Raw genomic sequence first — 96,953 nt, 5'->3', positions numbered from 1 at the left:
CGTTACTTCAACTACACCTACCAAAGAACTGGCACATTATGGGAAGGGCGATTTAAATCTTGTGTCATCAGTGCTAAGGAATACTTTTTTATCTGCCAGCGATATATCGAACTGAATCCCGTTAGAGCGAATATGGTCGCTCATCCAGCTGACTACAAATGGTCGAGCTATCGTTTTCATGCTCAGGAGTCACTGGATCTACAAAGTGAGCTTTGGCAACCACATGAACTTTATCTCAAGCTTAGTCGGCAGCAGGAAACGCGAGGGAAGCGTTACCAAGCCTTATACAAATACCACATCCCAGAAGAAGAACTCGGACGGATTCGATCCGCTACGCATTCAGATATGGCACTGGGAAACGAACGCTTTAAAGAAGAGATTGAGAAGCTAACGGGTAGGCGAGTGACGCCAAGAAAGCGCGGTAGAAAAGCGAGTCAGATGGATTAAATTTTCATCTGCCCCCAATTGCCCTGAAGGACTTAATTTTCATTTGGTCTCAATTACTAGTGGTCTATTAATGGTCAAAGTGCAATTTATTCGTCATCTTTGATTTCTACTCCATGTTCATTTCGCCTTTGTAGTTCGCTAGAGCGAAGGTTTAGTAAATCTAAAAGGAATATTCCGCCAGATAGAAACACTGGGACAGTGTTAATAGCTATTGCTAAGTAGCCAAAAATGATAGAAGTAAAGGATATCCATTTTACTACGGCAATAACCCCCGTATTCAACGTAAAAAATGGCAGTAAGTAATAACCAAGGTAAAAAATCAAGGACATTAATAAGGCTAATGCACTAGTTGTCATTGGAATGACTAAAAACCTAGCTCGTTCAATGGCTTTATCTGCGCTGGTTCCATCACCTCTACTCGATGCCTCTTTAACTTTCTGCTCAATTTCAACTTTGGACACAGAGAACCAAACGCCCATGATAGCGAAAATGATGGAAGAAACGCTGATTAACTTATCCACTAAAGTGAGCATGGTAGCGGCTTTGATTTCAAAAGAAATCAAACATGAGACTGTAGCGGACAAAATCACCAAGCTGATATATATCAATATTTTAGATAAGTGGCACATAGCTAACTCCGCTGAGCTAAATCATTTTGAATTTTAGCTTAAGAGATCCCAACAAACTATGTACATCGGGATAACCGTCATTCGCTCGCATGTTGACGATGACTGTGTCACTGTACTTTTCGAAACAGCCAGAAAGCCAAATGGGGCTTGGGTCTTTAGGCAATTTGAACCCCATATTATAGTCATCATGATGACCGTTTGTCTCATACTCATAGATGAAATTATTGATCTCAGCATTACTGAGTCCATCTACCGGGCCTTGTATGCGAAATTTCTTAGTTTTCAATAATTCTTTCGGAGGGATTTTGAAAATAGTTTTAAAAGCGTTCAGTAGTTCACCGTTTGTTTCTGCTTCTACATCCATAAGTTTAATGTTTCGCATAACTGACGTAATACTATCACAGCTAGCTCTCAAACGATTCAAATCGGCTTGGGATTTGGCATATTGAGTTGCCCAGAAAGGCTTTAATCTGGCGTTTGGTACGCGATTATCCTTACCTGATGTTGGACGAGGTTGATCTGAAAATCCGGTGCATTTATTACCGTTATTGTCAGTGTAATCTACTAAGTGGCAGCACTTGTTCTCTATAAAGGATTTAATGTAGTGATTAAGTTGTAGAGTGCCAATAGGTGTACTTGGCCGTTTATCTGACCATAGAATTACTGCCGCTATTTTATCCTTCTTTGGTAATAACCAGAAATACGTCATAAAGCCTGGGATACTTGTCCCCGCAATTTTATGAGTATGCACGGCAATATTTCCTGACTTGCTAGCCATTGCTCCGTCAAGGGATTGAATTCCAGCCTCCCCTGCAGGTACTTCGTTCCACAAAGCTAAGAGATAAGAGTCATTGCCCTGCTGAAAGTCTGCACAATAAGCTGGCATCAAGTCGGCAGATTTGGAGTAGGTAGAGGTTTGTGCTAATTTTAGTCCTTGATCGAATGCAAAGTGCTTAAGGTCTCTAATTAAATCTGGGAATGGCAGCACATGTTTGGCGCCACTCTTGGTTGAGCGGTGGCCTTTTTCCGTAGTTTCATACAAACCACAATGTAAAACATCATACAAACGTATTTCGCAATTCATCTTTTTTGACATGCTGAGTCCATTTCTAGTTGGTATTTTGTTCGCTTGGTTTCAAATTAATCAGATCTTTTTAACGCAAAGACTAAATAGTAGTACGTCTATTTTGCTGCTGTTTGCATGATTTCGACGATTTTTTCTTTTCGGCGTCTAGGTCTTTTTCAGCTACTTCAAAAATCAATTCATCGTGTACTTGCATGATCATTTCCACGTCTAGGTCGGTGTCGGCTAGCCAGTCGTGCATTATTGTCATCTTACATTTGATAATAATTTGACATTTATATCTAGAGTAATCGTTCCACCGTTGCACAAAATGAACTTGTGGTTCATAATTGATCTCAACACGGCCCCTTTCAGTGATGTTGCTTGCAACTGATCTGCTTAGGGGTTTTTTATTGCCAATTCCATTCTACGTAGCCTTCAATCATTCCTATTGCCTCCAAATTTATACCTTGTTCTGTTATGTCAGGAAACTCATTAAGTAGTGTTTTTAAGCGCTCCCACCATGTGGAATTAGGGTTGATCTTTGTTAGCAGGTGTTGAGCTATGCAAAGCTGTAGGAAGGGTCTTGCAAGAGTATGAGGGCTCAAGTTATCAGTGAAATGCTTAATATCCTTTAGCCCATCTTGTTTTGGTTGTTCGATCATATTTCGGTTCCAAAGCCTACTATGATGCGCACATACATTGCGTAGATAGTTCAAGCAGCGTAGCCATGACTCGAGTGTTTCGCCCTTAGTTATACCGTATTTATTGGCAATAATGGTTTGTTGCTCAGGTAGCATTCCTTTGAAGAGTCGAGATAATGTGCCGAAATCCCATACTTCACAAGCGATCCAAATAGGAACGGGTAAACCGTATTTTTCTTTTGTGTGCAGAATGAACTCTTCTTTAGAGCGAGATATCAGATTGGCGTGATTTTGTAGCCAAGCATGCTGTGGAATAACACCTGTTTTGGCATCGACTTGCTTGCTAAATACATCTTTGAAGTGGTCGGGTTCTAAATAGGCGAAAGCGCTATTTCTTCCAAGAGTATGAGATATATCCACCCGAAGAGCGACCTCAATACGCTCTAAAGCATCTAAGACAAAAATCCTTAATTTTTTGTCGAAAATATACAAATCGACAGCACTTTGGAAATTAGCCCCAGTAATAAACTGGTCAAATACTAATGTTGTTGCACGTTTTTGTTTTTTATTAGGCTTTTTTATTGCTGAGTTGTACAGGCAGCAAAGTTCAGACCTTTGTTTGAATGGATACCAATAGCCGCTGAGTCGGTAGTACCCAATTCTTTCCAAAAACGAGAGAGCTTTGTTCCTATCATCAATGATAAGCCCATTTTCAACGAGCTTATCAAGTTGTTGCTCGTAACTGAGCCATGGTTTGTTATACATTCAGTTCCCTCTGATGTGTTTATGTTTTGACGCTAGAGGCGCTTAATGCGCCTCGTCCCAGTTATCCCCAATCCCTGCTTCCACAAGCAAAGGCACGTCAATCTGACTACTATTCTGCATGATGTCGACGATTTTTTCTTTGGCAGCGTCTAGGTCTTTTTCAGCGACTTCGAAGATGAGTTCATCGTGTACTTGCAGGATCATTTTCACGTCTAGGTCGGTGTCGGCTAGCCAGTGGTGCATCTTGATCATGGCACGTTTGATGATGTCGGCGGCGGAGCCTTGCATCGGCGCGTTGATCGCGGTGCGTTCGGCGGCTTGGCGCATCATGGCGTTGCTGGCTTTGATGTCCGGTAGGTACAAACGACGACCGTAGATGGTCTCCACATAGCCTTTTTCTTTCGCGCCTTCGCGGGTGTTTTCCATGTATTGCTGTACGCCGGGGTAACGCTCGAAGTAGCGCTGTATGTATTTCGCGGCTTCTGGACGGCTGATGCCGAGTTGCTTGGCAAGACCAAACGCAGACATGCCGTAGATTAAACCGAAGTTGATGGCTTTTGCACGGCGGCGTTGTTCGGTTGTTACTTCTTCTAAGCTGACTTCAAAGACTTCTGCGGCGGTGGCTTTGTGTACGTCGGCGTCTTTGGTGAAGGCGTCGAGCAAGCCTTTGTCTTGCGACAAATGCGCCATGATGCGCAATTCGACTTGTGAGTAATCGGCTGCGATGAGCTTGTAGCCCGTTGGCGCGATAAAGGCTTGGCGAATGCGACGGCCTTCGGCGCTACGAATCGGGATGTTTTGCAAGTTCGGATCAGTCGATGATAAACGGCCCGTGGCAGTAATCGCTTGATGGTACGACGTATGAATGCGGCCGGTTTTCTGGATCATTTCGGGCAGTTTGTCGGTGTAAGTGGATTTTAACTTAGACAGTGTGCGATGTTCCATGATTAAGCGTGGCAGTTCGTGCTCCAATGCCAGCTCTTGCAAGATAGGTTCAGCGGTAGACGGCTGGCCTTTTGGCGTTTTCTTGATGATCGGCAAGCCTTGTTTCTCGAACAAGATGACTTGCAGTTGCTTTGGTGAGCTGAGATTGAAGCTTTCGCCTGCTTGTTCGTGGGCTTTGATTTCGAGTTCTTGCAGCTTGGCGCCAATTTCAGCGCTTTGAAGGTGCAGCAATTCTGGGTCGATCAAGGCGCCGGTTTGTTCCATTTTCGCCAAGACCGGAATCAGTGGGCATTCGATGTCTTTAAAAATGCTCACCAGTTCGGGTGTTTTTTCGACTTGTGGCCAAATCGCTTGATGAAGGCGCAAGGTGATGTCGGCGTCTTCAGCGGCGTAAAAGGCGGCTTGCTCTAGATCGATTTCATTGAAGGTTTTTTGCTTTTTGCCTTTGCCTGCAAGGTCTTCAAAACTCACACAAGTGTGCCCGAGGAATTTTTTCGCCAGTGTGTCCATGTCGTGACGAGAGCTGACGGAATTGTACACGTACGATTCCAGCATGGTGTCGTACGCGATGCCACGTAAGGTAATGTCGTAGTTGTTCAGTACGTTGGCGTCGTATTTTAGGTGTTGGCCAACTTTGGCTTTGCTGTCGTCTTCCAACCAAGGTTTGAGCTGTTCGAGCACCCAAGCGCGATCGAGCTGTTCTGGCGCGCCTTCGTAGTCATGGGCAAATGGCACGTAAGCCGCTATGCCCACTTCCACCGAGAAAGACACGCCAACCAATTCTGCTGCCATGTAGTTTAGGCTGGTGGTTTCCGTGTCGAATGCGGTCAGTTCGGCCGTTTGGATTTTCTCTAGCCAAGCATTGAATGCGTCTTTGTCTAACACTGTCTCGTAGTTGGCTACTAGGTCAGACGCCGCTGGTGTCTTGACTTGACCGTCTCTTTGTTCTTGGGAAACATTGCCAACCGTGTCGCTGGCCGTTTCCACGCTTGGCGCTTTGTCTAGATCTGTTAGCCACGTTTTGAATTCCAGCTTGGCGAACCATTCTTTTAAGACGTCTTTGTTGGCGTCGTTGTTTTTCAATTCGAGGGAATTAAACGGTAATTCCACGTCGCATTTGATGGTCGCCAAGTTGTAAGACAGCTCGGCCATTTCTTTGTTGTCTTCCATTTTTTGCTTCATGGTTTTCGAACCACGAAAGCCCAAGGAGGCGATGTCGTCAAGACGTGTGTAAATCTCTTTGATGCTGCCCAAACCTTGCAATAAGGCAAGCGCGGTTTTTTCGCCCACGCCTGGCACGCCAGGAATGTTGTCGACTTTGTCGCCCATGAGCGCAAGGTAATCAATGATGAGTTCGGGCGGAATGCCAAATTTGTCCTTCACGCCTTGAATGTCCATGACGGTGTTGTTCATGGTGTTCACTAGGGTGACTTTGTCGGTGACCAGCTGGGCCATGTCTTTATCGCCGGTGGAAACGACGACTTCGCGGCCCGCTTCGCCCACTTGTTTGGCAATAGTACCGATCACGTCGTCGGCTTCTACGCCATCAATAATGACCAATGGCAAGCCCATGGCTTCGACCATGCGATGGATTGGCTCAATTTGCGGACGAAGATCATCCGGCATTGGTGGACGGTGTGCTTTGTATTCGCTGTAGATCTCGTCGCGGAAGGTTTTGCCCTTGGCGTCGAAGATGATCACCATCGGAGAATCTGGGTAGGTTTTGATTAGGCTGCGGATCATGCTGATCACACCGCGCGTGGCGTTGGTCGGGTGGCCGTCGCTGGTGTGCATCGGTGGAATCGCGTGGAACGCTCGATAAAGGTAAGACGAACCGTCTACCAAGACCATTGGGGATGTTTGTTTTGTTGAATCCGTAGCCAAAATAAGACCTCTTTATTGATCGGCAAATATGAGGTCTATTCTATGTGTTTGTGATGCGTTTTGCAGTCTAAAGCCGAATTAATCGGCTGGTGTGTCGGATTCTTCTAACGTGTCACTGTATAAGGCCACTTGATCTCGGCCATTGGCCTTGGCGAAATAGACCGCAGAATCGGCTTGTTCAACCATCAAGGTGAAGTGTTTCATTTCGCTTATTTTCGACACACCAATACTGGCGGTGACTTTACCCACGTCTTTATACGGCAATTTGCTGATAGAGCAGCGGAAAAGCTCGCCAATGTCTTTGATCATGCTGGGTTTTGGGTTCAGCAAAACAATCACAAATTCTTCACCCCCCCAACGAGCCAGACCATGTTTTCCTTGGTAAACCGTACGCAAACGTGAAGCAAATTCAAGCAACACGCGATCGCCAATGGAATGACCAAAGCGGTCGTTAATGCTTTTGAAATGATCGATGTCGATCAATAATACGCAGGCTTTTGTACTTGGATTGGCGGTGTTAAACCAGCTCTTTAATCCGCGACGATTAAATACATCGGTTAGGAAATCCCGTTCCGCTTCCGATTTTGAATGCTGTAGATCAAAATGGATTTTTTCCATGTGGACTTTAAGGCTGCGTTGATAAGGAATAATCAGCAGAATGAGTAAGCTGGCGGGGCCAAAGAGGAAGAGTAAATCGTAACCGCGTGGTGTTTTTAGTTCTTCAGGGTGCGTCAGTAACAGCAGTAAAACCGGCGCCGCATTGAGCGTCCACGTGAACACAACCAGTTTGGTCAATCGTTCTGGCAGCATCAAAATAATGAGGGTGGTGGTCAAGATAATCATGCCAGAAATGGGCGGGAACATTTCCACGAACAACCATTCGCTTTGCCATGCACCGACGACAAAGTACAAGGTATTCGGCACCGACGTCAGCAGCAAAATGGCGCCATATATGTTGATGACACGGTGAATGTGTTTTTGCGGGTTTTTATGCAAATAGGCAATCAGCGCTAGGTTCAGAAACACGATAATGCCTGGCTGGAATGCGTGAATTAGAAAGGGGGTCGAATAGACGTTGAATAAGATCGTATAAAGCGCGCTGCCCAATATTGTGACAATCAATAAGCGGTATGTCGCAGGAATCAAAATCGTATTTTGCGTGTCTTTATTGCCCATCAAAGCCTCAGTCATAGTGTTTCTTTTCTTAATGCACAAAGTATACACATTTCACCGTCGAACTTTGTTGTCTCTTTGTGAAGATGTGTCTTTGTTTTTCAGGTTAAATGGTGAGAAATCAGGGCAATAAACGACGGATTTACACGGAACGAATTGACCTTTCCTTGCTTATTGTGGAGCATAGGCGTTTTCATATTCGCGTCATCTTTTGATAATAAATAGGTAGTACAATTTGGCTGTTTACACATCCCTTTCTGAATCCGACATGCGGGCCTTGGTGGCCGATTATTATTTGGGTGAACTGGTGTCGTTTCAAGGCATTTCCGGTGGCGTAGAAAATACCAATTACTTTTTGATTACCACCACGGGAAAGTACGTGGTGACCTTGTTTGAAGAATTCAATTTAGACGAAGTCCCTTACTTTTTGGACGTGGTCGCGCATTTGAAACACAAAGGCTTTAACGTGCCTGCGGCGTTGATCGACATTCATGGCGAGCGCTTACGTGAAGTAAACGATCGTCCTGCTATTATTGTCGATTGCTTTCCTGGTGGCGAATTGAAGCAAACCGACGTGAACGCGTGTCGTTTGATGGGCGAAGCTTTAGCGAAGTTGCACATTGCTGGTGAAGACTTCCCAGAGCATCGCGACAGCCATCGCGGCGTGGCGTGGTGGCATAAAACGAGCCAAGCGATTTTGGCCGAATTAGAGCCACAACAAGCTCAATTGTTAACGGAACAAATCGCAGAATTCGATGCGTTTATTGCAAAACACAAAGACCTTCCGAAAACGACGATTCACGGCGATTTGTTCTTCAACAACACCCTGTTTGAAGGCGATAAACTGTCTGCCATTATCGATTTTTACAACGCCTGTCACTCTTGGGTGATGTACGACTTGGCAATTGTGGTGAATGATTGGTGTTCCGATATCACCACGGGCGAATTGGACATGACAAAATACCGCGCCCTATTAAAAGCGTATTTGCACGAACGTGATGTCAGCGAAGAAGAAGCCTTGGCTTGGCCTTACATGCTTCGTATTGCGGCGCTGCGCTTTTGGTTGTCGCGTTTAGAAGCGTGGCACGGTGCAAAACACGATCCGGTTCGATTGGCTCAGCAACACGATCCAAAAGAGCTTCAACGTATTTTAGAAGCGCGCGTTCGTTACGTGCCAGCTTTGGTGTAATCCTATGATCCGTTCCTTGTTCAGCGTGTTTGTCGGTACTATTTTGACCAGTATCTTGTTTGTTAGTCATGCTATGGCGCACCCACATGTTTGGGTCGATTCACAATATCGCGTCAACGTGGAACGTGCCGAGATCGACAGCCTTGAAGCAACATGGAGCTTGGACCTTTTCACCTCAACCAGTTTGATAGCAGAATACGATGTGGATGCCGATGGCGCGTTAACGGGACAAGAAAAGCTCGACATGATCGACACCTTGAAGAGTTTTGATAAGTACGGTTACTTCATCAAAATGAAGCAAGACGGCGCAGACCTTGTGCCAAACAATGTGCGAATTTTGGACGTAAGAATTCGTGATCAAATGCTGTGGATTCGGTTGAGTATTATGCTGCCTGAGCCGGTAAATCTGGCGACATCGACGCTAAGTTTGGCGTTTGGCGACGATGAATTGTATTTTGCCATGGAACCGTTAGAAGAAGGTTTGGTGCGTTTGTCGGGGGCGTTATCGGAAGCCTGTACGCCGGTTGAGCGTGAAGCGACCGAAACGTCGGTGGCGTTTTGGGTAGATCTGAGTTGTCGCTCTTAATAAGAGACCGAGTTAGTGTCGTTTTTTGTGTATTTTAGCGTGTATTTCAAGGTAGAAGTTGTATGTTAGAACATTTTCAATGGTTGCCCTTTTTGGCTGCGATTACCATTCTGACCATGAGTCCTGGTGTGGATACGATTATCGTGATGCGCAATGCTGCGTCCGGTGGTTGGCGTTTGGGTTTTCTGACCAGTTTGGGTATTTGCATGGGATTGTTTGCCCATGCGACGGTCTCGGCGTTGGGTTTGTCGGTCATTTTACTTGGATCGGCGGGTTTGTTTACCGCATTCAAACTGGTTGGCGCGGCGTACCTTATGTATTTGGGTGTGCAGGCGATTCGAAGTGCGTTGAAACCCGTTGGCATGACGTTTAAAGACGTTAGCTCGACCAAAACCTTAACCGCGTGGGGCAGTTTTCGTCAGGGGCTTTTGTCGAATGTACTGAATCCGAAACCGATTATTTTTTACATGGCATTTTTGCCACAGTTTATCGACCCAAGTCATTCTGCCTTGGTTCAATCTCTCTTTATGGCATCACTGCATTTTATTATCGCGATGGTGTGGCAAACGTTTCTTGCGCTGATGGTTCACAAAGCGCGAGTGTGGTTGGCGCGACCAAAAGTGGCGCAGGTGATGGATAGCGTAACGGGCTTATTGCTGGTGGGCTTTGGTGTCAAACTCGCTTTGAGTCAGCGCTGATGGTTAAGGTGTCTTGTAGGACTGAGTGCAGACGCCTTCTAGCAACATGGTTTCTATGATATCGATGACTTTAATTCTCGGTACTCGGCCTCTTAATTCTGCATCAATCAGCGCAGAGAACAAGCCGTGACAGCACTCTGTCATGGCGACGGCGCTGATATCAATTCGAAAACAGCCTTCTTGTTGTCCTCGTAAAAAGAACTTATCCAAAATGCCTTGTGTTTCGACACAGGCACAATTCTCTGTTAACGCAGGCTGCCAAAATTGCATGATGAAAATAGTCAGCTCTTTATTGGCGTAATAATTTTCTAGCAGTTTCCGAATTCCTTCCCTTGGCTCGGCGGTATCGAGGTTGGCGTCTCGAATGGCTTCTTGATAAGACTCAATACTGCGCTGTATCAGTCTTTCAATCAGATTTTCTCGTGTTCGGCAAAAACGATACAAGGTGGCTTTACTGACGCCAACGGCGCAGGCAAGTTCTTGCAGTGATGCGCGTGGGTATTCCACTAAGGCAAGTGCGAGTGCGTTCAGCAATGTATGGTTCGTTTCTTCTTCAGCCATGATCTTTTCCAAATTATTTTTGACGGTCGATTTTTATTTTTATCTAAGTTCAGACCCTGTATTGCGGCATTTTACTTGGAATGGCGCCGAGATGAAATAAAAAACACACAAGATTCAAATGAATCTAAGTTGATTCATTTGGTGTTATTTAGTATCTTAAGATTCTCTTCTGCGTCAGGCAATCATTTTTAAGGTATGAATCAATGATACGAATTCTAAAAACAGGGCTGACCTTGTCGTCAGTTTTGGTGACATTACTTGTTGTGTCTGGCTGTACTTCCGATGAGCCAGAGGCTCAGGTTAGCCCAGCTGCACAACTAAGAGCAGCGACGGTGACCGCGGTACAACCAGTTGAATATGAAGAAAACGCGATTCTGCCAGGACGAATCGAACCTATTCGTGCGGCCGAAGTGCGTGCGCGCGTGCCGGGCATTGTTTTGCACAGAGCGTTTATGGAAGGATCTGACGTGAAAGCGGGCGATGTGCTGTTTGAGATCGATCCGGCGTCGTTAAAAATCGCACTGGCTCGATCAAAGGGCAATTTGGCGATGGCGGAAGCGACGTTGTTTGACGCAAAAGCATTGGTGGATCGTTATGCGCCTTTGGTGAAGTCTCAAGCGGTTAGCAAACAAATTTTTGATGCGGCGCAAGCGGCGTATTTGAGTGCCAGTGCCTCGGTGGCATCGGCAAAAGCGGACGTCGCGAGTGCTCAGCTTAATCTTGACTATGCCACGGTGCGAGCGCCGATCTCCGGTCGAATTGGCCGTGCGAATGTCAGCGAAGGCATGTTGGTCGGGCAAAGTGACACCACCTTAATGGCGACGATTCAGCAGCTTAACCCTGTGTATGTTGATTTCACTCAGTCCGTTACGGACACGCTGAAATACCGACAACCTGTTGAGGGAGACCAGCCTTCTAACAGCACCAAACTGATCGCGACATTGGATGGTTACAGCAAGAACTTCGAAGGAGAGTTGCTGTTCTCTGACAGTCAGGTCGATGAAAAAACCGGCAACGTTGTGTTGCGAGGTCTGTTCTCAAACCCAAATAAAATCTTACTGCCGGGCATGTATGTGCGTGTTGAAGCGGTTCAAGACCATTCTGCAAAAGCCATTTTAATTCCTCAGCGGGCGGTGATGCGCGGCAATGGCGGTCATGCTTTTGTCCATGTCGTGAATGACCAAAACACCGTGGAATCTCGTCCCGTGGTGACCGGCTCCATGAGGAAAAAATTGTGGCGGATTACGGAAGGGTTGCAGGCTGGGGACAAGGTCATCATTGATAACACAGCGGCGTATCAAGTGGGTGAGAAGGTAACGGCTTCTGTAAAAGTCGCCTCTAATGCTTAGTTTTAGGGTTCATTTCATCGTCACGGTTAAGACATTTTTAGAGGCTTAATACATGTCTAATTTCTTTATTGCTCGGCCCAATTTTGCTTGGGTAATGGCAATCTTTATTATGATGGCAGGGCTGCTCGCCTTGCCAACATTGCCGGTGTCACAGTTTCCTGTGGTGGCGCCGCCGCAAATCACGGTCACGGCGACGTACCCAGGCGCGTCGGCGCAAGTGCTTGTGGATTCGGTCACCAGTGTGATCGAGGAAGAATTGAATGGCGCGAAAGGGCTGCTTTATTTTGATTCCTCTAGTAACGCTAATGGTATCGCACAGATCACCGCATCGTTTGAACCGGGTACCGACGCCGACTTGGCTCAGGTCGATGTTCAAAACCGTCTGAAAAAAGCCGAAGCGCGTTTGCCAAGCAGCGTGATCACTCAAGGTGTGCAGGTGGATCAGGCCAGTTCCGGCTTTTTGATGGTGTATGCGCTGACCTTTAAGGGAGACGATGCCACTAAGGATATTGTGACCCTAGCGGACTATGCGGCACGCAATATTAACAACAATATTCGTCGCGTAAATGGGGTCGGGAAATTGCAGTATTTCGGCACAGAAGCCGCGATGCGTGTGTGGGTGTCACCAGAAAAGTTACTGAGTTATGGCTTATCGATTGAAGATATTAATAACGCCATCCGAAACCAAAACGTTCAGGTGCCTGCGGGCAGCTTTGGCAGTCGTCCTGCTGATAACGAGCAAGAACTCACCGCGAGCCTAGTGGTAAAAGGCTTCTTGGAAGACCCTGAAGAGTTTGGCGACATCGTATTGAACAGCAATGCGGATGGCTCCGCGGTGTACCTGAAAGACGTCGCTCGTATCGAGTTGGGCAAACAGGATTACAACTTTGAAACACGCTTAAATGGTCGAAAAGCCATTATGGGCGCGATTCAGTTATCGCCGGGTGCGAACGCCATTGATACGGTGAAAGCAGTGAAAGCGCGTGCCGCCGAATTAGAAATGAATTTTCCTGATGACATCGAAATTTCGTTCCCATACGACACGTCAAAATTCGTCAGCGCCGCCATTGAAAAAGTGATTCATACACTGATTGAAGCCATTGTATTGGTGTTTTTGGTGATGCTGCTGTTCTTACAGAACTTACGCTATACCTTGATTCCTACCATTGTGGTGCCGGTGTGTATTTTGGGCACGATGGCAGTGATGTCGCTCATTGGCTTTTCTGTCAATATGATGACCATGTTTGGTATGGTGCTCGCCATTGGTATTCTCGTGGATGACGCGATTGTCGTGGTCGAGAACGTTGAGCGGATCATGGTGGAAGAAGGCCTTTCGCCAAAAGACGCAACGATCAAAGCCATGGGGCAAGTGTCTAGCGCCATCGTGGGGATCACCTTAGTGCTGTCGGCGGTCTTTGTGCCGCTCGCGTTTATGAGCGGCTCTGTTGGGATTATTTATCAGCAGTTCTCTATGTCGCTTGCGGTTTCTATTCTGTTGTCTGGACTGTTGGCGCTGACGTTTACGCCAGCCTTATGTGCCACGTTGTTGAAGCCTGTCAATCGGGAAGAACATCATGAAAAAGGGGGCTTCTTTGGTTGGTTTAATCGTGGATTCGCTGGGCTGACCCGTCGTTATTCTGCATTGAATGGCAAGCTGGTGAGTCGTCCGGGTCGATTCATGTTGGTGTATCTTGTGCTGATTATCGGGCTGGGTTATGCCTATGTGCGGTTGCCAGAATCTTTTGTGCCAACAGAAGACCAAGGCTACATGATTGTTGATCTGCAACTGCCTGCTGGTGCCGCGTTTTCTCGAACAAACGAAACCATGAAGCAGGTTGAGCACGCGTTAGGAGAACGCGAAGCGGTTCAAGATGTCATCACCATTATGGGCTTTAGTTTCTCTGGTATGGGCGCGAATGCTGGACTGCTGTTCCCGACGTTTAAAGAATGGTCTGAGCGTGAGCAATCGTTGGGCGATGAAACGATGGCGTATAACCAGTTTGCTGGCAGCCTGACAGACGGTCGTTCAATGGCGGTTCCGCCACCGCCAATCGAAGGCATGGGCAACGCGGGCGGTTTCGCATTACGTTTACAGGACCGCAGCAATGTTGGTCGAGAAGCGTTAACCAATGCTCGTAATGCGCTGCTAGGTCAAGCGAATGCGTCGCCAATCATTGCGTATGCCATGATGGAAGGCCTAGAAGACGCGCCTCAGTTGAGAATTGATATAGACCGTAAAAAAGCGACGGCACTGGGTGTCGGCTTTGAGTCGATCAATAATGCGGTTTCTACCGCGTATGGTTCCGCCTCCGTGAATGATTTCACCAACGCGGGGCGTTTGCAGCGCGTTGTTGTTCAAGCGGATGTTGCCGATCGCATGACGCCAGAGCGCGTATTGGAACTGCAAGTCTTGAATGATGAAGGCAACCTAGTGCCCATGCGCTCTTTTGCTAAAACCGCATGGGAAATCGGGCCCGTTCAAGTGTCTCGTTACAATGGATACCCAGCGTACAAAATTTTCGGAAGCCCAATGCCGGGTCACAGCTCAGGCGAAGCCATGGCGGAACTTGAGCGTATTATCAGTACGTTGCCTAAAGGCATTGGTTTCGAATGGACCGGCTTGTCTTATCAAGAAAAAGCGGCAGGCTCGCAAGCGCCTATGTTGTTGACCATTTCGATTCTGGTTGTCTTCTTGCTGCTGGTGGCGCTGTACGAAAGCTGGTCGATTCCGCTGTCGGTGATTTTGATTATTCCGATTGGTGCGCTGGGCGCAGTGGCCGCGGTGTTTCTAATGGGCATGTCGAATGATGTGTATTTCAAAGTCGGTCTTATTACGATCATAGGATTGTCGGCGAAAAATGCGATCTTGATTGTGGAGTTCGCCAAAGACCTTTATCAGCAAGGCTATACACTCAAAGACGCCGCGATCCAAGCCGCCAAGTTGCGTTTCCGCCCTATCGTTATGACGTCCATGGCCTTTATTTTAGGCGTGGTGCCTTTGATTGTTGCCACGGGCGCTGGCGCCGCGAGTCAGCATTCTCTGGGTGTGAGTGTGATCGGTGGCATGATATCGGCGACACTCTTAGGGGTGTTGTTTGTTCCGGTGTTTTTCACTTGGGTGCTTGGGCGTTTCAATACGGCCAAAGAAACCGATTAAGTTCTCGTTCATCATGTGAATTAAGCCAGTACAAAGGGCGACCTTGTACTGGCTTTTCTTTTTCTGATTTTTTGTTATTTCGCTCTCATTTTTTTGATTCTTTGCTAGAATTCCCCCATCTGGGCGCTTTTACACAGAGGCGATTTTCAGATGCGTATTTACCGCGCCATAAGTGCCGTAAATTGAGTGAGTTTCGACGGTATGACGTCGGGTTTTAAATAATTAAGTGTTTGGCTTTGCTCGATGCTTCTCTGGTGATTTGTTTAAATGAGTTTATTGATCTCAACTTGGATTAAGTTTTTCTTTTTGTTCGCACCGTTTTTTGTGTTGTCGATGTTTCTGGCGTTAACGCGCGGTGAATCGTCGGCGTCGCGAAAGCAGGTTGCGAACAAAGCCATTATTGCCTCTGTGGCGATTTCGTTGGTGTTGCTGTTTTTCGGCGGTGCGTTGTTTTCTGTCTTGGGCATTACGTTGGATTCGTTCCGTATCGGTTCGGGGATTCTGTTGTTTATGTCGGCGCTGAGCCTAGTAAAAGATGGTACGCGCAATCACGCGGTCGGTATGCCGAGCGAAGAACGAGACGATGTGTCGGTTGTGCCACTGGCAGTGCCTACGATTATTGGACCGGCAACCATTGGTACGATTCTAGTTTATGGTGCGGAGCTGAAGGGTTGGGATTTGATCATCGGCCTGTGCGGTTTGTTGTTGGCGCTGGGCACCTTGGCGTTGATTTTGTACTCCGGCTCGTTCATCGAAAAAATGCTCGGGCGCACGGGATTGAATGTGTTGTCTAAAATCACCGGTTTGATTTTGGCCGCGATGGCGGCGCAGATCTTTATGAGTGGTGTGATGGGATTTTTAAACCCAGTATTAAGCTAAAAAACCGCGAGATCTCTTACGGATCTGGCTTTTAGTGCACTAAATGCGGCGTTTCTTCCTGGTGGCTTCTCCTTGGGTTTGACTTGTTATATCATAACAAAATCTAACCAAACACGTAGTGAGAGCCAATTATGGCGAAGAACGTCGCTTTTTTCTTTCTGTCTTTTCTATTCTTGAATTCGCCACTGTACGCTGCGATGGACTTTCCGGTGTATCAGGACTTTATTCAATGGATCATTTCTCAGCAAGCCGGTTTTCACCGCGAGTTGGTGTCGCTGGTGCGCTCTATCAGTAAAGAAGGCAGCCCGGTTTTGTTGTGGGGTTTGATCAGCACGAGTTTCTTTTATGGCGTATTTCATGCCGCTGGCCCGGGTCATGGTAAAGCGGTGATTTCGGCGTATATGTTGGCGAGTAAAGCACCGTTGCGTCGTGGCATCAGCTTGGCCTTTTTGTGTGCAGGCGTGCAGGCGGTCATGGCGGTTGCGGTGATTTTGGTGTTGAGCCAAGTGTTTTCTTTAGCAGGCAAAGCCATGCAAATTAGCCGTTTTTTTGAAATTGCGAGCTTTGCGGCAGTGGGCTTAATCGGTGTGTGGATCTTGGTGCGTCTGTTACGTGGCCAGTCGGGTTGTGGTCACGACCATTCCAATGATCACCTTGATGGACATCATCATGAACCAGACCATTCACATGCGCACGACAGCCATGCGTGTTGCTCGCATCATGAACAAGAAGCCAAAACGGCACGCCGCAGTATTTGGGCGATGGTCGCCGCAGTAGGGATTCGCCCTTGTACGGGAGCGGTGCTGGTGCTGTTATTTTCGCTGAGCGCGGGCATTTTTGTGTGGGGTTTGGTGGCGACGTTTGCAATGGCCTTGGGCACCGCGATTACCGTGGCGTCGTTGGCGGGCGTGAGTGTGTTTGTCAGGGACACGGGTTTTGCGCTCAGTCATGAACATCAGGTTTGGCGTCAACGAGTGTCGCGCGCGTTTGGTTTTATCGCGGCGTTGGCGCTCATTATTATCAGTAGCTCCATGATTTGGAGCTATATAAGCAATGCAGGAAGGGCGTTTTAATGAAAACAACAGAGCCTCATCAATCCGAGCACGAACACGAACACCAGTCATCGAGCCACAATCATAACGACTGTATTGACAGTGCATTGGCCACGGCAGAAACCTTGTGTGTTCAGCAAGGTCAGCGCTTAACGAAAGTGCGCCGCCGTGCGTTGGAGCTGATCTGGGAAAGTCATCGACCGCTGGGCGCGTATCAATTATTGGCAAAATTGGCGGAAGAAGGCTTTAACTCGGCGCCACCGACTGTGTATCGCGCGTTGGACTTTTTATTGGCGGCGGGCCTGATCCATAAAGTGGAATCGATGAATGCGTATCTTGGTTGTGCGCATGCGGATAAAGCGCATAAAGGGTACTTTCTGATTTGTGACGATTGCCACAATGTCATGGAGTTTGATTACCAAGACATTCACACGGCGTTAATCGCCAAAGCCGCTCAACAAGGCTTTGAGTTGCGAGCGGAAACCATTGAATTGACTGGGTTGTGCTCTAAGTGCAAAAGCAAAGCAGCAGGAGCCATCGCATGACAAAGCAGCTAGTGGCTTTCGAGAAAATAGGCATCGCGTTCGATGGCCGAGTGTTGCTCGAAAGCATTGATATGAGCATCAGTGAAGGTGAGATTGTGACCTTAATTGGTCCGAATGGCAGCGGTAAAAGTACGTTGATTCGAACCTTGTTAGGGTTGCAAGAAGCGACTTCCGGTCAGGTTGTGCGGCATAAAACCTTACGCATTGGCTATATGCCACAAAAATTACACATTGATCCAACGCTGCCGTTAACGGTGAAGCATTTTTTGGCCTTGGTTCGAGGTGTCGACAAGCATCAGATTCTGCCGACACTGGAAAAGCTCGGCATCGCGCATTTGGTCAATTCCCAAGTGCATGTGCTGTCCGGCGGTGAAACACAGCGTGTTTTGTTGGCGCGCGCCTTACTGAATAAACCGAATTTGTTGGTGTTGGATGAACCGGTACAAGGCGTCGATGTGAACGGTCAGGTTGAGCTTTATAACTTGATTGAAGGCATTCGTAATGAACTCGGCTGTGGCGTCTTGATGGTGTCGCACGATTTGCATTTGGTGATGGCAAAAACCGACACTGTGGTGTGTATTAACCAGCATGTTTGTTGCTCTGGCAGTCCGCAACACGTGACAGGACACCCAGCGTATCAGGCTTTGTTTGGTGTACCGGGCGCGGATGAGTCCATCGCGATTTATGCGCATCAGCATGACCATGTTCATGATGAACACGGCAGTATTTTATCGGGTAATGACGACGATCATACCCATTGCCAGCACCACTAACGGCATCTTGTTTTGCGCAGTTTGGAGTCAGTAATACCATGTTAGATCTTTTACTCAGAGCCTTGTTAGGTGGATTGGGTGTGGCGGCCGTCGCGGGGCCGTTGGGCGCGTTTGTTGTGTGGCGTCGTATGGCGTATTTCGGTGATACCTTAGCGCATTCGGCGTTGTTGGGCGTGGCGCTGGGTTTTTTATTCGACATTAATTTGAACCTCGCTATTGTGGTTTTGTGTGTGGGTTTGGCGTTGGTGTTGGTGACCTTGCAGAAAAAACACATCATCGCGACGGACACGTTATTGGGCATTTTGGCACATTCTGCCTTGTCGCTCGGTTTGGTGGCGGTGAGTTTTCTCGACAACATTCGTATCGACTTAATGGCGTATTTGTTTGGAGATTTATTGGCGATTAGCCAAACGGATGTGTACTGGATTTACGGCGGTGGCTTGACGGTCATTGCGTTGCTGGTGACATTTTGGAAACCGCTGTTAGCGATGACAGTAAACGAAGAGTTGGCGAAAGTGGAAGGTTATCCGGTGGAAGCCATTCGCTTGTTGTTGATGTTGCTGGTGGCGTTAGTGATCGCCGTGGCGATGAAGATTGTCGGTGTGTTGTTGATCACGTCTTTGATGATTATTCCGGCTGCGACGGCACGTAAATTGTCCAAAACGCCGGTTCAAATGGCGTCGTACGCCAGCGTGATTGGTTGTCTTTCTGTGTGCGGCGGTTTGTGGGCGTCCTATCAATGGGATACGCCAACTGGCCCGAGCGTTGTCGTGTGCGCCGCCATGCTATTTTTAATCGCTTATACCGTGCCATTCAAACGTAAACGCTAGCCTTATATATTCTGTTTTAACGCAAGCCCCTTTGTTTTCTATCTAAGAAAAATAAAGGGGCTTTTTTTTTGCCTATTATTCTCTTCATCTGTAATAAAGCGAGGCGGTTCAACGTCAAATACAAAAGGGCGTTCTTTTTGGCTCTGAGCAACTCATAGAAGAGGTTTATTTATGCTGGGTTTAACAAGTATTCGAGGTCGTTTGAGAACGAGTTATGTGGTGTTGCTGACGATGTTGGTGCTGGTGATGGTGTTGTCTGTTTCTCGTTTTCAGCTTTTATCTGGCAACATTCGTGGCATCGTGGATGAAAACGCCGCGTTGGTTGAATTAACGGGCGAGCTGAATGTGAATGCAGAGAGTTTGGCGAGTCGATTATTGCTGCTTTTTGTGTTGGAAGAGCGCAACGCGCGGGTCGCGATTTACAAAGAAATTGATGAGCGTAATAAACGTTTGGACGATAATTTGGCCGTCATGGCGAGCTTGGTTCAAACCCCAAAAGACAAGTCGATTATTGAAGACTTACAAGCGCAACGAAAAGTGTATCAAGCCGCGCTGCAATCGACGGTGGAAGCATTAGAGTTTGGCGAATTGGATGACGCGAAACAGCTCATGGCGGGAACGACGCGTGATGAACTGAGCACGTTTCTCTCACAAACACAGACGTTGGCCGAAGATCAACGCAATATGATGCAAGCGCGTCAACAAAAGGTGCTCTCTGAATCTGAGTTGGCCATTTGGCTGATTGTAGGTGTGGGGGTTCTGGCGATTGTGATAGGCATTGTGATGTCCATCTTGATCACTCGAAGTATCGTGAATCCATTAAATTACGTTATGACGCTGTTGGACAAATTCGCGCGAGGCGATTTATCTCAAGCCATTATGACTCATCAGAAAGGTGAAATCGGTCAGTTGCTGGACAGCGTGAAACGCATGCGGATTAGCTTGGTTAGCGTGATTGAAAAGATTGATAAAAGTGCCAAAACCGTGGTCGGTGTGGTGAGCGAAATACACACCAGCGTGTCGGATGTTCAGCAGGGCTCAAATACACAGTCGGCGATGGCAAATGACATTCAAGGGTCGGTGAGCGAGTTGTCGCGCGCCGCGAATGTGATGGCGGAACATGTCAGCGTGTCTCGTAACCAAGCGGAAGCTGCACACGATTTGGCGAAGCACGGCAAACAAGTGATCACGTCTGCGGCGACTGATATTACGGCGGTCGCGGCGTATATTGAAGAAACCTCTCACGCAGTAGCGGAATTGAACAAGAGTGCGAGTACGGTGTCGGAATTCGTTAACAGCATTCGAAATGTCGCAGAGCAAACCAATCTATTGGCCTTGAACGCGTCTATTGAAGCGGCGCGCGCAGGCGAAAGCGGACGCGGTTTTGCCGTGGTTGCCGATGAAGTGCGAAACCTAGCGACCAATACCGCGGACGTCACTGAATCGATAGATGGGGTTATCACCACGATTGCGACGCTATCGATGCAGATCTCTAATGAAATGGTGAAAGGCCAAGAAAAAATGCGCCATGGCGTGACGCAAATCGAAGCCGTGGTCGCGCCTTTGAGTCAGCTAGAAGCCGATTCGGCAACGTCGTTAAAAAGCTTAGCGGGCTTGTCTGAACTGGCGCAACAACAAGCCGAAGAAGCCAATGGCATTGCGGATCACGTCGCTCGTATTGTGGAAGTCACGGCGAGCAACGAAGCCACGTCGAAACGCTTGAGTAAACTGACCGACACCTTGTCTGGTGCCGCAGAACAAACCCACGAAGCCACATCGACGTTTACTTTAGCTTGATGGTGTTTTAGTGAATTAGTTGGCTTTGAGTTTGATGCACACTACGAGCCCTGGGTTAGCGTTGGTAAGGGTCAGTTCGCCATTGTGAAGAGAAACAATGGCGTTGACCAATGTCAGCCCTAAGCCATGACCAAAGACGTCTTTTTTGGCAGAAAGTCGCTTGAATCGCTGGGTGACGAATTGCTGACTTTCTTCCGGTATGCCTTTTCCTTGGTCCGCAACATTGATGACGGTTTCTCCTAGAATGGCGTCGATGCTTAAGCGGATTACCTTGCTTTCTGGCGCGTACTTTATGGCGTTGTCTAATAAGTTGGCAATGGCTTGAAAAATGAGAATTTTATCGGCAAAGAAAACGTATTTTTTGCTGGCTTTGAGTTGCAGTTCGATACCGTAGCTTTCAGTAAGAGGATGATAATACTCGTACACTTCATGCAGTATTTCATACGCGTTAATTTTGTCTTTTTGATAACTGACTTGACCTGTTTCTACTTCAGATAGACGCATAATAGAACGGAATAGAACTTGGATCTGTTCGGTTTCTTTTATGGCTTGCTCTAGTTCATTAAATTCTGAGCCATCGACCCTTTCGGAAATATCGATTAGCTTATGCTGCAGTCGTGTAAGCGGTGTTCTAAGCTCATGGGCAACATGGCTGGTGATGTCGCGAACTTCTCCCATGAGCTTTTGAGTGCGCCCTAAAACGAGGTTGATTTCTTGGCTAAGCTGGCCAAATTCATCGCCATTGTTTTTGTCGTTTACACGCACATCGTGTTTGCCCTGTGCATACTGCTCTAACGTCTCGATGATATGGTTCACTCGATTACGGTTATGCAGACTAAATGGCAAACTAAGCAACAAAATAATGAGCTGAATGGCGAATAATCCTGCTCCTGTCATAAGGGGGATTATGCGAGTTTGTTGGATCATAGGAAGGACGTTGTAAGCATTGAAATACATACCTCCGTCGGCCAAAGGAACCAGCAACCCCAATAGTTCTAAATGATCACTTTTTAGGGAAATAATGTTGGAAGAATTGTCTTTATTTGCCTTTAATGTGTCGATTTGAGCATCAGGCATGTTCTGCTTATCACCGTATAAGAGACTTCCGGAGGCATCAAATAGAAAGGTGAATTGATCCTTTCTATTGCCTGCTCGCCCTTCACAATGTAGTTGTTTCGCGAGCACGGTGCTGTTGGTAGGGCGGTCATTTAACGCGTGGTTCTCGAGGTTCTCGAGGATCATGCCTCTGACGTGACTTTTCATAATACGGTCTAAAATATAGTTACAGACTACGATGGAGGCCGCAGAAATGAGAAGGCAAATAAACGCCACTGCCACCGCTTGACGAAAGCTGCTGCTGCGAAATAATGGTTTAATGAACACAAAATTATCCTAGTGCGTAACCAACAGAGCGGATGGTTCTAATAATGGTATTTTTTGAACCGCCATCAAGCTTTTGTCTCAACTTTGAAAGGTGTACATCGAGCACATTTGTCTGAGGATCAAAGTGGTAGCCCCAGGCTTTTTCTAGCAGCATGCTACGCGTGACGGTTTGGCCCGGATGTTCAGCTAAGACATAAAGTAGCTTAAATTCTTTGTTCGTTAAGTCGATGAGCTGACCTGAGCGTGTGACTTCATGGCGCTCAAGATTAATGATCATGTCTTTGATTTTAATAAAGTTACTGGATGCGACGCTTTTAGTTCGGTGATAAAGGCGTTCTAGCCGTAACAGCAACTCAGTGAAGTCGAACGGCTTTCCTAGATAATCATCTGCCCCTGCTTGTAATCCCTCAATTCGGTCTGATATTTGATCATTCGCCGAAAGAATAAGAATAGGTGGATGAGGGTCCGTGCCAAGCAGTCCTAAGAGTTGTATACCATCAATAATAGGAATGACTCTATCCAATAAGACAACATCAAAGACTTCTTCTTTAATCAGTTTTAATGCATCTTTTCCGTTATCAACTAGCTTACAAGAATGGCCCGTTCTATGGAGTTTGCTGCTAATCCAGTGTCTGACGGAAGCATCATCTTCAACAATAAGAATACGCATATTTACTATCTCTCAGAACAAAAATGGCGAAGGGAATCCTTGAATACTATATGCTAATGATAACTATTATCAAATAGAAAAATCATGATGTCTCTTAATATCCTTGTTTGCTTGAATTAAGAGTTGCCTAAGTTTTTGATTTTTTAGCTGAAAATTTGATCAGCCCATACATTTTTAAAATTGATCTGTGTGCGATCAGGAAAAGTATTCTGTTCATCGTAACAAGCAGACGGCAAAGAGCCAGTATCAATTCATTAAGCATTCTTAATGCTTCCAATCTTGAGTTACGGATGGAAGTTGAGATTAATATAACGTAGAGGAAGAAGGTGGTTTTTTAACAATGATGTTGTGATATTAGTGATCTTTATAAAAGAATGATTTTTTTAATGTATCCATAATGGCTGACTGACAGTTTAAATCATTTTTTAATAGAGTGTCGAAAATATGTTTTTTATGATTTATTTAAAAATAAATATTAAATAAATGTAGAGCTTGAATGGGTGTCTAGTGGAAAAATAATGATGAAAACTAACGTGTTTATATATCAAATTATTGCCGTGCTTAGCCTTATTATGGTTTGCGTTGGGATTCTTGTACCAGGCATTCCGGCGACAGAGTTTATCTTGCTTTGCGCTTGGTCTTCGTCTAAAGGATCGCCAAGGATTCATCGCTTTTTACATCATAATAAATTTACTGGTCCGGCTATTGATAATTGGAATAACGGAAAGCTAATTTCTAAAAAGAATAAAGTTTTTTCGTCCGTAAGTATGTTCTTATGTGCATTTTTATTGATTTATACTGGTGTTAATCAATATGTTTTGTTCTTTGCATTGTTGGGTATGTCAGTGGGTTTTATTTGGATTTGGTCTCGTCCAAACACTTAATTTAAATGAAAATTATTACTTTTTCTTAATATAAATCAGATGGCTATTCTGAAAGTAAGTTTCTATTATTCTGTAAGATATATTTTATAGAGGTGAGAAATGAAGACGATAGAAAAAGATCAAGAAACGCTGACATTTGCTAAGCGTTTAAAGCAATCAACACGTGTGAATCACGATGGTGTAGATACATTAGTGATGCAATCGCAGCCTTTTGCAAACGAAAAAAACTACGCGAATTTCTTACGCTTACAGCATATTTTTCATAAGACGGTTGCGCCTTTGTATCAGAATAACGTGTTGCAAGAACTTTTCCCCGGTTTGGGTGAATTGCCTCGGTTGAGCGCCGTAGAGTCTGATCTGAACGATTTGGGTTTGAGCACTGCTGTCGACGCGGCGTCCGTGGAAAAAATCACCGATTTACACCAAGCGATTGGTTGGTTGTACTGCAGTGAAGGTTCCAATATTGGTGCGGCTTTTTTGTATAAAGAAACGCAAAAGCTGAATTTTGATGCAGAACATGGCGCGAATCACTTAGCGGCGCACCCTGAAGGACGTGCGCCGCATTGGCGTAAATTTGTGGCTCAGTTAGATGCACTGACGTTGACAGAACAGCAGGAAGCGTTGGCGATACAAGGGGCGATGAGCGCCTTTGCATTCTATAAAAAAACATTGGCGAGCCTAGCCGTGCAATCGCCCTTATAACGAGTTTAGAAAGACGGGTTATCGAAGCCACGCGGTGTTCTTAATAAGAACACCGAGTGGTTTTTTTTGTATTTTTTGATGTACTTAAGACGATTTTTGAAAAAATAGATGATCGAATGACAGTCTGCCACCGCCTCGATACATGAGTAATAGCGCAATAGCGAGCCACGTTGCATGCGTTGGATAAGCATCTGGGTAAACAAGCAGCTGGATCACCAATGTCATACCGGCGAGACCCAGCGCGGCAAGTCGAGTAAATAATCCCGCTAAAATGAGTATGGGAAGAATGTGCTCAGCCAAGGTTGCCAGCGTGGCGGCAATGGCTGTCGGTAGCAAGGGTAACGCGTATTCATGTTCAAAAAGAAAGTAGGTGCTGTCGGTTATCTGAGGCCAACCTAACTGCATTTTCATCGCGATGATATCCAGTGAAAAACCTTCTATTTTAGTTTGTCCTGATTTCCAAAAGACCGCCGCAATGGCAAATCGAGCGAGAAACAGAATCAAAGATTCGGGAATATTTTTAAACAGGTTTTCACTTTTTTGTATTAAGAAAGACACCATGATTGTCACCTTTATTTTTTATCGTTTTAACACTGAAATCTCAGTGATATGAGTCAGTAATTTCCATTCAATGAGCTTTGCTAACGTGGCGCCTAGGTCAAAAGTTTCTGAATTCGGCACTGCGTTTTCAAGGGGTTTATGCTGTAACAATGCGCTGAAAAATACGCTTTCGTCTTTGCTGATAATATGAAATGTTCCGTATAAATCGCTTTTTGAGAGAAGTAAGTGCTCGCTATTTTTTACTATTACATTCGTCATCGGTGTCTGATGATGCGCTTGATAAATTGAGCCAATGGCAAAAGGAGACGTCATTATTTGGCTGTTTGGTGGTAATGACAAACGCAATTGACTTGGATCGCTGGCATTGTCGAAAGCCGCTGCTATTTCTGCGTGCTCTAGTGTCGAGTGTTCTTGGTCATTCGTTAGCATTAGTAGGTTATGCTCCAGCGCAGCAACATCCGCCAAATAAGGCAGACTTTGCACTGGCTCAAAATGGTGTAGGAAGTCTGGAAGTTCGTCTCCGTATTCACTGATCACTGGCGTTTTTGGCGGATGATGGCGGATGAACTCTCTTGCCATCGCACGAAAGAAATCCTCGCCGACCAGTCTTTGTGTAACGGGAAATATGTCGGCCAAGGCATCCATCAAGGACATAAAAATGTTGTTCCGGTAGACATTCAAGCGAACGGCTTTCTCTTCGGTAGCGTTTGCTTTTACTTCATGGCTGAAATCGTCAGTCTCGTTTAATAGCGCGGCTTTAAACGATGAGTTCATTAATACGCTCCTGACGAACATGATCCCGGATTGAGTTTGCGACGTGCGCTTCGGCTAAAAGTTCATCCAGTGGGGGGAGATTGCCATCGCGCTCTATCAAGGTTAGGCAGTCGCCGGTGCGTGTCAGCGTGTGTTGATAAAGGTTCCAAACGAGGCCGGATACAGGTTCGTCGTGACTGTCTATTTTTAGGGGCGTAATCGGGTTTTGGTCAAGTGTGTGCCCAGCTAGGTGGATTTGTTGCACGGCTTTGACAGGAAATGCATCAAGGTATTCGTAAGGATTCGCTTGCTGATTAAAGCACGACACTTCGACGTTGTTTACATCGAGTAATAATCCGCAGCCTGTGCGTTCCGCCATTGCCGTAATAAAGTCAATTTCACTGCGATCGCTGCGTTCAAACTCAAAATAGGTAGAAGGGTTTTCAATCAGTACTTGTCGTTTTAATGCCGTTTGCAATTGATCGATGTGCTCACACACACGTTGTAGCGTGTCTTCGTCATAAGCGACAGGCAATAAATCGTTTAAAAAGGCATTGTCGTGGCTTGACCAGGCTAGGTGTTCGGAAAAAAACGTGGGTTGAATCTCATCTAAGAGCTGTGAAACTCGCGCTAGATGGTCTTGATTCAATGACACTTCACCGCCTATAGACAAACCAACACCATGAACCGTGATTGAATATTGTTCACGAATTCTGTGTAAGTAGTGACGTGCTGGGCCACCTTTACTCAGATAGTTCTCAGCGTGGATTTCGAAAAAACCAACTGCAGGCAAGGTGTTGAGAATGGTTTGGTAATAAGCTGGTTTCAGGCTAATGCCTGTCAATGTATCGAAGTCGGAGGGCGAGCGGCCCTCCGCTTTTGACATGTTATTACTTGAATAAGACATGCTAAAAAGCCGTTTTTAGAAGGCTTTTAGTTGGCCGTGGCCAGTTGGAGAGGTCTTAGAGTCCATGTCCATGCAAGTACCTGCTGGAACCAGTTTCCATGCATTTGCTTGAAAGTCTGTTTTCGACGTGCCTGCACAAGAGGTGCCTGGACCCGCTGCACAATCATTTTGGCCAGCTAATGCAACGCCGTAACACTTTTCTTTACTGGCGGCTTCTGCAGGAACGGCAACAGCAGAAAGGGCAATCGCAGTACCAAGAGCAAGAGACAAAGACGCTTTTGTGTTTTTCATGGGTAAATCCTCATTCAATATAAAGGGAAAGACAGCGAAGTCTTATGATTTCATTTCTTTGACGTATTGAGATTGTGATTTATTACACAGGAAAATGTTTATTTTTTATTTTCACTCTCACCTTGAGTATAGCGCTTTGAAATGAAACGCAATTCTTGCATTTGTTTACCAAATTGACGGCACGATGAGCACATTGAGGTATGCACGCCAAGGTTCAACTTCTCTTTTGTTGAAAGAGGTCGATCCAGTTTTTCTGAGAGCATTTGGGTCGCTTGTTTGCAGTTCAACATAAATTAGGACACCTTTGCTTGATACCAATTGTCTTCTAGGCATTCTCGTAACCGCAACCGAGCACGATAGAGAGTGACGTTTAGATTACTCACTGATATGTCTTCATTGTGGCAAATTTCCGGTGTTTCCATTTCAAGAAATTCGCGCATCATAAAAAATCGCCCATATTTTTCTGGTAACGCATTTAGGCAAGCATCAAATACACGCCAGAAATGGATGTTTTCAACATCGTGATCAGGCTGATCCCATTTTTGCGGGCGTTCGTGCTTTTGCCAATGACCATTGTCCTTAAAGAGTTGGTCCATGAGCTCTTCACCGCTTAGGTTTGGCCCATCTTCTAACTGACTGACGGCGGTATGACGCTTTTCTTTGCGCAGTAAATCAATCACCTTGTTTTTCAAAATTGAAAACACCCAAGTCTTAAAGGCTGCTTGCCGAGCAAACCGATCAATATTTTGATAGGCGGACAGCATGGCTTCCTGCACGGCATCTTCTGCTAACTGGCTATCTCGAACTTGCAAGGTCGCAAATTTAAGCATTTGAGTTCGTAATTCCGCGATAAACTCCGCATCTTGAAATGCATTTGTCGTCACGGAATGGTCCACCTCGGAAGATAGGTTCGCGTTAGTCATTTGAGCCTCGGTTCATGTGCAGTCATTAGACGATGTTGAAAGTCGTTTTATTACAAAATAGTCGAATTTTACCGACCTCTTTTTTTAGTCTTCTTTTTTCGATAAAAGTTCGGCTTCTGCGAGGTACTCGTCTTTGAGTTTGACGTAGTTTAAGCCGGCGTATTGGAAGTACTCGATTTCTTTGTCGTTTAGCGGTCGAATTTGTTTGACGGGCGACCCCATGTACATGAAGCCAGATGCTAAGCGTTTACCTGGAGGCACCAGAGAGCCTGCGCCAATGATGACTTCGTCTTCAACGACTGCGCCATCTAAAATGGTGGTGCCCATGCCAACTAACACTCGATTGCCAACCGTGCAGCCGTGCAGCATCGCCATATGACCAACGGTGACGTCGTCTCCAATCGACAGTGGGAAACCGTCTGGTTTATAGGTGCTGGCGTGCGTAATGTGAAGGCAGGAGTTGTCTTGAACGCTGGTTCGAGCGCCAATGGTAATACTATGCATGTCGCCACGAATTGCCACTAGCGGCCAGACTGAACTGTCATCACCTATGGTAACGTCACCAATAACCACCGCGTTTTCATCGACCCAAACACGATCACCCAGTTGTGGTGTTTTACCACGGAAAGATTTCATCACCATAAATCCTCTCTATACAAAATGTTTTGCGTTATAAAGTAAGAAACTATCAATACAATAGCGGTAGACCCATTGAAAAACGGCAAAGATCACATATCTTATTAAGCATAGAGATCATTACTACCTTGCGGCTCTGTCACATGAAAGTGTCGAAGCAGGAAGGCAAAAGCGCCGACGACAAAGGCCCTAAATTTCATAAAAGGATACCACGATATGTCACAGTCTGTATGGGACGCGACCAGCTTACCGGATTTTAACGGCGTCGATGTTGCGAGCATTGAAACCGACTTAGAAGCACTGCTTAAGCACAATAAAAAAGCCATTGATGATTGCGTGAATGAAAACACCAAGCCGACGTGGGAAAGCCTTGTTTTACCCTTGGATCAGTTACACGATGATTTGAATAACTTCTGGTCACCAATTGGGCATTTGAATTCCGTAAAAAATACGCCAGAACTTCGAGCGGCTTATAATGCGTGTTTGCCAAAATTGACGCAGTTTTACACCGACCTTGGTCAAAACAAAGCGCTTTATCAAGCCTATAAAGCCTTGGCGGAAAGTGATGCGGCGAAAGACTTATCGGTTGCACAAACCGAAGCGTTGACACAAACCATTCGCGACTTTGAATTGTCCGGCGTGGGATTAGAAGGCGACGCCAAAACACGTTATGGCGAAATCAGCCAGCGCTTGTCTGAACTGGGCAGCCAGTTTGGCGAAAACGTATTGGACGCCACACAAGCGTGGAGCAAACTCATTACCGACGAAAGTGAACTTGCCGGTTTGCCTGAATCTGCCTTAGCACAAGCCAAGCAAATGGCCGAAGCCAAAGAACAAGACGGCTGGTTATTTACACTGGATTTCCCGTCTTATATTCCGGTGATGAGCTACGCCGATAACGTGGCATTACGAGAAGAAATGTATCGCGCGTTTGCGACGCGTGCGTCAGATCAAGGAGGCGACATCAAGTTCAATAACGCGCCTTTGATCGATGAAATACTGTCATTGCGTCATGAAATGGCTCAAGTGCTTGGTTTTGACAACTACGCCGAATTGTCTGTTGCAACCAAAATGGCCGACAACGGACAACAAGTAATCGATTTCTTGGAAGACCTTGCTAAAAAGTCAAAAAGCTCGGCAGAACAAGATCTTGCACAACTAACCGCGTTTGCGAAAGACGAAAATGGCGTGGAAAAACTCAACGCGTGGGATATGACGTATTACGCTGAAAAGTTACGTCAGCATAAGTTCAGCATTTCTCAAGAAGAGCTTCGCCCTTACTTCCCAATGAACAAGGTTCTGTCTGGATTGTTTCACGTGGCACAAACTTTGTTCGGTGTGGAAATTCGCGAAGAAAAAGAATTCGACAACTATAACAAGGACTTGCAACTGTTTACCATCAGTAAAGACGGAGAAGACATTTCTCGTTTCTACCTCGATCCTTATTCGCGTGAAGCAAAACGTGGTGGCGCTTGGATGGATTCTTGCCGTTCACGTCGTCGCTTAAGCGACAATCGCTTACAGCTTCCGATTGCGTATTTGGTGTGTAATTTTACGCCACCGATTGGTAATAAACCCGCTTTGCTAACTCATGACGAAGTTACCACCTTGTTCCATGAATTTGGCCACGGTTTACATCACATGTTGACCCAAGTGGATGTGTCGTCTGTATCAGGCATTAACGGTGTGGCGTGGGATGCAGTTGAGCTTCCAAGTCAATTTATGGAAAACTGGTGTTACGAACCGGATGCACTTGCGCACATTGCTGGGCATTTCGAAACGGGCGAGCCATTGCCGCAGGACTTACTCGACAAGATGCTTGCCGCGAAAAACTTTCAATCTGGCATGCAAATGATGCGTCAGCTAGAGTTTTCTTTGTTTGATTTCCGTCTACACATGGAATACCAAAAAGGCATTTCTGTTCAATCGGTTATCGATGACGTTCGCAGTAAAGTCGCCGTCACGACACCGCCAGAATTCAACCGTTTCCAGACCAGCTTCTCACACATTTTCGCGGGTGGTTACGCAGCGGGTTACTACAGCTACAAATGGGCGGAAGTCTTGTCGGCGGATGCGTTCTCTAAATTTGAAGAAGACGGCATTTTCAATACGGATACGGGCGCGCACTTCCGTGATACCATATTGGCCAATGGTGGTTCTCGTCCAGCGGCTGAATTGTTCGCTGAATTCCGAGGTCGTGAGCCCAGTACCGATGCCTTGTTAAGACACAGTGGCATCGCCGCTTAGCGTTATAAAGGTAGTAAGGTTATGACAGTAAAACGTTTTATCGCCGGTGCGGTGTGCCCACGTTGCAGTGAGATGGATAAAATTCGTGCGTGGCGAGATGACGACGCAGAACAGCAGTTTCGTGAATGCATTTCGTGTGGCTATGAAGATGTGCAGTCGACCGTGGTTCAAGCTCAGCCGACTGAGATCGTGACGCGAGTGAATCAACCGCACAGCAGCGCGCCGGATGCCGAAGAAGTCGTAATCAACTTCATTCCAAACCCTGGGATGACCAAGCACTGATTCTTCTTCAAAATATGAAGGTGACTAAAAAACGGGCTTACTTTTACAGTAAGCCCGTTTTTTTATTGCCGTATTTTCTGAACAGAAACACGGAATTAAGGCTGGGTAAGCCAGAGCATATCCAATGGCTCGATTGCCACTAACCCAAGCAAGTCGATGTTCTGATCGGTTAATAAATCGAGAGCAGTGTGTTGTCCAAGAATATCGCTGAGTGGTTTCGCAAGCGAAACGCGGTGTTCACTCAAGTTGGCGATGACCAATAAGGTATGTGCACCTGATGTTCGTTTAAACGCGAAGAGGTGTTCGCTGTTCAGAGTAATCAATTCAAATTCTTGCGCAGCAAAAAGCGTGTTGGCTTTGCGGATTTGAATCATCTCTCGGACCATTTGAGCGATTTTCCCCTGCGGTGCTATTTTGTCCTGCGCTAAGGTAAAGTCCTTCTCAGTGAGCTTCTTACGGTGCACCCAGCGGCTATCGTCGACCTTTGTTGCATCGTTAAGGTAGTCATCGTTATTGAGTACACCAAGGTCGTCACCTTGGTACAGCAATGGAATCCCCGGCATGGCGAAGTTGATGCCGTTCAATACTCGAATGCGTTTGATCGCATGGTCGAGCAAAATGGGGTCGTCGGCCTTGATGGCGTTTTCTACTCCGGCAAGTGACGCTAAGGTGCCGCACACACGGCAATCGCCGTTGACCGGGTTTTCTTGGAAAGGTACGCCAGCCGCAAACGAACCGTCGAATTGGCCTGTGTAAAACTGATTTAAAAAACGACGATGACCCTGCCCGTTCATGCCGAGTCGATCGGATATGGCGTCATCCCATAACCAACCAATGTCATCATGGCAACGGATGTAGTTAATCCACGTGGTGTGTTTTGGGATGTTGAAACTGCGTTCAAGTGATTGATATAAAAGGGTTGTCTGTCGTGTCGCAAGGCTTTCCCATAACAGCGCCATCATCAATGGGTTGTATGACAGCGTGCATTCGTCTGCGCCTATGTATTTATTCACTTCATCGGGGTGAACGATGGCTTCGGATTTAAACACCACATGCGGTGCAGCAATGTCCAGACAGCGTTTAAACGCTTTGATCAGGTTGTGTGCTTTGGGCAAATTTTCGCATACGGTGCCTTTTTCTTTCCAGACGAACGCCAGTGCGTCGAGCCTAAGTACATCGCAGCCGTTGAGAACCAAGTGCAGCATTTCTTCAACCACCGCAACAAAAACCGCCGGATTGGAATAGTTCAAATCCCACTGGAACGAGTTAAAGGTTGTCCAAACATGACGGTCTAATACCGGTAGATGGGTGAAGCTGCCACGGCGAACCTGAGGGAAAATTTCTCGTACTGTGTTGTTGTATTCAGCGGCGTCGTGCTTATTGAGAAAATGGTAATATTTTTGGTATTCCTGATCGCCTGCTTTGGCAGCTTGTGCCCAACAGTGCTCGTCTGAGGTGTGGTTGAACACAAAATCCAAGACCATACGGATGCCTTTTTTGTGCAATGCGGCAGCAAGGTCTTTTAAGTCTTTGTTGGTGCCCAAATTGGGGGAAACCGTGCGGTAATCAGAAATTGCGTAGCCGCCGTCGCTGTTGCCTTTAGGGGCCAAATACAATGGCATGAGATGCAGATAATTAATCCCTAACGATTCAAAATAAGGGATCTTGTCGACCAGCGAGGTTAGATCATCCGCGAGTAAATCTACGTACACCGCGATGCCGACGTTTTGATTCGACTCGAACCAGTGCTCTGGTGCATTTTTGATTTGCGCTGGACGTTTCTTTTTTTGGAAATTGATGAAGGATTGTAGCAAAACTTTTAAATGATAATGCAGGTCAAAACAATGACCATAAAGCGGAAAAACTTGCTGGAAAAGCGGGATGAAATTCGTGTCGAGCCGCTGCATGAAAATGGATTTTTGTTGAGAAGTTAACGTACTAAAGTCCAGCTCGGCCAAAAGGCGCTGCTTGGTTTGTAGAGCTTCGAAATCCATGGCGGTTATATACCTTTTTAAGATAAAGCTCGTGTGAAGAATACGAGTGATATTGTTGTTATTTTCGTGGGTTCGTAGTGTCAGGTGACAAAGTTCGCGTTCCTTGCTTACCTTAAGAAAACGTAGCGCAAGGCTCAGGGCGGGTCAATACAGGGGCGTTCTAAAAACGGGCTTAATTTACGAGACGTGAAACGCCTCGTAAATTAACAAGCTACTTGTGCGAAGCGTAACCACTGCCGATGGCGTTAAATGGCATATTTAGGTTCAGTTCAGGAACTTGCTTTCCTATCCACGCTGGGAAGGTATTGCTGTTAGGGCCTGGAAATACGGTGTATTCGTCTGCCCAAGGGTAACGAGCTACCGCCTCGTTAATTTTTGGTATCAATGCTTCGGCTTTTGGCCCGGTAATGGACAGTACTTTTTCTGGTCTTGCGCCAAACCAGAAACGATCTGGCGAGCTGGTTTTGTATTCTGATAGCGCGGGTAGGCCTCGATTGACTCGCCAGCCAACGACTTCATGAACCGTATATTCTGCGGCGTTTTTTTCTTTTGTTGCGATCCAAGTATGCACTGCAAACCAACCGCGCCAGCTGTAGGCGTCGGCGGCGTAGAATTCGATAACGGCGTCTTTTTCTGCTTCTGGAGAAGGTGCGATACCCGCGGGTTCGCGGCTGGCGGTTCGCCAACTATCGTTGCTAGAACAACCACTTAGTAATAATGAAATGAGTAATAACCCTACGTATTTTGTCATTTTCTGATCCAAGCCAAATGGCGTTCTGTTGGAGAGAAATAAAAAACGCCAGAAAACTGGCGTTTTAGATCTATTGTTTCAATGAAATTGTTAATTAGTTCATTTCAGTAATAAAGTCTTCTGTTGAACGGCGCACTTTTTTAAGATCTTTCAACCAGTCACCTTCTTCTGCGCGGTAACCTAAAGGAAGTAGAATCACAGAACGCAGGCCGCGTTCTGTTAGACCTAGGATCTCGTCTACTTTTGTAGGGTCAAAACCTTCCATAGGTGTGCTGTCTACGCCTTCTTCCGCCGCTGCAATCAACGCGGTGCCAAGACCAATATAAGCCTGACGTGCCGCATGTTGGTAATTCACTTCAGCGTCACGTGGAGGGTAAGCGCCAAGGATCATTTGGCGGTAGTTTTCCCAACCTTCGTTTTTAAAACCACGTTCGTCATTGACAAGATCGAACATCTTGTTGATGCGCTCTTCTGTGTAGTTGTCCCATGCCGCAAACACTAAAAGGTGAGAGCCGTCGGTGATTTGTGCTTGGTTCCAGGCGTGAGGCACGATGGCTTCACGCAGTGCTTTGTTTTTTACCACGATGACTTCGTATGGCTGTAAGCCGCTTGATGTCGCTGTTAGGCGGATGGCTTCTAAAATGCGATCGACTTTCTCTTGTTCCACCGCTTTGCTTGAATCCATTTTTTTAGTGGCATAACGCCAGTTCAATTTATCCAATAAATTAGACATGCTTTTCCTTAAAGAATGATGATGTATGGAGACAATATGAGTCCAATAACGTTTAACTTCAAGCGTGCTTTGAGAAGCAAATGTGAAAGCAATAAAAGGGATTGATGTCGCGAAAAACCATCGTATTTGTTTGAATTATCTCGATATAAGCGGGTTTTGTGCGCCAAAATGGTTCATTTTTGCGGTTGTATACAGTAAGGTGCCATTTTGAAAATTTCAACGGACCCCTTTCTAATGACATTTCATTCCAAACCCACGTTATTACAGCGTTATTTAAGCGGTAGCTTAGTGCTACAAATTGCCATCGGTATCCTTTGCGGTGTCGTCTTGGCCTATGTTGCTCCGAGCATTGCCTTGTCGACAGACATATTGGGCGGATTCTTTGTAAAAGCCCTAAAAGCCATTGCACCGATTTTGGTGTTTTTGTTGGTGATGGCGTCCATTGCCAATCACAAACAGGCGCAGGAAAGCCATATTCGTCCAGTGCTTGTCCTATACATTGCTGGCACATTTATCGCGGCACTGACGGCAGTCGTGTTCAGCTTCTTGTTCCCAACACAACTCAGTCTGGTGGCACCAGATTTGAGTCAAAGTGCACCGCAGGGCATTGGTGAAGTGTTGCGAACGTTGGTGTTTAAGATGGTCGATAATCCGGTAAATGCCCTGGTGCAGGGTAACTATGTGGGTATTTTAACCTGGGCTATCGGCTTTGGTTTGGGGCTACGCCACGCGTCTGAATCGACCAAGGCTGTCCTTCAGCATCTCGCAAGCAGTGTGACCAGCATTGTGTCGGTGATTATTCGCCTCGCGCCCTTTGGCATTTTTGGATTGGTGGCCAGCACGATCGCGGCAACGGGCGTTGATGCGCTGTTGGGGTACTCTCATTTATTGGCGGTTCTGATTGGTGCCATGCTGTTTATTGCGTTGGTAACCAACCCTTTGTTGGTGTTTTGGAAAATCCGTCGAAACCCTTATCCTTTGGTGTTTAAGTGCTTGAAAGAGAGTGGATTGACGGCGTTTTTCACCCGCAGTTCAGCGGCGAACATTCCTGTGAATTTAGACCTATGTAAGCGCTTAGAGTTGGATGAAGACACCTATTCGGTTTCGATCCCGCTTGGTGCAACCATCAACATGGCGGGCGCGGCGATTACCATTACAGTACTGACGTTGGCCGCTGTTCACACATTGGGCATTTCATTGGATTTTGGCACAGCATTATTACTGAGCGTGATTGCGGCCGTGTCGGCGTGTGGCGCATCGGGTGTGGCGGGCGGTTCTTTGTTGTTGATTCCGTTGGCGTGCAGCTTGTTTAATATTCCCAACGACATCGCCATGCAAGTGGTCGCGGTAGGCTTCATTATTGGTGTGTTACAGGATTCGGCAGAAACCGCGTTGAATAGTTCGACGGATGTGTTGTTTACGGCGGCAGCGTGTCTTGAGAAAGGCAACACCTAGTTAGCGCAAACAATACAAAAGAAAAGGGGAGCATGCGCTCCCCTTTTTTGTGTCTATTTTCTTTCTGCTGGTGGTTTTACAGTTTGAACTGAGTAACCAATTTATCCAGTTGAGAAGACAGTTTTTGCAAGTTCGTACTGGATGCCGTAAGTTCGTCGGCGATCTCAGCGGTTTCTGTGGTCAACTGGTTGATTTCTTCAACGTTTTTACTCATGTCGTTCACAACCAGCGCTTGTTCTTCTGTCGCTGTGGCCACTTGAATGTTCATGTCGCTGATTTGACCAATGTGCGCGGTGATTTGCTCAAGCGACGTATTGGCTTCGTTCGCTTGCGTTACAACCGAGTTGCTTTGATCTTGACCTGTTTGAATGGTCGCCACTGTTTTCGCAGATTGCTCTTGCAGTTTGTCGATCATCTTCTGAATTTCATCTGTGGATTCCGCAGAACGGCTGGCAAGATTTCGTACTTCGTCGGCGACGACCGCAAATCCACGACCTTGTTCACCAGCACGTGCTGCTTCGATGGCGGCGTTTAGAGCCAACAAGTTAGTCTGTTCAGAAATGCTTCGAATGGTATCCAAAATGCTACCGATTGAATCCGTTTGTGTTGCCAAAGAACCGATGTCGGCGCTGATGTGTTGAATATCGCCAGACAATGCTGTTACGCCTTTGCGTGCACGGGCAACCAGTTCCGCCCCTTGATGTGCTTGTTTGTCTGCTTCTTGAGCCGCTTGCGCTGCTTGAGAGGCGTTTTCTGCGATGTTTTCTACCGTAGCGCCCATTTCATGAATGGCGGTCGCAATTTGAGTAGTACGATCACGTTCGTTGATGCTGTTGCTGTGCGTAGCTTTTGCTTTAGCCGCCACATCGTTTGCTGTGTGAGCAAGCTGACGTGAGTTATCGGCGACGGCTTCAATGGCCGTACGTACTTTCGTAATGAACAAATTGAAATGCTGTGCAATGTCACTTAATTCATCTTGGCCATCTAATGTCATCATCTTTCCAAGATCCAGTTGGTCACTGGCACTGGAAATATGTTGCTGTAGATAAGACACTCGGTGATTCAAACGGCGCACCATCAACAAGGCTAGGAAAATAGACGCCGCTAGCGCGATAATGATCAAGGCAAACATTTCATTACGGCTGGTTTCGTAGTTTTCTTGGCTCTTCGCGTAGTTCAATTCGCCTTGTGCTAGTAGCTCGTCAAGAATCGCGTTGACCGCTTTGCGCATCACGCCGTAGCTCGCTGCGTACTTAGATTTGTAGATTTCTTGTGCCGTGGCGAGGTCGTTTTTTTCCAGCGCTGCCAACATGGGCGTTAATTCATTGCTTTTGACTTTCGTGAAGATATCGATGATCTTTTGTACTTCGGCACGTGTTTTTGGATTTACTTGAGCATTAAGCGCTTGCTTTAATGCTTCATCCATTTCAGGAATGTCTTCTAAGCGAGTCTCTTTTACACGCGTTAGCACGCCTTTTTTGTCCTGCATTGCTGGGATTTCTTGCAACAACATGACGTCGATACCAACACGCATGCGAGGAATACGAGAAGCAACTTCTGCAAGCGAACGCATTGGCGCGCTGGTGTTTTCAGCAAGGTTTTTAGTCTGTTCTTGAGCATTTGAAAGGCCATACAAACCAGCCCAACCGACTAGAATTAAGACCAAACATGGCAAAGCAATAACGGTTATGAACTGTGCTTTCAGAGACATTTGTTTGAATATCACGATCGGTTACCTGCTAGTGATGATTTGATAGTGTAACTAAAGCGGATCTTGTAAATCCCAGTAGTTTTACAGAATAGGATGTGCATAGCTAATAGTACAAGAAAGGATCAATAGTTAACACTCACTTTTTTTGCACATTTCCTATACGAATTTGCATTTTAGTGTGACGACATGACATTTATTCGATGACAGGTTTTTTTAATTGAAAGGAGCGTTTGTTGAGCAATACATTTCGATCTTTATCCAATCCTAATTATCGACTTTGGTTTGGAGGCGCGATTATTTCCAATATTGGCGCGTGGCTCCAGCGCACCGCTCAAGATTGGATTGTGATCGCGGAACTGTCCGATAAAAACGCGTCTGCGGTCGGCTTAGTGGTTTTTTTGCAATTCGCCCCACAGATTCTGTTATTGCCTATTACTGGTTGGGCGGCAGACCGAATGGAGCGTCGCAAGCTACTGTTTATTACGCAGTCTTTGATGGCGTTCTTGGCGTTAGTGTTGGGCTTGTTGGTGCTGAGCGGGCACGTTCAACTTTGGCAAGTGTGTGTTTGTGCCTTTGCGTTAGGTTGTGTTGCGGCATTTGATGCGCCAGCTCGCCATGCGTTTGTGTCGGATATTGTCAGTGAAAAAGAGCTGTCGAATGCGGTTGGGCTTAATTCGGTGGCGTTTAATAGTGCGCGTTTGGTGGGGCCCGCCATCGCAGGGATATTGATTGCCTTGATTGGTACGGGTTGGGTCTTCATGATCAATGTCTTGTCGTTTATTCCACTGTTGTATACGCTGCATTTGTTTAAAACGCGGTTGCCCGTGGTGGCGTCTGACAGCTCTAGTGTAACGCCCGACATGGCGAAGTTTTTAGACGGATTTCGTTATATTTGGCAGCATAGAGAAATGGCGGTCATCCTCGTTATGTCGTTTCTTATTTGCAGTTTAGGAATGAATTTTTCGGTGTATTTGTCAGCAATGACGGTGCATGTGTTTCAAGGCCACGCGGATCAATACGGTTTCTTAGTATCAATGATGGCGATTGGTTCTATTTCCGGCGCCATGGTCACCGCCAGCCGTCGATCTTCACCTTCGTTTCGTTCAATGATTGTAGTGGCTGCGATGTTCTCCGTGAGCTGCTTGTTGGTGGCCATGAGTCCGACCTTTTGGTCGTTTGCGGTGTTGCTTATTTTTCTGGGTTTGAGCTTGCAATTGTTTACCACGTCAACGGCGTCCTATATGCAAGTCGCGACCGAGAAACGCTATCGTGGCCGAGTGATGGCGGTGGTGTTGGCCTTTGCGATGGGCAGTACCGCGTTAGGCGCGCCTTTGGTTGGCTGGGTGGCGGATACCTTGGGTGCGCGTTGGGCTATTGGCATGGGCAGTGTGTCAGGCATATTGGCAACGGCTTTGGGTGTTTGGTTTCTTCGCAAACAGACGAAAGCCAACTTGAAAGAACCAGACTGAAAGAGAGTGCCGCTTGACTTGGCTACCTGAATGAATTGCAGTAGTCTAGATCCAATCTGGCGTTGACCGCCGTGTCACGTTAAGTGATTCATTCTTTTATATAATTCTAAAAATAGTAATGGAGAATCCTATGTCACAGCACCTCGTACTGAGTTTTATCGGAGAAGATCGTCCCGGTATTGTTGAACGTTTATCCGATACTATTTCCCGTCATCATGGTAATTGGCAAGAAAGCCGAATGGCGCATTTGGCCGATAAATTCGCCGGTATTTTAACGCTGACCGTGTCGCTCGAACATCAAGAAGCCTTGATTAAGGCTCTGCAAAACTTCGAGCAATTAGGTTTGCATGTCACCGTTGAGACGGCCAACCAAAGCGTGGCAGACGGCTCAACACTGTCTTTGTCTGTGGTGGGCAATGATCGTCCTGGTATTGTGAAAGAAGTGTCTCAGGTGTTGTATTCTCTCATGGTAAACGTGAAAGAACTGACGACGTCGTGCGAACCCGCACCGATGAGTTCGGATATGTTGTTCAAAACCGAGATGATATTGGCGGTGCCAAAAGACCTGCCGCTGTCCGAATTGGAAGTGGCGTTAGAAAACATCAGCAGTGATTTGATTGTCGAGCTGTCCGTGAATCAGTTTGCGTAACGGGTTTGCATTGCAACAATAGAAGACTAATTATTGTCTTGAAAAGGTTGCATCATAAAATCAATGAACAGCCTTACTCGAAGAGGCATATTATTTCGGTCGCGGTAGAGCATTTGACAGCCTCGCGGCTGGTTGTGCCATTCGGGTAAGATGTGTTTACACTCACCAGATTCTATTAAGGGATTTGCGTGATAATCCGGTATAAATCCAATCCCAATGCCATCTTTTATTGCCTCCGTTAATACACCAATATCGTCTACTTTCAAACGCACGGTTTGGCTCGGCTTATGAGTTGTTATCTCACCGGTTTGGCGGTGTTGCAGTTGCCAACTAAACATCGGGGTACAAATCACTGTGGGGTAGTTCATTAAATCGGCGGGTGTTTTTATAGACGCGACATCCAAGTCTAGGGCGCCGCAGATCACGAAACGAATGTTGGTTAAATGACGCCCAACCCAATGACCTGGGTTGTGATCGCCAATACGAAACGCGACATCTATGGCCTCTTCTTCAAGATCAATGTTTTGATTTGAAAAGCGTAAATCCAGATGAATATCAGGGTGTTTTTTCAAAAAAGCATTAAAGTATTGCGTCAATACATCACGGCCAAAATTGATTGGCGCGGAGATGCGAATGCCGCCTTTTGCTTGAACGGTGTCTTGATGAAGGCAAAATGTGATGTCTTCTAGTTCATCAAAAAGGTGAGCGCTTCTTTCATAATATTTTTGCCCTGCGAGGGTTAATTGCACCCGATGAGCATCACGATTGAGAAGTCGTAAACTGAGGGCTTCCTCTAGTTTAGACACGCGTCGGCTTAACGTGGAAAGAGGCATGCCCAGCGTATTTGCGGCGTGTTTAAAGCTGCCATATTGGGCCACGGCGCAAAAACAACGCAAATCATCTAGTGAATAGTTAACTTTCATATTTGGGATTTATATTCTCAATATTGTTTGTTTATTCCGTATATAAAATCTATACACTCTCTTCCATTCTTTCTCAAGCCATATTTGGAGTTAACGATGAATCGGTCGGCCAATACCAATGCTGTGTTGTTATTGCTTTTGTGTACGTTTTTTTGGGGCGCTTGTTTTCCGGTCGGTAAGCAGGCGTTAAGTGAAGTTCACCCATTTACCTTGGTACTTTGGCGTTTTGCCATCGCGGCATGCTGTTTGTTTGTTTACGCCAAATGGAAAAATATCTCAATGCCAACACTCACGCCTAAACAATGGGTGTGGGTGATTGGCGTTTCGATTGTTGGTGTCGGCGGGTTAAACCTTGGATTGTTTACTGGCTTAGCGGAAACCGACGCCAGTAATGGCGCTTTGATCATGGCATTGAGCCCGTTGGCAACATCCTTGATTGGGTCATTGTTGCAGCGCACTTTGCCTACACGAGGGGCGGTTTTTAGCTTAGTCATCTGTTTGTTTGGCGTGCTGCTTGTATTGACCAATGGCGATTTGCAGCGAGTACTTCGTTTTGAATTTAACCACGGCGACCAGCTGATCTTTTTCGGCATGTTGTGTTGGAGTCTTTATACCTATTTGACGCAAGGCATTAGTCGTTGGATGCCGATGATTCCATACACGCTAGTGGGTATGCTGGCTGGCTTTGGTGTGATTTCTGTTGTGACGGCGTTGAGCGCGACGGTGCATCCAATACAAGAAAGCCTATTGATTGATCACATCATATTGGCCGACATCCTATTTATCGGCGTGTTTGGCACGGTTGGTGGTTATCTATTGTGGATTTCTGGAGTGAAACAGCTGGGCGCCGCGAACGCGTCGTTGTTTTTCAACTTTGTCCCTGTGTTTGCTGTCCTGACCGCCCTAATGTTTGGTCAAAATGTAACGGCGCTACAATTGCTGGGCATGGCGATTGTCATTGCAGGATTGTTACTGCCACGAATGGTCAAATGGCAGCAACAATGGATGGCTAAAAAAGCACTGATATAAGCGAAGAAATACGAGCAACCACAATAATTTTTTTGCTTGTATTGGGCACAGCGAGAGACGGCAATATTGGCGATAAAAAGGAAAAGGAAACTTTTTTTACCCACAATCAAAAACCATAGTAAAAATGGGGGTATAATGCGCGAAATTTTCCCATTTACGCCAAAGGTAATGATAACTATGAGTCTTCCTAATTGCCCAAAATGCGATTCCACTTACGTGTATGAAGATCAAACTATGCTGGTTTGTCCAGAATGCGCCCACGAATGGAATCCGAATGAAGAAGTTGTTGATGAAGACGCATTGATCATCAAAGACATGAGCGGCAAGTTGCTACAAGAAGGCGACAAAGTGACATTGGCAAAAGACCTGAAAGTAAAAGGTTCCTCTCAAGTCCTTAAAATCGGCACTAAGGCGACAATCAAACGCCTAGTCGATGGCGATCACGACATCGACTGTAAAGTCGACGGCGCAGGTGACATGATGCTGAAATCTCAGTTCGTCAAAAAAGCCTCTGCATAACAGGGTAAAAAAACTTATCGTTATCCATAAAACAGGGTGCTTGCGTGGTAATAATCATGGCGCAAACACCCTGTTTTTTTTGTCTCATTGACCAGTGAAGTAGTTTGGTAAGCTAGGAACGAAATGTGCAAAATATCGCTCATTGTGTTTTCTGATTGAAAAATGCGCAAAATATTACGCATTCTTTGATATTACAGACTATATTTGAGCGATAATTTGCTCAAAATGGACGATGAACATGACAGCCACCATGACCGCAGAACAGCGACAGCATTTACTCATTGATCTACTAAGACAACATTTACTTGGTGAAATCAGCCAAGGCGCCCTTCTAAAATACCTTCGAAAAGACATGCTCGGTATTTCACAAACACGCTACGCCGAATTGGTTGGTGTGAGTCGCCGTACGCTCACAGACATTGAACAAGACAAAGGAAGCCAAGCCCAAAGCATCATTGATAAAGTCTTTAAACCTTTTGGGATCAAATCTGGCCTCGCACCGATTCAGCCACATATGGCGTGTTATCTATTGGTTGGGAAGAGTGATCAATGAAGATGGCACTAATATCAAAAAAAACCGCCATCAAGCAAAGCCTGAGGACGGTTTGAAAAGTAAGTGTTGATTGAAAAAGGGGGCTTCTACCAACACCTTTAATTCTGAGCTTTTGGCCTGCTTTAGTGACGAATCAAGTAGTCAAACGCGCCAAGGGCCGCTGTTGCGCCACCACCCATGGAGATGATGATTTGCTTGTACGGTGTTGTCGTTACATCACCGGCGGCAAACACACCCGGGATCGAGGTTTGCCCGTGAGCATTGATGACGATCTCGCCTCTGTTTGTTAATTCCAACGTGTCTTTTAAGAACTCGCTGTTTGGCACCAAACCGATTTGTACGAAGATCCCTGCAACGTCCACAAGGTGGGATTCGTCAGTGGTGCGGTCTGTGTATTTCAGGCCGATCACGCGTTGACCATCGCCCAATACTTCGGTTGTCATGGCGTTTTTAATGATGGTGACGTTTGGCAAAGAGTTGGCTTTTTTCACCAAGACGGCATCCGCTCGTAATGTGTCACCAAATTCCAATACCGTCACATGTTCTACGATACCAGCAAGGTCAATGGCCGCTTCAATGCCTGAGTTACCACCACCGATAACGGCGGTTTTCTTGCCTTTGAACAACGGTCCGTCGCAATGCGGGCAGTATGCCACGCCTTTGCCACGGTATTCTTGTTCGCCGGGTACGTTCATTTCTCTCCAGCGTGCACCGGTGGCTAGAATGACGGTTTTACTTTTCAGGATCGCGCCATTTTCTAATTCCAGTTCAACGAATTCTTTTTTCTCAAGACGAACCGCTTTTTGCGTTTTCATCAAGTCTACGTCGTAATCCAAAACGTGTTGTTCAAGGCCAGCAACCAATTTCGGGCCGTCAGTGGCTTTGACCGAAATGAAGTTTTCAATCGCCATGGTGTCAGACACTTGGCCGCCAAAACGTTCGGCAACAACACCGGTACGAATGCCTTTACGCGCCGCGTAGATTGCCGCCGCGGCACCCGCTGGACCACCACCGACAACGAGTACATCGTATGGGGCTTTTTCAGACAAGGCTGCCGCTTGTTTGTTGGCGGCGCCGGTGTCTACTTTGTTAAGAATTTCATCTAGGGTCATACGACCTTGGCCGAACAGCTCGCCGTTCAAGTAAACCGATGGCACCGCCATGATTTCGCGCTTTTCGACTTCGTCTTGGAACAAGGCGCCATCGATCATGGTCGCGGTAATGTTCGGGTTAAGCACCGCCATTAAGTTAACGGCTTGCACAACGTCTGGACAGTTGTGACAAGAGAGGGAAATGTACACCTCAAAGTTTAATTCTGTGTCCAAGCCTTTGATCTGCTCAAGCGTTGCTGGTGCGGCTTTGGATGGATGGCCACCCGCTTGTAATAGTGCCAACACGAGCGACGTAAATTCGTGGCCCATTGGGATGCCAGCAAAACGAACGCGAGGCAGTTGACCTTGTGGACCAATCGCCATTTGTGGGGCGCGACCGGCGGCGTTTTCGTTAATCGATAAGGTGATTTTGTCGCTTTTGAGCTCGGTGATTTCACGTGCCAAGCCAAGTAATTCTTCTGCTTTAGCTGAACCATTTGTGGACACAGTAATTTCAATCGGATTAACGATATTTTGTAGGTATGTGCCCAACTGTTGTTTGATGTTTGCTTCTAACATGATGTAAAACCCGTTTTTCAGATTGAGTGATGTGCTGTGTTTAAACGTTATGCTGTTAAAGGTAGAGCTGTAAAAAAATGGTGTGTTGCTGTTTGAAAACTGAGTGAGTAAGTGAGCTCCCTCTAAAAGCGAGGGAGCTGCTTATCCGCTAATCAGCAGTTTGCTTAGATTTTGCCAACTAGGTCTAGAGACGGTGCCAATGTTGCTTCGCCTTCTTTCCATTTCGCTGGGCAAACTTCACCTGGGTGAGCGGCAACGTATTGCGCTGCTTTTACTTTGCGAAGTAGCTCTTCTGCATCACGGCCAATGCCTTCAGCGGTGATTTCCATTGCTTGGATGGTGCCTTCTGGATCGATCAAGAAAGTTGCACGATCTGCTAGGCCTTGACCTTCACGCATCACACCAAAGTTGTTGGTGATCTTGCCAGACTGGTCGCCGACCATGAAGTAGTTGATTTTACCGATGGTTTCAGAGCTGTCGTGCCATGCTTTGTGAGTGAAGTGAGTGTCTGTAGAAACAGAGAATACTTCGACGCCACGAGATTGAAGCTCTGCGTAATGGTCAGCAACGTCGCCTAGTTCTGTAGGACAAACAAACGTGAAGTCAGCTGGGTAGAAGAAGAAGATAGACCATTTTCCTAGTACGTCTTTCTCAGAAATGTCTACGAATTCTCCGCCTTTAAAAGCGGTTGCATTGAATGGTTTGATTTGAGTGTTGATCATTGTGTATCTCCTAATAAGTGTTTGTGTTTGCGTTACCAACAAAACACATATTAAGGGAGATCGATCGATTGATGAAATTGTTGTTTTCTAATGTTTCAATTGTTAAAAGCTATAGCTGATGTGTGTCTATAAATTATTCTATGCATCAGGGTATTGTTCACGAACAGCAAGAATTTTTGCAGTGATGCCCTTCATTAAGGGTGTGAGACTGGGGTCAAATTGAGATCCAGAGTTATTTTGAATATAGGCCAGAGCTTCTTCTAATGGCCAAGCGTCTTTATAAGGGCGTTTAGACATCAGCGCATCCAGAACATCAGCAATTGCCACAATACGGCCTTCAATGGGAATCTCTTCGCCTTTTAAGCCGTTAGGGTAACCGCTGCCATCCCATTTTTCATGATGGGTTAGTGCAATGGTTTTCGCCATTTGTAGCATGGGGTCATCGTCACCAGAGAAAATTTCACCACCAAAAATCGTATGGCGTTTCATCATCTCCCATTCATCCGGTGTGAGTTTGCCCGGTTTCAATAATATGGCATCTGGAATGCCTATTTTTCCAACATCATGCATGGGGGCCGCGAGGAAAATTTTCCTCACCCAACCGTCATTGCCGCCGTAGGCTTTTGCAATAAAACGAGTGTAGTGACTCATGCGGATAACATGCGCCCCCGTTTCATTGTCTCGGTATTCAACAGCTTGACCTAAATGATGGATGATTCTCAGTTGGCTGGCTTCAAGCGCTTGAGTGCGTTCCGCGACTTTTTTCTGTAGTTGTCTGTTTTGGTCGTATAGCGCGATGTGCGTTCGGACTCGAGCACGCACAATAGGGGGGCTGATGGGTTTAATAATGTAATCCACCGCACCCATTGCAAAGCCGCGTTCTTCGTCTTTGATGTCGTGTTTGGCGGTCACGAAAATGACAGGGATTTTGGCTGTCATTGGGTTTTCTTTTAAGCGATTGCAGACCTCGTAGCCATCCATTTCAGGCATCATGACATCCAACAGAATAATATCTGGACGTGGGGTTGTCGTGGCAATCGCCAAGGCTCTCATCCCATTCAATGCGACTTTAATACGATATTCGTCGGATAAGGACGCGATAAGCACGTCGATATTTTGTGGCGTATCATCCACGATTAATATCGTGGGTTTGTCCATTGGAGATTCAATACTGTCTTGTTCAATAATGCTGTCTGTCATGGTAGTGGCTACTGCTCAGGGCTTTCCAAATACGTTTTTAGTTTATCGTAATGCTTTATGGCTTGGTCAAAGTCATAAAGGTTAAGCGCGGCAATGAGTTTAATCATGACCTTGTGCGATTTACTTTCCGTGATATGAGGAAGCAACTCCTGTGCAACCGTCAGTGCTTCTGCCTCATTGTTATCCAGATACACGTGCAACCTGTCTAATTTCTGCTGGAAGATGACCGTGTCCATTTTAGAAACGGGTGTCGCGATACTTTCTACGTGCTGTTCACCGTTTTCAGTGGTGTCTATCCACTGCTGTAAGGCGGTTATAACGAGCGTTAAATCACTCTCAACCTTAAGTAGTATAGGTGAAATATCCGAACTTGCTGCTTCACACGCTTTTTCTAATGTTGCGCAGGACGCTTCCAACGCCGTCATTCCAAGCGTACCAGCCACGCCTTTAAGGGTGTGAGCATGTCGAGTGGCCCCTACGTAATCGCTTTCCTCAAGGTAGTTTTTGCATTCTTGAATGAAGGGCGTTTGAGAGTCCAAAAAGCGTTTTAATAATCGAATGTAAAGAGTGCTGGTTTGTGTTCTTTCGAGCCCCAATTCAGTGTCAATGACCGGACTGTCGGGCAATAGATCGTGCTTCGTTTGACGCGTCGTTGCGATTGTTTTTTGAGTCGCGGAAGACGGTGTCACCTTGACCCATTTGAGTAGTGTGGCAAACATAGTTTCCAGGTGAATGGGCTTCGCAATATGGTCGTCCATGCCTGCTTCTTCGGCTTGTTTAATGTCGTTTTGCATCACGTTCGCGGTCATGGCGATGATCGGCGTGTCATTGTATTCAGATAACGTGCGAATGTGACGCGTTGCAGTATAACCATCCATAATTGGCATCTGGCAATCCATTAATATGCAGTCAAAACGCCCTGGTTCTAGCATGTCGATGGCTTCTTGCCCATGGTTTGCCGTGGTGACTTTAACGCCATATTTGGACAAGATTTCGACAGCGAGCTCTTGGTTGATTTCATTGTCTTCTACCAACAATACGTTTGCGCCCGCAAGCTGATCGTACTGTGTTGTGTCTGCTTGGCTGTCGTTTTGGCTGATGACATTTTTGGATTTAGGACCGCATACCTTGATGATTTCATCAAACAAACTGGAGGTTGTAACGGGTTTGGTTAGGTAGCCAGAAATAGGGAGGTTAGCGCCCGCGGTACGTGCTTCTTCTTGCCCGTACGCCGTGACCATGATCAAGGTCAGCGTGGACTCGTCGGGTGTTTTTTCCAAAATGGCTTTGCAGGTTTCTATGCCATCGAGATCCGGCATTTTCCAGTCAATGAGCATGAGCGGGTAAGGTTGAGAGCTGCCTTTAAGCGACTCAATGTAACGGACGGCTTCTTGCCCACTGCTGCAACTGTGATAGTCAAAACCAAGTGCTTTCACATTGGCCTGCAACACTTCTCTTGCGGTGTCGTTATCATCCACAATGAGCACCTGTTTGAAGGTGGTTTTGTCATCCAGTGAATAATCAACAGGCGTGTTTTCGCAATGCTGGAAACACACGGTGAAATTAAATGTGCTGCCTTTGCCTTCTTCACTTTCGATCCAAATGCTGCCGCCCATTAACTCAATCAAGCGCTTAGAAATGGCGAGCCCTAATCCAGTGCCACCAAATCGTCGAGTTGTCGAGGTGTCAGCTTGAGAAAAAGACTGGAAAAGTTTGTCCTGTTGCTCCTTACTGATCCCGATGCCTGTGTCTTGTACCGAGAAGTGAATGATGTGTTCAGTAGGGCTTTGTTTAAAAGGCAAAATGCGCAGGACGATTTCACCTTTTTGGGTGAATTTAACCGCGTTGTTGCCAAGGTTGAGTAATATTTGGCGCAGTCTTGTGGAGTCACCAATGACTTTTTCAGGGATGTCTGGATGAATGTCGATGATAAGCTCCAGCCCTTTTTCTTCGACTTTGAGCTCCAAGACATTGGCCGCATCACCGATGACATTTTGTAACGTAAAGGGCACATTTTCAATGTCCATTTTGCGTGCTTCGATTTTAGAAAAGTCCAAAATGTCATTGATAATGTTCAGCAAGGACTCCGCCGAATAGCTGACTTTTTCAATGTAATTACGTTGTTTACTGTCCAGGTTCGTTTGCAATGCGAGCGATGACATACCAATGATCGAGTTCATTGGTGTGCGAATTTCATGGCTCATGTTGGCGAGGAATTCACTTTTTGCCTGATTCGCGTTCTCAGCGATTTCTTTGGCCGCTTGTAACTCTCGCGTTTGTTTTTCTATCTCTGTTTCCAATTGAACTTTGTAGTGAGTGAGCGATTGTTGAGACATATAGCGCTCGGTCACGTCTCGCCAAGTAATAATGGCGGCGGGTTTGTTGTCAAAAACAATGGATAAAATGGTCATGTCGGCATAGATGAGTTCGCCATCCGTCCGTTGGAAAACCCACTCGGTGAGCGTGTGACCTTTAAGCGCCGCTTCTTCCAAATGATCTTCTAAACTGAGTATGGAGTTCGCGCCGTCCGCTTGAGTGACTGGCGACAGGCGATTCAAGTCGGTATCGAGCAATTGCCCCACCGTTGGGTATTGAAGCGTAGTGATGGCGGCCTGATTGCACTCCACCATTTTTTTGTCGACTAATATCCAAGCTGGGTCAGGCGTGATTTCGAATATAGAACGAAAGCGCTCTTCGCTTTCTACGAAGCCTGATAATTGACGCGTCATTTTACGAGAAATCGCCCACGCTAATAACAGCAGAATAGCGATACCGATGGCACTGATCCAGATGATGCGCAATTTCACATCGGTAAGCTGATCGCCGATTTCTTGTTCTAACTCCTTGGAGTTAGATTGCACAAACTCACCAATTTGGTCTAACCGTCTTGGTAGTGGCTGAAAAATGGATTCTAATTGATTATTGAGCTCCATTTTTCCCTGATCGATTAAACGGAGCTCAAACCTTTCTTTGAATAACCCCCCCGCTCCCAGTCGAATGACTTGATCGTTTTGGTCAAATACATAGCTTTTACCAAACAAGATTTCAGCGAGTGCATGGCGCTCGTTCTGGAGTTTCTGGGCGGCTTCAGGATAGGATTTTCTGGCTTCTGCAATCACATAGTCCAATCGATCCATAGAGGATTTCATTTGGTTGTCTTTGAGATCCAGAATCACATTGAGTGAGTTTGAATGAACAATCACACTTACCGCTAGCTCCAATGTGGTTACATCTTCCATAGCGGTATTGAGTGCCGACTCTAATCGCGCTAAACGAAGCGTCAAATATTGCTTGGCCAGTGCGTCTCGTTCGGTGCTTTTGGACGTATTGTATTGGTAGATCAGCGCGTTCTCTCTTAACCTCGCTTTGCCAGTCATCGAGTAAATTATCTGCTTTAGATTGTCAATATGAAGCAGTGTTTTGCCTTGCGTATTTGTGACTTCTTTTTTCGCAAGGTAGCGTGATTTGTAGATATACCAACGGTTAATTCTTCCTGTTAGCGCTTGAATTTCTTGGCCGCTGATTTCTAATTGAGAGGTAATGACCGCAATATCAGGGTTGCCTACAGAAGCGCTGTGCAGGGCGAGAATGGCCGCTTGATAGCGCTTCACATTACTCTGGTCTTCTGACATTTCGTTTGAACCCTCAAATAACGCTTGGCGAAGACGACTTTTTTGAGCTGGTACGATTTCCCTAATTTCTGCGGTGGCATCGAGTAAGAGTGACTGTTTTGCTCTAAGGCTCTGTCGCTGTTGAGACAATTCTTGTAATGTCGCCGTCAGAATAACCGCACCAATAATAGATGAGCTTAAGGCAACCGCGGTGAGTAACCATATAAGTGGGGCGATAGATAAAGGACGTTTCTTTAACGTTTTCATAACATCAGTCCGTTAGGGCGCGATTAGATTGAGAGGGCGTAATGGTTTTTGTCGCACCATTGTATTGGTCGAAATTCTGACCAATAAGTTGAATCCAAATCCGCTGCTTATTTTGATTCAAGAACTGCAGTACCGGGTCGCTTTGGTTGTATTTGTTGTCTTCGGCGAGCTGTTTTAAACTGGTTTGAATGGCTTGGCTCGTGGGTATGTCTTTTAGTGTCAAAAGGGCTTGCCCAACCACTAAGGCATTGATGTAACTCTCAAATTGTATTGTAGTGGGTGGCAATGTATCACCTGATTTCGCCATGTCTTCGAGAAACTGTTTCACCAGCGGAGAATCCGACTGTGTTAATGGTGGCACCGTTTTCGAGATGATGATGTTGGAGGACGTATTTTTTGTGCGCAGTGATATCGCTTCTAAACCGGAAAGAGACAAGGTCGCATAGAGTGGGTGGATACCAAATTGCGCGAGGCGTTCAATGATATTGCTGGTGGTTTCATAAGTGCTGACCATAATAATGGCCTTTGGGATTGGGAACACGCCCAAGATATCGGCCACTACATGGTCGACCTCTGTGTTATTGCGTGTGTGTCGAATCTGCAGCACAGACGTTGGGTCTTTTAGCCCCGCTTGAGATAACGCCTGCATGGCGCTGCTTAACCCAGCATCACCATAACTGTCCTTTTGAGCAAAAATCGCAATTTCATCCGGACGGATGTTGTATATCTTCGTTAACGTATTGATTAGAAAATACACTTCATCGGTATAGCTGGCTCTCACGTTGAAAATGAACGGTGCGGCGCGTTCTGCACGAAGTGATTTCGCGCCCGAAAGCGGTGTAATCAATGGAATGTCGTGTTTTGCTAGTGTATCCAGCGTGGCCAAATTTGTGGGTGTACCAATACTGCCAATTAAGGCTTTTACGCCAACATTTTCAATTAATTTTTCGACTTGAGGTACCGTTTTGCTCGGCTCATATTGATCGTCTAAGGGGAAAAAAGACACTCGATAATTCAATTCTCCACGGTTATTAATGCGTTCAAAGCCTAATCGTATCCCCCTTACCGCTTCGTTGCCGAGAAACGCATTTTGACCTGTTAATGGCCCCGTAAAACCAAAGCGCAGTTCGTCAGCGTACGCTTGACCAATAACACAAGAGAAAGACAGCGTGACGTAAAGAGCCAAACATCGAATCATGAGTGCTCGTCATTCTTATCAAGGTCGACGGGTTGGCTGTTTTCCATGTGTTGATAAAAACCGATCATTCCGATGATTTTTTGTTCTGATGGCGCTTCTGAAGACTTTTCTAAAGAGAATAAAGGCAGTTTGCTTTTAATCACCCATTCACAGGTGTTGTTGTGCAACAAAATATTTTCTTTGAAGTCGTGTTGCCCTTTACCGGATTCCATTACGGATCGGTCATCAGCCATGGTTAACTGCGCTCGTTTTTGCCACGAAAAATGATTGTCTTTGTGGCCTATTAGCGCAGCCATGTCACAGCCCATATCTTGTAAATAAAGACGATTGGCACCAAGGTAAGCACCTTCTTTGTCTTTCCAAAAAATGCGCAATGGAAGGCTATCAAGTACCGCCTGTTGCTGATGCTGTGTTTCTTTTAGATGAAGAATATGGCCTTCTATTATCTCGGATTGGCGTTCAATTAATTGTTCATTGTTTTCTTGCTGCTTAGTCAGACTCCCAAATTGGCGTTTATTAAATCGAGAGCTTACTCGGCTCATTCGCCAAATTCGTATGACGCTGAGCATGACATCGTCGACTTCGTTTTTTGGTTGTTTCTCAAATGTTAAGCCAATGGGGGTTGTTGATTCGTCGAGGTCATTGTCTTGCAGGTTATCCAGCTGTGATGAAATGAGTGACAAACGAGAGGTTATTTTTTTATGCAAAAAGGTCGTAATAAGCGCCGCTAAGATAGTCCAAATGCAAACAAACAAAAGAATAAGGTTCTTTTTTAGCTGGCCTAAGTGGCTGTCTTGGAACTCAGTATTGACGGATAAATAGAATTGGCCGATGGTTTCTTTCGAGTTCAGGCTTTGGTAAATCGGCGCTTGAAGGGACCAATTATTCGCAGGCATGGTTAGTTTGCTTTCTTTTATGATGATGCCGTTATTAAATTGCGCTTTTACGGCATCAATGCCGTCATAGCGTAACAAAGAAAGAAAGTACGGCTGCAAACTCCGTTCATCCAAATACTGATAGCTGTAGGTGAATATTAATGAATATTCGGACATCAATTGCTGAAAGTACGTTTGTCTTTCTTGTTCGACCAAGCGGCTTTGCTCTTGAGTGATCCAATAGACAAAAAACGTCGAGGTTGTTACAGCGATAATCAACAACCAGATGAGCGCTTGGGGAAGCAGTTTTCTTGCGGATTTTAAAGGGAACCTAACCATCAACAACCATTCTCTTTTTATTCTTTTTATTAAAGTCACTAAAAACCACGCATTCGCGTGGTCAAATTGTTCAATAAGTTTAGGCTAAAACGAAGTAAGTACCTCTGTTAATGAGTAAGCAAGTGTTAAAGTTGGTGACTGCCAATTAACAATTCATTATTGGTCAACGCCACTGAGCAAAGCGTGCCATTTGTAAGTGACGTTCCTGTTCGGCTTGGTCAACGGTAATTGGCGTGAATTGAATCACGTCCCCTGGTTTTTGTTGCGCTAAAATTCCGCCGCCAACACGGGTTACACAGCCCATTTTTGGGTAACCGCCGATGCTTTGTCGGTCTCGTAATAACACGATTGGCTGGCCGTCTTTCGGGATTTGAATCGCGCCATAAGCAATGCCTTCCGAAATAATACCCTTTAAATCCGTATGAACGGCTTTGCCCTCTAATCGATACCCCATGCGATCTGAATTGGGTGATACTTTGTAGTCACTGGAAAAGAAGTTCGCCCGCTCCAAAGGCGAGAACGCCTTATATTGATAACCTAAGATCACTGGGATTTCAGTTTGCCCGTAATTTGGAATGGCCAAGCGAGGAACGGATCGTCGCTCGTGATGATGCCCAAGCGAATAACGCAGCACATCGCCTTTTTGCAGCTTGTCGCCTTTTCCGGTTAACCCGCCGATTTTTTCACGCATTACCGTCGCTACGCTGCCCAGCGTGGGTTCACAAAGAAAGCCCCCTTTTACACTCAGGTACGCTCGTAACCCCCAAACAGGCTGATGGAACGCCAAAATATCGCCTTTTTTGATTGCGTAGGTTTGCCAAGGTGGAATGTGCTTGTCGTTCAATGTGGTTCCAAGGTCTGCGCCGGTAAGCGCTATGCTGGTGTTTGCCTGCGCTTCCAATGTGAACATACCAAAGGTGACTTCGATCTGTGGGCTGTTCGGCTCGTTATCGAGCAATGCGTTGCCCCAGCGAAACGCCACTTCGTCCATTGGACCGCCGGTGGTTAAGCCAATCGACATATGACCGTGACGGCCTAAGTCTTGAACCAAGGCCAATAAGCCGGGTTTGATTACCTTAAAAGCCATCGAGTAAACCTCCTTGTACCAAGAACTCGTCTCGAGAAATGGGTTCAAATCGCACCGAATCCCCCATGGCGATCAATGCCAAGTTCTTGCTTCCCCAATCGATCAAGTTGACCGGCGTGCGGCCAATAATTTGCCAGCCGCCTGGCGTTACGCTTGGGTACACGGCGGTTTGGTTTTCGGCAATGGCAACGCTGCCAATCGGTACTTTTAGGCGCGGCGTGGTTTTTCTTGGCACATGCAGTTCATCTGGCGTATTGCCTAAGAAGGCAAATCCCGGTGTAAAACCAATCGCATACGCTCGGTATGTCGTGTCACTGTGGCGCTGAATGATCTCGTCAACGCTGAGCTGGCAATGCGCAGCGACGTCGTTTATGTCTGGGCCTAATTCCTCGCCGTAATACACGGGAATCACCACCTCGCGGCTGTCAATGAGCGAAAAATCATTAGGATCAATCGCATCAATGGTGTGGCGAATGGCTTTGATAATGGCAAAACGGTCGTAATGATCATCATCAAAAATCACCAACAAGGTGGTGTAAGATGGCACTAAATCGACAATACCCGCCAGACTTTTTAAGCCTTGAGTGACTTGGGCAATGTAGTTTGAAGTGGCGTCGCTAATCACTTGGCCAAAGGTCAGTAAACAAGCCTGATTACTGACCATATCAATGTTTGGAAAATCGGTCTGGCTCATGATTTATTTCGCGTTGCTTAGGTTCAGTCGGTCGACAAGCGTACGAATGCGAGTCACGGCATCTAATGCGTGAGAGCCATCACCGTGAACACAAATGGTGTCGGCATGAATTGCCAATTGCTTGCCTGACGCTGTGGTGAGTGTGCCTGTTTCACACAGCTGCTCAACTTGTTTTTCGATCAGGTTGAAGTGGGCGTGAACGGCGTTTGGCTCCTTGCGCGGCATAAGGCGACCTTCGTCCGTGTATAAACGATCCGAGAAAGCTTCAAACCAAACGGTTAAGCCGTATTTCTTGGCCATTTTCTTGATCTCGGGTGCTTCTGGCACCGCCATCACCATGAGCGTTAAGGTGGCATCGAGCTCACTCACGGCTTGCATAACGGTGTCTAGCACTGCGAAATCGGCCATCATGGTGTTGTACAACGCACCGTGCGGCTTCACGTAATCCACTTGGGTGTTTTGTGCTTCACAAATGCCTTTCAACGCGCCAATTTGATATTGAATAATGGCTTTTAATTCAGCGGGTGCGATGTCCATATTACGACGGCCGAAACCGACCAAATCTGGGTACGCAGGGTGCGCGCCGATCGTTACATCATGTTGCTTCGCCAACGCCACGGTTTTGCTCATGGTTAATGGATCTGATGCGTGAAAACCGCAGGCGATGTTTGCCTGATCCACAAACGGCATAATCTGATCGTCTAGGCCCATTGTCCACGCGCCGAAGGCTTCGCCCATATCGCAATTCAATTTCATCTTTGATTCCTCGTGCCTGCTTAATAATGCGGCGGTTTAGTTTTGCGACATGGTGGTCGGTAAATAGGTCACAATTTCAGGGAAGACGCTGATCAACAGAATCGCTACGCCAATCAGCAAGAAGAATGGCAATGCGGCTTTGGCCACATACAAAATGTTCTTTCCTGTCAGCGCTTGAATGACAAAGAGATTGAAGCCAACCGGCGGCGTTATTTGCGACATTTCCACCACCAAAACAATGAAAATGCCGAACCACAATAGGTCAATGTTCGCGGCTTGTACCATAGGTAAAATCACGGCGACGGTCAGCACCACGACAGAAATACCATCCAAGAAACAGCCTAATATCACGAATAAAACGGTGAGATAGAGAATCAGTTCCATCGGTGAAAGCGACATGCCCGCAATCCACACGGCCAACGCTTTAGGGATGCCTAAAAAGCCCATCGCCAGAGTCAGAAAGTGCGCACCGACCAGAATGAAACCAATCATGCAGGAGCTTTTTACCGCGCCTAATAAACTGTCCATAAAGCTGTGTCGGCTTAAGGATCCTGTGCAAGCGGCCAGAACCAACGCGCCTGTCACACCAATGGCTGCCGCCTCAGTTGGCGTGGTAATACCGCCATAGATAGACCCTAAAACAAAGCCGATTAAACCCACCACAGGCAAGAGCTTACGCAAGCCTTTGATACGCGCTGACCAGCTGGTTTCGTGACCTGTTGTTTTGGGCAATTCGTCTTTGTGTAAATGCCCCCAAATCATGGTGAAACCCATAAACAGTGACACGAGTAACAGGCCCGGTAACGCACCCGCAATAAACAAACGTGCGATGGACACTTCGGCGGCCACGCCATACACGATCAGAATAATCGACGGTGGAATTAACAGCCCCAATGTTCCTGATCCGGCCAGTGTGCCAATGGCCATGCGATCGCTATAACCTTGTTTTCGCAGTTCTGGCAAGGTCATGCGTCCAATGGTCGCGGCCGTTGCCGCAGAAGAACCAGACACCGCGGCGAAAATCCCGCAGCTTAGTATATTTACATGCAGCAATTTACCAGGAACGCCGCCCAACCAAGGCGACAATCCTTTGAATAAATCTTCCGACAAGCGAGTACGAAACAACACTTCGCCCATCCAAATAAACAGCGGCAACGCCGTGAGCGACCACGCCGTACTCGCGCCCCAACTGGAGGTCGCGAAAAGCAAATCGACTTGATAATTCTCAGAAAGGATCAAGCCCAATCCACCAATGGCAATCAGGGTAAAAGACACCCAAACGCCGAAAGATAAAAGCGCCAACATGGCAAACGCGAGCAGAATAGAAATCCACATCATGTCCATTAGATTTCCTCCAAAGACAGCGCGTCTTCTTGTTCGCTGTAGGTCGGTTTTTTGCCTTTTAGCACCGTAATCAAGGCGTCTAAAATGGCGAAATTTAGTGCGATAACCCCAATGGCCACGGGCAGTTGAGGGATCCATAAGGGTACAGGAATGTAGCCGTAGGACACTTCGTCATAAATATAAGATTCGTACACCATATAAGAGCAGGCGTAAGACAAATAACACAGCAAGGCGAACGACAAAATCAGGATCACGCCTTCTTGGATTTTACGAGGCACAGGGGAAAAACGCTGTATTAACAGCGTGACGCGTATGTGTCCGCCTTCTCGAAAGGTATAAGCCAAGCCAAGAAAGGTCGATGCCGCGAGTGCATAGCCTGCAAAATCTTCAGCAGATGGCACAATGAAACCGAATAAGCGGCCAACAATCTGCGCCAATAACAGTAGGGTAATAATCACAATACACAACCCAGACAGCAGGCCAGAGCATAGGTAAAGCTTTTCTTTTAATTGGCTCATAGTGTTCACTTTTTGAGGCGTATTTACTATTCCCTCCCCTTATCTTTAAGGGGAGGGTTAGGGTGGGGTTGTTCGTCTTTCTTTTATCCCCTCTCCGTCTCTCCCTTAGTTGGGAGATGAGCACGTTATTCCCTCCCCTTATTTCTTTGAAGGGGAGGGCTAGGGTGGGGTTATTTATTTCAGTAATTATTTCTGATAACGAGACAAAATCGCGCCAACGTCTTTAGGCGCTTCCGCTTTCCATTCTTCTGCCATGGTTTTGCCAATCGCTTGCAGTTCTTTTAACAACTGTGGCGAAGGCTCAGACACGGTCATGCCATTTGCAATGAGTGTTGCTTTGTCTTTTGCAGCGCGTGCAGCGACCTTCGTCCAACCTGCAGCTTCAGCGTGTTTCGCCGCATCCAACACGACTTGCTGTGTCGCTTTATCTAAACGACGGAACGCGCGTTTGTTCACCACAACGATGTTTTTCGGGATCCACGCTTGGACGTCCGTGTAGTTTTTCACGTAGTCCCACGCTTGGCTGTCGACACCCGTAGAAGGTGAAGTGATCATCGCTTGAATAATACCCGTGCTGAACGCTTGTGGAATATCAGGCACTTGGATTGTCGTTGGCGTGGTGCCCATAAGATCCGCAAGGCGTGATGTAGACGGGCTGTAAGCGCGCATTTTCGTACCCGCTAAATCCGCCAAACTGTTTACTGGTTCTTTGCTGTAAAGACTCTGAGCAGGCCACGCTACCGCGTAAAGCAACATCATGCCGTCTTTGTCTAACTGCTTGGATACTTCCGGTTTTGCGGCTTCCCAAAGTTTTTTCGCGTCATCAAAGGTGGTCGCTAAAAAAGGAATGTTGTCGTGTTTGTACACTGGGTTTTCGTTACCCAAAATGCCAAGAAAGACTTCACCGACTTGAACTTGACCGGTTTTCACAGAGCGTGGGATTTCAGTGTGCTTGACCAAAGAGCCACCAGAGTGAACGGTAATATCAAGGTCGCCCTTGGTATTGTCTTTGATTTCTTGTGCAAAGCTATACGCGATTTGAGTGGGCAGATTGCCGTCACCATATGGCGTAGGCATGTGCCATTTTTCTGCAAAGCTGGAAGTAGAGGCAAGTCCACCAAGGGCAACGCCACCAATTAGTACTGCGCGGGATAATTTCAACATGGTTCTCGTTCCTTTTTTACATATCGTTTTTATTATGTGCTGCGCAGTTTTTCGTCTGCGCGGAATGCCATTATTTAGCGCGTTTTGACGCATTAAAGAACGGCGAGATCGGTGTCCAAAACATCGGTGACCAGCATTTTTCCGGGTGCATGGGTAATGCAAATCGGTGGCTTCGCGTTGCGTATCGCCACTTGCGGAGTGACGCCGCAGGCCCAAAAAACAGGCACTTCACCGTCTTTAACGGTAACCGCTTCGCCGTAGTCTGGCTGGCTTAAATCTTTGATGCCAATGTCTTGCGGTGTGCCAAAGTGCAGCGGCGCGCCGTGCGCTTTAGGAAAACGGGTGGTGATTTGAATCGCGCGGATGGCGTCTTTGGGAATGTAAGGACGCATGGTCACTACGGTATTACCGAAAAAACGTCCAGCTGGAACGGTGGCAATGTTGGTTTCAAACATAGAGACATTCACGTCTTCTTCTATGTTTCTGGGCGTTAATCCCGCTTGCGACAAGGCGTGTTCAAAAGAGAAAGAGCAACCTAAAACAAAGGCTACCATATCGTCTTGCCACAAATCTTCAATGTCAGAGCGACTCTCGACTTTTTCACCGTTGCGATAAACATAATATTCAGGAATGTCGTGACGCATGTCGATGTCATTGCCCAGTTCAGGCATGGCAAACGCGCCGACTTCAGACACGCCAATCAAGGGGCAAGAAACCGGGTTTTTTTGACAATAAAGCAAAAAGTCATTGGCCCAATCCGCAGGTAAAATAACCACATTACCTTGCATCGCACCTTGTGCTAATCCGCTGGTCACGCCAGTGTGCGTTTTATTGCGGATGGCTTGGCGCAATTCAGAAGTTTGTTGCAGTAATGGTAACGGCGTTTGCTTCATGGACGTTTTCCTTATTCTTGACACATTTGCTTTTCTTAAGAGTAGTTCCAGCGACTGTACAAAGTCTAATCGTGTTTTTTTGGGTGATTTGATCAATTATTTTTATTAAGTGGCCATATTGAGATTATTCTCCCTTTGACGCAAGGGATCAAGAAAGGTAATTTTCAGAACAAAGCACGGCCAATAACGAGCGCATCAATGACACAACCAAAACAACCTAATTTTTCGTGGCAAGGCCGAGCCTTAGCCGCGACATGGCAAGCGGCGTTAAATACGCTGAATGCCAAAGGGCCGCGTGTGTTTACCGAACGCTTCACGTTTGTAGAACCACAACAAGGGTCGTTGAATGGGGCAATCATTTCGATAAAAGATCTGTTCCAAGTGGTAGGTTATAAAACGCAAGCGGGGTCGGTTTTTATCGATTCACAACCAGCGGAACAAGACGCGGCGGCGGTGGCGTTATTGAGAAAAGCGGGCGCCAGTTTCTTGGGGCACACCAACATGACGGAACTGGCGTATTCGGGATTGGGCTTGAATCCGCATTACGGCACGCCTGATAATCCGATTCAGCCTGGCAGAATTACCGGCGGTTCCACCAGTGGTGGCGCGGCGTCGGTGGCGTTGGGTGTGGCCGATGCGACACTGGGCACCGACACCGGAGGCTCGTTGCGTATTCCGGCGGCGTTTTGTGGGTTAACGGGGTTCAAACCGTCAGCGCAGACCGTATCGAGAGAAGGGTGTTTGCCACTATCGCACTCACTGGATTCGATTGGCCCGATGGCAAAAACGGTGGAAGAATGCGAATTACTTTGGCATCTACTGTCTGAAAGCGTAGCGCCACCAGTGAATGCGGATGCGTCTTCACTGCGGTTTGTTATACCAAGCAATTTTGGTATGAATGAGTTGGATGCGTTGGTTGAAGAAGGCTTTGAAAGCGCAATAGAACAGCTTGAAACGGCTGGCATGACGGTTGAAAGGCGTGTTGTTATGGCGCTAGAAGACTATAAAACCTTGCCCGTTTGGCAGTTCTCGGCGTTTGAAAGTCAGGCTTTTTACAGCAAGCATTATGATTTGGCGACGGCAAATATTGACCCCAGAGTCGCGTCTCGTATTGCGCGAGCGAAAACCATCACCGAAGACGATTTCCAGCAGACGCAAGGCGCGCGACAGGCGTTTATTGATCGCATGGCGGCTGAGGAACCTAATACGGTTTTCTTGTTGCCGACGGTGGCGATTGTGGCGCCTAAGTTGTCTGATCTCGAGTTGGATGCCGATTACGATCGCTTGAATTTATTGTGCTTGCGCAATACGTCTTTGGCGAATGTCGTCAACGGTTGCAGCGTGTCATTGCCTTTTCAACATCAAGGTGAAGCCATGGGATTCATGCTAACCGCGGGGAACGGGTTGGATCAGCAGATCCTCGATCTGGCGAAAACAATAGCGCCCATTATCAACGCGTAATGGGCGTCATTTCGAGGTTTTACGCAGACGGTTGCGCGTTTGTATTTTGTTTTTGACTGTATTCTTGAGCCACCTTAACCGCGATTTCTGTGGCGATTTCCGCAATCGGATTAAACGGTTCGTCAGAATACGACGCGGTGAAGGTGAGGTTGCTTGGCGTCCACACGGCACGAATTTTCTTCAAACTGCCTTCTTCTAATTCCTTGGCGATCATGATGTTCGGCAAGGTCGCAATGCCCACTTCGTTAATCGCCAAACTGCGACACGCCGCGAGTGACGTAGACGCAAAAAAGTGCGCGGGCGATCCTTCCAATTCACGAAATTTCTGGTTGATTTCAATGTAGGGTTTGGTGGCGCGCGCGTAAGTGATGATTGGCCATTGGGTTAATTCTTCCAGATACAGCAGTCGATCGGGTAAATCCAATTTTGGGCTTGCTACCCACGACAGCGAGAAAGTACAGAGATCTCGGTTGATGATGTTGGGTTCCGAAATGGGCCCCATTAATAAACCCAAATCCAAGGTGCGATCTTTGATGCTGGTGGTGAGGTTTACGGTCACATCGACCGTCATTTCTACGTCCAAATTTGGCATGTCTTGGTGCAATCGTGAGAGAAAATCGGGCAACCAAGTATTGACGATGGTTTCTGATACGCCCAAGCGAAGCACGCCAGAATACGCCGCGGAAATGCCCGCGCGTTTGCGCAGTTGTTCCGTTTGATAAAGAATTTTTTCCACGTAAGGCAGCAGCTCTTTGCCTTTCGAGGTGAGCATTATAGGGCTGGAACCGCCTTCTCGTTCGAATAATTTAACGCCCAGTTCAGCTTCTAATCCGGCAATGCGCGCCGAAATAGCCGGTTGCGTAGTGTGCAGTCGTTCTGCCGCTTTGCGAAAGTTGCCCAATGAAGCAACCCAGACAAAAGTTTCTAGGCGTTTATAATTCACATCGTTATCCCAAATGAAAGCCGTAAGTCGATAGTACGCAAAAGAGTATAAGGCCGATGCCGTTTCGGCAATCTTTTCGTTAAGTGTTGTAAGAGTCATAGGAGTGGCACAGAGCTTGCGTTATGCTGTGTGTAAATTTATAGGGTCCTTCAAAAAATGAACAAATTACTTCCGTTATTGTTGAAAGGTTTGGTTGCCGTTTTACCGATTGGTTTGACGGTGTATTTGATTTATTGGTTGTTGGCAACGGGTGAAGCCTTGGCTCAGCCGCTGTTGTTGTTTTTGATTCCTGATGTGTTGTATTTCCCTGGATTAGGCTTGATTGCCAGTTTAGGTATGTTGGTGCTGATTGGTTTCTTGGTCAATCTTTATGGTGTGCGTTATTTGGTGAAAATCAGCCATAACATTTTTGAACGCATTCCTTTGGTGAAGTCCATTTACGGTGCGATCACAGACATGATGATGGTGTTCAACCTCGCGGAAAAAAAAGAAATGAAAAGCGTGGTGTCACTGGAATGGAATGGCGCCAAGGTGATCGGCTTTGTGACCGGCGAGCAAACAGGAAAACAACTGTTTGGTGATCAAGACTTAGTGGGCGTGTATGTTCCGCTGAGCTATCAAATTGGCGGCATCACTTTGTATATTTCACGCGACCGTTTAACGACATTAGACATCGGTGTTGAAGAAGCCATGCGACTGACGCTCACCGCAGGCGTGCAAAGCAAACCGAAAAGCTAGGCGAAAGCCGTGACTATTTTGCTCCGAACCATTGGTGGCCGGAGCAGTTTTCTTTATCATGCACTTCTTTTAGTTAGATAGTGTTGATTCGTATGCAAGACGTGGTGCAAATGCAAAAAACAGTCATTGTTGTCGGTGCTGGCCCAGCGGGCTTGATGGCGGCAGAAGGTATTTGTGCCGCGGGTCATCGGGTTCATGTTTACGATGCCAAACCCAGTGCATGCCGTAAGTTTTTATTAGCGGGTGTGGGCGGTATGAACATCACCCATTCCGAAGCGTATCCTGAGTTTATTCAGCGTTATTACGACAAAGCCGATTGGCTGGATGCGTCGATTCGTCAGTTTGACGCCGATGCATTACAAGATTGGATTCATGGCTTGGGCGTAGAAACCTTCGTTGGGACGTCGGGTCGAGTGTTTCCGAAAGACATGAAAGCCGCGCCGTTGTTACGCCATTGGTTGAAGCGATTACGTGAATCGGGTGTGGAATTCCACATGCGCCACAAAATGACGTCAATGAAAAAGAATCATCTGACGTTTGATCATAATGGCGAGACCGTCGAGGTTCAGGCCGATGCGGTAGTATTGGCAATGGGCGGTGCGAGCTGGCCGAAACTGGGGTCTGACGGTGCGTGGCAATCAACGTTGCAGGACAACGGCGTCACCGTTGCGCCGCTGCAAAGCGCAAACTGCGGCTTTTACAGTGAATGGAGCGAACATTTACAAGCTAAATTTGCTGGTAGTCCACTGAAAAACGTGTCCTTCACATTCATCTTTGACGACGGCACAAACGTCACGAAAAAAGGCGAATGCATTGTCACCAAAGACGGCATGGAAGGCAGTTTGATTTATGCGTTTTCCAAATACTTGCGAGATGGCATTAATGCCTCGGGTGAGTCTTCTTTAGTCATCGACCTATTGCCTCTGCACAGTGAAGCGCAAGTGGCGAAAAAATTGAGCAACACCAAACCCAAAGAATCCTTTGCGAAATACCTAAAACGCACGCTGGGCATCAGTGGTGTCAAAGCGGCCTTGCTGCATGAGTCTTTTCCAAAAGAGGCGTTTCAAACCCCAGAAACCTTAGCGCGTTGTTTGAAAGCGGTGCCTGTTCGCTTTTATAAAACCAAAGCGATTGAAGAGGCGATTTCGAGCGCCGGTGGCGTGACCGAAAGTAGTGTCGATTCAACCTTAATGCTAAACGCGATTCCGGGTGTATTTTGCGCCGGTGAAATGCTGGATTGGGAAGCCCCAACAGGAGGCTATTTGCTCACGGCGTGTTTTGCCACTGGTCACGTGGCCGCGAAGGGCGTGTGCGCTTTCTTAGCGGACCGCGAAAACCAATAAGCGGTTCATTTGATACAGCGTTTATACAAAAATGCCCAATGGAAACATTGGGCATTTTTTGTAGGTTAAACGTTGTTTATAACGTGATCACAGGATCGATTAGTTCGATGCTTGCTGGTTTGGCTCGCCAAAGGTGTATTGCACGCCAACCGATGTCACGTTATCCAAATAATTGTCTTCCACGTCTTTCACTAAACGGAAGTCAGCACGCAAACTGACGTCTTTGTTCAGCGCGTATTTCACGCCACCGCCAGCATTCACGAGGAAATTGTTTGAATCGCCGTCAACGTCCTCCATACCGACACCAGCGGCAAGATAGGGCGTTAAGTTTACCGTGGTGAATTCTGGCAGGCTGTATAAACCATCGACGCGGTATTGGTCTAGGTCATTGTCTCGACCATTTTTATTGGCATCGGAGTGAAGGTAGACGGCTTCAACGGCCAGCGGGCTGTTGGTCTGGTAGCCGACACCAATGGAATAGGATGTGTCATTTCCGGCTTGTCGATCACCGTCTGTGTTGTAGTAGCCGATGCTTGGCGTAACCGTGAAGCCTTGTTTTGGTGTGTCGGCATACGCCATCGTTGCCAGAGAGGAAGCAATCAAGACACCGCTAAAAAGAGTACGTTTTTTAAAAGATGTAGACATATAAATTTCTCCTAATGAACACAAGGTTGTGTTGTTCGTTGGCTAGATTACGCCAAATGAAATTCATGAAAAGCCCCTCTAAAAAGCGTAAGAAATAGGGCGTGAACGGGCGCTGCGTGATCATGACGAAAGCTTTACTAAAGCGTCGATTTCAAGAGGTTTATGGAGGGCGAAAAACACAAAAACGTGTAGGAAATGGGGTTCTTATTACAGTAAATTTTCACTCCGAAATGATGAAATTTGATTGTGATGAAAGTAAGCATTGAGCGTTCATAAAGTGGCAAATAAGCAAAAAAAATGCCCGATGTTTGCATCGGGCATTTTGGATTTTAGAAACCTAATTTGAACGTTTCTGATCGCGTGGCGATAAGATCTTCCGGTCAGGTTTTTATCCGTGTATTACTTTGAAGAAATAACCGCAACAACACGGCGGTTTGTTTCACGGTTTGCGGCGGTGTCATTGCTAACAACAGGTTTTTCTTCGCCGTAGCCAATGGCAGAAACACGGTTAGCCGCAACGCCAAGTTCTTTTGTCAAAACAGTCGCGATGGCTTTCGCACGTTTTTCAGACAAAGACTGGTTGTACGCAGCAGAACCGCTGTCGTCTGTGTGGCCTTCAATCACAACGCTTGCTTTCGGGTATTCTTTTAGGAACGCCGCGACTTTTTTGATTTGAGGAAAGTACTTCGCGTTAACCACAGCAGAGTTGCTTGCGAATTGAACGTCTAAACGAATAGATTTCGCTTCAGTTAGCGTTACGTAACAGCCTTTCGCGTCTACTTTTGAACCAGCCGCTGAATTTGCACAAGCATCAAGGTGATCGGCTACGCCGTCTTTATCAGAATCTAACGCACAACCTTTAGCATCTACAGAAACGCCTGATTGGGTGTTCAAACACTGGTCTTTGTAGTCGGCAACGCCATCTTCGTCAGAATCTAATGCACAGCCTTTTGCGTTAACAGAAACGCCCGTTGGTGTGCTCAAACACTGGTCTTTGTAATCGGCAACGCCGTCTTTATCAGAATCCAATGCACAACCTTTTGTATCAACGGCAACGCCAGCAGGCGTGCTTAGACATTGGTCGTTGGCATCAATAACACCGTCGTTGTCGGCATCCGCCGCTTTTGCAGGCTGAGCCATGGCTTTAACAGGTTCTGCTTTAGCTTCTGCAGACTTCGCACCAAAGACATAGTGAAGGCCAACCATGGTTAGGTTGTCTAGTTCGTGATCTTCTGTGTCGTTGATTAAACGGAAGTCAGCGCGAAGAGACAAATCTTGGTTTAATGCGTATTTCACACCGCCACCCGCGTTGATTAGTGCATTATTGTCGCCTGGGCTCATGTCCGTTGTGCCAACACCGGCCGCCAAGTACGGCATCCAGTTACCTTGCTCTGCTAAATGGTACAAAGCGTCTAAACGGTACTGATCAACGCCAATATCGCTGCCGCCAACAGACGCTTCGCTGTCTGCATTTAGGTAAACAAACTCAACTGCCCATGGGTTGCCAAACTGATAACCTAAGCCAAGTGATAGGGCCGTAGAATTATCGACACCACGGTGGTTATCCATGTTGTAGTAACCGATGCTCGGTGCAATGGTAAAACCTTCTTCTGGTGTTGCTTGTGCGACAGAAGACGCCGCAATAAGGCCGGTAAGAAGAGCACGTTTATTCAATAAAAAAGACATGGGTAATTCTCTGTTAAGTTTTAGGCATTTCTACCTCAATACAGTTAATACATTCAGGCAGACTAGAAAGCGCGGCATTATGGCGTAATGAAAGGGGAAAACAAGGAAGGGATACAATTCAAAACATATATAGAAAAACGTTACAAAATAGTTACGTAAGGGGGATTTAGGTAACGAAGCGTAGCAATTTTTTTGGGAGACGGGGCGAAAATAACAACAGAAAATGCTCAGGAAACCCAGATCCTGAGCATTTTTTGTGTATTGAGCGTTTACGCTTCGTTTGAAGAAATAACGGCCACCACACGACGGTTGGCGTCGCGATGTGCCGCTGTGTCATTGTCGAACAAGGGTTGTGCTTCACCGTAGCCAACAGCGTTGACGCGATTTTCGGGCACGTCAAAAATACCAGTTAGTACATCTGCAATAGACTGTGCACGTTTTTCCGATACGGTCTGATTGTAACTTGCCGCCCCGCGGTCATCTGTGTGACCTTCGATAACCACGGTGCTGGTTGGATTTTCTTTGAGGAAAACAGCCAGCTTCTCTATTTCTGGATAATACTTCTGCTCCACCTCTGTTTTGTTGTTACCAAATAGTATGTTCAATGTCACCGCGGGTGCCACAACGACAGCTTGTTCTGCGAGGTTAGGCGCGTCGCTCTTTGCCATGTCTGTTTCCATCATGGTGCTTTCTTGACGGCTTTCTTCTTGGATTGCATTTTCCGCAGGGGCGGTTTCTGCGTCCATGTTTTCGGCGTCTATGGTTTCAGAGTCGATGGATTCATATTCACTAGTGTCGGGTTCAATGGCCTGCTGAGGCTCGGCGGCTGGAACCGGCTCGGGCTCAATTTGTGTGTACGTTGTGGCTTCAACCGGCGTGTAACCGCTGTCGTCGGAAGCCGTTCTCGCGGCAGGTCGACCAAAGGTCATTTGAACGCCCAGCGAGGTGATGTTATCAAGGTTATGATCTTCCACGTCATCCACCAAACGGAAATCGGCACGAAGGGAAACCGTGTCATTCACCGCGTATTTCAAACCACCACCGGCGTTTAATTGTATGTTGTTGTGACTCGATGAGTTGCCAAAATCCGTGGTACCAACGCCCGCGGCCAAATACGGCGTGAGATTGGCCGAACGAATGGTGGGTAAATGGTACAAGCCGTCTAATCGATATTGGTCTACATCGACATTACTGCCGCTGCTGGAACGTTCTGTGTCGGCGTTTAGGTAAACGAATTCCACCGCCCAAGGATTATTAAACTGGTAACCAAGGCCCAATGAATAGGCTTTGTCGTCTTTGATGTCTCGATCATCGTCCATGTTGTAGTAGCCAATGCTTGGCGTCAGTGTGAAGCCTTCTTGTTGCTGGGCCAAGGCCAAAGTTGAAATGGAGGACGCGGCAATAATACTGCTGAAAAGAGTGTGCTTTGCTATGTTGAAAGACATGTTTTATCTCCTGATAATGGTCTGTGTGTGTCGTGCTTTTTCTCAGCATAGCCTGATTTTTCGACGCGTAGAAATGGCCTAAAAGTACGTGAAAGCCCTTGTGTCATCTAGGTTTTCGTATTCATGACAGAGCGTTTACCGAACAAGCCTTTTCAACACAGAGTGGACAGGATTAGATAGAAGAAGTGAGCCAGAAAGGCGGTATTAATTACACGAATTTTGCATTTGAGGTGGCCAAAAAAAGGAGGTAAATATTGCGATTCACCTCCGAATGAGACGTAAACGCGTTTTAATCGTGCATTAACGAAAAATGTGCGCCGACTCCGGCCATCACGCCAGAGGCCGATGCGAGTGTGGCATTTTGCATCGGATTAGACACATCGCCTGCGGCAAACACGCCCTCGACGCTGGTTTGTTTCATCTCATTAATTTTGATGACCAATCCCATCGGACCTTCTTCAAATTCACAGCCCAGTTGCTCGGCAAAGGGGCTCGACATGTGTGTTTTTGGCCCAACAAATAACGCGTTGATGTTAATGGTTCGACCGTCCGCAAGAAACACGCTAGAAATCGCGGGCGGCCTTCCTAATACTTCTAAAACAGGTGTACTTTCAATGGTCACACCGCGTTTTATCAAGAACGCACGTTGCTCATCATCGGGTTCGAACAAACCTTGCGTGAAATAGGTGGTTGGACCCCAATCAGGAATGATCCCAGCTTGATGAGCCGACATAGGGCCGGTCGCGATGACCCCCAGCGGTTGATTTCGGAACTCGTAACCGTGGCAATAAGGACAATGGACCACTGTCGCGCCCCAACGCTCCTTTATGCCGGGAATCGTGGGCAGTTCGTCTCTTAACCCAGTGGCAAGAATGAGTTTTTTACTGTGCCATTGGCGACCGTCATCCAGCGTTACTGTGAACCCTGTCGCGGTTTTTTCGACCGAGGTGGCTTTACCTTTAACTATGGTGGCGGTCGGGTATTTGAGCAATTGCCGAGACGCTTCTTGTTGAATCACCACCGGTGATACGCCGTCTAATCCAAAGAAACCGTGAGATTGGTCGGCAAAGCGATTCCTGGGTTCACCGGCGTCAATCACTGTCACTTTACGTTGTCCTCTGACTAACTGCATGGCGGCGGATAAGCCAGCAAAACTCCCGCCGATTACAATGACATCTTGTTGCATTCGTTTGTTCCTCGTTGTTAATTCTAAATAATCACAATAAGAAACATCATAAGTTACGTGAAATGACAAAGTCAACTCACGATACTTTAAATGTTTCATGAAAAACTGCGTTAGAATAAACCCAACTACGAATCTTGATGAGAATTTTGATGAGAAAAGACAGTCGATTATCGCGCATGCTGCACGTATTGATTCACATGGATCAGCTCGATGGACCCGCGACATCAGAAAAAATCGCCACCATGCTCAACACCAATCCCGTGGTGGTACGCCGGACCATGGCGGGTCTGCGAGACAAAGGCTATGTCACATCGGTGAAAGGCCACGGAGGTGGTTGGTCGCTGGCGGTGTCCTTAGCCGACATTACCTTGCTAGACATTCATCACGCACTGGGGGAAAGCTCGGTGTTTACCATTGGTTTATCGGACGAACACACTTCCTGTCCGATTGAAATTGCCGTCAACAAAGCCATTAGCGGTGCGCTGATTGAAGCAGAAGCATTGTTACTAGCGCGCTTTAAAGACGTCACTTTGGATGTGTTATCGGTGGGTTTTTCCGATCACATGTTGAATGTGAGCGGCGCTTTAGGGAAAAAATAAAGGCCTAAACAACGTAAATATTCTTTATTTTATCCACTCACAAGAAATACCCGCTGAATTAACTAAAAGATTATTTCGTTTTTGATAATAGTCGGTTAACTGTTGGCATATTGATCAAGGGTGGCGGTGAGCCTAGACTGAACGACATCACATTGAGCCCAAAAAGCGATGAGCTCGACGGCCAATCATTCTAGTTTAGAGGTTTTATTATGTTACCCACTTATTTTATTTCCCACGGCGGCGGCCCTTGGCCTTATATCGCTGACATGCGCGCCATGTTTTCCAACCTTGAAGCGTCTTTGGTTAACATGACGCAAGCATTGCCTGAAAAACCCAAAGCAATTTTGATGATTTCCGGTCACTGGGAACGCAGCACGTTTGGCGTTCAATCCAGTCCAGCGCCGGGCATGGAATACGATTATTACGGCTTTCCAGCGCATACCTATGACATTAAATACCAAGCATCGGGTGCACCAGACGTAGCAACTCGCGTGGCTGAGCTGATCAAAAATGCTGGTTTCCTCGTCGATCTGGATGGTAAAAAAGGCTTCGACCACGGGGCGTTTGCGCCGATGGCGGTAATGTACCCTGATGCCGATATGCCATTGGTTCAATTGTCGCTGAAATCCGATTTAGACCCAGAAGAGCACATGGCGTTGGGTCGTGCGTTGGCGCCATTGCGTGAAGAAGGCGTGTTGATCGTTGGCAGCGGATTAAGTTTTCATAACCTTGGATTAAGAGGCCCGCAAGCCATCAAACCCTCGAATGGTTTTGATGCGTGGTTGCAGGAAACTCTATTAGAATCCGAACCTGTAGAACGCAGCGCAAGGTTAGTAGAATGGGACAAAGCACCGTACGCTCGTGTTGCTCACCCAAGGGAAGACCATTTGATTCCATTAATGGTTGCGCTTGGCGCCGCAGAAAGTGGCAAAGCGACGTGTGTTTATCATGATGAAGGGTTGTTTGGCGGTTGGACCGCATCGAGCTTTCGCTTTGATTAAGCGGTTTTAGATTTTTTCGTTGTGTATTTTTTGGTGGCTCTAGATCGAAAGCCGGATCTAGCGCCCACTTGTTTGATACGACCTTTCATTTCCAGCATCGCAATTTTAATTTTCTTGTTCGAAGCGGCGAATGTCTTTAGCTGTTCAATTTCCTTTAACGCCTCAGCGAACTGCTTTTTTGTCAGCAATATTTCAACCACTTTCTGCATATCCGCAACAACGTCGGTGTGATCCGTCGTGAAGTTAGACACGCTAATGTGAAACGCCTTTCTTGCATTGTCTAAGGTTTCATCAGGTTGTTCGGTTTGTTCGTTGTTGCGTGTCAGTGTTGTCATGAAAGCCTTGGTAAGAATGGAGTGAATGCTGCATTTTATTGGGAAATCATAGCGACTGCATTCTTATTCTTTATCTGAATAAAAATACAGAGCGCAGAGATTTGGCCGTAAGTCAGACCTGACGTCTAAAATCGAGTCGCAATACTTGTCTCGGAAGATTGGAAACATTCGCGGAAAAGGTGTGAAGACAGCGCGGGTCAAATACGATGATATCGCCTGCGGTGCCGGTCAATGGGACGACCTTTTGTTCGATGCCATGCAGCGAACAGCCTTGCTCAATGAATTGCTGGATCCGTTGTTCAGGGGAACCTTCGTTAACCAACGCTTGGAACCAAGGGTCTTCTTGAATCAGCGGTTCTAAGATCTGATCCATCGGCAATAACGTTACGTCGTTAGGGTTCTCAAAAAGGCCGCTGTTCACCGCTTCAAAGGCGTTTATTAACGCTTCGTTATTGGATGTTCCGAGTGTTTTGGCGAGAGACGCTATACGGCGGTGCGACCCTGAAACGACCGTTGTTGCTCCCATCTCTGCGCTTACATCATCGAGAAATACAAAAACAAACAGGCTCCAAGGGTCGGCGTCTCCCACTACAGTGGGTTCATCGTTATGCCAAGATTGATGAGGTACATTCCACCTCGACTCTGACCCTGGAAAGCTTAACAAAGAATACCAAAGGTCTAACGGGCGCCAAGTGTGGGCGCCAAAGACACGATCGATAGCAGGCTGGATCGCACGTTCTATCTCGTCCAATTTCCCCGAGGCTTTTAGATCTCGCATAATCGAGCCCATACCGTTCAACCGCTTTGCACGAGCGCCTCCGACCGGGATGTTAATATCGGAAAACCAAGTGCTAGGTTCGTCGATACGAATGCCAAACTTGCGATTCACTTCCTGCCAAAGGTGAGTTCGCGCACCGGCCACCTTTTCAACATCGATGACATTCGAAAGTTTAAGCACACCCTTATTTCGGAAGTCTTCTCGTGTAGATAATACCGTCGTTGTCATCGAATGATTGCCCCGTTTCGCGTTGCCGTGTTTTTTCTATGGAAAATAATAGCATTGTGCCTTCTTAAAAGGCGCAAACTAAAAGGCTTCGCCTATTTCACCCCCTGCGTAGACGTCAGTTTCAGCGACGGCATCGACAAGCCATTCTTGCATCGCTGGGTGCGCGAGCATGGTGGTTTGGTAGTCACTTGCCGCTGCTGATAATGCGATACCGTAGGTTTGAAAGCGAAACATAACAGGAGCGAAAAAGGCATCGGCTAAACTGAATTCGCCGAACAAATAGTCGCCGTTGTGTGCGTTTTCGGTACGTAATTTTGTCCAAAGCGCCTCCAGCGAGGCGACTTCTTTTTTCGCCGTATTGGTTAATTCAATCTGACGTCGTGCTCGGCAGTTCATCGGCATTTCATTGCGAATACCAAACAGGCCAGAATGCATATCCGCCACAACAGAGCGTGCGACAGCGCGTTTTTTTGTGTCCGCTGGCCAGCCTTTTCCATCCAGATAGTTTTCGTTCAAATATTCGCAAATCGAAAGGGAATCCCACACGTTCAAGTCACCATCGACTAAGACGGGCACTTTCCCAACAGGCGAATATTTAGCGAGTTCACTGTGAAAGGAGTCGCTAAACAGCGCAAGTTTGATTTCTTCAAATGGAATGTCGAACGCTTTCAGCGCTAACCAGCCGCGTAACGACCAAGAGGAATAGTTTTTATTGCCGATGATGAGTTGCATTCGTCGTGCTCCTTTTTATGTTTCTTTTTCCGATGATTTTTAATGTTTTTTTTTCAATGAGATGCATTGTTGCAGCTTGTTTTTGTGATGACTAACGAATAGTTTTGATGCTTCCCATTCCAAATATTGATAAATGGTTTTCGTCATGGATATTGATGCACTTCGTAGTTTCATTGCGTTTGTCGACACTGGCAGCTTTACGCGTGCGGCAAAGCAAACCTTTCGCACGCAAAGCGCGATCAGCATGCAGATGAAACGGCTTGAAGAAGACACGGGTCACAGCTTATTTGTGAAGGAAGGACGCAACCTTGCGCTGACGGAACAAGGTCAGCAATTGGTGAGCTATGCGCGGCGGTTGGTGTCATTGCACGATGAAGCGCTCGGGCATTTCTCGGCGCACTTGCAACATCCGCCTTTAACCATTGGTTGCCCAGACGATTACGCCGAATCGGTTTTACCGGCCATGGTGGACTTTATTCGTCAGGCACTTCCTCAGCAAAGCCTGCGTATTATTTGTGATTGCAGCACGCAATTACGCTTGATGTTGGATCAGGGCAAAATTGATATCGCGATTTTGACTCGCGCGCCAGACGCTGAAGAAGGGTATTTACTCAAACACGACACAGGGGTTTGGGTCAAAGGCGCCGGAGAGGAATGGTCGGGCATTGAGGATCAAACGCCGCTGTCGTTGCTTTTGTACGAACCGGATTGCAAGTTCCACAGCACCGCGATTGATGGCTTGGAAAAGCAAGGCAGAGACTATCGACTGGTGTGCAGCAGTTCCAGCTCGACGGCGATCAAAAGTTTATTACGCCGTGGGCAAGGCATCAGCGCGATGGCAGTTTCCAGTGTCTCCTACGGGTTGGATATTATAGAAAACTCGACCCTTCCTGCCTTGCCGTCTGTCGATATCGTGCTTGCGGTGGCGCCGGTTCCTCACCCTGTATTTGGCTCGCATTTGGCGGCCAAATTGAGCCAACGGTTCTTTCAGGAAAACAGACGCCTGTTCCCTAGCGTTTGATTTGATCAAATACATCGTAATGCATTTATTCAGAAAGGCGAATAACGCGGTGTTTGAAGGCGATTTAATAAAGGTTTCAATTATTCACATAACTTTTCCTATTTATGACGGAGTAATTTGAAAAAGTTAGCTATGTTTAATTCTCAAAACGCAGTTTAAGGAGAGGCTAGCATGAACAAACAGGACAACGGCATACCGCATTTGGTGAATCTACTGAAAGACTTAGAGAAAATATCGCTTCAAGATATTTCGAAAATTCCACTGTCTCAACAGCATATCCTGGCTGAAAAAATTGAAAGTCTTCAAGATGAGCTAAAAACGTTAATCGGCGAAGAAAAAGCCACAACGCATTAAGTGCCTTTTTCTGCTTTATCTCTTTCCCAAAAAAAGACCGGCCTAAGCCGGTCAAACGTTCAGAGTGCTGGGAACATTAATGAATCAAACATTATTTCCAAGAACGAAGTAGCTCGTCATAAGAAACCGTAACGCCTTTTGGTTTCTCATTCGTTAATTTCGCTTTAGGCGAGCCAGGTTGAGCCAACCAATACGCTTCGTCACGAGGCGTGTTCATTTTCGGTCCACAATTATCCTGTACTTTCGCACGCTCAAGACGCGTCATGACTTTGTCTTGTGCTTCTGCTAGGCCGTTAAGGGCTTCTTGTGGCGTTGCTTCACCGCTTGCCGCTTGAGAAATGTACTGCCACCAAAGCTGAGCGAGCTTAGGGTAATCCGGTACGTTCGTACCCGTTGGCGACCATTCTTTACGCGCTGGTCCTTTGTAGAATTCAACCAAACCACCCAATTTAGGCGCGGCTGCGGCCATTTCTGGAGAGTTGATATCCGACTCACGAATCGGCGTTAAGCCAACCAATGTTTTCTTCAAGGAAACGGTTTTCGCTGTGGTGAACTGAGCGTACAACCAAGCCGCTAGACGACGATCGTCTGGCGTCGAGTTCATGAAGGTCCAAGCGCCAACGTCTTGGTAACCTTTTTTCATGCCTTCTTCCCAGTATGGTCCAACAGGCGATGGTGCCATGCGCCATTTCGGAGTGCCGTCTGCGTTTACAACAGGAAGACCTTTGGTTGTCATGTCAGCGGTAAAGGCGGTGTACCAAAAGATTTGCTGAGCAATGCCACCTTGTGCTGGCACTGGGCCAGATTCAGAGAAGGTCATGCCTTGTGCTTCTGGTGGCGCGTACTTACGCAACCAATCAACGTATTTTGTTGTCGCGTAAACTGCCGCTGGGCCGTTTGTCGCGCCGCCTCGGGAAACACTAGAACCAACCGGATGGCAACTTTCAACACGAATACCCCATTCGTCGACAGGTAATCCATTCGGAATGCCTTTGTCGCCTGCGCCTGCCATAGAGAACCAAGCATCCGTGAAACGCCAGCCAAGAGAAGGGTCTTTTTTACCGTAATCCATGTGACCATAAACACGCTCGCCATCGATATTCTTCACTTTATCCGTGAAGAACTCGGCGATGTCTTCATAAGCAGACCAGTTAACTGGCACACCAAGGTCGTAGCCGTAAATGGATTTGAATTTTGCTTTTAGGTCAGGACGAGCAAACCAGTCAGCTCGGAACCAATAAAGGTTGGCGAATTGCTGAGTAGGAAGTTGGTAAAGTTTGCCGTCTGGGCCGGTGGTGAAAGACAAACCAATGAAATCGTTTAGATCCAAGGTTGGCGAAGTATATGCTTTGCCGTCGCCTTTCATCATGTCAGAAATTGGCACGACTTTACCGTAACGGAAATGCGTACCGATGAGATCGGAATCGTTTACGTACGCGTCGTAAATATTACGACCAGATTGCATTTGCGTTTGTAGCTTTTCAACCACATCGCCTTCTTGGATAAGGTCATGGTTGACCTTGATTCCGGTGATTTCTTGGAAGGCTTTGGCCAACACTTGTGACTCGTATTTGTGAGTCGTTAGGGTTTCAGACGCGACATTGATTTCCATGCCACGGAATTTTTTCGCGGCTTCGGTGAACCAATGCATTTCGTCAAGCTGCTGTTTTTTGGTAAGCGTCGAAACGGTGAATTCGTTATTTACCCATTTGTCTGCTGCGTCAGAGTATGCGTCTGCCCAAATATTGGCAGAGTGCAACATCACAGCAAAGGGTAAGGCGGCCAGTGCAATTTTCTTTTTATTGTAGTGCATGTTTTACCTCAACAAAGTTTAGTTATTTTGATTGGCTTCCGTGCCAGACAATCCATCGTTCCTACTGATTAGGGACGCAGATGATTAGCCCCAGCGCATTAGAATTAACATCCAAAATGCGCATAGGACGGTTGCCACCGCGATGTTCACATCCGTTAAAGCAACGAATGCGAGGTGGATAAAGGCGCTGCTAAGCAGCCCTATGAATAAGCGATCACCGCGCGTGGTGGCCAGTGGTAAAAAGCCACGACGTTCCACACAAGGTGAGAGTATTTGCCAGGTGGTCATGCCGACCAAGATCACCCCAATGCCGATAAAAAACAGTGCGGTGGGTAATGTCCAAGACATCCAAGCCATAATGATTCTCCTTACACTCGACCAAGGGCAAAGCCCTTCGCGACATGGTTACGAACGAAATAAATGACCAGCATTCCCGGAATAATAGTCAGCACACCCGCCGCAGCGAGCAGTCCCCAATCCATTCCTGACGCAGAAACCGTACGCGTCATAATGGCGGCAATGGGCTTGGCTTCGACTGATGTCAAGGTGCGAGCGAGAAGTAACTCGACCCAAGAGAACATAAAGCAGAAGAACGCCGTTACACCGATACCAGAACGGATCAAGGGAATGAAAATACGCACGAAGAACTTTGGAAAAGAGTAACCATCGATGTACGCCGTTTCGTCGATTTCACGCGGCACGCCGCTCATAAAGCCTTCCAAAATCCACACCGCCAATGGCACGGTGAAAATACAGTGAGCCAAGGCCACCGCAATATGGGTGTCGAACAAGCCTACAGAGGAATACAGCTGGAAGAACGGCAACAAGAACACCGCTGGTGGCGCCATACGGTTTGAAAGCAACCAGAAAAACATGTGCTTATCGCCAATGAAACGGTATCGGCTAAACGCATAAGCCGCGGGTAATGCGACCAATAAACTGATGACCATGTTCATGGAAACGTAGAAAATCGAGTTAACGTACCCCATGTACCAAGTGGAATCGCTGAAAATCTTAGCGTAATTTTCTAAGGTAAAATCCGCTGGGAAGAAAGACAACCCACTGAGAATTTCCGTGTTGGTTTTGAATGACATATTCAGCAGCCAATAAATCGGCAGCAGCAATAAAACCACATAGAGTACTAAGCCAAATCGGCCGCGAATATTGGCATTTCGAGCCTTGCGTTCTGCACGGCTGTGAACCGGCGCTTGCTCTTTCGTTACGCGGCTATTGTGCGATATCGGTGTCGTTGATGATTGAGTCATGATTCGCTCCTACTTGTCTTTTTGCATGTTCATGATGGTGGTGTAGAACACCCAACACACGAGCAAGATGATTAAGAAATACACCAGTGAGAACGCTGCCGCAGGGCCAAGGTCAAACTGGCCAATGGCTTGTTGCACTAAGGCTTGGCTCAAGAAGGTCGTTGAACTGCCAGGCCCGCCACCGGTTAAGACAAACGGTTCGGTGTAGATCATGAACGAATCCATAAAACGCAATAACACACCGATAATCAGCACGTTAGTGAGTTTAGGAAGTTGGATATAGCGGAACACGGCCCATCGAGACGCGCGATCGATTCGCGCCGCTTGGTAATACACCTCAGGAATGGCTCGTAAACCGGAATAACACAACAGCGCGACCAATGGCGTCCAATGCCATACGTCCATCAATACCACGGTTAACCATGCATCGGTCGGGTTGGATGCGTAGTTGTAATCGACACCGATATAACTCATAAAGGCACCAAATAAACCTATGTCTGCGCGACCAAATATTTGCCAAATGGTACCGACTACGTTCCATGGAATGAGCAACGGAATAGCGACAAGAATAAGTGCGATAGACGCGCCTCGGCCTTTGGTTGGCATCATCAAGGCGACACAAATGCCCAGCGGTACTTCAATCGTCAGAATGGTCAGGGAATAAATAAACTGACGCAGCAAGGCTTCATGCAAGCGGCTGTCTAGAATGACTTGTTTGAACCACTCGGTGCCAACGAAGTAGCGCGTTTGAGGGTCAAAAATGTCTTGTACCGAATAGTTCACCACCGTCATCAAAGGGATGATGGCAGAGAAAGCAACGATAAGAAAAACGGGCATAACAAGGAACCATGCCTTGTTATTCTCGACTTTAGTTTGCATGGTCGGTCTCCTTATTCTTGTCGTTTTCGATAGAACCAGCCGTTAGGTCAACAAGGTATTCGTCTACATAAACCTTGGTCCATTGTTCCGGAAAGCTCACATAGATTTGTCCGCTTGGCACTTTTTGATCTTCGCTGAGGCGGGCTTTCATGACTTGTCCGTTGAACAAGAAAGAGAGGATTTTGTAAGTACCAAGGTCTTCCACATAATCCACTTCGACAGGGAATGCATCGTCGTTTTTGCCATCCCAAACATGGACGAACTCTGGACGAATACCGACTTTGATATTGCTAGCGCCCATGGCTTTCAAACGGGTTAGCATGTCGTGACTGGTGGCAATTTCATGTCCGCCAAACGTCAGTGTGTCGTTGAGTTCGACGTCAAAAAAGTTCATGCCGGGGCTGCCAATAAAGTAGCCCACAAACGTATGTGCTGGGGTTTCAAACAATTCGCGTGGTGTGCCGAACTGGACGATTTGTCCGTTGTACATGACGGCGATTTTGTCGGCGAAGGTTGATGCTTCCAGCTGATCGTGGGTGACATACACCATGGTGATGTTGAACTGTTCATGGATTTGTTTAAGCTTACGACGCAGTTTCCATTTCAGTTGTGGGTCGATTACGGTCAGTGGTTCATCGAACAAGATGGCGGACACATCATCACGAACCAAGCCGCGTCCCATGGAGACTTTTTGCTTTTGGTCCGCGGACAAGCCTTTGGCTTTGCGATTGAGCTGGTCGGAGAGTTCGAGGATTTCGGCCACTTCGTAGACTTTCGACTTCACCTTGTACTCCGGCACGCCAATATTGCGCAGCGGAAAAGCCAAGTTATCAAACACCGTCATGGTGTCGTACACCACGGGAAACTGGAAAACCTGCGCAATGTTGCGCTCTTCTGGTTTCAACTCATTGACGCGTTTTCCGTCAAACAAGACTTCACCTTCGGACGGTTCTAACAAGCCAGAAATAATATTCAACAGGGTAGATTTACCACACCCCGATGGACCAAGTAGGGCAAACGCGCCGCCTTGTTCCCACACGTGCGTCATTTCACGAATCGCGTAATCTTCTGGTTTGGTTGGGTTTTCTGTGTAGCTGTGCGCTAACGCATTTAACGTAATAGAAGCCATGACTATTGATCCCTCATTCGTGCTGGGGAATGCACCATCTTGCCTTGAGCGTCAAAGGCGTAAAGCTTGTGCGTCGGGAAATACACCTTAATCTCTTGATCCACCTGATAGGCGTGAACCCCAGACAAATGCAGCACCAAATCAAAATGTGGGTTGTGAACGTGTAAGAAGGTTTCCGATCCGCTGATTTCAGCCAGATCGACGCGAACCGGCAGCTCTAAATCGTCGTCAGAATGTGGCACCAAACCGATGTGAGAAGCGCGTACGCCAAATTGATATTCACCGGGCGTTAAGCTGCGTAAATCGTTGTTAAGGCGAAAATGAACGGTGTCATCAAAGGTAACTTCTTCTTCACTGACGCGACCTTGTACGACATTGATTGGCGGCTCAGAAAACATCTCGGCGGTAATAATGTCTTTAGGTTGATGATACACCTCGGCCGTTGGTCCCATTTGCAACAAGCGACCTTCGTTTAACACCGCGGTGTTGCCACCTAATGCCAAGGCTTCGTTTGGCTCTGTGGTCGCGTAAATGGCGATGCAGTTACGAGCCTTAAACAGGGCGCGTAATTCTTGGCGAAGTTCTTCGCGTAATTTGTAATCGAGGTTAACCAGCGGCTCATCGAACAAGATGATTTGTGAGTCTTTCACCAAGGCTCGAGCCATCGCGGTGCGTTGTTGCTGTCCACCAGACAGTTGCAGTGGCAAGCGATCAAGAAAAGGGTCAATACGAAGCATTTCAGCGGTTTCTCGTACACGACGATCCACTTCGCTTTCATCCATTTTCGCCAAACGGAGCGGCGACGCGATGTTTTCGTATACGGTGAGGTTGGGGTAATTGATGAACTGTTGGTACACCATGGAAATGTTGCGTTCGCGAACGGCTACGCCAGTCACGTCCACCCCATTCATGAGGATTTTTCCTTTGGTTGGCCGATCAAGGCCCGCCATGAGTCGCATTAGCGTGGTTTTACCAGACAATGTGCGTCCGAGTAAAACGTTGAAAGAGCCAGGTTCGAGGGTCAAGTTAACCTCGTCGATCCATGTCTCACCTTCAACAACGCGCGATACATTCTGCAGCGTCAGGGACATTGTACTTACCTTTTTTGTTATTATTTTTTTATGCGCGGTCATGCTACTGGCGTTTACAAGGCTCAATAGTGAACACGCTCTTATTGAGTTGATACATTACAAAAGCCATGCCAAAAATATTTATGATTCGTTCTATTTACTTAACCATATGATTTTTAAGCAATATAATTCAATTTAGAGTCGACTTTTAGGATTTTCATTTTCGAACAGGGACTGTTCACGGGTGTTCAAAGTGTTTACAGTTCTCCCATTACACTGAACATTTCGTGCACAGTGGCGGTATTTTCCTCACTGTAGTGGAGTTGGAAATGCAAGACGAAGAAAAACAAAAACAACAAGCCGTTAATGCATCTGAAAACAAGGGTTCGGCCACCGAGACGAATCTGACACAGACGCATAAAGATAGGATTCAAGATTCTTGGTATCGTTGCGAGCAATTTGGCTTGGACCACGGCAGTCGTCCTGATTTTGCGACCTTACCAAAAGGCACCTTGATCGATTTGGTCGACCAGCATCGTAGTTTGTTGGAAACCACAGAAAACGAAGTGTTGCCGTATTACGAGAATATCCTCAGTAATTCCGCTTGCATGATTGTCTTGGCGGATCGTCAAGGACACGTGCTCAATACGTGGGGACAACCACGTTTTGGCAGTGCCGCAGAGCATGGACTCGTGGGTGGTAACCAATGGACGGAAATGGGCGTGGGTACGAACGCCATTGGCACCGCGCTAATCACGGGCGAAGCCATTCAAGTCGGCCGCGATGAGCATTTCCTTCGCGCCAACCGTTTTATGGTGGGTTCCGCCTCGCCGATCTACAACACCAAGAACGATTTAGTGGGCGTGTTGGACATTTCTTCCGATGCGTATTTGCCGCAAGATCATACTTTCGGCATGGTGAAACTCATGTCATTAAGCGTCGAAAATCGACTGATTTTTTCGGCGTTCCAACAAGAACATTTCATTCTAAGTTTTAATACCAATGTGGTCAGTTTGGACAGTCATTGGTCGGGTATTTTAGTGCTGGATGAGAACGGCACCATTGTGTCGGCAAACCGCCGTGCAGAAGTGGTGTTGGCGCGTGATTTGGCGTTGCTGAATATCAATCAGGTTTTTGATATCGAAATGCGAGAAATTAAGCATCACCCGTTTAGTTTACCGATGAAATTGATCGCCATGGGGCGTTATCAGTTTTACGTCAAAGTGATTCCGCCTGTGCAGCAAATTATGCGCGTACCAGACTTTCGTCAGCGCACAGATTATGTTGCTCCGGTACAGCCAGAACCTATTGTTATAAATGAAGAAAAACCCATAAAAGAGAAAGTTAATAAACCAATATTGCCATTGATCACGGAGATACCCGACAACGTCATCCCCTTGGCTGAATTGCAGCATGGTGACGAACGGGTAGAGCGTTTGGTGCGCCAAGCGCATAAGATTATGGAGAAAGACATCCCCATTTTGATTCACGGGGAAACGGGCGCTGGCAAAGAGATTTTTGTGCGCAGTTTGCATTATCACAGTTCCCGCGCCAAAGAGATGTTGGTCGCCGTCAACTGCGCCGCCATTCCAGCAGAATTGGTCGAATCTGAACTTTTTGGTTATGAAAAAGGAGCGTTTACGGGCGCACAGAATAGAGGCTCAATTGGCCTTATTCGTCGGGCGCATCGTGGTACGCTGTTTTTGGATGAAATCGGCGAAATGCCAATGGCGGTACAATCTCGCTTACTGCGTGTTTTGCAAGAGCGTGTCGTGACGCCACTTGGCTCGACGGAAGTATTCCCTGTGGATATTAAGCTTATTTCCGCCACTAACCGTGTGCTCAAAGAAGAAGTGAAAGAAGGCCGTTTTCGCCAAGATTTATACTATCGAATTTCGGGTTTGAACATCGAATTACCTGCCCTACGCGAACGATCTGATAAAGCGGCGTTGATTCAATATCTCCATAATCGATTGCGCAAAGAAGAGCCCGGTCCTGCATTATCACAAGCCATGATCGATTTGCTGGTGAAACACCCTTGGCCTGGAAACATGCGTCAACTGGCGCATGTGTTAAAAGTGGGCATGGCGATGGCCGATGAAGACGTGTTGGAAGATTGGCATTTACCCGATGATTTTTTTGAGGATTTGGACGCGATAGCCGCCGACGCAGACAGTTCAGATGTGCCGTCAGTAATAGGCCTCGAAGAGCCATTAGAGCGCTTGATTCCACGCTTGTTAAATGAGTTCAAAGGCAATGTGTCACAAACTGCAAAAACCGCCGGTGTGAGCCGAAATACAGTGTATAAGTACGGGAAGTTGAAAAGCGAAACCGAGTGAAGATCACTCTAAATAGGGGGATCTACTTCCCAATAGGGCTGATCGCTCTCAAGTTTTTCGATAATAAAATCTAGGAAAACACGTACTTTTGCGGGCAAGTGACGGCGTTCAGGAAAAACCGCGTAGAAGGTTTGAATAGGCAGTGGATACGACTCAAATAGCGGGACGAGCCGTCCGTTCATAATGTCTTTTCCGATCACAAAGGTCGGAATTTTGGCAATGCCTAATCCGTCTAATGCCGCAGCTTGTAACGCTTCACTGTTGTTGACTTGGTAATTGCCATCGACTTTGATTTTTTGCTGTTTTCCATCCCGATGAAACACCCATTCATTGCCATTGTAGTCATAAGAAAACCGTATGCAGTTATGATTCATTAAGGCTTCAGGAGTCGTTGGAGTACCGTGCTTTCGTAAATACTCAGGCGAGGCACAAATCACACTTCGACACGAGGCTAGAGAACGGGCAATCAATGTTGAATCCTTCATTTCTCCGGCGCGAATAGCGACATCGAAACCCTGTTCAACTAAATCGACTTTCTTGTCATCCATCGTCATATTCAATGTGATGTCGGGATAATGGGTTAAAAAATCGGTGACCAAAGGCGCCAAATGCAGGCGACCAAATGACATGGGCGTACTGACTTTTAAGGTGCCTTTGGGTTTACCCTGTAATTGTGTGACGGCATCAACGCCTTCTGTCGCGGCGGTCATGGCTTTGTGCACATGGTGAAAGTAGTGTTCGCCAGCTTCGGTCAGACTGAGTCGTCGAGTGGTTCTGTGAAGCAGTTTCACGCCCAGCGTGTTTTCAAGCTGACTAATGCGTTTACTCACCGCGGATTTGCTTGTGCCTAGTTTGTCAGCCGCTTTTGAAAAACTCCCGTTTTCCACAACGGCGATAAAAACAGGGATAGCTGAAAAAGTGTCCATATACGCTCCATTGTTGAGTTTAGCTCTACAATTAGTTTCTTTTAAACCGGTTTATCCGTCAATGGAAAACAATATAAAGTGCGTATCAACAGATTTTGTCTTCTTGGCAATGTCTACTTTCAACACTTTAGGAGTTAAAAAGACCATGGATATTTTTCAAGCCATTCAACAGCGACGAGCAGTAAAGCATTATAAAGTGAATCAAAACATGCCAACTGCCGATTTTACCGCACTGATGGACGCCGTATTGCTGGCGCCGACGTCTTACAATATTCAGCACTGGCGCTTTGTTAGAGTAACGGATACGGCACAAAGAGAAGACCTAAAAGCGGCAGCTTGGGGACAGGCTCAAGTGTCAGACGCGGCGGAATTATTTGTGTTGTGCGCGGATGTGAATGCGTGGAACGATCGCCCTGAGCGCTATGTTGCAAACAGTCCGAAAGAAACTCAGGACGTTTTATTGCCAATGATGTATGGTTTTTATAACGGAAAAGAGCAAATTCAGCGAGACGAAGCCATGCGTTCCTGTGGCATTGCCGCCCAAACGATGATGTTGGCCGCGAAAGGACTGGGTTATGACTCTTGTCCCATGGTGGGCTTTGATCAAGCAAAGGTGGCTGAATTAATATGTCTTCCAGAGGGGCATGTGATTGCCATGATGATCGCCATTGGTCATGCAGAGAAAGCGGCTTACCCGAGAGCAGGTCAACTGCCATTATCAGACGTACTGGTTGAAAATAGATTTTAGTGTCATTTATGTGTGCAGTGATGTTTGCACCGCTGCGCACATGATGCATCTAAAAACCCCGTTAAAGATAGAAAAATACTGACATAGAATCGCCCGAGTGAAGTCAAAATGCGGCGGGGAAGTACTAAAAAATGGAGCAGAGAAAGCAATGCTACGTAGATAATCGCATTTTTTTGTAACGAAAATTTAACGTGGTAAGTTTCCTGAACACCTTATTTTTCAATTGTTTAAGATTCGAGCGCGCTTTTTATACCAACCTTCTTGTTATTCCGATTACAAATATCATGTATTTCTTTTCTGATGCCTTGCTATACCTATAAAAACCAATAAGTAAGAGGCTATGGACGTTTCATGACTCAGGCATCAAGGACGCAGCTAACTGTTTTAATGAATATCTTGTTGTGGGGGATCGTCTCAATTTTTGTGCTTTTTATTGAGGAAACTTGGCAGCAAAAAAGAGAGGCCAAGGCCGCTGAGCTTGAAAGACAAAAGGATTTTATTCAAGCAGAAAACCATCTTAATGTTATTACTTCTTTTATTTCTAGAATAGCCAATGAGTATAATGGTACTTGTTCGCGTAACCTTATTTTGGATATGCGTAAAGGGCTGTTTGGTATTCCTGGTTCCATTGAGTTTGCTGTTGTTCATACAGAAGGCGGACAGGGCGTCATATCATGCAATTCGTGGGGTGAAAAAGGCAGTGTTAAGGTCAGTAAGCCTGAAGCGCATTCGGATTTTTTAATGGTGGGTCCGCATACAATGAACGCGTTGGCTATGCCAGTTTATGCGATTAAGAAAACAACAGACGATATTGAATACCATATATTGATTAAAAAAAGCAGCGTAGATCTGTTTTTTCTGAATCATCCCAGTATTGTTTTCTCTATCGAGAGTGGTGTTGTTGGAGAAAAGTATAAAAAGTCCAATGTGATTAGTAACTTATCTTATTTAATGCCTGCCCTTGTTTCTTCTAAAATTCATATTAACCCTTATGTTATTCCTATTCTTCTGATTTGGTTTTTCCTTGTATATTTCTTTATCACGCCCAAATTGGTAAGAAGAATAGATAAGTTGTTGCTGAAATATAAAATAGGAAGTCATTATTATTACAATGAATACCAACCCATTTTTGATACCAGAGACGGCAGTGTTTTTTCGATTGAGGTGTTTTTAAGAAGTGAAGATGACGACAATGCAAGAGACACCATCGAGAAAATGAAACGTTTGGATTTGAGCATTGATCACACGATTTTCCAGATAAGCCAGATTGAAAGGAGCTTCTCGACCACGTTTCTAGAACAACATGACTTTCAAGTCAACATATCCAGTCGTCACCTTGAAAGTGCCTTTTTTATCGACCACATACTGAATTTAAAAGGCTTAACTTGTTCCAGTTTGATCCTTGAGGTAACGGAAGATGAAAACTTAATGTTGCATAAACAAACGATCAAAAAACACATGAATATTCTGAAAGAAAAAGGCTGTCGTTTTGCTATCGACGATTTTGGTATGGAATATTCTGGCTTGTCTTATATCTCTGAATTTGATTTTGATATTGTCAAAACAGATAAGATTTTTATGAGCAAAACAAATCAAAACACCGCCATTTTGAAGTCCATTATCGCGTTTTGTAATGAACTCAATATCGACTGCATTGCCGAAGGCATCGAAACCCAAGACAATAATGAACAAACGAACCACATTGGCATTTATCTTCATCAGGGTTGGTATCACGGCCGGCCGATGAACTCTGAAAAAATAATGGCGTTTACTGCGCAAAATTGACTCGCAACCCCCCACCAATATAAGAATAAAAAAGACACAATGCGATGCGTTATGCGACGTGTATAAATTCCTCTAACACCTTTACTTCCTCATCATTCTGGTAAAAAACACGCTTCATTGTTTTTCATTATGTTCTGTCTTGTTTTGGAAACATTGCGTTTCCATCTCGCAGATGGTCGCCCTTGTTGAATCTGTTACCTTTCTTATTCGGATAAATTTTTAGGTTTGGCTTCGTCAATAAAGAACCTGCTCTGGTGACGGAAAAACCGGCGGTATGAATTTATTCAAAGCGAAAAAATACAACAGTGCTTTGGAGGGAAACTATGAAAAATACCATGCGAATTTTGAGCGTATCGGCTATCACGGTGATGGGCGTGCTAAGTATTGTCACGCCGACATTAGCGGCCATGTCGGCAACGGCGTCTTGTAATGCATTAGAGGGGTTGTCTATTCCTGCGTTGGCGATTGGACTGGCCACAAAAGGCGCCACCGTCACCTCGGCTGGGGCGGTGAGTTCAAACGATGCGGCGTCTGGTGCAGCACATTGTCTGGTGATGGGTGAAATTTATCCGTTATCGACGTCGGAAATCATTCATCCCAACACGGCTCATAAAACAGATGTTAACACGCCGTCTATTCTCTTTCGTGTCGCTTTACCGAACGACTGGAATCATAAAACATTGCAATACGGTGGCGGTGGTTTTAACGGCACGATTCCTCAGGTTGACCGATCGTCCGAGGATGGCATTCAAAGTGCGTTGGCGCGTGGATACGCTACGTTGGCGAGCGACAGTGGTCATAAAGCGCCTTATGCAGGCGGTAAGGCTAACGAATTATGGAACAGTGAAGCGCTGCGAAATTTTGGCCGTCAACAAATCAAAAAAACACACGATGCGGCACAATTTATTATGGCAACCTATTATCAAGCCGCGCCGCAACACAGCTATTTTCAAGGTGGTTCACAAGGCGGACATGAAGCCTTGATAGCAGCGCAATTTTACCCAGACGATTACGATGGCGTGATTGTGGGTTACCCAGCGTATAACCTAGAAGCCATGCATTTAGGGTCCATGGATTATGGAAAAACCTTATACAACGCAAGAACGGCGGGCGTTGATGGTTATCAGTTTAATGCTAAAGCTGGAGAAGGCTGGATCAGTCGCCCGCAAACACGAGCGCTGACTCGTTATATGCTAGGCACGTGTGACGCCAAGGACCTTGCGTTGGATGGTGCGTCAGACGACATGATCAGCGATGCGGGTGCGTGTCAGGAATTCATCACACAAACACTAGGTAAAAACCTGTTGGCACACGATGACAGTAATCCATTACGTTGCGAAGCAGGTGCTCATTCTCAATCAACGTCGGCCAAAGTGGATCTGGAACCTTGTTTGTCAGATCCTCAAATTGAAACACTGGCGCGCATAAGTTCTCGTTATAATTTACCGGATGGTTTGGTCCTCAGTGGTGGACTAAAAAGTTACGGACGTTGGCCTATGTTAGATGGTATTCATATTGCGAAAGATGACACGGTTTACTTATCGCAGCAAGAAGACTTCGGTTCAGAACGAGGGGCATTTGATGCCTTTCAAGCGACATTTCCTTCCATTGATCAATACAACATCATTACCCAAAAAACCTATTCGAAACCGGCGGACATATTAGAAAATTTCGACCCTGCCAATTGGGTTGAACGCATCACGACGCTGTCTCGCTGGGTGGATACGAGCGGTGTGGATTTCTCTCATTTTCGAGGTAAGGGCGGGAAAATGATTCATTATCATGGTGGTGCAGATGTGTCGATTACGCCTTATAACTCGATTGATTTTTATTTACGCATGACGGGGCAATTCAAAGGCAACAAAGATTATCTCGGTATGAACGCATTTTGGCGCAGTGATGACGCAGCAACCAATGACCGAGCGAGTCAAAATGAGTCGGTCGGTGTCTCTGGCGGCGTGGTGGACGACTTTTACAGCTTCTATTTGATTCCTGGATATGGGCATGGGAAAGGCTATTACAAAGCCAGTGTGGATTGGTTGAGTGCGTTAGAAGATTGGGTAGAGCAAGACATTGCCCCTGTCAATCATTTGGTGTCGACCGATGTGAGCGGCAACCAGTTAGGCCGTCGTCCGTTGTGTTACTTCCCTTATTATCCTCAATACGTGGGAGGATCGAGCGATACAACATTAGCGAGCGACTATGAGTGTCGCAAGCTAACCGACTATCAAAACCTCATGTGATTGAGGGGTTATCGAGCTGAAAACTCGGTCTCGATATTGATGATGTCATTTGAAAAATCCCTTACTGAATCGGTAAGGGATTTTTTTGTGCGATATAGGCTGCGAATAACAAAAAATGAACGACTTCTTTTCCACTGGATAATTGGACCACATTTCGATAGCAGAGCAAATAGTATGGGTTAACGCGTTTTGTGTAATGAGAAGGACATGATAGAGTTTTGACTTATGTAATAAGCTAAGTCGTTTGGCTTACACCATTGCCTTATCAAAGGAATCGCATGTTAATTCGTTCTGTTTTGTGTGTTATCACGGCCTTATTTTTGGTTTCTTGCAGTAATCATTCGGTTCAAAAAGACTCGACGCAAGTCGAGTCCATTCGTTTGCCTTTGTTGCATGGTTGGCATGATGGCAAAGATGTCTTGTACATTACGACCGATGTATCTGATCAGACGGTCGCCAAAGCAAAGAACGCCAATTATGCGCCGCGATTACGTGATGCCGTGCCGAATTACCCGAAACCGCCACAAGTCAAAACCGTATTGGAGCGTGTGTATGCGTTCCCGAACGGTGAACAATCAAAAAGTGTCTTTGCGTCTGTGCCTGAACCATTAGGCTACTTGAGCGCAGACAGGCATTATTCGCCACTTTGGTTGATGTATGTGGTGGTTTGGAAGGATCCCAATAAAGCACAAGAACTAACGTCCGAAGAAGCCATTTTTGTCGCAGAAGATCAGGGCATGGTCACCATCGAACGAACCGACATCGTACTCAATTGCCCTGTTATTCCATTTGTTCTTGGTGCTTCTTAAACGCTCACATCAAATATTAGAGACAACTTTTAACATATCAAGAAACGCGTCTACGGAATCCACCGACGCGGATTCATGCATGGTGTGATAACCGATGGTTGGAATTTGAATCGTGGTGCCATCCACCAAGCCATTGGACGCCGCGATGATACGGCCAAGCTCGGTACTGCCTAGCGAATTTGCGGTTAATCCTTGGCTCGCTCGCTTGGCATTTTCTTTTTCAACATAACGGTTTTTGTACAAATAACTGACACCATTTTGTTCGCATAGGGTTTGAATAAGTTGTGTGCTATCTGGGTTAAATGTCGCGTTGGCGTCTTTTTCACGTAACACCAAAAGTTGTTCGTTGGCACTTTCGACGTTCGGAAAAGGACTGGTGTCGACCACAAACAAGCGGTTGGTTGAGCCACCGAAACGACGGAACCATTCCAATAAATAGCGCCAGCTTTTGCCCGCTTCTTCTTGTGCAGTAAAAAACGCTGTGCCTTTAAAGCCATGATCAAACAGATGTACCAAAGCGGCAGCGGAAATGACGTTATCGAGTTGGCCTTCTAAGCGATTGTTGACCAACTGAAGTTGGTCTTTAAACGCGATTGGCGTACCAGCAACCACGCCTTCTAATCCTTCGATTTCAAAAATCAGGTTGTTTCTAAATTCGCACACGTACGATTTTTTAATCACGCCTTTGCCGCGATATACGCCAGACCAAGGTTCGTAAGCAAACACTTCTTCATGATTAAAACGCCCCGTTACCTTGCTCATTAATTCTTCAGAAACAGAATTATTCAGCAAATCTGTGCGATTCGCGGAAACAAACGCCGCATACTGAAACTCATTTGGGCCAGTGCAAACCAAGCCATGACGATCAATGTGCGCGGAAAACATGGTGCTAAATGGCTCGCTGCCTTGGGCTACTAATAACCCTTCGTACCAAGTGACATTGGCGCCTCGTTCTTCTAATTCACGTTGTAATACGCGGAAAAAGGAATGTTCCGCGCCGACTACACTGGGTTGGCGAACAAGCAATTTGAGCAGATCAATAAAGTCATCACTAGGCATGCAAAAAGGTTCCAAAAATAGGGGGAATGCAAGCTTGGTTATAAACGTAAAACCGAGATTTACATAATGTTTTTTTGATTATTTTTAGGAGGGTTATGTAAGTGCTAAGTGACCATCAGCGACGAGTCTTTTCTTAAGTCGTGTTGGCTAAAAAAAGATAGTTAGAAAAGGAATACAACTCAGTATAAAAAGAATACATAAAGTTCATATCCTTGATCTAAATGGGAATATCATATGAGTCTTTTGTGATATACATATTTGCAAGACGATGTGGGTCTATAACGCTAGAAAAAACAGTTTTTCAAACATCTTTCGGTTTTTTGCGCTCCGCCTTACTACACTAAGGGGAGAGTCACGATAACTCGCATTACACAGACAAACATGACGACGTATATAGGACTAAAAAGCATGCTATTTATGAACAAAAAATCTTCCACCCGAATTGCGGAATTAGAAAAAGAGCTGTCTGCCTTTCAAGATATTCAGGATGATCTTCAACAAGAAATGTTGTATTTCGCTTTGGATTCAGAAGGAAAGATCATAGGTGCAAATGCTTTGTTTTTAACGTCAGTGGGTTACGACGTAAAAGAAATGACGGGAAAATACCTCAAGGATTTCATTCTCAAAAAATCCCTCAATAAAGAGCACTGTCAACGGATGTTAAGTTGCATTGGTTCCAAAACACATTGGCATGGTGCGTTGCAGTTGGAAACCAAAGATGGCAAAGAAGCCTGGTACCGAGCGATCATCCAGCCGACGAAAAACGCAGAAGGTAAAGTAGTATTAGCGGTGTACTCTGCAGAGCTGACCAGAACCATTTCTCAGTCAAAAGAATTGGAAGACATGTTGGCGGCGTTGAATCGCTCTTCTGCTGTGATTGAATTTAACCTTGATGGCATTGTGTTGAACGCGAACGATAATTTTCTAAAAGGGATGGGCTACTCAAAAAGCCAGATTGTCGGAAAACACCATAAAATGTTCTGTGAACCGCAAGAAGCAGAATCGCAAGACTATCGTGATTTCTGGAAACAACTGAGATCAGGCGAGCCTGTTTCTAAGCGGTTTAAGCGAATTGATAGTCGCGGTGAAACAGTGTGGCTAGAAGCGTCTTATAACCCAATACACGATGACAATGGCGAGCTGTATAAAGTGGCGAAATTTGCCACCGTCATTACGGAGCAAATGAACCGTGAATTTGCCATCGCTGAAACCTCAGACATTGCGTACGAAATATCAAAAACCAGTGATGCCGATGCACTCACGGGTATTAATGTCATCAAATCCACCATCCAAACCATGGGCGAATTGTCGGAGCAAATGAGCAGCGCCAGCAAAGGCATTTTTGAACTGGATACTCAGTCGTTAAAAGTGGCGGAGCTGGTGGAAAGTATTCGAGGTATTGCCGATCAGACGAACCTTCTTGCACTAAATGCGGCAATCGAAGCGGCGCGTGCGGGCGAACAAGGACGAGGATTTGCGGTGGTCGCCGACGAAGTAAGACAGCTTGCTTCTCGAACGAGTTCTGCCACAGAAGAGATCATCAAGGTGGTTGGGGAAAATAAAAAACTGACCGAGCAAGCCGTGTCATTGATTGAAGAAAGTATGGGCAAAGCGCACAAAGGATTGGAGCTGTCGAATGAAGCAGGCCGTGTTATGAACGCGATTCAAGCCGGTTCACGCAAAGTGGTTGACGCCATCAGTCAGTTTAATAAAAAGCGCTAGCACAATAAAAAAAACCGTCTAATGCGAAGGCATTTAGACGGTTCTTGTTACCGAGATAATGTGTGGTTTAACACAATGTCTTGGTCTACTTTTCTATTGGTGACATTCCTTTCAGTAACAATCCAAAGATATCCGCTCCGGTGATAATGCGTTTTTCCTCACCCCAAATGAGCAAAATGTCATGTTCAATGTCGCCGTCGAAATTCTTATCTGTGGTTGAGTTCAGTTTCATTTTTAGCATGGCATCATTCAGGGCCGTCGATTCATCGGTGATCACAACAGGACGATGACAAAAACTGTAAGGGTCGAAATTGTCTTTCTGGTAAATGGCCGCTCTTGAAAAACCGTCTGCGTCTAAGGCAAGTAAAGGCATGCCTTCGCCATTCGTTAAAATAACCCAGCTATGATCCGTTTTATTGATCAATTGCAGAAAAGCGTCATCAGGGCGGTTTGTTAAGTCAGGAATGATCGGCAAATCCAGCTTCGTTGGTAACGTGATGATGGAATCCGGATCGATGATTTCCCCTTCTTGCGTGACATGGATTTCGTCTAGTGCAAAAAAGTTTAACGCGCCAATGCCTTCCACATGGTTTAAATCCGCTTCTTCTGCCGTGATATGTTGGCGAATAATATTACGCAATTCACTTTCTTCGAGATACGTAATGCCTTCTTTGCCTAACCAAGCGTCCAGAATGAGCGCGGTGGGTTTTGCCACAGGGTAAAAAAGAATTTGATAAAAGCGAATGACAGGCGAAAGAAGGTTGCCCATTTTGAGCGCGTTTCTTGAAAAATACGCTTGCGGTGTGATCTCACCAATGACCGTGATGGCAATGGTAGAGAATAAGAACGCACCTAACCCTGTCAATACGGAATCAGACAACATGGTTAACAAAACGTTAATACCGACGTTGCCCCATAAAATAGTGGCCAATAAGAAATTAGAATCGTTTCTTAGTTTTAAGACGGTCTTTGCCGCTTTGTTTCCTTTCTTCGCTTCTACATCTAAGTGCAATCGGCTGATGGAAAAAAATGCAAGATTCAGCCCAGAAAAAATAGCGGATTGTGAGATACACAGTGCAATAGCGCACCATATGATAATGTCTGATGTCATTGAATTACCTAATGTTCCATATGATTAATTTTATTTGGCTAGACTGAGTGAAAATACATTTTTCTACAATGAGATTTTGGTTATTTTTTGTCTCGAAATGAGTTGTGAAATCATGGGTTTCAGACCGCATTTCCAATGTTATTCATGAATATTATTTATCGAAAAAACGGACTAAATGGTATCAGAGTAGAGTATTATCTCGACCTGAATTTTATGAATTATTATTGCAAGAAGGGCATTTTGAAAGAACAACAGAATCCAGAGAAAACCGACATCGGCCAAATTAGAAAACGTCAAGTGATACTGTCTTGGATCCTCTCGATTGCGCTGATCGGCGTCGGATACTATTTATCGGTCCAAGATTTTTTACAAGTGGAATGGCTAACGCGCAGCGGCTGTTTGATTGTTTTGATCGGTGTTTGGTCGAGTATTAGCAGTATTATTCAAGAGAAAGTATTGATTAACCGACTCAATATAAAACACAGAATTGAATTGTCTCGCGCCAAAATAAAACTCAGAAAATTCAATGCGCCTAAAGAATACATCGACAAAGAAATTGAATCGATCAAAGATCAATTTGAAGACGAAATGGACGAGTTGACTGTTAATGTGAGGTTTCAATTAGGCATATTAGAAGTGTCTTTGTTGATGACCGGAACCTTCATTTGGGGCTTTGGGGACTTGGTTTTCAAAATTGGCCTTTAACGTATCGCAGTAATTGCCATTACAGCGATACGTTGCGGCGTTGTCTCATTAAAAAGACAAAAGCAATGCCGCCCGCCAAGCCGGTTAAAATGCCAATTGGCATGTCTTCTGGTGGCATAATAATACGAGCGATGATATCGGCAGACACCAAAAAAAGCGCGCCTAGCAATGCTGACAAAGGCAACACTTTTCGATAATCGCCACCCACTAACAAACGCACAATATGCGGCACCATTAAACCAACAAAACCAATCACCCCAGAAAACGCCACAGCAGCGCCGGTTAACAAGGCACACACAATAATCACCATCAGGCGGAAACGTCTTACTGGCACACCCAATGTACTGGCGGTTTCATCGCCTAGCGTCATGGCATTCAAATAACGCGCTTTGTGAATCAAATACCCAGCGCCCAATAACAGCGTGGCGAAGGGAAACCAAAGTTGCCCCCATTGCGCGAGTCCGAGTCCGCCCAACATCCAGAAAATGACGGTATGCGACGCGCGATGATCGCCCATGAAAATAAACAAATTTCCTAACGCGGTTAAGATAAACGCCACCGCCACACCGGCGAGAATCAAACGTCCCGCGTTGTGCGCCATCGAGAAGTTCGCCACGGCCAACACCAAAAACATCGCCAACAAGGCGCCGAGAAAGGCAAACACAGGCACGGTCACCACGCCCAACACCATGCCGGTATGCAGCAACGCGATAATCGCGCCTAACGCGGCACCAGAAGATATTCCCAATAAATGAGGGTCTGCCAAAGGATTACGCGTCACAGACTGTAGAGCGGCGCCGACAACGGCCAACGCAGCTCCCACAATGGCCGCCAGAATGACTCTGGGTAAGCGCACGGCCCAAATAATATTTTCTCGTCCCATCGACCAAACAACGGCATCGCTGCTCAATGACAATTTATGCGCGATCACACCCCACACAGTAGATTGCGAGATAGAAACAGACCCAACGCCAATGGCAGTTCCCATTAATAGAATCAGCAAAATCGCGAGCGCGGGCAGTAACACCGGCAACGGCACATGGGCAATAAGAGTTGTCTTTTTTTCTGGTTTCATGGCGCGTTTCTAAAGGCCTTTGCTAACTGCTTAATGGCCGCAATGTTGCGTGGTCCTGGTGTGGCTTCCACGTATTCTAGGACAGTGAATTGGTTGTTCTTCACTGCGGGAATATCGCTAAACGCTGGATTACTGCGTAAAAAATCTATTTTTTGTTGCGCAGTTACATCGCCGTAGTTAACGATAACAATGACGTCTGGCGCTCGGTCGATGACGGATTCCCAGCCGATTTGAGTCCAGCTTTTTTGTACGTCATCGACAATGTTTTTTCCGCCGGCGGCTTCAATCAGTGCGGTCGGCATGCCGTAACGGCCCGATGTGAAAGGTTGCTCTTCGCCGGAATCATACACAAACACCTTGGTGGGTTTTGTCAATGGCGCGAGTTGAGATTGGAAATCGGCCAGCGCTTTTTTATAACCACGAACCAGTGCGTCGGCACGGGGTTCGACGTTGAAAATGCGGCCAAGATTGAGCAGGTCGTTGTAAAGGTCATCCATGGAAACTTTCGGTTTATCCATAATGTGGATGCAGCTTTCGGTCAGTTCGTACACCTTGACACCAAGCGGGGCGAGCGATTCCGGTGTCACGCCGCCACCGACGCGCATACCGTAATTCCAACCAGCAAAATAAAAGTCGGCGTCGGCGCCTAATAACACTTCTTTGCTTGGGTATTTGGGCGACAGCTCTGGCAATTCCCCGATACCATTGCGCAGCGTTGGGTCCAATGTTTTCCAACCAGACACACCAGTAAATCCGACCATGCTGTCTTGTAATCCGAGTGCCAACATCATTTCTGTTAAGTTCACATCGTTCGACACCGCGGCGCTTGGCGCATGAGAAAAAGTCACTTCACGATCGCAACTTTGCACCTGAATTGGGTAATACGGACGGTCGTCGCTGGCATAAAGCGCGTTCGCCAGTAAACCACTTAACAATAAGGTCAGGTATGTGGCGTGTTTGACGGGCTGGTGAACGTGACTCGGCATGAATTAATCCTGCTGTTTATGAAGGTAAAAAGAAAAACGCGGGCGTTGCGTAATAGGGTGCTCGTCAATGACGGTTTCTACGTCAAAAACATGCTTTATTTGTTGCTGATTAAACACCTGATTGGGCGGCGCAAAATCCTGTGTTTTACCGGCTTTCATTACCAATACTCGATCTGCGTAGGCGGACGCCAGGGACAAATCGTGCAAAGAAACAATCACGGTGCAAGGCAAACTGGCGAGCAGTTCTAGCACGTCGAGTTGATGACGAATGTCTAGGTGGTTGGTTGGTTCATCCAAAATAAGTACGTCAGGGCACTGTACTAACGCGCGTGCAATCATGACGCGTTGGCGTTCGCCGCCAGAAAGGGAATCGAAGGTGCGATTTGACAGAGTATTCACATCCAACAGTGTTAAGGCGTTTTCGATGCGTTGAATGTCATCGCTGGATCGCTTCCAACTGGTGGACATTGGTGTGAGACCGATTTCTGCCATCTCAAAGACGCTCAAGCCGAATTCGGCTCCGGTGTCTTGCAGCACTGTGGCAATGCGTTGAGCGCATTGACGAGGCGAAAGCGACCAAATGTCTTTGCCATCGAGCGAAATTGTACCGGATGACGGTTTATTCACACGATATAAGCAACGCAAGAGGCTGGTTTTTCCAGAGCCATTTGGCCCCACAACCGCAATAAATTCACCCGCCTTGATGTGGATGTTGACGGGTTCGAGCAATGGTTTATTACGGTAAGGTGACCACGCCACATTCTCCAACTGTAAACTGGCAGGCTGGCAATGGGAAAAGTAAGCCGCGTTGTCGTGTGCTTGCTTTTTGGAGGGAATGGGGTCGTTTTTGGCCAAGGTGAAGCGCGTTCCGTTTGTCTATAATTGTTATAATATAACATTTATAGGGTGAAATACAATCATACTTTTCGACAGGCTGGAAAACACAGTTCGAAAGTATGTGATGAATATGTCGCAGACTATACGGAAGCGGGTTTGTCACAACAAGGTTTGTCAGGTGGGGAATTTTCACGTTTGTATTAGTGAAACGCTTATTAGTGGCATAAAGTGAGTGGCGTAGCGTGTTATGTCATTGTGCTGGCTTGCGTTTTGTTACGTGCTCGCCATCGCGTTAAACAGAAAGGAGAAAAAGAACATGTCCGAATACAGCGCCGTTATTGAGTGGAAACGTGGGTCGCAGGATTTCTTGGGTCGACAGTACAGTCGAGCCCATGAATGGCGGTTTAGCGGCGGCGTCATTGTCCCCGCGTCGTCATCGCCTCATATTGTTCCTTTGCCCATGTCGGTTGCGGACAATGTTGATCCGGAAGAGGCGTTTGTCGCGTCTCTTTCTAGCTGTCACATGCTGTTTTTCTTGGACTTTGCTTCGCGTAAAAAACTCATCGTCGAACAGTACACAGACAACGCCATTGGTACGTTGGCGATGGGTCCCAATGGCAAAAACATG

At 46.5% G+C, this 96,953-nt stretch carries 91 protein-coding genes and 1 pseudogene (1 of these 92 only partly in view); 38 read left to right on the top strand and 54 right to left on the bottom strand.

Annotated elements, in window-relative coordinates; translation table 11 throughout:
• Positions 1 to 447: hypothetical protein (locus D104_RS37405; RefSeq protein ID WP_024023944.1), on the top strand; the 447-nt coding region annotated here is incomplete at its 5' end.
• Positions 448 to 533: 86 nt separating this feature from the next.
• Here D104_RS37405 and D104_RS27830 read toward each other — a convergent pair.
• The 6 genes from D104_RS27830 to D104_RS27810 form a co-directional block, all read right to left on the bottom strand.
• A complete protein-coding gene (locus D104_RS27830; RefSeq protein WP_024023943.1) occupies positions 534 to 1,076 on the bottom strand; it encodes a hypothetical protein in 543 nt (180 codons plus the stop codon).
• A gap of 16 nt (positions 1,077 to 1,092) precedes the next feature.
• Positions 1,093 to 2,172, bottom strand: a complete 1,080-nt coding sequence (locus D104_RS27825; RefSeq protein WP_024023942.1) for a hypothetical protein — start codon at positions 2,170 to 2,172, stop codon at positions 1,093 to 1,095.
• A gap of 70 nt (positions 2,173 to 2,242) precedes the next feature.
• Positions 2,243 to 2,401 (bottom strand): hypothetical protein, encoded by a 159-nt coding sequence (locus D104_RS37320; protein WP_024023941.1) that lies wholly within the window; start codon positions 2,399 to 2,401, stop codon positions 2,243 to 2,245.
• A 148-nt stretch (positions 2,402 to 2,549) separates the two neighbouring features.
• Complete coding sequence (locus tag D104_RS27820; RefSeq protein WP_024023940.1) at positions 2,550 to 3,548, bottom strand: Abi family protein; 999 nt, start codon at positions 3,546 to 3,548, stop codon at positions 2,550 to 2,552.
• Between the two features lie 42 nt (positions 3,549 to 3,590).
• The gene (gene polA / locus D104_RS27815) at positions 3,591 to 6,344 is read right to left on the bottom strand and encodes a DNA polymerase I (protein ID WP_031214780.1); all 2,754 of its coding nucleotides are present in this window, start codon (positions 6,342 to 6,344) and stop codon (positions 3,591 to 3,593) included.
• 111 nt (positions 6,345 to 6,455) lie between these two features.
• Positions 6,456 to 7,568 carry a GGDEF domain-containing protein gene (locus tag D104_RS27810; protein WP_024023938.1) on the bottom strand — a complete coding sequence of 371 codons (1,113 nt, stop codon included), beginning with the start codon at positions 7,566 to 7,568 and terminating at the stop codon, positions 6,456 to 6,458.
• Between the two features lie 217 nt (positions 7,569 to 7,785).
• On the opposite strand from D104_RS27810, the gene D104_RS27805 reads away from it, so the two are divergent.
• From D104_RS27805 to D104_RS27795, 3 genes are all read left to right on the top strand, one after another.
• Positions 7,786 to 8,739 (top strand): homoserine kinase, encoded by a 954-nt coding sequence (locus D104_RS27805; RefSeq protein ID WP_024023937.1) that lies wholly within the window; start codon positions 7,786 to 7,788, stop codon positions 8,737 to 8,739.
• Between the two features lie 4 nt (positions 8,740 to 8,743).
• Positions 8,744 to 9,325 (top strand): DUF1007 family protein, encoded by a 582-nt coding sequence (locus D104_RS27800; protein WP_024023936.1) that lies wholly within the window; start codon positions 8,744 to 8,746, stop codon positions 9,323 to 9,325.
• A 62-nt stretch (positions 9,326 to 9,387) separates the two neighbouring features.
• A complete protein-coding gene (locus tag D104_RS27795; RefSeq protein WP_024023935.1) occupies positions 9,388 to 10,023 on the top strand; it encodes a LysE family translocator in 636 nt (211 codons plus the stop codon).
• 3 nt (positions 10,024 to 10,026) lie between these two features.
• Here D104_RS27795 and D104_RS27790 read toward each other — a convergent pair whose 3' ends face one another.
• Positions 10,027 to 10,584: a TetR/AcrR family transcriptional regulator gene (locus D104_RS27790; protein WP_031214776.1), complete on the bottom strand. Its 558-nt coding sequence runs from the start codon at positions 10,582 to 10,584 to the stop codon at positions 10,027 to 10,029.
• A gap of 203 nt (positions 10,585 to 10,787) precedes the next feature.
• On the opposite strand from D104_RS27790, the gene D104_RS27785 reads away from it, so the two are divergent.
• The 8 genes from D104_RS27785 (at position 10,788) to D104_RS27750 (ending at position 20,966) form a co-directional block, all read left to right on the top strand.
• Positions 10,788 to 11,933 (top strand): efflux RND transporter periplasmic adaptor subunit, encoded by a 1,146-nt coding sequence (locus D104_RS27785; RefSeq protein WP_024023933.1) that lies wholly within the window; start codon positions 10,788 to 10,790, stop codon positions 11,931 to 11,933.
• A gap of 52 nt (positions 11,934 to 11,985) precedes the next feature.
• Positions 11,986 to 15,090 (top strand): multidrug efflux RND transporter permease subunit, encoded by a 3,105-nt coding sequence (locus tag D104_RS27780; RefSeq protein ID WP_024023932.1) that lies wholly within the window; start codon positions 11,986 to 11,988, stop codon positions 15,088 to 15,090.
• 267 nt (positions 15,091 to 15,357) lie between these two features.
• The gene (locus D104_RS27775; RefSeq protein ID WP_024023931.1) at positions 15,358 to 15,969 is read left to right on the top strand and encodes a MarC family protein; all 612 of its coding nucleotides are present in this window, start codon (positions 15,358 to 15,360) and stop codon (positions 15,967 to 15,969) included.
• 131 nt (positions 15,970 to 16,100) lie between these two features.
• A complete protein-coding gene (locus D104_RS27770; protein ID WP_024023930.1) occupies positions 16,101 to 17,042 on the top strand; it encodes a nickel/cobalt transporter in 942 nt (313 codons plus the stop codon).
• Entirely contained in the window at positions 17,042 to 17,566 is a 525-nt protein-coding gene (locus tag D104_RS27765) for a Fur family transcriptional regulator (RefSeq protein ID WP_024023929.1), read from the top strand. The genes D104_RS27770 and D104_RS27765 overlap by 1 nt, the downstream gene beginning before the upstream one ends.
• Positions 17,563 to 18,339, top strand: a complete 777-nt coding sequence (gene znuC, locus D104_RS27760; RefSeq protein WP_024023928.1) for a zinc ABC transporter ATP-binding protein ZnuC — start codon at positions 17,563 to 17,565, stop codon at positions 18,337 to 18,339. Before D104_RS27765 ends, znuC begins: the two co-directional genes overlap by 4 nt.
• A gap of 38 nt (positions 18,340 to 18,377) precedes the next feature.
• On the top strand, positions 18,378 to 19,169 hold the full coding sequence (gene znuB / locus D104_RS27755; RefSeq protein ID WP_024023927.1) for a zinc ABC transporter permease subunit ZnuB: 792 nt from the start codon (positions 18,378 to 18,380) through the stop codon (positions 19,167 to 19,169).
• 171 nt (positions 19,170 to 19,340) lie between these two features.
• Entirely contained in the window at positions 19,341 to 20,966 is a 1,626-nt protein-coding gene (locus tag D104_RS27750) for a methyl-accepting chemotaxis protein (protein ID WP_024023926.1), read from the top strand.
• Between the two features lie 15 nt (positions 20,967 to 20,981).
• On the opposite strand, the gene D104_RS27745 is transcribed toward D104_RS27750, so the two are convergent.
• Positions 20,982 to 22,349, bottom strand: coding sequence for a sensor histidine kinase (locus D104_RS27745; protein ID WP_024023925.1), 1,368 nt, complete (start codon positions 22,347 to 22,349; stop codon positions 20,982 to 20,984).
• 4 nt (positions 22,350 to 22,353) lie between these two features.
• Positions 22,354 to 23,019, bottom strand: coding sequence for a response regulator transcription factor (locus tag D104_RS27740; protein ID WP_024023924.1), 666 nt, complete (start codon positions 23,017 to 23,019; stop codon positions 22,354 to 22,356).
• Positions 23,020 to 23,537: 518 nt separating this feature from the next.
• Between D104_RS27740 and D104_RS27735 the strand changes: the two genes are divergently transcribed.
• Both D104_RS27735 and D104_RS27730 read left to right on the top strand, forming a co-directional pair.
• Positions 23,538 to 23,903 carry a YbaN family protein gene (locus D104_RS27735; RefSeq protein ID WP_024023923.1) on the top strand — a complete coding sequence of 122 codons (366 nt, stop codon included), beginning with the start codon at positions 23,538 to 23,540 and terminating at the stop codon, positions 23,901 to 23,903.
• A 99-nt stretch (positions 23,904 to 24,002) separates the two neighbouring features.
• Positions 24,003 to 24,605, top strand: coding sequence for a biliverdin-producing heme oxygenase (locus tag D104_RS27730; RefSeq protein ID WP_024023922.1), 603 nt, complete (start codon positions 24,003 to 24,005; stop codon positions 24,603 to 24,605).
• An 84-nt stretch (positions 24,606 to 24,689) separates the two neighbouring features.
• On the opposite strand, the gene D104_RS27725 is transcribed toward D104_RS27730, so the two are convergent.
• From D104_RS27725 to D104_RS27695, 7 genes are all read right to left on the bottom strand, one after another.
• On the bottom strand, positions 24,690 to 25,166 hold the full coding sequence (locus D104_RS27725) for a DoxX family protein (protein ID WP_024023921.1): 477 nt from the start codon (positions 25,164 to 25,166) through the stop codon (positions 24,690 to 24,692).
• 18 nt (positions 25,167 to 25,184) lie between these two features.
• Positions 25,185 to 25,940: an HvfC/BufC N-terminal domain-containing protein gene (locus D104_RS27720; protein ID WP_024023920.1), complete on the bottom strand. Its 756-nt coding sequence runs from the start codon at positions 25,938 to 25,940 to the stop codon at positions 25,185 to 25,187.
• Positions 25,924 to 26,805, bottom strand: coding sequence for an MNIO family bufferin maturase (gene bufB, locus D104_RS27715; RefSeq protein WP_235075917.1), 882 nt, complete (start codon positions 26,803 to 26,805; stop codon positions 25,924 to 25,926). The genes D104_RS27720 and bufB overlap by 17 nt, the downstream gene beginning before the upstream one ends.
• 36 nt (positions 26,806 to 26,841) lie before the next feature.
• On the bottom strand, positions 26,842 to 27,117 hold the full coding sequence (locus D104_RS27710; RefSeq protein WP_024023918.1) for a BufA1 family periplasmic bufferin-type metallophore: 276 nt from the start codon (positions 27,115 to 27,117) through the stop codon (positions 26,842 to 26,844).
• 98 nt (positions 27,118 to 27,215) lie between these two features.
• The gene (locus D104_RS27705; RefSeq protein WP_024023917.1) at positions 27,216 to 27,407 is read right to left on the bottom strand and encodes a zf-HC2 domain-containing protein; all 192 of its coding nucleotides are present in this window, start codon (positions 27,405 to 27,407) and stop codon (positions 27,216 to 27,218) included.
• A gap of 3 nt (positions 27,408 to 27,410) precedes the next feature.
• Positions 27,411 to 28,040 (bottom strand): RNA polymerase factor sigma-70, encoded by a 630-nt coding sequence (locus tag D104_RS27700; protein WP_024023916.1) that lies wholly within the window; start codon positions 28,038 to 28,040, stop codon positions 27,411 to 27,413.
• Between the two features lie 84 nt (positions 28,041 to 28,124).
• Positions 28,125 to 28,682 (bottom strand): gamma carbonic anhydrase family protein, encoded by a 558-nt coding sequence (locus tag D104_RS27695; protein WP_024023915.1) that lies wholly within the window; start codon positions 28,680 to 28,682, stop codon positions 28,125 to 28,127.
• A gap of 210 nt (positions 28,683 to 28,892) precedes the next feature.
• Between D104_RS27695 and prlC the strand changes: the two genes are divergently transcribed.
• Both prlC and D104_RS27685 read left to right on the top strand, forming a co-directional pair.
• Positions 28,893 to 30,923 carry an oligopeptidase A gene (gene prlC / locus D104_RS27690; protein ID WP_024023914.1) on the top strand — a complete coding sequence of 677 codons (2,031 nt, stop codon included), beginning with the start codon at positions 28,893 to 28,895 and terminating at the stop codon, positions 30,921 to 30,923.
• Positions 30,924 to 30,944: 21 nt separating this feature from the next.
• A complete protein-coding gene (locus D104_RS27685) occupies positions 30,945 to 31,205 on the top strand; it encodes a YheV family putative zinc ribbon protein (RefSeq protein WP_024023913.1) in 261 nt (86 codons plus the stop codon).
• 95 nt (positions 31,206 to 31,300) lie between these two features.
• Here the strand turns inward: D104_RS27685 and D104_RS27680 are convergent, their stop codons facing one another.
• The 3 genes from D104_RS27680 to D104_RS27670 form a co-directional block, all read right to left on the bottom strand.
• Positions 31,301 to 33,199, bottom strand: a complete 1,899-nt coding sequence (locus tag D104_RS27680; protein WP_024023912.1) for an amylosucrase — start codon at positions 33,197 to 33,199, stop codon at positions 31,301 to 31,303.
• Positions 33,200 to 33,410: 211 nt separating this feature from the next.
• Positions 33,411 to 33,950 (bottom strand): DUF3750 domain-containing protein, encoded by a 540-nt coding sequence (locus D104_RS27675; RefSeq protein ID WP_024023911.1) that lies wholly within the window; start codon positions 33,948 to 33,950, stop codon positions 33,411 to 33,413.
• Positions 33,951 to 34,044: 94 nt separating this feature from the next.
• Positions 34,045 to 34,683, bottom strand: a complete 639-nt coding sequence (locus D104_RS27670) for an NAD(P)H-dependent oxidoreductase (RefSeq protein WP_024023910.1) — start codon at positions 34,681 to 34,683, stop codon at positions 34,045 to 34,047.
• A 234-nt stretch (positions 34,684 to 34,917) separates the two neighbouring features.
• On the opposite strand from D104_RS27670, the gene sstT reads away from it, so the two are divergent.
• Complete coding sequence (sstT, locus tag D104_RS27665) at positions 34,918 to 36,138, top strand: serine/threonine transporter SstT (RefSeq protein WP_024023909.1); 1,221 nt, start codon at positions 34,918 to 34,920, stop codon at positions 36,136 to 36,138.
• Positions 36,139 to 36,214: 76 nt separating this feature from the next.
• Here sstT and D104_RS27660 read toward each other — a convergent pair whose 3' ends face one another.
• The gene (locus tag D104_RS27660) at positions 36,215 to 37,864 is read right to left on the bottom strand and encodes a methyl-accepting chemotaxis protein (RefSeq protein WP_024023908.1); all 1,650 of its coding nucleotides are present in this window, start codon (positions 37,862 to 37,864) and stop codon (positions 36,215 to 36,217) included.
• A gap of 218 nt (positions 37,865 to 38,082) precedes the next feature.
• Between D104_RS27660 and D104_RS27655 the strand changes: the two genes are divergently transcribed.
• Both D104_RS27655 and D104_RS27650 read left to right on the top strand, forming a co-directional pair.
• A complete protein-coding gene (locus tag D104_RS27655) occupies positions 38,083 to 39,318 on the top strand; it encodes an MFS transporter (protein ID WP_024023907.1) in 1,236 nt (411 codons plus the stop codon).
• A gap of 130 nt (positions 39,319 to 39,448) precedes the next feature.
• Positions 39,449 to 39,967, top strand: coding sequence for a glycine cleavage system protein R (locus tag D104_RS27650; protein ID WP_024023906.1), 519 nt, complete (start codon positions 39,449 to 39,451; stop codon positions 39,965 to 39,967).
• 26 nt (positions 39,968 to 39,993) lie between these two features.
• On the opposite strand, the gene D104_RS27645 is transcribed toward D104_RS27650, so the two are convergent.
• A complete protein-coding gene (locus D104_RS27645; protein WP_024023905.1) occupies positions 39,994 to 40,890 on the bottom strand; it encodes a LysR family transcriptional regulator in 897 nt (298 codons plus the stop codon).
• Positions 40,891 to 40,986: 96 nt separating this feature from the next.
• On the opposite strand from D104_RS27645, the gene D104_RS27640 reads away from it, so the two are divergent.
• The 3 genes from D104_RS27640 to D104_RS27630 all read left to right on the top strand — a co-directional run bounded on the left by D104_RS27640 (position 40,987) and on the right by D104_RS27630 (position 42,991).
• Positions 40,987 to 41,919 carry a DMT family transporter gene (locus tag D104_RS27640; RefSeq protein WP_024023904.1) on the top strand — a complete coding sequence of 311 codons (933 nt, stop codon included), beginning with the start codon at positions 40,987 to 40,989 and terminating at the stop codon, positions 41,917 to 41,919.
• A 177-nt stretch (positions 41,920 to 42,096) separates the two neighbouring features.
• Positions 42,097 to 42,438 carry a zinc ribbon domain-containing protein YjdM gene (locus D104_RS27635; RefSeq protein ID WP_031214770.1) on the top strand — a complete coding sequence of 114 codons (342 nt, stop codon included), beginning with the start codon at positions 42,097 to 42,099 and terminating at the stop codon, positions 42,436 to 42,438.
• 238 nt (positions 42,439 to 42,676) lie between these two features.
• On the top strand, positions 42,677 to 42,991 hold the full coding sequence (locus D104_RS27630) for a helix-turn-helix domain-containing protein (RefSeq protein WP_024023902.1): 315 nt from the start codon (positions 42,677 to 42,679) through the stop codon (positions 42,989 to 42,991).
• 122 nt (positions 42,992 to 43,113) lie between these two features.
• Here D104_RS27630 and ahpF read toward each other — a convergent pair whose 3' ends face one another.
• The 13 genes from ahpF to D104_RS27565 all read right to left on the bottom strand — a co-directional run bounded on the left by ahpF (position 43,114) and on the right by D104_RS27565 (position 59,329).
• Positions 43,114 to 44,661 carry an alkyl hydroperoxide reductase subunit F gene (gene ahpF, locus D104_RS27625; protein WP_024023901.1) on the bottom strand — a complete coding sequence of 516 codons (1,548 nt, stop codon included), beginning with the start codon at positions 44,659 to 44,661 and terminating at the stop codon, positions 43,114 to 43,116.
• A gap of 164 nt (positions 44,662 to 44,825) precedes the next feature.
• Positions 44,826 to 45,383, bottom strand: a complete 558-nt coding sequence (gene ahpC, locus D104_RS27620; protein ID WP_024023900.1) for an alkyl hydroperoxide reductase subunit C — start codon at positions 45,381 to 45,383, stop codon at positions 44,826 to 44,828.
• A 138-nt stretch (positions 45,384 to 45,521) separates the two neighbouring features.
• Positions 45,522 to 46,583 (bottom strand): response regulator, encoded by a 1,062-nt coding sequence (locus tag D104_RS27615; RefSeq protein ID WP_024023899.1) that lies wholly within the window; start codon positions 46,581 to 46,583, stop codon positions 45,522 to 45,524.
• 8 nt (positions 46,584 to 46,591) lie between these two features.
• Positions 46,592 to 50,461 carry a hybrid sensor histidine kinase/response regulator gene (locus D104_RS36995; protein WP_024023898.1) on the bottom strand — a complete coding sequence of 1,290 codons (3,870 nt, stop codon included), beginning with the start codon at positions 50,459 to 50,461 and terminating at the stop codon, positions 46,592 to 46,594.
• Positions 50,462 to 50,465: 4 nt separating this feature from the next.
• Positions 50,466 to 51,659, bottom strand: coding sequence for an ABC transporter substrate-binding protein (locus D104_RS27605; RefSeq protein ID WP_024023897.1), 1,194 nt, complete (start codon positions 51,657 to 51,659; stop codon positions 50,466 to 50,468).
• Positions 51,656 to 52,873, bottom strand: a complete 1,218-nt coding sequence (locus tag D104_RS27600; RefSeq protein ID WP_024023896.1) for a PAS domain-containing protein — start codon at positions 52,871 to 52,873, stop codon at positions 51,656 to 51,658. The genes D104_RS27605 and D104_RS27600 overlap by 4 nt, the downstream gene beginning before the upstream one ends.
• A 163-nt stretch (positions 52,874 to 53,036) precedes the next feature.
• Entirely contained in the window at positions 53,037 to 53,960 is a 924-nt protein-coding gene (locus tag D104_RS27595) for a 5-oxoprolinase subunit C family protein (RefSeq protein ID WP_024023895.1), read from the bottom strand.
• Positions 53,950 to 54,654 carry a 5-oxoprolinase subunit PxpB gene (gene pxpB, locus D104_RS27590; protein WP_024023894.1) on the bottom strand — a complete coding sequence of 235 codons (705 nt, stop codon included), beginning with the start codon at positions 54,652 to 54,654 and terminating at the stop codon, positions 53,950 to 53,952. The genes D104_RS27595 and pxpB overlap by 11 nt, the downstream gene beginning before the upstream one ends.
• 3 nt (positions 54,655 to 54,657) lie before the next feature.
• A complete protein-coding gene (locus D104_RS27585; protein ID WP_024023893.1) occupies positions 54,658 to 55,410 on the bottom strand; it encodes a 5-oxoprolinase subunit PxpA in 753 nt (250 codons plus the stop codon).
• A gap of 36 nt (positions 55,411 to 55,446) precedes the next feature.
• Entirely contained in the window at positions 55,447 to 56,754 is a 1,308-nt protein-coding gene (locus D104_RS27580) for a TRAP transporter large permease (protein WP_024023892.1), read from the bottom strand.
• Complete coding sequence (locus tag D104_RS27575) at positions 56,754 to 57,272, bottom strand: TRAP transporter small permease (protein ID WP_024023891.1); 519 nt, start codon at positions 57,270 to 57,272, stop codon at positions 56,754 to 56,756. The genes D104_RS27580 and D104_RS27575 overlap by 1 nt, the downstream gene beginning before the upstream one ends.
• A gap of 186 nt (positions 57,273 to 57,458) precedes the next feature.
• Positions 57,459 to 58,436, bottom strand: a complete 978-nt coding sequence (locus D104_RS27570) for a TRAP transporter substrate-binding protein (RefSeq protein WP_024023890.1) — start codon at positions 58,434 to 58,436, stop codon at positions 57,459 to 57,461.
• A 92-nt stretch (positions 58,437 to 58,528) separates the two neighbouring features.
• Positions 58,529 to 59,329, bottom strand: a complete 801-nt coding sequence (locus D104_RS27565; RefSeq protein WP_024023889.1) for a putative hydro-lyase — start codon at positions 59,327 to 59,329, stop codon at positions 58,529 to 58,531.
• A gap of 198 nt (positions 59,330 to 59,527) precedes the next feature.
• On the opposite strand from D104_RS27565, the gene D104_RS27560 reads away from it, so the two are divergent.
• On the top strand, positions 59,528 to 60,790 hold the full coding sequence (locus D104_RS27560; protein WP_024023888.1) for an amidase family protein: 1,263 nt from the start codon (positions 59,528 to 59,530) through the stop codon (positions 60,788 to 60,790).
• A gap of 19 nt (positions 60,791 to 60,809) precedes the next feature.
• On the opposite strand, the gene D104_RS27555 is transcribed toward D104_RS27560, so the two are convergent.
• A complete protein-coding gene (locus D104_RS27555) occupies positions 60,810 to 61,832 on the bottom strand; it encodes a LysR family transcriptional regulator (RefSeq protein WP_024023887.1) in 1,023 nt (340 codons plus the stop codon).
• A 57-nt stretch (positions 61,833 to 61,889) separates the two neighbouring features.
• Here D104_RS27555 and D104_RS27550 point away from each other — a divergent pair, with 57 nt between their 5' ends.
• Entirely contained in the window at positions 61,890 to 62,471 is a 582-nt protein-coding gene (locus D104_RS27550; RefSeq protein WP_024023886.1) for a DUF502 domain-containing protein, read from the top strand.
• 110 nt (positions 62,472 to 62,581) lie between these two features.
• On the top strand, positions 62,582 to 63,814 hold the full coding sequence (locus D104_RS27545; RefSeq protein ID WP_235075916.1) for a TIGR03862 family flavoprotein: 1,233 nt from the start codon (positions 62,582 to 62,584) through the stop codon (positions 63,812 to 63,814).
• A 99-nt stretch (positions 63,815 to 63,913) separates the two neighbouring features.
• Here D104_RS27545 and D104_RS27540 read toward each other — a convergent pair whose 3' ends face one another.
• The 4 genes from D104_RS27540 to D104_RS27525 form a co-directional block, all read right to left on the bottom strand.
• Positions 63,914 to 64,459 carry a porin family protein gene (locus D104_RS27540; protein ID WP_024023884.1) on the bottom strand — a complete coding sequence of 182 codons (546 nt, stop codon included), beginning with the start codon at positions 64,457 to 64,459 and terminating at the stop codon, positions 63,914 to 63,916.
• 399 nt (positions 64,460 to 64,858) lie between these two features.
• A complete protein-coding gene (locus tag D104_RS27535; protein ID WP_024023883.1) occupies positions 64,859 to 66,145 on the bottom strand; it encodes an OmpA family protein in 1,287 nt (428 codons plus the stop codon).
• A 269-nt stretch (positions 66,146 to 66,414) separates the two neighbouring features.
• On the bottom strand, positions 66,415 to 67,590 hold the full coding sequence (locus D104_RS27530) for an OmpA family protein (protein ID WP_024023882.1): 1,176 nt from the start codon (positions 67,588 to 67,590) through the stop codon (positions 66,415 to 66,417).
• A 289-nt stretch (positions 67,591 to 67,879) separates the two neighbouring features.
• Positions 67,880 to 68,776 (bottom strand): NAD(P)/FAD-dependent oxidoreductase, encoded by an 897-nt coding sequence (locus tag D104_RS27525; RefSeq protein ID WP_024023881.1) that lies wholly within the window; start codon positions 68,774 to 68,776, stop codon positions 67,880 to 67,882.
• 149 nt (positions 68,777 to 68,925) lie between these two features.
• Here D104_RS27525 and D104_RS27520 point away from each other — a divergent pair, with 149 nt between their 5' ends.
• Together D104_RS27520 and D104_RS27515 are read left to right on the top strand one after the other, a co-directional pair.
• Positions 68,926 to 69,375, top strand: a complete 450-nt coding sequence (locus D104_RS27520) for an Rrf2 family transcriptional regulator (RefSeq protein WP_024023880.1) — start codon at positions 68,926 to 68,928, stop codon at positions 69,373 to 69,375.
• Between the two features lie 209 nt (positions 69,376 to 69,584).
• Positions 69,585 to 70,376 (top strand): DODA-type extradiol aromatic ring-opening family dioxygenase, encoded by a 792-nt coding sequence (locus D104_RS27515; protein ID WP_024023879.1) that lies wholly within the window; start codon positions 69,585 to 69,587, stop codon positions 70,374 to 70,376.
• On the opposite strand, the gene D104_RS27510 is transcribed toward D104_RS27515, so the two are convergent.
• From D104_RS27510 to D104_RS27500, 3 genes are all read right to left on the bottom strand, one after another.
• Positions 70,373 to 70,711 (bottom strand): hypothetical protein, encoded by a 339-nt coding sequence (locus D104_RS27510; RefSeq protein ID WP_024023878.1) that lies wholly within the window; start codon positions 70,709 to 70,711, stop codon positions 70,373 to 70,375. The genes D104_RS27515 and D104_RS27510 overlap by 4 nt on opposite strands.
• 112 nt (positions 70,712 to 70,823) lie before the next feature.
• Positions 70,824 to 71,717, bottom strand: a complete 894-nt coding sequence (locus D104_RS27505) for a phytanoyl-CoA dioxygenase family protein (RefSeq protein WP_024023877.1) — start codon at positions 71,715 to 71,717, stop codon at positions 70,824 to 70,826.
• 78 nt (positions 71,718 to 71,795) lie between these two features.
• A complete protein-coding gene (locus D104_RS27500; RefSeq protein ID WP_024023876.1) occupies positions 71,796 to 72,449 on the bottom strand; it encodes a glutathione S-transferase family protein in 654 nt (217 codons plus the stop codon).
• 145 nt (positions 72,450 to 72,594) lie between these two features.
• Here D104_RS27500 and D104_RS27495 point away from each other — a divergent pair, with 145 nt between their 5' ends.
• Entirely contained in the window at positions 72,595 to 73,470 is an 876-nt protein-coding gene (locus D104_RS27495; protein WP_024023875.1) for a LysR family transcriptional regulator, read from the top strand.
• Between the two features lie 171 nt (positions 73,471 to 73,641).
• Positions 73,642 to 73,824, top strand: coding sequence for a hypothetical protein (locus D104_RS27490; RefSeq protein ID WP_024023874.1), 183 nt, complete (start codon positions 73,642 to 73,644; stop codon positions 73,822 to 73,824).
• A 91-nt stretch (positions 73,825 to 73,915) separates the two neighbouring features.
• On the opposite strand, the gene D104_RS27485 is transcribed toward D104_RS27490, so the two are convergent.
• The 6 genes from D104_RS27485 to D104_RS27460 all read right to left on the bottom strand — a co-directional run bounded on the left by D104_RS27485 (position 73,916) and on the right by D104_RS27460 (position 80,001).
• Positions 73,916 to 75,637 (bottom strand): ABC transporter substrate-binding protein, encoded by a 1,722-nt coding sequence (locus tag D104_RS27485; RefSeq protein ID WP_024023873.1) that lies wholly within the window; start codon positions 75,635 to 75,637, stop codon positions 73,916 to 73,918.
• 84 nt (positions 75,638 to 75,721) lie between these two features.
• Positions 75,722 to 75,994: a DUF2160 domain-containing protein gene (locus D104_RS27480; protein WP_024023872.1), complete on the bottom strand. Its 273-nt coding sequence runs from the start codon at positions 75,992 to 75,994 to the stop codon at positions 75,722 to 75,724.
• A gap of 11 nt (positions 75,995 to 76,005) precedes the next feature.
• Positions 76,006 to 76,902, bottom strand: a complete 897-nt coding sequence (locus tag D104_RS27475) for a carbohydrate ABC transporter permease (RefSeq protein WP_024023871.1) — start codon at positions 76,900 to 76,902, stop codon at positions 76,006 to 76,008.
• 9 nt (positions 76,903 to 76,911) lie between these two features.
• Positions 76,912 to 77,781, bottom strand: coding sequence for a carbohydrate ABC transporter permease (locus D104_RS27470; RefSeq protein WP_024023870.1), 870 nt, complete (start codon positions 77,779 to 77,781; stop codon positions 76,912 to 76,914).
• Entirely contained in the window at positions 77,771 to 78,910 is a 1,140-nt protein-coding gene (locus D104_RS27465) for an ABC transporter ATP-binding protein (protein WP_024023869.1), read from the bottom strand. The genes D104_RS27470 and D104_RS27465 overlap by 11 nt, the downstream gene beginning before the upstream one ends.
• Positions 78,911 to 78,912: 2 nt before the next feature.
• The gene (locus D104_RS27460; RefSeq protein ID WP_024023868.1) at positions 78,913 to 80,001 is read right to left on the bottom strand and encodes an ABC transporter ATP-binding protein; all 1,089 of its coding nucleotides are present in this window, start codon (positions 79,999 to 80,001) and stop codon (positions 78,913 to 78,915) included.
• Between the two features lie 308 nt (positions 80,002 to 80,309).
• Between D104_RS27460 and D104_RS27455 the strand changes: the two genes are divergently transcribed.
• Positions 80,310 to 82,319 carry a sigma-54-dependent Fis family transcriptional regulator gene (locus tag D104_RS27455; RefSeq protein ID WP_024023867.1) on the top strand — a complete coding sequence of 670 codons (2,010 nt, stop codon included), beginning with the start codon at positions 80,310 to 80,312 and terminating at the stop codon, positions 82,317 to 82,319.
• A gap of 8 nt (positions 82,320 to 82,327) precedes the next feature.
• Here D104_RS27455 and D104_RS27450 read toward each other — a convergent pair whose 3' ends face one another.
• The gene (locus D104_RS27450; RefSeq protein ID WP_024023866.1) at positions 82,328 to 83,245 is read right to left on the bottom strand and encodes a LysR family transcriptional regulator; all 918 of its coding nucleotides are present in this window, start codon (positions 83,243 to 83,245) and stop codon (positions 82,328 to 82,330) included.
• 145 nt (positions 83,246 to 83,390) lie between these two features.
• Between D104_RS27450 and D104_RS27445 the strand changes: the two genes are divergently transcribed.
• From D104_RS27445 to D104_RS27430, 4 genes are all read left to right on the top strand, one after another.
• The gene (locus tag D104_RS27445; protein WP_024023865.1) at positions 83,391 to 83,993 is read left to right on the top strand and encodes a nitroreductase family protein; all 603 of its coding nucleotides are present in this window, start codon (positions 83,391 to 83,393) and stop codon (positions 83,991 to 83,993) included.
• Between the two features lie 351 nt (positions 83,994 to 84,344).
• Complete coding sequence (locus tag D104_RS27440) at positions 84,345 to 85,778, top strand: EAL domain-containing protein (RefSeq protein ID WP_084546005.1); 1,434 nt, start codon at positions 84,345 to 84,347, stop codon at positions 85,776 to 85,778.
• Between the two features lie 323 nt (positions 85,779 to 86,101).
• On the top strand, positions 86,102 to 88,021 hold the full coding sequence (locus tag D104_RS27435; protein WP_024023863.1) for a tannase/feruloyl esterase family alpha/beta hydrolase: 1,920 nt from the start codon (positions 86,102 to 86,104) through the stop codon (positions 88,019 to 88,021).
• A gap of 278 nt (positions 88,022 to 88,299) precedes the next feature.
• Positions 88,300 to 88,830, top strand: a complete 531-nt coding sequence (locus D104_RS27430; RefSeq protein ID WP_024023862.1) for a DUF7482 domain-containing protein — start codon at positions 88,300 to 88,302, stop codon at positions 88,828 to 88,830.
• 9 nt (positions 88,831 to 88,839) lie between these two features.
• Here D104_RS27430 and D104_RS27425 read toward each other — a convergent pair whose 3' ends face one another.
• Entirely contained in the window at positions 88,840 to 89,889 is a 1,050-nt protein-coding gene (locus tag D104_RS27425; protein ID WP_024023861.1) for a peptidase M42, read from the bottom strand.
• Positions 89,890 to 90,270: 381 nt separating this feature from the next.
• Here D104_RS27425 and D104_RS37690 point away from each other — a divergent pair.
• Positions 90,271 to 91,068, top strand: a pseudogene (locus D104_RS37690) (PAS domain-containing protein); the annotation flags it as partial.
• 3 nt (positions 91,069 to 91,071) lie between these two features.
• Positions 91,072 to 91,611 (top strand): methyl-accepting chemotaxis protein, encoded by a 540-nt coding sequence (locus D104_RS37685; protein ID WP_235075919.1) that lies wholly within the window; start codon positions 91,072 to 91,074, stop codon positions 91,609 to 91,611.
• Between the two features lie 85 nt (positions 91,612 to 91,696).
• Here the strand turns inward: D104_RS37685 and D104_RS27415 are convergent, their stop codons facing one another.
• Positions 91,697 to 92,722, bottom strand: a complete 1,026-nt coding sequence (locus D104_RS27415; protein ID WP_024023859.1) for a DUF21 domain-containing protein — start codon at positions 92,720 to 92,722, stop codon at positions 91,697 to 91,699.
• Positions 92,723 to 92,962: 240 nt separating this feature from the next.
• Between D104_RS27415 and D104_RS27410 the strand changes: the two genes are divergently transcribed.
• Positions 92,963 to 93,427, top strand: coding sequence for a hypothetical protein (locus tag D104_RS27410; protein ID WP_152531144.1), 465 nt, complete (start codon positions 92,963 to 92,965; stop codon positions 93,425 to 93,427).
• A gap of 19 nt (positions 93,428 to 93,446) precedes the next feature.
• Here the strand turns inward: D104_RS27410 and D104_RS27405 are convergent, their stop codons facing one another.
• Genes D104_RS27405 through D104_RS27395 form a run of 3 tightly spaced genes read right to left on the bottom strand, consistent with a single transcriptional unit; the run spans position 93,447 to position 96,343 of the window.
• The gene (locus D104_RS27405) at positions 93,447 to 94,502 is read right to left on the bottom strand and encodes a FecCD family ABC transporter permease (protein WP_024023857.1); all 1,056 of its coding nucleotides are present in this window, start codon (positions 94,500 to 94,502) and stop codon (positions 93,447 to 93,449) included.
• Complete coding sequence (locus tag D104_RS27400; RefSeq protein WP_024023856.1) at positions 94,499 to 95,488, bottom strand: ABC transporter substrate-binding protein; 990 nt, start codon at positions 95,486 to 95,488, stop codon at positions 94,499 to 94,501. Before D104_RS27400 ends, D104_RS27405 begins: the two co-directional genes overlap by 4 nt.
• 3 nt (positions 95,489 to 95,491) lie before the next feature.
• Positions 95,492 to 96,343, bottom strand: coding sequence for an ABC transporter ATP-binding protein (locus D104_RS27395; RefSeq protein WP_024023855.1), 852 nt, complete (start codon positions 96,341 to 96,343; stop codon positions 95,492 to 95,494).
• 298 nt (positions 96,344 to 96,641) lie between these two features.
• Between D104_RS27395 and D104_RS27390 the strand changes: the two genes are divergently transcribed.
• Positions 96,642 to 96,953, top strand: partial view of an OsmC family protein gene (locus D104_RS27390; RefSeq protein WP_024023854.1) — the 5' portion only. Its footprint extends 153 nt past the window's final position; the window shows 312 of its 465 coding nt (coding positions 1–312); the start codon lies at positions 96,642 to 96,644; the stop codon falls past the right edge of the window.

It is taken from the genome of Marinomonas profundimaris (assembly GCF_000508165.1).
Lineage (GTDB): Bacteria > Pseudomonadota > Gammaproteobacteria > Pseudomonadales > Marinomonadaceae > Marinomonas > Marinomonas profundimaris.
The sequence above is the reverse complement of the archived record's forward strand: the minus strand, read 5'-3'. Positions and strand labels throughout refer to the sequence as shown.

Excerpts from the sequence above, each read along its gene's own strand:
- D104_RS36995 (WP_024023898.1), bottom strand. The coding sequence starts at position 50,461 with ATGAAAACGTTAAAGAAACGTCCTTTATCTATCGCCCCACTTATATGG.
- D104_RS27635 (WP_031214770.1), top strand. The coding sequence starts at position 42,097 with ATGAGTCTTCCTAATTGCCCAAAATGCGATTCCACTTACGTGTATGAA.
- D104_RS27825 (WP_024023942.1), bottom strand. The coding sequence starts at position 2,172 with ATGTCAAAAAAGATGAATTGCGAAATACGTTTGTATGATGTTTTACAT.
- D104_RS27435 (WP_024023863.1), top strand. The coding sequence starts at position 86,102 with ATGAAAAATACCATGCGAATTTTGAGCGTATCGGCTATCACGGTGATG.
- D104_RS27730 (WP_024023922.1), top strand. The coding sequence starts at position 24,003 with ATGAAGACGATAGAAAAAGATCAAGAAACGCTGACATTTGCTAAGCGT.
- D104_RS27685 (WP_024023913.1), top strand. The coding sequence starts at position 30,945 with ATGACAGTAAAACGTTTTATCGCCGGTGCGGTGTGCCCACGTTGCAGT.
- pxpB (WP_024023894.1), bottom strand. The coding sequence starts at position 54,654 with ATGAGCCAGACCGATTTTCCAAACATTGATATGGTCAGTAATCAGGCT.
- D104_RS37320 (WP_024023941.1), bottom strand. The coding sequence starts at position 2,401 with ATGCACGACTGGCTAGCCGACACCGACCTAGACGTGGAAATGATCATG.
- D104_RS27765 (WP_024023929.1), top strand. The coding sequence starts at position 17,042 with ATGAAAACAACAGAGCCTCATCAATCCGAGCACGAACACGAACACCAG.
- D104_RS27550 (WP_024023886.1), top strand. The coding sequence starts at position 61,890 with ATGAACAAATTACTTCCGTTATTGTTGAAAGGTTTGGTTGCCGTTTTA.
- ahpC (WP_024023900.1), bottom strand. The coding sequence starts at position 45,383 with ATGATCAACACTCAAATCAAACCATTCAATGCAACCGCTTTTAAAGGC.
- D104_RS27575 (WP_024023891.1), bottom strand. The coding sequence starts at position 57,272 with ATGAGCCAATTAAAAGAAAAGCTTTACCTATGCTCTGGCCTGCTGTCT.
- D104_RS27535 (WP_024023883.1), bottom strand. The coding sequence starts at position 66,145 with ATGTCTTTTTTATTGAATAAACGTGCTCTTCTTACCGGCCTTATTGCG.
- D104_RS27640 (WP_024023904.1), top strand. The coding sequence starts at position 40,987 with ATGAATCGGTCGGCCAATACCAATGCTGTGTTGTTATTGCTTTTGTGT.
- D104_RS27495 (WP_024023875.1), top strand. The coding sequence starts at position 72,595 with ATGGATATTGATGCACTTCGTAGTTTCATTGCGTTTGTCGACACTGGC.
- D104_RS37685 (WP_235075919.1), top strand. The coding sequence starts at position 91,072 with ATGAACCGTGAATTTGCCATCGCTGAAACCTCAGACATTGCGTACGAA.
- D104_RS27740 (WP_024023924.1), bottom strand. The coding sequence starts at position 23,019 with ATGCGTATTCTTATTGTTGAAGATGATGCTTCCGTCAGACACTGGATT.
- D104_RS27515 (WP_024023879.1), top strand. The coding sequence starts at position 69,585 with ATGTTACCCACTTATTTTATTTCCCACGGCGGCGGCCCTTGGCCTTAT.
- D104_RS27450 (WP_024023866.1), bottom strand. The coding sequence starts at position 83,245 with ATGGACACTTTTTCAGCTATCCCTGTTTTTATCGCCGTTGTGGAAAAC.
- D104_RS27775 (WP_024023931.1), top strand. The coding sequence starts at position 15,358 with ATGAGTTTATTGATCTCAACTTGGATTAAGTTTTTCTTTTTGTTCGCA.
- D104_RS27595 (WP_024023895.1), bottom strand. The coding sequence starts at position 53,960 with ATGGCTTTTAAGGTAATCAAACCCGGCTTATTGGCCTTGGTTCAAGAC.
- D104_RS27500 (WP_024023876.1), bottom strand. The coding sequence starts at position 72,449 with ATGCAACTCATCATCGGCAATAAAAACTATTCCTCTTGGTCGTTACGC.
- D104_RS27820 (WP_024023940.1), bottom strand. The coding sequence starts at position 3,548 with ATGTATAACAAACCATGGCTCAGTTACGAGCAACAACTTGATAAGCTC.
- D104_RS27830 (WP_024023943.1), bottom strand. The coding sequence starts at position 1,076 with ATGTGCCACTTATCTAAAATATTGATATATATCAGCTTGGTGATTTTG.
- D104_RS27520 (WP_024023880.1), top strand. The coding sequence starts at position 68,926 with ATGAGAAAAGACAGTCGATTATCGCGCATGCTGCACGTATTGATTCAC.
- D104_RS27710 (WP_024023918.1), bottom strand. The coding sequence starts at position 27,117 with ATGAAAAACACAAAAGCGTCTTTGTCTCTTGCTCTTGGTACTGCGATT.
- D104_RS27430 (WP_024023862.1), top strand. The coding sequence starts at position 88,300 with ATGTTAATTCGTTCTGTTTTGTGTGTTATCACGGCCTTATTTTTGGTT.
- D104_RS27460 (WP_024023868.1), bottom strand. The coding sequence starts at position 80,001 with ATGTCCCTGACGCTGCAGAATGTATCGCGCGTTGTTGAAGGTGAGACA.
- D104_RS27570 (WP_024023890.1), bottom strand. The coding sequence starts at position 58,436 with ATGTTGAAATTATCCCGCGCAGTACTAATTGGTGGCGTTGCCCTTGGT.
- D104_RS27555 (WP_024023887.1), bottom strand. The coding sequence starts at position 61,832 with ATGACTCTTACAACACTTAACGAAAAGATTGCCGAAACGGCATCGGCC.
- D104_RS27750 (WP_024023926.1), top strand. The coding sequence starts at position 19,341 with ATGCTGGGTTTAACAAGTATTCGAGGTCGTTTGAGAACGAGTTATGTG.
- D104_RS27785 (WP_024023933.1), top strand. The coding sequence starts at position 10,788 with ATGATACGAATTCTAAAAACAGGGCTGACCTTGTCGTCAGTTTTGGTG.
- D104_RS27650 (WP_024023906.1), top strand. The coding sequence starts at position 39,449 with ATGTCACAGCACCTCGTACTGAGTTTTATCGGAGAAGATCGTCCCGGT.
- D104_RS27525 (WP_024023881.1), bottom strand. The coding sequence starts at position 68,776 with ATGCAACAAGATGTCATTGTAATCGGCGGGAGTTTTGCTGGCTTATCC.
- ahpF (WP_024023901.1), bottom strand. The coding sequence starts at position 44,661 with ATGTTAGAAGCAAACATCAAACAACAGTTGGGCACATACCTACAAAAT.
- D104_RS27560 (WP_024023888.1), top strand. The coding sequence starts at position 59,528 with ATGACACAACCAAAACAACCTAATTTTTCGTGGCAAGGCCGAGCCTTA.
- D104_RS27480 (WP_024023872.1), bottom strand. The coding sequence starts at position 75,994 with ATGGCTTGGATGTCTTGGACATTACCCACCGCACTGTTTTTTATCGGC.
- D104_RS27675 (WP_024023911.1), bottom strand. The coding sequence starts at position 33,950 with ATGACAAAATACGTAGGGTTATTACTCATTTCATTATTACTAAGTGGT.
- D104_RS27440 (WP_084546005.1), top strand. The coding sequence starts at position 84,345 with ATGACTCAGGCATCAAGGACGCAGCTAACTGTTTTAATGAATATCTTG.
- prlC (WP_024023914.1), top strand. The coding sequence starts at position 28,893 with ATGTCACAGTCTGTATGGGACGCGACCAGCTTACCGGATTTTAACGGC.
- D104_RS27680 (WP_024023912.1), bottom strand. The coding sequence starts at position 33,199 with ATGGATTTCGAAGCTCTACAAACCAAGCAGCGCCTTTTGGCCGAGCTG.
- D104_RS27455 (WP_024023867.1), top strand. The coding sequence starts at position 80,310 with ATGCAAGACGAAGAAAAACAAAAACAACAAGCCGTTAATGCATCTGAA.
- D104_RS27705 (WP_024023917.1), bottom strand. The coding sequence starts at position 27,407 with ATGTTGAACTGCAAACAAGCGACCCAAATGCTCTCAGAAAAACTGGAT.
- D104_RS27770 (WP_024023930.1), top strand. The coding sequence starts at position 16,101 with ATGGCGAAGAACGTCGCTTTTTTCTTTCTGTCTTTTCTATTCTTGAAT.
- D104_RS27630 (WP_024023902.1), top strand. The coding sequence starts at position 42,677 with ATGACAGCCACCATGACCGCAGAACAGCGACAGCATTTACTCATTGAT.
- D104_RS27800 (WP_024023936.1), top strand. The coding sequence starts at position 8,744 with ATGATCCGTTCCTTGTTCAGCGTGTTTGTCGGTACTATTTTGACCAGT.
- D104_RS27510 (WP_024023878.1), bottom strand. The coding sequence starts at position 70,711 with ATGACAACACTGACACGCAACAACGAACAAACCGAACAACCTGATGAA.
- D104_RS27470 (WP_024023870.1), bottom strand. The coding sequence starts at position 77,781 with ATGCAAACTAAAGTCGAGAATAACAAGGCATGGTTCCTTGTTATGCCC.
- D104_RS27485 (WP_024023873.1), bottom strand. The coding sequence starts at position 75,637 with ATGCACTACAATAAAAAGAAAATTGCACTGGCCGCCTTACCCTTTGCT.
- znuB (WP_024023927.1), top strand. The coding sequence starts at position 18,378 with ATGTTAGATCTTTTACTCAGAGCCTTGTTAGGTGGATTGGGTGTGGCG.
- D104_RS27720 (WP_024023920.1), bottom strand. The coding sequence starts at position 25,940 with ATGAACTCATCGTTTAAAGCCGCGCTATTAAACGAGACTGACGATTTC.
- D104_RS27490 (WP_024023874.1), top strand. The coding sequence starts at position 73,642 with ATGAACAAACAGGACAACGGCATACCGCATTTGGTGAATCTACTGAAA.
- D104_RS27475 (WP_024023871.1), bottom strand. The coding sequence starts at position 76,902 with ATGACTCAATCATCAACGACACCGATATCGCACAATAGCCGCGTAACG.
- D104_RS27780 (WP_024023932.1), top strand. The coding sequence starts at position 11,986 with ATGTCTAATTTCTTTATTGCTCGGCCCAATTTTGCTTGGGTAATGGCA.
- D104_RS27810 (WP_024023938.1), bottom strand. The coding sequence starts at position 7,568 with ATGACTGAGGCTTTGATGGGCAATAAAGACACGCAAAATACGATTTTG.
- D104_RS27585 (WP_024023893.1), bottom strand. The coding sequence starts at position 55,410 with ATGAAATTGAATTGCGATATGGGCGAAGCCTTCGGCGCGTGGACAATG.
- znuC (WP_024023928.1), top strand. The coding sequence starts at position 17,563 with ATGACAAAGCAGCTAGTGGCTTTCGAGAAAATAGGCATCGCGTTCGAT.
- polA (WP_031214780.1), bottom strand. The coding sequence starts at position 6,344 with ATGGTCTTGGTAGACGGTTCGTCTTACCTTTATCGAGCGTTCCACGCG.
- D104_RS27505 (WP_024023877.1), bottom strand. The coding sequence starts at position 71,717 with ATGACAACGACGGTATTATCTACACGAGAAGACTTCCGAAATAAGGGT.
- D104_RS27445 (WP_024023865.1), top strand. The coding sequence starts at position 83,391 with ATGGATATTTTTCAAGCCATTCAACAGCGACGAGCAGTAAAGCATTAT.
- D104_RS27425 (WP_024023861.1), bottom strand. The coding sequence starts at position 89,889 with ATGCCTAGTGATGACTTTATTGATCTGCTCAAATTGCTTGTTCGCCAA.
- D104_RS27405 (WP_024023857.1), bottom strand. The coding sequence starts at position 94,502 with ATGAAACCAGAAAAAAAGACAACTCTTATTGCCCATGTGCCGTTGCCG.
- D104_RS27565 (WP_024023889.1), bottom strand. The coding sequence starts at position 59,329 with ATGAAGCAAACGCCGTTACCATTACTGCAACAAACTTCTGAATTGCGC.
- D104_RS27580 (WP_024023892.1), bottom strand. The coding sequence starts at position 56,754 with ATGGACATGATGTGGATTTCTATTCTGCTCGCGTTTGCCATGTTGGCG.
- D104_RS27605 (WP_024023897.1), bottom strand. The coding sequence starts at position 51,659 with ATGATTCGATGTTTGGCTCTTTACGTCACGCTGTCTTTCTCTTGTGTT.
- D104_RS27700 (WP_024023916.1), bottom strand. The coding sequence starts at position 28,040 with ATGACTAACGCGAACCTATCTTCCGAGGTGGACCATTCCGTGACGACA.
- D104_RS27545 (WP_235075916.1), top strand. The coding sequence starts at position 62,582 with ATGCAAAAAACAGTCATTGTTGTCGGTGCTGGCCCAGCGGGCTTGATG.
- D104_RS27725 (WP_024023921.1), bottom strand. The coding sequence starts at position 25,166 with ATGGTGTCTTTCTTAATACAAAAAAGTGAAAACCTGTTTAAAAATATT.
- D104_RS27795 (WP_024023935.1), top strand. The coding sequence starts at position 9,388 with ATGTTAGAACATTTTCAATGGTTGCCCTTTTTGGCTGCGATTACCATT.
- D104_RS27735 (WP_024023923.1), top strand. The coding sequence starts at position 23,538 with ATGATGAAAACTAACGTGTTTATATATCAAATTATTGCCGTGCTTAGC.
- D104_RS27645 (WP_024023905.1), bottom strand. The coding sequence starts at position 40,890 with ATGAAAGTTAACTATTCACTAGATGATTTGCGTTGTTTTTGCGCCGTG.
- D104_RS27400 (WP_024023856.1), bottom strand. The coding sequence starts at position 95,488 with ATGCCGAGTCACGTTCACCAGCCCGTCAAACACGCCACATACCTGACC.
- D104_RS27465 (WP_024023869.1), bottom strand. The coding sequence starts at position 78,910 with ATGGCTTCTATTACGTTAAATGCGTTAGCGCACAGCTACACAGAAAAC.
- D104_RS27615 (WP_024023899.1), bottom strand. The coding sequence starts at position 46,583 with ATGACAGACAGCATTATTGAACAAGACAGTATTGAATCTCCAATGGAC.
- D104_RS27530 (WP_024023882.1), bottom strand. The coding sequence starts at position 67,590 with ATGTCTTTCAACATAGCAAAGCACACTCTTTTCAGCAGTATTATTGCC.
- D104_RS27540 (WP_024023884.1), bottom strand. The coding sequence starts at position 64,459 with ATGTCTACATCTTTTAAAAAACGTACTCTTTTTAGCGGTGTCTTGATT.
- D104_RS27790 (WP_031214776.1), bottom strand. The coding sequence starts at position 10,584 with ATGGCTGAAGAAGAAACGAACCATACATTGCTGAACGCACTCGCACTT.
- D104_RS27415 (WP_024023859.1), bottom strand. The coding sequence starts at position 92,722 with ATGACATCAGACATTATCATATGGTGCGCTATTGCACTGTGTATCTCA.
- D104_RS27695 (WP_024023915.1), bottom strand. The coding sequence starts at position 28,682 with ATGGTGATGAAATCTTTCCGTGGTAAAACACCACAACTGGGTGATCGT.
- sstT (WP_024023909.1), top strand. The coding sequence starts at position 34,918 with ATGACATTTCATTCCAAACCCACGTTATTACAGCGTTATTTAAGCGGT.
- bufB (WP_235075917.1), bottom strand. The coding sequence starts at position 26,805 with ATGTCAAAAGCGGAGGGCCGCTCGCCCTCCGACTTCGATACATTGACA.
- D104_RS27670 (WP_024023910.1), bottom strand. The coding sequence starts at position 34,683 with ATGTCTAATTTATTGGATAAATTGAACTGGCGTTATGCCACTAAAAAA.
- D104_RS27600 (WP_024023896.1), bottom strand. The coding sequence starts at position 52,873 with ATGGTTAGGTTCCCTTTAAAATCCGCAAGAAAACTGCTTCCCCAAGCG.